This window comes from Phycisphaerales bacterium AB-hyl4 (assembly GCA_041821185.1).
Lineage (GTDB): Bacteria > Planctomycetota > Phycisphaerae > Phycisphaerales > Phycisphaeraceae > Natronomicrosphaera > Natronomicrosphaera hydrolytica.
This window is the reverse complement of record JBGUBD010000012.1, coordinates 1-113,517: the sequence shown is the minus strand read 5'-3', so window position 1 is coordinate 113,517 and position 113,517 is coordinate 1. Positions and strand designations below refer to the sequence as shown.

Genomic DNA, 113,517 nt, shown 5'->3' with positions numbered 1-113,517 from the left:
TCGAGGGCGATGTCATCGTCCGCGAAGGAGTGCGCGATCTGTTCGAGGTACGCACCACCGGCAGCGTGCAGGTGATGGGGCTGGTGGAAGCGGCGCGGATTGTGGCGGGGCAGAATTTCAACGCAGACGGCGGGATGGCGGGGCGTGAGAAGGGCAGCGTTGAAGTCGGCCGGGACATGACGGCGCGGTATCTCAGCGGCGTGACGGGCACGGTACGACGGCACTTGGAGGTCGAGCGTGAGATTGTCAACTGCCAGCTCAGCGTCGGCGGCGAGTTGCGGGCGGAGCGGGGCGTGCTCATGGGCGGGGAGATGGCGGTGACGGGGCGGGTCGTGCTGCGCGACCTCGGCTCGCAGGCGGGGCATGAAACGCGGCTGGCGATCGGCAGCGCACCGGCGATCGAGGCGGGCATCGCGCAGGCGGCGGCGATGATTTTCAAAATCGACAAGCAGTTGAGCGACGAAGAAGCCGAGGTGTTCAACGTGATGACCCATCGCGGCGGGCCGGCTGCGGAAGAATTGCTCAACAACCTCAAGGTGACGAAAGCGAACCTCAAGCAACAACGCGACGCGCTGGAGTCGAAGCAGACGGCGCTTAAGGCGCTGCTGGAGAAGCGGCGACACACGGAGTTGATCGTGCACCGCGCAATTCATCCGGGCGTGGTGTTGCTGTATCGCAATCAGTCGTTCACGTTCAAGGAGACGATCGAGGGACCATTGGTCATCGGCCATAAACGCGATCAGCCGAACGATCTGATTCTGAAGGAACTGACCAGCGGGGAGCAGCGGATGTTGTTGGAAGTGGCGAAGATGCGCGTGCTGGCGGGGGGCAAGACGCCCACGGCGTGACGCCGTGGGCGTCCTGGGTGTTGTTGGGTTTCGTGGGTGTTGTTGGGCTTGGTGGGGGGCTGCGGTCACGTCATACGTGGACGATGCCGGCGGGCTGGACGGTGCGGGCGAAGGCGGCGTCGCCGTTGAGTTTCATCCAGTTTTCGAGCACATCGCGGTAGACGCTTCGGAAGTCGATGTTATAGGTGATATCGCCGTTTTCGAGGTTGCTCATGCTCGGGTGATCGCCGAGCAGGCCGGGGCGGGCGTGGTCGCCGAAGAGGAACATGGGGCCGGCGGCGCCGTGGTCCGTGCCTTGCGAGGCGTTTTGTCGGACGCGCCTGCCGAACTCGGAGAAGGCCATCGTCACCACACGGTGGCCGTGGCCGGTCGCGTCGAGTTCGCGGTAGAAGGCGCGGACAGAGCCGGCGAACTGTTGAAGCAGGTTGTTGTGCGGGCCGAACTGGTTGGCGTGCGTGTCGAAGCCGCCGAGGGCGACGTAGTAGACGCGCGTGGGCAGCTCGGCGCGGATCATCGCGGCGACGGTTTCGAGTTGGCTTGAGAGCGGGCCGCCGGGGAAGCGGGTTTTCGATTCCTGTTGCACGGCTTGTCGGACTTTGGTGGAAGCGACCTGCGCGTCGAGGGCGGTGCGGAAGATAAACGCGGCGGGGTCGTCTTCTTTGGGTGTGCCGTTGGGCGTTCCCACGGATGCGCTCCGTGGGCTTTGTGATGTTTGTTCGAGCAGTTGGTTGTAGGTGCTGGTGAGGGTTTCGTCTTGGTTGCCGCCGTGCCATCGGAAGAGGTTGGGGCGTTGGAAGGTGACGGGGCGGACGTCGCGGCCGAGCGTTGCCAGCGGCGCGGTCGTGCCGAGGGTGATGCACTCCATGCCGTGCGCGTCGGTGGTGATGTCGTTTTGGCGTGCGTGGTCGAGGGCTCGGCCGATCCATCCGCGACCGCGTTGGCCGGAGCCGCTGGTGTCGGTGATGCCGGAATGCCAGACGTCCATGGAGGCGAAGTGCGAGCGGTTGGGGTTCGGATAGCCGACGCCCTGGAGGATGGTGGCGCGTCGTTCGCCGAGCATTTCGTAGAGGTCGCGAAGGCCGGGGTGCAGGCCGATGCCGGTGTTTGGATCGACGACGAGCAGATCGCGTTCGGGCACGGCGATGTTGGGTCTTGCGTTGTAGTATTCGCGCATGCCAAAGGGAATGACGGTGTTCAGGCCGTCGTTTCCGCCGGAGAGCTGGACGACAACGAGCACGCGGTCATCGGGCACGCCGGGCTTGTTTTTGACGAGGCTGTCGACGTCGGTCATCGCGGCGGCGGCGTTGGGCAGGAAGCCGGGCACGCTGCCGACGGTGGAGAGCATGGCCAGGCCTGTGTGGAGAAACTGGCGACGGGTGAAGGCGTGTTTGTCGCTCATGGTTTATCTCTTCGTCGTTGCGTTTGCGGTGTCGTCGGCCTCGCGCGGTCTGCGTGGGCTGAACGTGAGCACTGCTAACACAACTGGTACTCCGGCATGGTCGTGATCAGCACGAGCGCGGGCACGAGGGCGTCGGCACGGACGGTCGCACCGGCGCGTCGTTCGAGGTCGCGTACGAGCGAGGTTCGGCGGTCGGCGGGGATGTGGTCGCCGACGAGTTGGTCGACCAGATCGTTGATGACTTTTTCGGGTGTGCGATCGGCTTCGGGCAGGTGAGCGATCAGCGGCATCGGGTCGTACGGCCGACTGTTGCGCGACGCGCGCGGCACGGCCGGGTGGCCGGTCAACAGATACAGACACAGGTTCTGTCGCGTGAACAGCGTCGAGGTGTTGACCCACGCTCGGCCGACGTCCCAGCCGGCGACGGAAGGCGGATCGAAGTAGGCCTGGCCGAGCTGTTCCATGGTCGCGCGGAGTGCGCCGGCATCGCGGTGGGGGGTGTTCATCATCCGCACGGAGCCGGCGGCGAGTTGCGTCGGGCTTTTGATTTTTTTGCCGACGATGGCGGCGTCGTAGAAGTGCTGGCTTTTGAAGAGCGTTTTAAGGACGGGGGCGAGGCGGTATTCGTTGCGGCGGACGAGCGTGGCGAGTCGGCGGATGGCGGCGACCTGCGTTGGCGTGGCGCGGTCGGGGATGACGTCGGCGACGAAGTGGCGGTAGAGCTTGTAGGCGACAAAGAGGGCGCTGGCGTTTTGCTGAAGCAGGTGTCGGACGAGCGTGTCGCCGTCGAAGCTCGTGCGTCGGCCGAGGATGGTTTTCTGTCCGCCATCGTGGGCACGCTGGTTGAAGTGGAAGTCGTTGTGGTCGACGTGGTAGCCGGTGAGGGCGCGGGCGGCTTCTTTGATGTCCTGTTCGGTGTAGTTACCTTCGCCGAGGGTGAACAGTTCCATCAGCTCGCGGGCGAGGTTTTCGTTGGGGTTGGATCGGCGGTTGAGGTTGTTGTCGAGGAAGCGGAGCATGGCCGGGTCGCGGACGATGCCGAAGGCAAGGTCGGCGAAGCTGCGGTTGGCATGCTGGCGGAAGAGCATGTTCTGCTGGTACATCTGGAATGTGCTGCGGACGTTGCGGTGGCGGGTGGCGAAGTGATCATGCCAGAGCAACGTGAGGTTTTCTTCCAGCGGGCGGGGGGTGCGGAGCATGACGTCGAGCCACCACTGCTGAAGCTCGTGGAACATGGCGCGGTCCTGGCCGAGCCGACGCAGGCGTTCTTCGATGAGGCGGTCGAGTGTGTCCTGGTCGCCTGCGCGTCGGGCTTGCTGGCGTCGGCGCTGCTCTTCGGGGGTGTAGGGGCGCATGAGGTCGGGGTCGACCTGGGCGTTGGGCAGGCGCCAATTGATGGTTTGATAGTCGACGAGTTGGTCGACCGCGGCGTCGAGGCCGATTTCGACGAGCTTTGCGGATTGGCCCGGTTCGGGGCCGAAGGCGGCGCGACGTAACAGGTGGCGGGCCTGTGCAGGCCCGAAGTCGTCGTCCGCGAGTCGGCTGAACGAAGTGTTTACTGCCATGACGCCCGCCTCTGTCACCACCGCACGCCCATGACCTGAATATCGGCTCAACGGTGGGACGAGCCCGATCATTGCAGGCAGTTGGGGTGGAAATGTCTGGGGCCTTTGGGAACCCACGGATTTTATCCGTGGGCTTTATGAGAGCCATCTTAGCTGGCGGTGGTGGGTGGGCCTAGCTTTTTAATGGTTTTGTCGACGTTGCCGGTCAATGTATAGCTGGCGGACGCGCTGGATGACGGCGCGGCGGTCGGCTCGGGTGAGGCCGAGCAGGGCGGTGCGCATCACGGCCCGCCAGAGGGGGGGCGGGGTGGTGACGCCCGCTTCGCGCAAGGGGATGCCGAGTTTGTGCAGCATCTCGGCGAGGATGGCGGTTGGCCGACGTCGGCGGGCACGTTCGAGGCTGGCGGTGTCGATGACGATCAGCTGGGCATCGAGGTGGTGGTCGAGGTCGATGACGAGGTTGCTGGGCTTGAAGTCGTCGTGGAAGAGGTTGGCGTGAGCGATGGCGGCGGCGGCGCGGCCGACGGATTGGCCGACGTGGCGGGCGAGGGCGGGGTCGGCGAGCTTGCCTTCCACGACGAGTTCGTGGACGGTGTGGCCGGGCGCGTGGTCGAGTTCGAGTTCGACCATGAAGCGGCTGCCGTGGCGGGTGAAGTGCCAGGCCCGCGCGACGGCGGTGGTGGCGATGCCGGCAGCTTGAAGCCAGGAGACGCCGCGGGCCTGTCGTTGGGCCTGCGATCGGCCGAGGGCGAGCTTGACCAACAGCGCAGGGGTGAGGGGCCAGCACTTGACGGTGGTGGCGGGTTGGCCGGGGCGTTGCACCAGCCAGACGGCGCGTCGGCCGTCGGCCTTGAAGCAGCGGACGCGATGGGCCGGGCCTGCGGATGCGTCACGGGTTGCTTGAGCGGGGTCTGTCACGATGGGCGGTCCGGCAGTGCTGAACGTGGTCGGTGGCGGTGTGGTCTGGCTGCGGCGTTCGCTGAGGGCAAGATTTATTGTAGGGCGGCACAAATGAAAGCGCCCCGTCGTTGCTTGCAACGACGGGGCGATGGTGTTGGTCGGTGGGTGGGGCGAGGTCAGGCCTGGCTGACTTCGACGAAGCGCTTGACGCTGCCGAGGTCGCGGATGACGTCGACGCTGGCGAAGATCGTGCCTTCGTCGCCGATGTCGCCGGTGACCGGCCGCTGTTTGACGGTGTAGCTGGTCCAGTCCCGGCCGCCGCGCTGCTTGTGCTTGGCGCTGGTCTTGCGGACCTTTCGCAGGCGATCGTCTTCGCGCTTAACGTCGGCATCCTTGCTGAGGATGCGGGTGAGCGTCTTGCGAGCCGACGCATTGGTCGGGTGCTTGACGACCTTTACGCGGATGGTCTGGCCGGGTGTGACATTGTCGATCATGGCATATTCCTCGTGTGCATTGCAGCGAGCCGGGCATTATCGCGTAAAGGGCGGGCAGGGTCAAATCGGCGAATTATGCGGGGGTTAGAGGGTGTTGCGTGCAGGGGTGTCTCACGCATTCGCTGCGCTACATCCGTGGGCTTTGGGGGGAGCGCCCACAGAGAGGGCGAATTCGTTTATCCTTGGGGGCTTTGGCGCACCTGAGACCTTAGACCCGAGACCTGACAGAATTATGCCTGAGATTCACCCGATTCCTGCCGTAACTTTCGCTGACCGTGGTAACGAAGACGTTTCCGACCGCATTGCCCCGCCTTACGACGTGCTGGACGCGGACAGCAAGGCGGCGTTGCTCAAGCGGAACGAGCACAATGTCGTCGCGGTCGATTTGCCGCACACGCCCGCGAAGACGCTCGGGCCCGACCCGGTCTACGTCGCGGCGGGCGAGCGGTTCCGCGACTGGCTGAAGGCGGGCGTGCTCAAGCGACGCGAGACACCTGCGATTTTTGTGTATCAGCAGACCTACACCGTCGCCGGCCAGCAGTTCAAACGGCGGGGCCTGATCGCCAACATTCCCACGCAGCCGTTCGGCCCCGGCGAAAACGGCAAGGGCGGCGTCTTCCCCCACGAACAGACGTTCTCCGAAGCCAAGCAGGACCGCCTGAAGCTGATGAAGGCGACGCAGGCCCAGCTCTCGCCGATCTTCGGCCTGTACTCCGACCCGGAGCAGGAAGTCGGCGCGCTGCTCACGCAGACCGTCGAGTCGGGCGAGGCGAGCTATCACGGCAAGACCAACGACGGCGTGATGCATGAGGTGTGGGTGGTCGACGATGGGCCGACGGTCGGCGCGTTCCGCGCGGCGCTGCTGGCTCGCGACGTGTTTATCGCCGACGGACATCATCGCTACAACACGGCGTTGAATTTAAAAAACGAGCTGATCGAGGCGGGCAAAGACCCCGGCCGAGCGGGCGAGTGCCTGTTCGTGCTGATCTCGATGCAGGACCCGGGCATGATCGTGCTGCCGACGCATCGCGTGCTTGGCGGGATGCAGGGCTGGTCGCTGGCGAAGTTCCAGGAACTCGCAGGCGAGCAACTGAGCTTCGAGCCGGTGGCGGGCGATGATGTGGCGGCGCTGGAAAAGGCGGTGGTGGACCACCCGGCGAAGCATGCGTTCGGGATTTACGACCCCGCGGCCGAGACGCCGATGGTCGTGGCGGCGACGCGGTCGGATGACCCGCTGGCGGAGCGGTTCGCGGACCGGGCCGAGGCGTGGCGGACGCTGGACGTGGCGATTTTGCAACATCTGGTGGTGGAGCAGCTTTGCGAGGCGAATTTCACGCCCGGCGATGCGTCGGTGACGTGGAAGTTCCCGCATGAACTGTCGGTGCTCAAGCAGATGGTGGACGGCCCGGACTACCAGGTGGGCATCGTGATGCGTGCCACGCCGCTGGACAGCGTTCGACAGGTGAGCGAAGCGGGCGAGCTGATGCCGCAAAAAAGCACCTATTTCTACCCGAAACTTGCAACAGGGCTTGTGATCAATCCGTTGGATTGATCGCTGACGCGATCGGGGTTTCTGGTTCGTGGTTTCTCGTTTCTGGTTGATGTACTCGCCCCGCTCTTCAGTTGGCGGGCGGCTGGCGGGCGAATCAGAACGAGAAACCAGAAACAAGAAACCAGAAACCCCTCCGATCCCCTAGAATTCCACCGCATGCAAGACGACGCGGACAAGTCGCTGGACGAGCTCAGCCACGAGCAGGTGGTGCTTCGTTACCGTGACGGCGACGAGAAGGCGTTTGAGATGTTGGTGCGGCGGTTTCGGCCGGAGCTTTTCCATTTCCTGTTGCGATTCGTCAATAACCGGGCCGCGGCGGAGGATTTGTTCCAGGAAACCTTCCTCCAGGTGCACCTGTCGATCGATACATTCGACACGACCCGAAACTTCAAGCCGTGGCTTTTTACGATTGCAGCGAACAAAGCAAGGGACTACCTGCGTAGAAACTCTCGGCAGCGGGCGGCGCCGTTGTCGGCTCTGGTGAATGCGAACCAGGACAACGGCCGAACGTTTGTGGATTTGCTCGAAGCCGACCTGCCGTTACCGATGGAGGATCTGGAGAAGCAGGAGACTCGGGAGCTGGTTCAGGAGGTGGTGGACGCCTTGCCGGACCATTTGCGCGAAGTTCTTTTGTTGGCGTACTTTAACCACTTCGCCTACAAGGAGATCGCCGCGATGCTCAGCATACCGCTGGGCACGGTGAAAAGCCGGTTGCACGCGGCGGTCGGCACGTTCGCCGAGCTTTGGAAGAGTCGCTTCGACGCCAGGCAGCAGGAATTGGGCAATGGTGGCGGTGGGGATGTTAAGCCGGGGCAGGATCAAGGGTGAGTTGGCATGAGTGAAAAACGCGATCAACAGGCACGTCGTCGTGAGCAGCTGGAGCAGCCGGTACAGATTCGCTACGTCAGCCCGGCCGACGCGCCGGTGCTGGACGCGATCGTGGACGGCTCGGCTGTGAAAGCGACGATGTCGGAAACGGACGCCCAGCGGCGCGAGAAGGTCGAATCGCTGCTGGGGCTGCTTGATGCCGTGGGCCCGGACGAGTCGGGCGACGAGCAGGAGGCAGGCGTGCGGCGGGCGATCGCGGCGGTGCAGGCGGCGCGGCAGCGCGAACGGTTCGCGACGCAGGTGCAGATGCTCACCGAGCCTGAGCCGACGCTTGGCGTGGGCTGGCGGCAGGTGGCGATGGCGGCGGCGGCGTTTGTCGTGGCGGTGTCGCTGCTGTTCCCCGTGCTCGAACACAACCGCTCGGAGGCAAGGCGGATCGCGTGTGCGTCCAACCTGCAACAGGCGGGCATGGCGTTTGGTCAATATGCAGCGGCCAACAACGGCATGATGCCGCGCGGCCACGTGCAGCCCGGTTCGACCTGGTGGAACGTCGGCCAACAGCCCGACCACGAACACGGGGCGAGCCCGTCCAACACGGCTCACCTGTTCATTCTCATTCGCCAACGTTATGTCGAGCCGGAGACGCTGGCCTGCCCGGAAAACAGCGCCGCCTTCGTGCAGCAGTTGACGCAGAATCAGATCGACTGGCCGTCGCCCGACGCGGTGTCGTACAGCTATCAGAATCAGTACACCAGCGATCCGCTGCGACTTAGCCGAAGCGGGCACGCCGCGGTGCTGGCGGACAAAAACCCGCTGTTTGTGATGGGCGCAAGCGGCATGAGCTTTGACGAGAAGACGCCGCGCACCGCGGCGAGCCGCATCCACGACGGCCGCGGGCAGAGCCTGCTGACCGCCGACGGCGGCGTGCGTTGGACGGTGAGCCCGATGCTTCGCATCCCCGGCCGAGGCGACTCGACCAACTTCTGGGTGGCGGACGGCGTGAAGACCTTCACCGGCCGAGAGCTGCCCAGCTCGCCGGACGACAGTTTCCTCGTGCCGTGATGTGACGCGCTCGCGAATTTCAATTTAAGACGGATGACCCGGTCAAACTCGGGCTCGATGGATGAGGTAGACGCCCACGGCGTGACGCCGTGGGCTTCAAGTGCGTCAGCCGCCTGAAGGTTTGGCGGGATAGCCTGACTTTTTCAACTCGGCGACAATGAGGTCGCGGTGGTCGCCTTGGATTTCGAAGCCGTCGGGGTGCAGGCCGCCGCCGGCGGAGCATTTCTGCTTGAACTGTTTGAGCATCGCGGGCAGGTCGGAAGCGTGCGGGTCGAGGCCGGTGACGACGGTGACCCATTTGCCGCGCCGCTTTTCGCGCTGCACGCGCGCCGGCTGATCGCGCGGCGAGGTGACTTCGCCAGCCGCATTACGCGGACAGGTGCACGCGTCCGTCGGCTTGTGGCAGACGGGGCAGGTGACCGGACGCTCAAGCGACGTGCCGTCAAATAAACCCATGGTTGCATGGTAACAGCGCCGCGGCGGTGCGGTCATTCGCTTTGGACGAGCAGGTCATCGCGATCGTCGGCCGGTGGCTGCTGTTGTGGCGGTGCGGGACGGAGGAAGATCGCCCGCGGCGTGGGGCGCGTCGTCGCACTGGGGTCGGGCTGGTCTGCATGGTGATGACGCACCACGCGAGCGGGGCTGGCGGGCTGCGCGGCCTGGTGCAGGCGCTGCGCGCGGATGATGGTGTGGTTCTTGTCGATGCCGCCTGTCGGTCGGCGGTAATCGACCTGCGGGTCGACGAGCACGGTGACGCCGCCGACGCGCACCTCGGCCAGATGCGGGAGCACAGGCTGTTCGCTGAGCGCCCGGCTGACCACGGCGGCGGGCTCGACGATCTGCCGACGTATCAACTGCGGCCCCTCGGGGCGATTCGTATCGATGGGCAACCGCTGCACCGTCGAGGGCGTATCGGCCTCGGCGACGGGGCCATCGCGCGTGACGACATGCGGCCGAGTGCGGTCCTGCGCCGACGCATCGTGCATCGGCGCGAGTAAGGTCATCGCCAGGCCCAGCAACGCCAACGATCCGCAAGGCAACGAACGGGTGAACGTGTGGAACATCATCGCGCCTCCCTTGGCAGTTTTTCCGCGCCTCTGCGTCACGTACTGCCCGGCAGCGGGCGCTGTCGGGCCTTCGTTGACACACTATGCGGTTGCAGCACGCGCGTCGCCAAGGGGATTGCAATTATTCGGTTGTTGAATGAAAGTTAATTCGCCACAAGGTTCACCATTCGGCCGGGCACGACGATGACCTTGCGCAGCGTCTTGCCTTCGATGGCCGCGGCGATTTTCGGGTCGGCCTTGGCGGCTGTCTCCACCGCCGCCTCGTCCGCGTCGGCGGGCAGGGTGATCTTGCCACGCATCTTGCCGTTGATCTGCACCGGCAGCTCGACCGTCGCACGCGTCAGCAGCGACTCGTCATAGCTCGGCCAGTCGGCGTCCGCCACCGAGCCCGCTTTGCCCAGACGATGCCACAACTCCTCCGCGACGTGCGGCGCGAGCGGCGAGAGCATCCGCACCATCGGCTCGGCCACCTCGCGAGGCACGCGGTCCAACGCCACCAGCGCGTTGTTGAGTTCGATGAGTGCCGCAATGCCCACGTTCAGCGACAGCGAGTCCAGCGCGTCGGTCACGCGCTTGATCGACTTGTGCAGCAGGTGGCGAAGCTCGTCGTCGGGTTCGCTGTCGGTGGCGAGCAGGTCGCCGGTGTCTTCGTTGACGAGATTTCGCCAGAGGCGTTGGAGGAAGCGCGAGACGCCGACGATGTCACGGCTGGACCAGACCTTCGACTGATCGAGCGGGCCGAGATACATCAGGTAAAGGCGAAGCGCGTCGGCACCATGTTCGTTGATGACATCGTCGGGGGCGACGGCGTTTTTGAGGCTTTTGCCCATCTTGCCGTACATCTGCTTGACGGGCTTGCCCTGGTGGAAGAACTGCCTGCCTTTTTCGTCCTGCACTTCGCGAGCGGGCTTGCCGTCCTGGTCGACGACTTCATCGACGGGCACGCGCATGCCGCGCTGGTCTTCGTAGTAGTAGGCTTGGATGTAGCCCTGGTTGAACAGTCGGCCGAACGGTTCGGGCGTGCTGACGTGGCCGAGGTCGTAGAGGACTTTGTGCCAGAAGCGAGCGTAGAGCAGGTGGAGCACGGCGTGCTCGACGCCGCCGACGTAGAGGTCGACGCCGCCGGCGTGTGTGCCGCCGCTGCGTTTGGGGCTTTGCATCCAGTATTGCTCAGCGGCCTGGCCGACGAGTTGTTCGCTGTTTTGCGGATCGAGGAAGCGGAGGTAGTACCAGCATGAGCCGGCCCATTGGGGCATGGTGTTCAGCTCGCGTTGGCAACGTTCGCCGTCGATTTCGACGTACTTCCATGATTCGGGCGCGCGGCCGAGCGGCGGCTGCGGCGGGGCGGCCGGGTCGTCCGATGCGGCTGGGCGGAAGTCTTCCATCTCCGGCAACTCGACGGGGAGGTCGGCTTCGTCGATCGCTTTCGTGCCGCCTTCCGGGCAATGGGCGATGGGGAATGGTTCGCCCCAGTAGCGTTGTCGGCTGAACAGCCAGTCGCGGAGTTTGTATTGCACCTGGCCGTGGCCGATGTCTTTGCGTTTGAGCCATTGGATCATGGCTTGCTTCGCGTCGGCGGTGGGCAGGCCGTTGAGGGTGATTTCGTCGTTGACGGAGTTGACGGCTTCGCCGTGCCCGACGAATGCGTTGTCGAAAGCGCCCGCGTCTGCGAGGTATGCGTCTGACGCGGAGCTGCCTGGGTTTTGCTGGCTTTCAATGGCGTGGGCTTCGAGCCAGTCGTCGTCGGGCATGACGACGGCGCGGATAGGCAGGTCGAACTGCTTGGCGAAGGCGAAGTCGCGATCGTCATGGGCGGGCACGGCCATGATCGCGCCCGTGCCGTAGCCCATCATGACATAGTCGGCGACCCAGATCGGGATGCGCTCTTCCGTGACGGGGTTGATGGCGTAAGCGCCGGTGAAGACGCCGGTCTTTTCTTTGGTGTCGGCCTGGCGGTCGATGTCGGCCTTGGCTTCGGCCTGCTTGCGGTATTCGTTGACGGCGTGGTACTGGTCGGCGGTGGTGATCGCTTCGACGAGCGGGTGTTCGGGAGCGAGCACCATGTAGGTTGCGCCGAACAGCGTGTCGGGGCGGGTGGTGAAGACGGTGATGACGTCGCCGGTGTCGTTGGTGTCGCTGGCGACTTCGGCGTCGTTGGTTGGGCCGACGATGGGGAAGTGAACTTCCGCGCCTTCGCTTTTGCCGATCCAGTTGCGTTGCATGAGCTTGATCGGCTCGGGCCAGTCGACGAGGTCGAGGTCGTCGATGAGGCGTTCGGCGAACGCGGTGATGCGGAGCATCCATTGCTTGAGCGGGCGTTTGTGGACGGGGTGGTTGCCGCGCTCGGAGCGGTTGTCGTTGGTGACTTCCTCGTTGGCGAGCACGGTGCCGAGGGCGGGGCACCAGTTGACGGGCACTTCGTCGAGGAAGGCGAGGCGGTACTCGTCGATGAGGGCGCGTTGCTGTTTGGGCGTGAGGTCGTACCAGCGTCGGGTGAAGACCTGTTCGCCTGCGATGGGTTCGAGGCCGGTCATCGCGCCTTCGAAGACGAGCTCGCCGTCGGGCCCGATTTCGATATCGCCGGCTTGCAGCGCCTGTTCGAGTTCTGCGATGGGTCGGGCGCGGTTTTGCGTGGGGTCGAACCAGCTGTGATAGAGCTGGAGGAAGACCCATTGGGTCCATTTGTAGTAGGCGGGTTCGGTGGTGGCGACGCGTCGTGACCAGTCATAGCCGAGGCCGAGCTTTTTGAGCTGGCTGACCATGTTTTCGATGTTGCGTTCGGTGGTGATGCGTGGGTGTACGCCGTGCTCGACGGCGAACTGCTCGGCGGGGAGGCCGAAGCTGTCGAAGCCCATGGGGTGGAGGACGTTGTAGCCGCGCATGCGTTTGTAGCGGGCGACGATGTCCGTGGCGATATAGCCGAGCGGGTGTCCGACGTGCAGGCCTACGCCGGAGGGGTAGGGGAACATGTCGAGCACGTAGAACTTTGGGCTGGCCGGGTCGAGCTTGCCGTTGGCGGGCTCGCCGGGGTTTGGCGTGCGGAAGGTGTTGTTCTGGTCCCACCACGCTTGCCAGCGCGGTTCGATTTCGTGTGGCTGGTATTTCATGTCGGCATTAAGGATAGCGTTTTGCACGCGGCATTTCGCGTTGGCGGATTTGTGGTGGGGGCGGCTTAGCGGTGGCGTTGGCGGGTGGCTTCGAAGAGGAGGATGGCGGCGGCGGCGGCGGCGTTGAGCGAGTCGACCGTGCGGCTGTGCATCGGGATGTGCACGCGGCGGCCTGCGGTGCGGTCGGCGGCAGCGAGCCAGGCGTCGGCGAGCCCCACGTCTTCCGGGCCGATGACGATCGCGGTCGGACCGGTGAAGTCCACATCGGTATGGGGCACGGCCTGCTGCAACGTGCTCGCGAAGATGCGGTAGCCCAGCGTTGTGAGGCGGTCGATCGCCTCGGCTTCGCTGGCGGCGATGGTCGGCAGGGTGAAGACCGCGCCGGTGCTGGTGCGGATCGCGTTGGGGTTGAACGGGTCGACGACCGCGCCGGCGGTGACGACGGCAGCGGCGCCGGCGGCGTCGGCAGTGCGGACCATCGCGCCTAGATTGCCCGGCTTTTCAATGCCCACCGTCACCAGGCAAAGCGGCGAGGTGGCGGCGGCGGGCAGGTCGTCCCACGACCACGTCGGCTGCGGAATGACGGCGAGCACGCCCTCGGGCTCGCGAACGTAGGCGATCTTGCGAAACACGGCGGCGGGCAACTCGGCGACCAGCGCGTCGGCGGGAAGGCCGGTGGCGAGGCGGTTAATTGCAGCGCTGTCGTGTCGGCCGGGCTGGTCGAGCAACTCGGGACAGTGATATAGCTCGACAATGGGCAGGCCGGCGGCGCAGGCACGCGTGATCTCACGCGAACCCTCAGCGATGAACAGCCCGAGCTTGCGGCGGTGACGCTGCTCACGCAGGCGGACGACCTGCTTGATACGCGGGTTGGTGAGACTGGTGATATGAAGGCTGCGAGGCATGGGGTTTCGAGTTTCTGGTTTCGAGTTTGTTGTTGGGAGGGCTTCGGGGGGCTCGGGCTTGTGGGGTGGTGCGAAAGTTAATCGTTGGTGTAGGGGGCGAGGGCGGTGCGCCATTTGTTTTGCGAGCGGAGCAGGTGCTCGGCGGCTTCGCGGACCGCGCCGTGGCCACCTTGGGTGAAGGTGACATAGTCAGCGGCGTCGCGGACGGGCTTGCTCGCGTCGGCGACGGTCATGCGGTAGGCACACTTGCGCATGGCGGGGAGGTCTTGAAGGTCGTCGCCCATGTAGGCGGCTTCGGCGGCGGGGATGTTGATGTCGTTGAGCAAGGTCGCAAGGCCCGCGGCTTTGTCGGCGACGCCTTGCAGAACGTGGGTGATGCCGATCTCCTGCATGCGGAGCGTGACGGCTCGGCTGGCGCGGGAGCTGAGAATGGCGACGTCGATGCCGTTGTCGCGGAGGAGTTTGATGCCCAGGCCATCGCGGACGTGAAAGCGTTTGATCTCGTGGCCTTGCTCGGTGAGGGTGATCGAGCCGTCGGTGAGGACGCCGTCGACGTCGAGGACGAGCAGCTTGAGGTGGTCGATGTTGGCAGTTGGGTCGGGGAGGGTCATAAGCGTTTCGAGTTTTGAGTTTCTAGTTTCTAGTTGGGGAGGGAAGCCCACGGATTGACGCCGTGGGCTTCGGGGTGGGGTCGTAGTCAGCCTTCGATGACTTTCAGGGCGGCGAGGTCCTGGACGTCGATGAGGCCGACGGGGTGGTGGTTTTCGTCGACGATGGGGATCTCGTCGAAGCGGTGCTCGCGGACGATGCGGACGGCGTCGCGGACGAGGGCGTCGATGGGGAGGGTGGTCGGGTGGGTGGTCATGATCTGGCGGATGGGGCCAAGCCAGGCGTCGGGGCCCTGGCGGATGAGTGCGGTGCGGAGGTCGCCGTCGGTGACGATGCCGGCGAGCTTGCCTTGGTCGTCGACGATGAGCAGAGCGCCCGCGCGTCGCAGGCCGGAGGCTTTGGCGAACTGCTCGGCCTCGGCGTAGGCCTGCTCGACGGTGCGGTCGGGGTGGATGAGCGGGAGGTTGGCGTCGGCGGGGGGTGCGGCTTTGAAGCGCATGGCCTGGGTGACGGGGGTGAGTTGCCTGCCGAGGCCGCCGCCGGGGTGGAGCTTGCGGAACTGTTCGACGCCGAAGTTGCGTTGGCGTGCGACGGCGAGGGCGAGGGCGTCGCCGAGCGCGAGCATGGCGGTGGTGCTGGCGGTGGGGGCGAGGTTGAGCGGGCAGGCTTCGGTGACGTCGCCGACGGTGAGGGTGACGGTGGCGAGTCGTGCGAGGTCGCAGTCGGGCTTGCCGACGAGGGCGAGCGTGGGCAGGCTGTCTTGTCGGAGCAGTTCGGCGAGTGTGACGACTTCTTCGGTGTTTCCGCCGTAGGAGAGCAGGAGGGCGGTGTCGCCGCGTCGGATGCGGCCGAGGTCGCCGTGCACGGCCTCGGAGGGGTGGAGGAACTGGCTGGGCGTGCCGGTGGAGGCGAAGGTGGCGGAGAGCTTTTGGCCGATGAGTCCGCTTTTGCCCAGGCCGGAGATGATGAGGCTGCCGGTGCGGGGGCTGCCGTCGTCGTGCTGGATGATGAGGTTGACGGCTTGCTGGAAGCTGTCGTCGATGGTGATGTGGCGGATGGCGTCGGCCTCGGCGTTGAGGACGCGGCGGGCGAAGTCGGCCTGGTCGGGGGTGGTCATCAAGGTAGTGTCGAGGTTCGAGTTGGGAGTTTCAAGTTTGAGCGAATCCCACGGATGCCATCCGTGGGCTTTATAGGAGAAAGCGGGGCGTGAACTTGAAAGTGGGGGGGGGAAGCTCGACACTATGGGGATGAGTGAATATCGCGTGCAGCTTGAGGCGTATGCCGGGCCGTTGGACCTGTTGCTTTACCTGGTGAAACGGCATGAGATCGATCTGCACGACATCCCTGTCGCGAAGCTGGCCGAGCAGTATCTCGACCATTTGAAGCTGATCGAGCTCATGGACATGGACCAGGCGGGGGAGTTTCTCGTCATGGCGGCGACGCTGCTGGAAATCAAAAGCCAGATGCTCATGCCGCGCGAGCAGGCGGACGAGGGTGAGCAAGCGGGCGAGGGGGATGCGCAGCCGGAGCGCGATCCGCGGTTCGAGCTGGTGCAGCAGTTGCTTGCGTACAAGCGGTACAAGGACGCGTCGCGGGCGTTGGAGCGACAGCAGGAGAGCTGGAGCCAACGGTTCGCGATCCATCCGGTGAAGGCGCAGACGGCGGAGAAGGCGGAAGGCGAAGCCGAGCCGATCGAGCTGGATCTGGACGATGTGAACGTGATGGACCTCTGCCAGGCGTTCTCGCGGATGCTGGACTCGATCGGGCATCAAGGCGATCACCAGGTGACGGTGGACGACACGCCGATCTCGCTGCATGCCGCGGACATCTACGATCGACTGCAACGCGAAGGCGGCATGACGTTGCAGGCGATTTTCGTCGGGCGGACGAATCGCAGCGAGATGATCGGCCTGTTCCTCGCGACGCTGGAGCTGGTGCGTGAGAACAAGGTTCGCGTATTGCAGGAAGACGCGGGCGGCGAGATTCGGCTGGAGCCTCGCACGGAAGACGAGCAGGCGAAGCTGACGTTGGTGCATGACGAGGCAACGGACTGGCGCGACCCGGAGACGGGGCAGATGCAGTACGACTGGCCGGACGAGCAGGCGAAGCTGCGGGCGGAGCGTCGCGAACGGCTGCGGGCCAAGCGTGCCGCGGGCGAGGCGGTGGATGAGGCGGACGAGGCGGAATATGGGGAAGAGTTGGAGGAACCGGGGGAACCGAGGGAGCCAGGGGAAGCGGACGAGCCGGAGGAGGAGATGTTGCTCGATGATGATGAGGATGGTGAGGAGGAAGAGTTTCTTGAGGATGATGATGAGCAGGAGGGTGGGAAGCCCACACCGTGACGGTGTGGGCTTCGGGGGGTGTGGGAACTCGACGGGGTGAGGCGTCGATATCGGACGTTTGAATGGTTGCGGGGGTGAAAAACAACGGGTTGGTTCAAGTTGTGGGGGTGGGGTGGTCGATGCGCTTTGATATGAGTGGAATCAGCCCTATTGGATCGCACGCCCAACTCATGAGTGAGGTGGGCATGAAGGTGGCTTCGAAGGCGATGGATATCGCTCGCGAGCGCGGCGCAGCCGAGATGGAGATGCTCGATAAAGCGGTGGAACTTCAGGAGAAGAACCACGGCTCGGGCGGCAATGGTCTCGGGCAGTCGGCGGACACGGGCGGGCGGATCGACGTGACCGGCTGACGGCTGGGTGTTGGTCTTGATTCAGCTTTCGAGCACGTCGCGGACGGCGGCGACGACGGCGTCGTGGATGCGGCCGTTGGTGGCGATGACGCCGCGGTTGGCTTCGAGCTGTCGGCCGTGGCCGAACTCCAGCGGCTTGCCGGCGACGTCGGTGACCTTGCCGCCGGCCTCTTCGACGGCGATCACGCCCGCGGCGTGGTCCCAGATCTTCTCACGATAACCCGGCCGTGTCGGCAGACGCAGGTAGATCGCGGCGCTGCCGCCCGCGACGGTGGCGTATTTCGCCTGGCTGTCCATGCGGACGGGCTCGGCGGTGATGCCGAGCTTCTTCGCGATCTGCACCGACTGATCCTGATCGCTGTGGCCGGACTCGACTGACTCGCAGAAGTTCGCGTCGGCGGCGGCGGCGATGTCGCTGACGTGCACGGGCTGCAACTCAGATTCACCTTCGAAAATCAACGGCGTCATCCACGTGCCATCGCCCCGGCTGGCGACGATGAGCAGGCCTTCGCCTTCGTCGGCGGGCGAGGGGAGGTTGGGGCAGCCGAGCGCGCCGAAGACGATCTCGCCATCTTCGATCAGCGCCAGTGCGATCGCGTACTGCTCGCCGCGGAGGAAGCCCTTCGTGCCGTCGATGGGGTCGAGCGTCCAGAAGCGGCCTTTTGCGCCGCCCTCGGCGTGGCCGCGGTCGATCCAACTGAGTACCTGCGCTTCGGTGGCGGGCGCGATGTCCGCCAGGGCGCGTTGCACGTGTTCGACGACGGAGGCACGCAGCGGCTCGTTGGCTTCGTCGCGCAGCTCGGCGGCGTCTTCTTCGCCGACGACCGGGTCATTGGCGAAGTGGCGTTGCAGGGTTTCGCAGACCACGGCTTGCGAGGCGAAGTCGGCGACAGTGACGGGGCTGCGGTCTTTCTTGGTGAGCGTGTCGGCGGTGACCAGCTCGCGCTGCACGGCCTGCGTGACCTGGGCCGCGCGGCTGACGGCTTCAATGGCGGCGGCAAGTTCGGCGGTGCGTTCGTGCGTGGTCATCGGGTCACTCCGTGGCAGGGTCGACGGTGGTCGGGTGTGGCATGATAGCGGGCGCGGTTACGCGTAGCTGTGCAGGCCCGCGAGAAGCAGGTTGACGCCGAAGTAGCACCAGACCATCGCGAAGAAGCCGAGCACGCTCAGCCAGGCGGTGACGAGGCCGCGGTTTTTCACGCCGAGGCGGACGTGGATGGCCACGAGGTAGACGATCCAAGTGATCAGCGCCCAGGTCTCTTTCGGGTCCCATGCCCACCATCGGCCCCAGGCGTGGTCAGCCCAGTATGCGCCGAGCAGGATGCCGACGCCCAGCGTCCAGAAGGCGAGTTGCAGAACGATGAGCTGCGCCTTGTCGAGATCGTTGAGCAGGGCGAGTCGGCCGCGGGCGGGTGTGGCGTCGCTGCGATCGAACGCGCCGACGCCGGCGGCGGCGAATTGCAGCAGGTTGGGCGCACCGGATTGCAGGGCGACGTCGGGCTTGACGGGGTTGGCTTGCAGGTTGACGGGCTGGCCGGTGGAGCCGTTCGAACCTTGCCCGCCGCCTTTGCCGAAGTAGTGCACGCCGATGTAGAAGAGGCTGATGACAAAGCCCAGGCCGATCATCGCGTAGCTGGCGAGGACGATGTTGACGTGGATGTAGAGGATACGGCTGGTGGCGAGGATGGCGGCGACGGGGCCGGCCTCGTGCGAGGGGATCTGGATCATGTGCGCCGTCAGCAGCGTGGCCGAGCCGAGCGCCGCCGCGGCAGCGCCGAACAGCCACTGTCGACGGACGAGCATGAGGACGAGCCCCAGCAGCACGGCGAACCATGCGACGGCGATGAACGACTCGTACTGATTATGGATCGGCCAGCGCTCGGTGAGGATGGTGCGTGCTGCGATGCCGCCGGAGTGCACGAGGAAGCCGACGACCAGCAGCACGAGGCCGGTGTTGGCGATCCACCGCCGACGGGTCGCGAAGGCGACCAGCAGCGCGACGGTCGCCAGCAGGTAGACCCAGAAGCCGATGGTGAATCGGCTGGTCGCGTTGTAGACCGACTCGACCTGCAACTGGAAGCTTGCGGGGTAGGTGGCCGCGTTGATCTGCGGCAACTGCTCGACGAGCACTTCGAGCGCTGCGTTGACGCCGTCGGCGTCACCCTGCTGCCAAGCGTGGGCCAGCGCGACAAACTGCTCGCGCACCGCCGCCGCTGCTTCGGGGTTGCTCACGGTCAGGCCCTCTGCGGCGGTAATGTCTTCCAACGCGAGCAGGTGATGCCAATGCTCCTGTCCTTCGGCGGGCGAGACCATGTTCAGGCGTGCGCCGACCTGGTCGAACGTGATGGCGGAGTTGACGACGGCGCGCTGCGCTTCGAACAGGCGAAGGTTTGAGCCTTGCCCGCTGAGCAGGTTCTGCACCGCCGGCTCGACGACCATGAGCGGAGCGATCTGGCCCCAGCGCAGCCAGCGGTCGGGATCGGTGAGGCGTTGGTGGAGTGCGGGGTCATCGGCTTCGACGTGGGCGAACATGCGTTCGAGGTCGACGCGCTGGATGAGCTGTTGGCGAAGCGGGAGCACTTCGACGCGGATAATGGGTTTGTCGAAGTAGTAGCGTTTGCTGAAGAGCATGTCGAAGTAGGTGAAGACGGGGTCGTAGCGCTTGCCGGTGATGGCGTCGCGCCACTGCGGTCGGCCGTAGATTCGGTTGAGCTCTTCGCGGGCGAGGGTGTCGAGGATTTTGGGTCGGCCGCCGTCGAAGACCGCGAGGCGAGCGAAGTCGCGGGTGTCGACGCGATCGGCGAACGCGGCGTGGGCGTCGCGATCCAGCGGCGCGTTGCTGTGGTGGTGCAGATCGTGAAGCTGGTGCGCGGTGGGGCCAGCGGGGGCATCCTCGGCGGTGGATTCCGTGCCGGTGTAAGGCGAGATTTCACCGGCGCCGGGCGCGAGCGGTTGCGTTGCACCGGGGGCGGGCGTGCTTCCGGGGGCGGGGGCTGGTGTGGAAGGTTCGCCGTGCGTGGCGTGGGGGTGCGGGTGGGACGCTTCGGTGTCGGGGTGATCGTGGCCCGCGTGAGGGTCGTCATCGTTGTAGGCCAGCGCGGGCGTGGTGAGCGCGAGCAGGAGGACGATGATCGCGGGGAGGTAGCCGGGCAGTCGCGAGCGGTCGACCAGAGTGGGGCTTGCGGCTTGGGGCTTGGGGGGGGAGGTTGGTGTCATGGTGGTGCGGGGGGTGGGGTGAGCGAAGCGAAGCGTTGTCATACCGCCGAGTGCTCGGGCGTACGCGGATGCGGTTCGGTGGGGGTGATGGCGTTGTCGTCCGTGTCGACGTCGGGGTGTTGCGGGCGTTGTTGAGCCTGCTCGGCGAACTCGCGTTGGAGGCGGCGCATCTCGCGGCGGGTGAGCCAGGGCTTGATGTAGAAGGCCCAGGGGATGCCGACGCCGACCATGGTCGCGCCGAGTGCGATGATGCGGATGCCGACGTTGTTGCCGATGCCGAGGATGGTGAAGCGTTGCTGATTGAGGAAGCGGCCTTGCTCGTCGCGTTCCTCGGCGGCGGCGGGATTTTGCGAGTCGGGCGGGTCCCAGCCGGTCTGGCTGATCTTGATGCGCTGCAGCGCCAGCGGCGCGCTGGACGTGGCGCGGTAGTTCAGCGGGTGATTCATGTGGACGATGTGGCGGTCGGGCTGATTGTGCATCAGGCCATGCTCGTCGACATCGCTGATCAGCAGCTCGGCAGTGAAGTCCTGCGGAATCTGCGAACCGGGGTAAGGCTGCATCTCGAAATGATCGAGCGCAATTGCGAACGGCAGCTCGAAACGTCGTCGGCTGAAGGCGAGGCGGACCTGGCCCACCTCCGGCAAATCGACGAAGACCGGGCGGTGCACCTGGTCGGGATACTTGGGGTAGCGCATGTGGCGCATCCAGACGAGTCGGCTCCACGTGCCGCCTTGCTCGTCAGGCTGGTCGACCTCAACGCGCACCGGCAGCAGCGAGTTGATGTACGTGCCTTCCTCGCTGGCGTCGCGACGGTCGCGCGGGGTGGGACGCGGCTCGGTCATCCGGCCGGCCAGGGGGATGATCTGCTCGATGTACAGCCAGCCGAGCCCTTCGCTTCGGCCGGGCACGCGAATGCGCTGCTCGGGCAAAGCGGTGAACGTGCTTTCGCCGCCGGGCATGCGGAGGGCGAGCCCCACCACGTCCGCGTCGGCGCGGTCGGCCACGAGGTGATACTGCCAACGTGAGCTGTCGAGATAGACCAGCCGAATCGACGGGTCGGGGTCGCGTCGTTCGCCCATGGGCCCGGCAGCGGGATCGTCGGAAGGGACGAAATCCTGCGTGCGCTCGGGGTAGCGGTACAGCGACATGCGTGTGAACTGTTCGCCGTCGGGTGTGGTGACTTCGATGGTGGCCTGCGTGTCGGTGGCGTCTTCGTAGCCGGCGGTGACGAAGGGCATGCCGTATTCGCCGACGTCGCGGATGGTGAAGCGGTAGCCGAGCTCGTCGAGGTTGATGGTCTGTCCGGGTTCGATGGCGTGGGCTTCGCGGTAGCCGTGCTCGGGGATCTCGATGATCAGGCCATGCTCGCCCGCGATGGAGGTGCTCAGGTCTTCGATGCGTTCCCGGCTGGGGCGGAGCAGGTACTCGACGGTGTAGCCTTGTCGTTCCATCAACCGCTCGGCAGGCATGTTGCTCGCGAGGGTGAGGTGCATCTCGTCGGCAGGGCCGTCGTCATCGCCTAGCGCGATCCGCAGCGCCGGGCTGGTGGCGAGGGCCGCGGCGTGGTCGTCGGGCGTGCGGAGGGGCCGCCAGACGGGTTCGAGGTCGGCGTAGGGCTTGAAGCCGGGGATGGTGAGGCGGACGTTTTCGCCGAGCATCTCGCGGACCTGCGGGAAGCGGTGCAGGTGGATGTCGAGCGAGCCGACGGGGTAGTCGTTGTATCGCGGCAGCTCGGGGATGGGGACCATGAGCTGGCGGTCGTCGACGTCGATGTAGAGGGCGGGCTCGTGTGCGTCGTAGAAGACGTTTTCGAACGTGCCGCCGAGGTCGCGTCGCCAGAGGATGGTGTCGCCTTCGACCTTGAAGTGGCCGTAGAGGATCGAGCCGATCGCCATGACGACGATGCCGCTGTGGACGGTGAGCACGCCGAGGTTGGCGAACTTGAACTCGATGCGGCGGATGGTGGCCCAGACCATGTTGAGCACGAAGAGGATGAGGATGATCTGCATGGGCCACCACGCATAAAACTCCAGCTCGGTCATCTCCAGCCAGGGCAGGCGGTAGATGACGGTCGCGCGGTGTTCCAGCAGCCAGGGGACGCTGTTGAGCTGCTCGTAAGCGAGATAGCCCAGGCGGACGCCGACGACGCCGCCGAAGGCGAGCATGGCCAAACATCCCGCGACGCGGACGTACCACGGCAGGGCGGTGACGCGTCGCAGCAGGACGAAGCCGGCGACGGCGGCGAGGCCCACGGTGATCAGGCCGATCACGGTGTAGGCCCCCGTCAATGCGAGGTAGAGGACGGGGATGGTCGCGGCGATGCCGTAGAGGCAGACCAGCGACAGGAGGATCACCGAGAGGGTGATCGAGCTGAAGGCTCGGGTCAGCCACCGCAGCGGGGCCGGCAGTGACAGGTCGGCCTGTTTAATGCGTTCGTATTTGGCGCTCACGGTATTTAACTGCGCAGCAAAGGGGTGTCGGGGGTCAGTCTGGCGCGCGGTCTGGCCAGCCTATCAACAACCGCGCGTGGTGGTCAAGCGGGGAACAGGGCTGGTCCGGTCGGATGCGTCGCCAGGGCCCCCTGACGATATTTGCGATTCGCGGCTACCTTCGCGATTCGCTGCTACGGCCGTTCGATGACCCGAACGTTGCGTCGGCTGGCGTTGAGGTCGGCGGCGGGCCCTTGGTGGGCGTCATCGCCCGGCCGACCGCCGCCGCCCAGCAGCCGATTGACGAACCGCATGCCCGCCACGACCAGCGAGAGCGTGGCAAACACCGCCGTCGCGACGATCACCGCCGCCAGCGTCAGCAGCACCAGTGGCAGGAGCACGACGAGCACCGCTGCGCCCAGCGCCGCCGTCCAGACCCAGCCCGGCCGACCGCTGACGCGACGGTACCACAGGTTCAGCCGAGGGTCCTGTTCCAGGTGCATCTTCCACTGCATAGAAACTATGGTAGGCCCCCGAACGGGCCGCGACAAACTGGCGGCAGCGGCACACTTTGGGGGGCACTGCCATTCAAGCCGTGCTCTGTGCAACTCAGCATGGCTTAGCAGGCTGCTGCAAAACGCGATTTATGGCGGCGACGGAAGGCGACGGAAGCTGATTGTGGGGGCTGCATCTGCTTTCGCGGGCGCGGGCAGTGCCGGGATCGCGGGGTCGGCGAACGGCTGACCCGCACGCCGGAGGCTCAACCTCCATGTTCAGAAACTTTGACACAGGCAAGTGGCGGGCTGGCAGCCAGCTACGGATCCATTCGCTGAAACAAAATGTCATAGCTGGCGTTGGATTCGCATAGATGGGGGCTGCATCGCGGACGCTGATCGTTGCGGATGCGCGCGCATAGCGCAGCGCTAGCCGTCGCCGACGAAGCGGCGATGGACCTTCCGTTCAATCCGACTTCGGTTCAGGCGGCTTGACGGTGGTAGTGGCGCAGCAGCCCGCCCAGCCGCTCCCGACACACCACCTCTCCATACTGTGCCAGCTTCAGCTCCACCGGCGGTGCGTTGCCCAAGGCTTGGTGTGGCCGTTCTTCGTGATAATGAGTAACGTACTCGCTCACAATGTGGTTCAGGTGTTTTTCCCCTAACACGACGAAGTGATCCAGCGCTTCCTGCTGGATGGACTGCACGAACCGTTCCGCGAACGCGTTCATGTTCGGTTGAGCCGGCCCGACGCGGCGCACTTCCACACCATCTGACTCGAACACCCGGTCGAACCGCTCAGTGTACTTGGTGTCGCAATCATGGATCAGGTGCCCCACGTCCAGCCCCTGGTCCTCGGCCTCCATGACGAAGTTGCGCGCCTGCTGCGTCACCCAGTCGTTGGCCGGGTGCGCGATGGCGGTGCTCATGATCACGCGCCGCGTCTCGATGTTGATGAAGAACACCATGTAGTAGTCGACCAGCCCGCCGATCGTCCAGACCTTCTTGCTCAGGAAGTCGGTGGCCCACAAGGTCTTGGCGTGAATTTTGAGAAACTCATCCCATGTGCCTTCGCCACGGGTGGGGCCGGGATCGTGTCCTGCCTCGATCAGAATCTTGCGTACGGTGGTGCGCCCCACGCTGTGGATGCCCAGCTTCTTGAGTTCGCCAAGGATGCGGGTGTAGCCGAAGCCACTTTCCTCGGCGATGCGCAGGATGATCTGGCGGATCTCCTCCGGCGTCTGCGGCCGGCCGGGCTTGCGCCTCGTCGCCGCCGGCTTGCTGTTGCCACCACTGACCCACCGGGCAAACGTTCGCGGCGTGACGATGGTGATCAACTCCCGGATGGCGCTGCCCACCTTCTTTCCGAACTTGACCAGCCGCGACCGCTCCGCCGGCGTGACCGTGATCCGCTTGGGCCGCTTGCTCCGCAGGATCTCGTTCTCAACCTTGAGGTACTGCACCTGCGCCGCCAGGTCGCGATGCGTGGCGTGAGCGATCATCTTCAAGAGCGGATGGAACAGTTTGGGCATCGGGTATAATCGCCTCTCTTGCGTCCCTATGGCGGGTGACATAGTTTTCGAACACCGCCGGGAGCGGGCATGACGGCGACAGGAGAGGCATCGGCACCACCCGTGGCCAAAGCCAGTCCTCCGTGACTTTGAGCGGCCAAAAAAGTTCTCAAGTTCGTCATGTTCGTCACAGGCCGCTAAGCGCAACCCACCGACGCAGGACCTGCATTTCGTTGCGCTCGACCCCTCTACAGGGCTCGAACCAGGTCGCGCTTTTAACACGCGACTATGGCCGCCTCAAAAAAGTGTTTAACAGAGTCAAAGGTTGAAATAATCCGTACTTACGCTGCGCGCGAACTGACGAAATCAGGCCGCTTTTGCTGTTAAAAGAATGTGCGAACTTTTCGAGAGAAATCCCGTTTGATGGGTTGCGCACAGGGAGGGTCAGGTCGATCCCGGCTTCTGTCTGAACGTCGACGGAAAACGAGGTCATCTCCCGGGCGACCAGGTCGAACTTCGCCTCCGTGCCCTCGCGGAACAGCAGCATGTAGTAGGCCTTCTCGGCCAGGCAGGTCCGCAATTGCTCGGCCCCGTACCAGAGGCTGCGTTCGAATGCCGTGTTGAAACGGCTGCCATAATCCAGAGGGGGGTAGCGGAAGGGCGTGTGAAGCAGGTAGTGGAGCTGCTCGAACGCGGGCTCGGCAGGCTTGCGCGGCTTGACCTGTTCGATCATGCGTTCGAGAAGCGCCTGCTCGGCGTCCGAATCAACCAGCGCCCGCGTCGCGTAATGGTGCTGCGACTCGACCACGCGGCAGGCCGTGGTCCGAAGCGGGCGAACGTTATGCCTGCCCCCGCATTGCGTCCAGATATCGGATGACATTCACCAACCCTTCGGGCGTCCGGACCAGTTCGGCGGGCACACCCCCCACGTGCCCATTCTGGGCGCGAAACCATGACTGGGCCTGTTCCCGGTTGCCGCCAAACAGGGTCTCCAAGCTGCGGAACATCCGCAAGAACAGCAGGGCGAGCTCACCTTCCTTGGTGTCAGGACGGATCTCCGCCGTGCTTCCGAGACGCGAGATCTTGGACGGGCTTACCCCGATGATTCGGGCCGCCATGGCGTTCGAGAGCCTTAGGGCCCGGATTGCACGCATGAAGGCCTTGGTCAACACGTGTGCCGAGGCGGCTTGGTTCGTGGGAACGGGAACACGCATGGGAAATCCTAATGCCAAGCAATGATATGGGCAATTTGTTGCAAATGCAAGGTTGCGGCGGCGTCGCAACCGCACAACAAGCCCCGCCTTTGAGCCGGGGCTTGTTGTGCGGAGGGCAAGCATCAACTGCGCGAATCGGGCAGGAAGCCGCACTGGGTCGGGGCCCGGCGTATGCGATCAAGAGCCAGTGCTGGCACTTCGCCGACCGCGTCGGGCCAGCACGGTCATGCCCGCGAGGCCGAGCAGCGCCAGCGTGCCGGTTCGGGGACCGGGGATGACCTCCGGCGTCAGATCAACGCGCGCGGAATCGTCTCGTTCCACGTCCGACTGAACACCCGCTTACCGCCTTCGTACGCATCCAGGGTCGCGTGCAGCACGAGTTCCGTTTTCGTGCAGCCAAGATGGGTATGCGTCTCGGTGTGCACATCCCACCCCTCACGGGCAAACCCCGCCTTCACTCTTGACGGAACACCCAGATGTCTGCCTTGTTTCTCATTCAGGCTGGATCAAGTTTTCCCCGGCAGGCCAGTCCCCTGCAAACCCGTGAGGAAAAGGGGTTCGGTGAACCGATTACGTGTTAAAATGTCGCTCAAACATGCACCATGCAACGTGTCGTCAAACTGCATTTTCGTTGATTGAACTACTGGTCGCTGTATCTATCGTGGCGATCCTGGTGGGTATGCTGTTGCCTGTTCTGGCGAAGGCTCGGGAGAGCGGGATGGCGATGCAGTGCCAAGGTCATTTGCGGTCGATGCAGTTTGGATGGCTGTCGGCCATGATGGATGATCGTGGGGTGATCCCATGGACACGTCACCTGAACTACCACGGAGCAGACGGTTATCCGAATTGGGTGGGGCGTTTGACCAAAGCCCTCACAGAAGGACCGGAGATCTACGGCACCAGCAACGAATCTTTCAATTCGTGTCCGACAGTCCAGCGACGATACCCCGGCTTGTACTATGCGACACGGCCTTGGGGTTATGTCGTGAACTCACGGTGGGAATCGGGCGTCGGTAACGGCGGGGCCGCAGGGGGCCAAGTGCTTGCGGCACAGCCTGCCCACCTCAACCAGGGCAAGAATTGGGAACACATCCATCGTCCGAGCCGGTACCCATGGTTTATGGATACCGAGGTTTATCGGACCGCCACGGACAATCAGGCACAACATTTCGCGCCGTCGAACCGTTCCGGCTTGGAAAACTGGGGTGTCGGAGCACATCACAATGGGCAGCGTTCAGCCAACATTTCGTTTGCGGATGGGGCTGTGCGTGCCGTTGATGTGATGGAGATTCACTTGGAAACAATCGGCGGGGACAGCTTTGGCTGGTTCGAAAATCGCTGACGTCAGTTGCCCCTCACCGTCGTCATGCGGCTGGGCCGACCGGATGCCAGGCCGGCGAGCCCAAGCAATAGCACCGACGACGATGTCGGTTCCGGAACGAAGATAGGCGTGTAGCGTAATGTGAATTCGTAACCGACTAAATTCTCGTTTTCATAAATCTGGTATGCGTGAGGGATGAATGCAGCATCGGGATCAGGGACGGTGAGCGCATGAACGAGCGAAATGGGTGAATACTCGTTGAAGACGTCGCCAATCGCCGTGTTCCAGATTGCGTAGTTGTCTTGGTAGTTGGAAGCAGGATTACCGCTCAGCATCGGCGTTTGTCCGCCGATCGTCAGCGCTGGCCAATCAGCTCGCGTAAATGTTTCGCCGGAACCGAAGCCGATCTCGATTGTCAGGCCGATGAGATCCAGGTCGGCCAGCGGCGTCTTCAGGTCGACGATCAACAAGTAACCCGTCGTGCTGCACGTTTGCGTGACCGTAAAAACAGCATCGACGGGGGTATCGCCTGTTGCCGTAATCGTTGGTGTATACAGGTTGAAACCGGTATTGGCGGGCGGATCACCAAACCCCTCCGGCCCGTCGACACTGACCAACTGGCCGCCAAACAGCGGGGTGGCTGCCATCAACGTGGCCACCAGACAGGAAACCAAGGATTTGCTCGTCAGCATGCTTTGCGTACCTTACTATTGATCAGTGCGACAATAGATTATACTTTCAGGACTGCATTATGAACGGTTCCGGGGCGATTCGCCAGAGCCAAGTAATTGTCCTGGATCACGCTTGTGAACCCATGAAACGGCATAAGCCGAAGGGGGACTGATGTCCAACGGCAATTATCCGCCTTATTTGCTTGCGACGCTGGTCGACATTGGAGGGGTCAGCTGCAGCAATCTGCATCACCGGCTGGGGTACGTGCTCGATTCAGATCCGCCGGAGTACAGGGAGGTACCCAACGAAGGTGATTTCGCTTATTGCCGCCTGCGGCAGATCTCGTCGTCCACTGCCACGTCGTGGGACCTCCTTATCTATGTCATGGGACCTACATGCACCGGCTTGTGGGAGTTTCGGCGAGAAGTGACTGCCGACGATCCTACGGGCGCCTTTTGCCGGTGGGCCAACAACGTACTGGACTGTGGCAACGGGAAGGCGAATGTTGTCGATGACTCGTGATTTGAGGCGTCGTGACCATCGCCCGTTTTTTCAGCGATTGGACCACCGGATGATGTGGTTCAGCGACCCAGCCACTATGGCTTGGTCAGCGTGATCGAACGTGATGTAATTCAGGTTGGGTGGAACACCCGCTTCCAGTTTAAGCAGTTCGTCGGCCGTGTCGACATCCCAGACTTTGATCGAAGGACCTGCCGTCACCAGGCGCTGTCCATCCGGTGTAAAACACAGGTTGCCGATCGGCAAGCCGCCATAGGCCGACCAATGCATGATCTGCTCAGGCGTGTCTGATCGCCAGAGTCGAATCGTTCCGTCGCTGAAGGACGCCGCGATTCTCGACCCGTCCGGCGATACCGCCAGCAAATGCGCGGGTTGGGGCATGGCGAACTCCTTGGCACGCGCAGGGCTCGCCAAGTCCCATACCACGATTTTCGTATTGCCGTCTCCCACCCTGGTGAACAGCCGGCCGGATTCGTCGAACTTTGCGGGGGGGCTGGCGTCTAATCGAACCGGCCGTCCAGTCGACCTGATCGGCCAGGCTCTGATTTCATCAGGGGCTGCGGCGACGATGTATTGATCTTCCGGGCAAAAGGCCAGCTTACCCACATTGGCAAAAGCCATTGTTCGGATGGGCGTTCGTTCTTGCGAAGGGAGGTCCAGCGGCCACACATGTACCGTGCTCGCATCGGCTAACGCGATTTGCGTTCCGCTCGCGCCGAACGCCGCAGCCGCAGCTCGGGGGAAGCCGGAGGCGACGAGTTCGAGCCCTCCCTGGGTCAACCGCCAGACTGCCGTGCCTTCGGTGTCCAAGGCGGCGACCAGGGTGTTACCTCCGACGTGTTCGAGTTGAAGGAGGGAAAGCGAATCGATGGCGCTCAAGGGCACCACCTGCGGATGACCGGTACCGCCTGGCAGATCCCACAGCTTGACCGTTTTCCACGCATCGCCTGCGACCAGGGTTCGCTGCTCGGGACAGACGACCAGCCATCGCGTGACACGCTCGTGCCCGCGCCGAATATTGGTCAACCGGCCCGTACGCCAGTCCCAGCTACGCAAGCTGCCATTGGGGGCGGCCACGATCAGGTGATCGCTGGAAACGTCAAACACCATGGCGGTGACCGGGCTTGTCGCGTTTATTGAGAACTCGGACAGAGGAGTACGCTTGCCACGTTGCCAGACACGAACCACACGCCCGCGATTGAACGTGGCAAGCTTGTCGCCATCGGGATTGAAGGTAATCCTGTCAATCCGTGTCTCGTCTTCATCACCCATCAACCACATCATTTCAGCGGGTGGCTCAGATGGCGACATGAGCCAGGCCACACGATTGCCCGCGGCGACGACAAGATCATCGCGGCTGTTGAAGGCGAGAGCGGAGCAATAAACGGGCAGCTGGGTTGTCCAAGCCACCCGTCCGTTCACGATGTCAATCAGTGACAGACGGTTCTGATGGTCAGCGACGGCCCACAGCGAACCATCGCGGCTGCCCGCGATCTGTTGCGGCAGTGGACCCTCCCACGGCAAGGTTTGAAGCTGAGCACCGTCACGTGCGTCGACCAATTCCAGTTGCCCCCGTCGGTAGATCAACAGCGTGTGCCCGGCCTGATTGAAGACGGCCAATTCGGCGTCGTCGATCCAACGTTCAATCGGCGAGGCGGGTGTACCTGTCGCCGTGTTCCAGGCTTCCAGCCGGCCCTCGGCCGTGACGGTGCGAATGATGCCCTGGATGGAGTCGACGGCCATCGCTGCCAGGCGCGTGCCACTCACCTCAATGGTGTGATCGCTGCTGTCAGCCTGCCGCCGCAGGTGACGCCATTCCCAATGTCGCAACGGCTCGGGACAGGCATCCAGTAGTTCGATCGCCCGACCGACCTGGCCGTTGTCGATTTCCGATTTCGCCATCAACAGCCGGTGCTGGTACAGCGTTCGCTCGGTCCGCAGGGCGGAAGCCTCGGCGCGATCCCGTTCCACCGCCACACGTACATAGGCGAAACTCGCTGCGCTCAACAGCAGCATCAGCAGCAACATCGCCGTCACAACCCGTACCTTGTGCTGCGCAATTCGCTTTCGTACCACGTAGGCAAGCGTCAGGGGGCGCGCCCGCAGCGGATCGCCGACCTGGTAGCGTTGAAGGTCGTCTGCCAGTTCGGCGGCAGTGGTGTAGCGTTCCCCCGGATCGCGGCGCATCGCCTTCAGGATGATCGCTTCCAAATCACGATCGACGTGCGGCGTGCATCGGCGCGGCGAAGGCGGTCTGACATTGATGATGCGATGCTGGAGTTCGTAAGGGGATGTTCCCGGCGGGTGGGGCAGTTGGCCGGTCACTCGTTCATAGAGCATGACGCCCAGGCTGTACACGTCGGTGCGGGTGTCGATGCTCGATAGTTCGCCGGCAGCCTGTTCCGGCGACATGTAGACCAGCGTGCCTGCTACGGCGCCTTCTCGAGTTACTGCGGAGGCAAGACCGGCGGTTTCATTCGACGTGTGCTTGGCCAGGCCGAAGTCCACCACTTTGGGCTCGCCGGCGCTGGTGACCAGAATGTTGCCCGGCTTCAGGTCACGGTGGATCACCCCGCGTCGATGTGCATGGTCAACCGCCCGGCAAACCTTCTCCATCAGTTGCAGTTGCTCTCGCAGCGGCAGATTGCCGTCACTCATGTACTGGTTCAGCGGGACGCCGTCGACCAGTTCCATGGCATAGAAATACAAACCGTCGTGTGTGCCGCTTTGATAAAGTTTTGCGATGTTCGGATGGTCGAGCCGGGCAAGCAACTCGATCTCGCGATCAAATCGTGCTCGTGCCTGGATCGAGCCAAACGCCCCGCCCCGCATCAGTTTGAGCGCTACCTGGCGACCTGTCGACAACTGCACGGCCGACCAGACCGTTCCCATGCCCCCTTGGCCGATCAGTTTCCGGACCTGAAATCCATCCAAATGCGGGGCAGTGGCAGGGGAGCCGGGCGAAGTTGCATCCGTCACCACATCGTCGGCGCTGATCGGAAGATCCAGGGGGTGGTTGTGGGCGTTGGCCATGGGGGGAATTGCAACAATGCTCAGTTGGCGTCTTCTATCGGCTGGTTCGAGAGTACAAAGCAGATCTGCTCAGCCATCGCGTCCGCCAACCAAATCTGACCCTTTCATCGCCACAGATTTGATTTCCTTCGTCACCCACGGCTGAGCGATCACCCATTTCAGTCCTTCATCAAGTTGCGCATCCGCCAAGTCGGAAATCCGCTGGTTATGTCGAAGCAGCGCCAACGCAATACTCAAGTAATAGAGGACCGCTGCGACTTTGGCAGGCAGCGGGCCTGCGTTACCGTTGAGACTGGTTTTCGCGAAACGCTTGAAAAGCTGAAGCATCGCCACGGGTGGCGTGGGGTGATCAAGTAACGCGGCGAAACTCTGCGGCGCGTTTTGCTCCATGGTCGCCATCGACTGTTCCACATGCCCCGTATTTTTAAGATCATCGACCACGAGCTTTGCGTGCAGTTGGTGTTGAAGGATGCCCGCGAGGTCGGCTTCCAGCCAACCGCCCTCCGTTATGACGTCGAGGTCCAATAGGCAGGCCAGTCGACCCGGCTTGATTTTGTCCAGACGATCACTTGTCACGATGGCTGCTCCACTGGTTGCGCAGCGGTCCATGCCCATCGATGTCGTGAGGCTGCAAGGATTTGACGCAGATGTCGAATTTCTTCCTGGATTTCCTGCCCATCCTGCGTGTATTCACCAATCACCAGGCGAAGTTGCCTTGCAAAGCAACGCTTGGCTGTAATCAGGATGTTCGAGGCTTGCGCAGGGCTCCGTAAATTCAGTTGCTCCACCAGCTGTTCGTACGGGGGCGGCGGCGTGTCGTCGGTCAGTGGCAACAGGACACGCGCTTCAAACAGTCGCCACAGGTCTGTTCGATTCTCGTGCTGGCACTGGGATTCGAAGCGTTTGGTCGTCTCGGCCAGGACCTGCCGAGCCCACTCAAGGTCAAAGATGTCGGCCGCTTCCGAGTTGTCACGGGGGCGGTCCATGGCGTCCTGAAGCGACAGAATCTGCTGGCCGGGGGAGCGGCGATGCGTGGTCTGTTTACGCCATTGCGTGGCCAGGAAGTTGTTCAAAACGGTGAGGAGAAACGTCCGGAACCGCCCGCGTCGTTGGTCGGCATGGGCAACCAGTTCTTGCCGGATCACCTTTTCCAGAACGAACTCCTGGAGCAGATCATCCGCCGCGTCGATCGAAAGCCGGTGCGCCCGCACGAGGTAGGCGTGCATGGCGGGCAGGTAGCGTTTCAGAAACTCGATGAGCGCATCATTATCGGGTCCCGCCTCGCCTGCCCGCCGAACAAACGACCAGTGCGTGGTTGGGAAGTCGCCGTTGCCGTGCCCGTTGACGCCCATGCCTGTTCCCTGCTCTTGAGCCTCATCGGTTGGCCCTGTCTCGGCAGCCGTGCTCGGGCCCGGCGTCAGGACGTATTTGGCAAACCGGATCCGCTACACGTCGTGGCAGTCACCGCGTCAAGCGTGTCGAGCTCCCATTCGTTCGTCACGGTCCCCTGGTCTGACGGGAACGCAGTAAGAGACTGCTTAAAAAAGGCCCGGCAAGGGATAAATCCCAAGCCGAGCCCTTCCGGGGGCAAAATGGTATCCAGCACGTGTGAATGATACCCAATCCGTCTACCGCTGCAACTGAAAATTCCTTGCCGAACCTTGGCGGGGCCGCGGACATCACGCCATGCCTGGCACGCGCGTATTCGAGTGTGAAAGAATTTTGCCCCACGGCGCAGGATGTCTCCAGCCATGGCGTATAGCAACTGACGAGCCGATTAACTCCCCGGATCGACGGGGCGGCTCGATGGATCCAAGATACAGAGCCCTTCCGGGCATGTGGGAGCCCCGGGGGACTCCGGGGGCGGGGGAGCACAGCTCAAGCGCACGATGCGAATCGGGGACTTGAGCTGTGCTTTTTTAGACCAATGATGCAGGCACGTTACGTGCCGCTGTGTATCTATTTGAACCAATCGGCTTGCACCAACTTCGTAGACTTGAATTCTGACGCGTGTTCTCGGCCGTAGCTGATACCAGTGGGACCAGGGTGCAACTGCGAGCCCCATGGTTTTCCGGCCCTAAAACGCGAGGCCTTAAATCAATGGCCTCGCCACCAAGCGACGGGCCGGTAAGAAGTCGATGTCATGCCGAGCAGTTGGTTACGTTGCCCAGGCCGATTTGCGCAAAAGCCGGACCATGCGGGCAAATGACCAGCAAATGGTAGCCAGCCGACTGATGAGCGTGTATCTGCGGATGGACGCCGGCGACGGCGAGATGCATGCCGAATGTCGTCCGCAGGGCGTGGATGTCCGCAACGCGCCCGCGGGCGTCGGTCTACGCGATACCTGCGGCCCGAAGACCCGGATCGTCGTCGGTTGAGCATGCGGCGCTTCACCCGGCTGACCAACGCGTTCAGCAAGAAACTTGAGAATCACTCGCTGGCCGTGGCCATGTACTTCTTCCACTACAACTTCTGCCGGGTTCACGGCAGCTTGAAGAAGCAGACCCCCGCGATGGCCGCTGGCGTGGCCGATCACGCATGGACGCTGGAAGAAATGGTCGAATTGCTGGAGCAGGAAGAACGGGCGAAGATCGGGACCGAATCGAACAAGCGCGGCCCCTACAAAAAATCGAAAAGTTCAGACTGACCCACTACCCGCAAGCTGGATCGCACCACGCAACGGCGGATCGTTCGTTTGCTGGATCATCTGGCTGAATACCCACGTCCCGAGGGCGTGGTCAAAATGCAGGGGGAAGAGAACCTGTGGCGGTTGCGTATCGGAGACTATCAGCTGATCTACGAAGTCTACGACGATCGGCTTGTGGTGGTCGTCCTGCGAGTCGGCCATCGGCGCGAGGTGTACAGAAAAGGCAAATGTCGGGCGAAAGCCCGCCGCGCAGCAACAGTGCAGATCGAAACCCCCCGAAGCACTGCGGGGTCTTGCCGAAGCGACCCGCTGGGCCAGCAGATGTTCGAGCGCGTGTTCGCATCGCGTCGGCTCGCGATGATCACGGAAACAGTGGACGACTGTTTGAGGATGCCGAAGCGAAGGGCTACCTCGCTCAACAGCATGCCGCCGCCATCGCTGCTGATGCGTCCGTCATCGAATCGAGCCGTCACCTGCCGCCGTCCGACGCGATGAAATGGGAAGCTGCGTTGGGTACACGGTGTCACCATCGATCGGCCTCCTTGCCTGTGCTCAACTGCTGTTCACGCCAACAATTGAGCAACAAGGGCCGACCTTTTTCAAATCAACGATGAGAAATGCGTGCTAAAAGAATGGGCGTCGTCGTATTGAAGTTGAATGGGCCGCGGCCAAGGCCGCGCAACTCGGATAGGAGCCTGAACCCATCCGCCGAACACTGGCCTTGACGGACCCGGCTTCAATTAGGAGTGCAGCGCTCGGGGGGATAAGAATGTAGCGATGGGGATGACCTTGTCTCGGACTGGCGGGCGTTTGGCATGGCCTGCGGCCTGGGTCAGGCGGCATCCATCAACTCCACGCGAAGGGTCTTGCCGACGGCTCGGGCGTAGCGTTCGAGCGTATCGAGGCCGGGAGTGGTGTTCTCGCTGTTCTCAAGCCGGCTGAGATTGGATTTGGCGATGCCAGTGCGGCCGGCGAGATCGGTCAGACTCAGGCCCTGCCGTTTGCGCTCGGCGACCAGCGTGTGCAGGATGCCTCGCAGTTGCTCGTGGTGGGCGAAGACCGCCCGGCCCTGGGTCTTGATGTTTTCGGCGTCGTCGCGGTCGATCTGCTTGGCCTGGACTTTGAGCTTGCGGATTTGCTCGGGCGTGAGTTTCTTGCTGGAGCGTTGAATGTTGGGCATGGCCATCTACTCCACGTCGTAGGCGGTGATGGGGTAAGCGGTGACGCGGTCGAGCATCGTGTATACCACGGCGAGCTTGCGGCGGTGGCGCGTGTGCCGAAGGCGATCGAGTGACCGCTGCTGCGGCTGGTCTCAGTGTGGATCGGGTCGGCCAGCACGTCTTCGGCTTCGTCGGGACTGACGCCGTGCTCGGCGAGGTGTTCGACGTTGCCGTCGGCCCCTTCGATGAATGGCACCCGCTGCTCGATCAGTCGCTTGCGGTTGTAAGCGGTGACAGCGCGCCGGACAAGAACGACTGGCCCGCCCCATCGCGGATGGATCTGATCGATGTGCTTCCGCACCGTGGCAGGCGCCTCCTCGTGATTGTGTCGATCTACCATCAGCAGGCAAGGCGTGTCGTACAACTGGATCTCATGAAAGTCGTATCGATCGTGCAGGAATGGGGGCACGTGCGTCGCGCCGCGCCACGGTCTGGGTGCGACCTTCAGCCCGAGGGCATGGTCCAGGTAGGTACTGGTGTCGTGGAAGCCCACGCCGGCGGCACGCTGCGCCAGTTTCGTCACACGTCGCCCCATGTATTTCATCTGATTGCAGCGGCAGCCACAGCCGCAGCCACCTTCGGGCAGTTGCGCAGCGGCGGCTGCGTACGTTTACATCAGCCTGGCAGGCCATGATCAGCGCGATGCATCGGAGATTCGGCTCATCGGAGGATGCGCTACGCAGAAAAAACCTGCCCACGCTCAAAAGCCGCAATGGCGCCGTAGGCGAACTGCGTGCGGCGGCGTTGGGGCACGAGCTGAAGACATCCCGCGAAATAGCGACGGAACCACCCGATCACCCCCCAGATATCTTTCTCGGCTAAGAGGCTGCGCAGATCGAAGAGGGCGAGGTCCCAGTCCTCATCGGTCACGGGGTCCGGGATCAGCCATCGCACTTTTGATGCCAGCTCGAAGCCGGCCCGCGCGTATCCCTGGTGGCCCCCGCGTGCTGCGACGGCGCAAGCTGCGCGGAAAAACCCAGGCACGTCATCACCATCCTCGTGCGGAGGCATTGGCGTCGTCTGGTCCACGCGTTCCGCAGCGTCGATCGCCGCCGAGGCCACGAAGCCACTCGTGGTCATGCCCAAGGCGCGGGCGGCGCCTTCAATGGATTCTTTATCGTCGGCGTCGATGCGTATGCTCATGATTTTCTTGGGGTTGCGTTTCTTTTCGCCCATGGGGAGAGAACCTTTGAAAAATTTTAAGTTGCCAGTGTATTACACCGGCATATACTGCCAGTGTAATACACCGGTATGTGTCCCGGATGTATCGAGCCTAACGCGTGTTCATCAACTTGGGAAAGGCAATAGTGGATGAGTGCAACATCAAAACCGAAAAAATCAAAAAGAAAACGCAGCGAAGCTCAGCGCCGAGCATCTAAGGCGAACGGCCGCAAGAGCATGGGCCCTGTCACGCCAGCGGGCAAAGCCCGCTCGGCTCAAAATGCGCTGCGTCATGGCGGCTTTGCATCCGCCTCTCGTTTTGTCCTCTCGCTGATTTCGAGCGAGCGGCAACGCTACGACGGCATCGTCGCGGATCTGGCCCGGCCCGATGATGATGCTTTCGATCGATCGATTGTACGCCAGATCGCGCAGCAGACGCTCGCGCTCCAGCGGGCCCAGGACATGCCGCCTGACGCGTGGGGCGATACGCTCCCGCAGGTCCCGGACGCCGATCTGTTGGCAGACGTCCAACACAATCGACAAAAGGCCGATGTCGCGGGTCTGCTGCGAAACCAGCTGGAGCAGGATGTCGAGCGGCTCGGGCCGCCGATCGATGGCCTCGAAGCCCTCGTAGCAGACATCCTCGCCATGCCGGCGAAGCACGTGAAGGCGGCGGAGGACGAACTGGAGCAGGCGCGGCTGCAAGTCAAGGACGCGCGGCAAGCGGGCCGGGAAATCGACCCGGAACTTGAAGCGCTGGTGGCGGAAGAGGTGGACCCGGCCTCGCTGATTGATGAAGATCCGGAAGACGGATGGGAGCCGATCTCGGGAGCACGCGCGAAAGACGTCAAGCAGGTGGCTGCCATTCTTCGCGGCCAGCAGGAGATTCCGGACGCGGCCTGGCGAAGCGGACTCTGCGGCATGCTTGCAGATATGGGGGCGCAGTACCAGGTGAATATGGTCGACGCCGCTCAGCGGTTTGAAAAAACGCTGCCGGGACTTGAACTCCGGAGCGAGGCGGGAATTCACCTGATGATGCACCATCAAAAGCTTATCCAGCTGCTTCTGCAGACTGTTCAGCGGCTGCATCGCCTGCTTGAAGAGCGCCGCGAACAGCGGGACCCGTCGCGGGAACTGCATCCCGCGCCGCCCGCGATCGTTCATGGGGAGCATGACCATGGTTGAACTGACGACGGCGAAAACGAAACAGGACGAATCTCCCAAGCCACCGGCGAGTCGGAAAAAACAAATCTCGCTCCTTCGGCGACAGCGGCCGGGCCGGGCGGGCCCGGCCCCGGACGAGGGCGGGCAACCCGCTGACTCGGTCCCCCCGTCCTCACCGGCCCCGCGCGCGGCACGGCCTGCCCAGAGGACGGCGGCTCCCGCGACGTCACGCGCCTGCGGAGGTGCCGCGCCGACGACGGCTTCGTCCGTGCCGCAGGTCACGCCGCCTGTCCGTCAGGCGGGGCCGACTGGTGGAACCAGCGCCGAGACGTCAGCAGCGGCAACATCGCATGAGGCCGAGGCTCCGGCGGATCCCGCCTCGGCAACCCCACCCTCGTCTGACGTGCCGATTTCGGCGCTTGCTGATCTCGAAAGTGACGCCGTGCACCTTGCTGAATCCCTTCGCGCCGGGGCCGGAGACATGGCTTTCCCCGACCAGGTTGAGGCCATCAGCGGGCTTCTGCTGAGGGCAATCCAACTCGGGTTCGGTGATCGGGTGGGTGAACTTCACATGCTTGCTCAGATCGCGGAGATGTTGTGCGATGCAGCGCCGGAGGCGTATGCACGCGCCGTTGGCCATGGGCGCACCGGCTACGCCTTGTCGCCATGGGCGCCGCAGGGGGCCACCGCCGCCGGACGAATGCTTTTGCTGCGACCGGTCTACTTTCTGGAATGGGGGCCGATTTCACTGACCGACCGATTTGAAGCCGACCTCGCTCTCGAAACCATGGCGACGGCGCTGGCGATTCGAGAAGGCCCCTCGGGGCCGCGCACGGGCCACATGACGGCCCCGGCCGAGGACGACGCGCCCGATGCCGAGTCGTTCAGCGACAGCGTCGTCGCGCACCAGAAGAAGATTGGCCTGCTTCCAGCAGACTACGTTCTGCCGGAAGCGGAGCCGCCTGTGGAGACCGAAACCGAGGCACGGGCACGGCTGGAGTTCCGGGTCGCCACCGAGAAACTTCTGAAAGAGGCCGGCCAGCGGGTGGACCGCATTCTGGCGAAGCGTCGTCCGCAGCCTCCCACGCGCGGCATGTGGACGTGCGCGCCGGAGGTGGATCAGTCGACGCCGGACGAGGCCGTTTCACTTTCATCGTCTCACGCGCCGACGGCTATGGCGATCGGGCTTTCACGCTGGGAGCGCATGGCCGGTGCCGCCAGGCTTGAGCGAGCCCATTGTCTTCATCTGGACGTCGCGGCGGTTGCGGAGAAGGCCATGCCTCTGTCGAACGATGCACAGACACAGATGGTTTGGTCCAGCGAAAAGGGGAACGAGCCGTACGCGGTGGTCCAGGTTCGGCTTGCACGTGGCGCGATGGGCGGCCCGGCCCTTCACCTGAACTACGGTCGGCTGGATGACGTGCGCGGCAAGCGCACGTTTGAACAGATCATCCACCTTGTGCGGCCCCGCCGCAAGCCGGCGCTGGAAGCCGTGTGCCCCGGCTGCTGCACCGTGACGAGGAGTCTTTATGTTGCCCCGGGGACCGCCGATTTCCGATGCTGCGAATGCCTTGGGCTGCATCAATGACCGATGTGGAGACAGGCGGTGAAATGTCGGACAAACAACGGATGCACGGTCCTCCTTAAGGAAGGCTCCAGCGGGCAATCGGCATGTCGGGTCGTATTTGTGCGTTTCGCACCACGGAGGTTCGCAGCTTGAGCCGGCGCACCAGCGGGCATGCAGGTCGCCTCGGCGGTGATGTTTTCCTGCCGGGAACCGGGAACCTGACTAGGGTTGCTGTTTGTCGCTGGTCATTCGCGAGCCGCCCGTCTATCCAGTAGGGATAGGTGCGGCAATGAGTCGGAGCAGACACCCAACGTCTGGCATGGTTTGAAGTGATGGCGGTGCTGCGTATTGATGCTCTTTGAAAAGTGGATAGCTGGACGCGTGGTCGCCGGATGCTCGTGTTAGCGTTCGGGATGGCGGAAGCAATTCGGCGACCACGCGTATTTTTTGAATCGAACCCGGGCATGTCGGGCTGATCTTCTGGCAGGTATCTACGACCCAAACATATTTTGGACTGAAAACTGTTGTTGGGATGTCGCAGAAAACGAACCCGAGCCGCCCATTCTCCCCCGGGGATGTAAATTGGGTGATCGGCTGTGATTAAGTCTGTTTCAGGGAGCGGATTTCCCCTCAGTCCGAAGGAAACGAACCCGGCGCGGCGCACTCGCCGGTGGAGGGCGATCTCTACTTCGAGTTCGGTCATCTGCGAGGGATAAAAAAAAGAGGTGGGTTCCAGTCGCAGGTCAGGTGCTGTGTTCCGGCCGCCGGCGCACCACTGAAGGTGCACCGGACAGCCGGAAGTCGCGGCGGCCTTACGGCCGCCACTGAATCACAACATTGCTTGTCTGCGGCATGCCCAGTTGCTCACTCAGTACCGTCTCCGCCTGCTGCCGCGCTGCTTCTATGTGTTCCTCTGACGCCGCCGACGCGGCAAGCTGCTGCTGGGCGTCGCGCAGCGCCTGCTCGATCACCTGCGGCTCGCCCGCTTCGCCGGGCAGGATCAGCCACACACCGCGGCGGGCGGTGAGCACCACGCGGGAGCGGTCATGGTCGAGGTGGCTGCTGAGCACCCGCGGCTGGGCGAGCGTGAGCGTGACGGTGCCGGTGATCGGATCGGTTTCCCAACGCGCCTGCTCAAGGTCGGTCCCGACCCAGGCTTCGCCGACGGCGAGCACGACGCAGCGCACGGAGCCGCTGTAACCGGCCACGCGGGTTTCGACGAGCTGCTGGTAGGGCACCTTGAGCGTCACCAGTTCGGCGGCCTGCTGAAGCTGTTCGAGGGTGATCCACGCAGCGGTCACGGGGCGTTGCCGTTCGAGCCATTGCCAGTAAAGCAGGATCGCCATCGCCAGCACGATCACTGCCAGCAGGGCGATCAAGGTCAGTCGGATCATGAGGGGGTTGCTCCGGGGGGTCTTCCGGGGAGTCTTCCGGGGTTTGTTCCGGCGGGTGTTCCGGGAGTTGCACTTCGATGGGCATGGCGGCGGTGGCGTCGCGTTCCTGCTCCACGGCCCGGTCCACATCGCAGCGAACGAGCGTGAGCACCAGCAGGATCACGAGCACCAGGATGATGGCGGTGACAATCATCTGCATAAGCCTTCCTTGTTGGGTCAGTAGTAGTTGAAGCAGAGTCGAAGTCAGACCCTGATTTACTGCCAGTGATCGGGCTCGTGCCCGTAGGGCAGCGCCGGTTCGTGATGGCGATGGCCTCGCACGCCACTCATCCAGAGCGTGCGGGCACTGCGGACGAGCATCACCAGGCCGACGACCACCGCGATCAGGCACAGGCCAAACAGCAACACGCCGGCCAGGTGCGGGGCGGCAAGCAGCACCGTCTGCCACACGGGGGCGGTCGGCAGCAGCTGCACGCCCTGGAACAGGCCGAACAGGCACAGGGCCAGTCCCACGAGCAGGGACATCAGCGATCGGAAGAATTGTTGCATGGGTGAGATCTCCTTGAACGGAAGGGTTGAACGATTCGATAGGGGAACGTGACGCCGAACTGCGGCGGGCTACGTGTCGGCAGCCAGCTCGGGCAGGTGGCGCTCCAGCCAGCCGCGTTCGGCCGCCAGCGCCGCGCTGCGGCTGGCAAAGGGGCCGAACGTCGGCCCCTTCACCGGCGCGAGGCTGACGCGCCACCCCGTCGGCGCGCCCGGTCGGGCGACGTCGACGGGTTCCACGTGCCCGGCGCGGCGGACCTGCATCGAACCGAGCCGGTGCAGGTCGAGTCGCTCGTCGTAGAGCGTGGTTACCGCGCCGCCGGGGCCAATGATCAGGGTGAGTTGTTTCATGGCTCCTCCTTCGCCGAGGACGCCGCCGACCCGCCGGGCCGCAGGATGCGCCGGCGCGGCCGATCCACCAGCAAATCCTCCAGCGAACCCTGCACCTGCTGCAACTGCTTCGCCACGCGCTGGCGCAGCGGCTCGCTGGTGCGCAGCCGATTCGGGGCCACGCCGCGCACCACCTGCTGGGCCTGCTCGACGAGTTGATCGAGCTGCTCGTTCGAGTGGACATTGAGCTGGCGGAAGCGGTCGAAGAACGTGTGCAGGTTGCCCACTGCCGAGTCGCGAAAGATCTTCGGTTTTCCGTCGGCGTCGCCTTCCAACCGCTCGGTGAGATGGTTGACCAGTTTGCCGAATTCTTCGGTGAACGCCTGCTCAGCCAGCTGCACCGCTTCGTCGAAACGGGCCGCGACGCGCTGGCGCTCCTGCTCGAACAGCTCGGGGTTCAGCTGCTGGAGATAGCTTGGCGGCTCGACGCTGGGGAAGTCCCATTCAATGGCGAACAGGCCGGCGAGCGAGGCCGGATAGTCGCCTGGGTCATACAACCGACCGAGGCGATCTTTGGCATGCTCACGCAGTTCGCCATAGGCGCGGTCGAGCGCCGTCACCGATTCGTTGAGCTCTTCGCGCAGCTGCCTCATCTGCTGGTTGAACCGTTCGATGTCACTGCGCCGGATCAGCCGCAGCCCCGGCTCGGGATACGGCACGCTCGTGCCTTTCCAGTAGCTCACGGCCCGGCCGCGCACGGCGGTGACCGCCTTGTAGGCCGGGTGCTTGGTGTCCAGCAGTTTTTTTGCGGCGCTGAGGTACTGGCCCTCCGCGCCGAACGGATCGGCGGCCTGCTGTTTCTGATCGCCGCTGAGCGTTTTGCGCACGCCCAGCCAGCGCAGGCTCAGACGCACGGCGGTGAAGGCATGGCGGAGCTCGTGGGATGGTCCGGAGTGCGCGCCGGGTTGATTGTCCGTAGCGGCAGGGGCGCTATTCGCTGGTGAACGCGCCGCGGCGCGCGTACCGTTGCCGACGGCCAGTGTGGTCATGGTCGATTCTCCTTGATGTTCGTGGTGAATGGGAAAGACAGGACGAATGCCTGCCCACGCGAAGCGTGAATCCGTCAGTTGTCGCTGGGTCGGGCGACGCGCCGGCTGGATCGTTTCGTCGAAGCCGAACGTTGCGTGCGCTGCACCTGGTAGATCCCCGACTGCTCGGCATCGAGGCAGCGCCCGGCCGCCCAGCTGCGCAACTGCTGGACGTTCTCGTGCGCCGTCACCGCCACGGGCACGACATGCTCGGCGGCTTCATGCAGCGGCATGTCGAGCAATCGGGCGAGCCGGCAACAGGCCTTGATCTCCGCTCCGGTCCAGTTCGTATCCTCAGGCCGTTCGTGCTCCGACAACTCGAACATCGTCTGGTAGAGGTGCCAGATCGCATCCTTCTGTTCGCGGCCGGGCAGGTCGAGGAAGAAGATGCCATCGAAGCGTTCGCTGCGCGAAAACTCCGGCGGCAGCTTGGAGATGTCATTGCACGTGGCGATGAAGAACACGTCACTGGTATGGTCATTCAGCCAGGTCAGCAGCGAGCCGAACAGGCGGGCGGAGACGCCCGAGTCGGTCTGCCCGCTGCTGGCGGTGCCGGCGAGCGCTTTTTCGATCTCGTCCGCAAAGGCGATGCACGGGGACATGGCGTCCAGCGTCGCCAGCGCCCGCCGTAAATTCCCTTCCGTTTGCCCGACCAGCGAGCCCATCAGTGCGCCGATGTCCAGCGTGAGCGTGGGGCGGCCGGTTTCGCGGCCGAGGGCTTTGGCAAACGCACTTTTCCCACTGCCCGGGATGCCCAGCAGCAGCAGCCCCCGCGCCCGCACCGTCGCGTCCGAGGCACGGTTCAGCGCCTTGAGACAGAACTGCTTGAGCGCCGTCAGCCCACCGAGATCGGCGAAACGCTCGTGTCCCCGGTGCAGGTTGAGCAGGCCGCTCTTTTTCAGGGTCTGCGTCTTGAGTTCCCAGATCGCCTCGGGCTCGACCTTGCCTTCTCGCACGAGCGAGAGGGCGAACGCGCCTTCGGCTTCCAGGCGCGTGAGCCCGGCGGCGGCGTCGAGCACGCGATCGAGGTCATCGCCTTCGGGCAGTTCGCCTGCCTCGGTGGCCACGCCCTCGGCAATCTGTTTGAGCTGCTCGCGCCCCGGCAGGTCGTGTTCGATCACAACAAACAGCTTCTCCAGCTCCAGCGGGATGTTGACCACCGGCGCGAGCACCACGATGAACGTGCGCTGCTGCTTGCCCTGCACCAGCTGGTGCGCCAGCGCCTGCACGACCTCGGCACTGCCCAGCAGGCGATGCAGGTTGCTCATCACCAGCAGTGTGGAGGTTTCCGGCTGCGCCGGGGAAGACAAGGTGCCCAGCGCTCGAATGGCGGCCAACGGATCGCCGGCGGCGCTGCCAGAGATCGTGTTGCCGGGATCTTCCGAATCTGCCGTGCCGCCGGGCACCTGCAGGCCGCGGTCGATGTCCCAGTGGGCCAATGTCCATTGGTTGTCTTTGCAGAGTCGGGCGATCTCGGCCAGGGCGTCCTCGTGTTCGTGGGTCTGGATCCAGAGCCCGGTGAAGGCCGCGGCGATGTACTCGCGCAGCTTTTCGATGAGCGTCATGATGGTATTCCTTTATATAGATGCGGATGGATAGAAGCCGAACGAGACAAGCGGCGGAAGCTTATGTGCTGCTTTGCTGGTCGATCTGTTGCGAGTGATGCTGGCTCTGGTGCATCTCTGCGGTGGGCTGATCCGATTCGACCAGGCCCAGCGCCCGCTCGATGTTGCGGCTGGCGTCCCGGCACGAAGGGCCGGCAAAGCCGCGGGTTTCCAGCTTCGTCTGACCGGTGGAACTCACGGTGATCTCGATGATGCGCGAAGCTGAGGTCATCCAGAACCTCCTCCCATTTGGATCTGCAGGCGGATCGAGCCATCGGGCAGCGGCTGCTCCAGCACGCTGTGGCCGGCTTTCCGCGCTTCGAGCCGCGCCTTTTCCACGGCGTAGGCCTGAAGCAGGCGATCGAGCTGGGCTTGCTCCCCCCATGCGCCGTTGTAGTTGTCGTACTTCAGTTCCCCCGTCTGTGGCTGGGCGACGACGGGGTAACGCCAGTCAGGAAGATGCAAGATCAATCCCTCGGCCTCGCTGGCGAAGAGCTTCGCGTTTCCGCGGACCGGCTCGGCGAGGTTCAGCCTCCGGCACGCCGCGGCCAGGGCCGCAGGATCACGCACCTGTGTCTTGATGGTCACGATGTGGGACATAGTCGATGGGTCTCCATCAGGCGCAAAATTTCTTCCGGTACACACCGCATCGAAAGCGGGTTGCCCCACCGCCTCCCGTGGCGGTGGGGCAGAGCCCGCGACGATTCATGCAATCGATGCTTGATCAGCCGGGCCTACGACGCGACATGCTCGCTGTTCGTGGCGGCGTCGAGGGCGGCGAGGTCTTCGTCGGACAGCTGCTCGCCATGCACGGCCAGTGAACGGTCGACCGGGTGGTGGCACACTTGATGCTCGTCGCGCACCTGGTCGACGAGGTCACAGCCGAGCCGGCGCAGATCAGACGGTTGCAGGCGGGAAGCGGGGATGACGGTCATGACAAACACTCCTTGAATCGGAGGGTGAACAGGAAACCGGCATGACGCAGGCCACCGCCCGCGCCACGCCACGATTGGGAAAGCGGGGCGTGAGTCGAGCGACAGCCAGTGCGTTGGCTTCGATTCAGCGCGTCGTCGTCAGTTCGCCAGCAAAGAGGTTCAGGGTCTGGTCCGGCTCGACCGGCTGGCAGCGCAGGTGACGCGCCAGCTGCGCCACCATCAGCGCTGCGGCGAGATTGGCGGCGTAGATCGTCGACCGACTCGTACAGCTGCCGGCGTACGTCTGATCGGGATTGAACAGCGTGCCGCGGTAGCGGTCGTGATGGTCCGGCAGTTCGGCGGCCAGCACGCGGATCACCTCGCCGTGCATGCGGCCGTCGACCAGCAGCCGCGCATTCCCCCGCACCGCTTCGTACACCTGCCGGCGGGTGGCGATCGCATCGACGCACGCGAACACCACCGGCTCCACCGGCAGCGAGCGGCGGAACCGCCCGGACACGGCCTCGATGCTCAGGCGGCTGTGCAGCTGCCGGCACAGTGCGGCCGTGGCGTTCACCTTCTGCTGCATGACGTCGACTTCGCGGTAGCCCTGCGCCGCGAGGTTCACCGGCTCGACGTGATCCGGATCGACCAGCTGCAGGTGAGCCACGCCCAGCGCCGCCAGCTGAAGGGCGACCTGTCGGCCGATCGCTCCGACGCCAATGATGGTGCAGCGGCAGGCGGCCAGCGCTTCGGGCGGCACCAGCTCGCGTTGACGCAGGTCACGGTCGTCAGGTTGGTCCGTTGCGGGCGCAGTGGTCTTGGGGGTAATGGTTGCCATGGGAAAGTTCTCCTTGGGTTGGGGTGATTGAACGGGCGAAGCCCGGCGCGTTTGCGTCACCAGCGCTGCGGTTCGTCTGGCAACTGAAGGGTGATGACCGGGTCGCGTTGCGGCGGATCGCCGAGATGGCCGTGCGCCACCAGCTCGGCCAGACGCTCGACCTGCGGCGAAGCGAGCAGCAGCACCTTGAAGGGCATGCGCGTCAGCGGCGTGTCGGCATGACGGCGGATCACATGAGCGAGCCGGCGCAGGATCGCATGGCCCCGGCCCCGCTCGCTCTGGCCCACTTCGCGGGTGCCCGGCGGTGGGGCGATCCAGGTCAGCCACACAAGATCGGTGCAGGCGACGGGGATCGGGATGCCGACGGGGCGGGCCCAGTCGGTGAGGTCAATGAGCAGGCCGTCTTCGATCATCTGGGCGCGACTGACCTCGGGCGAATCGTCCGCATCGTGCCGACCCGGGTCCGGCGGCGGATCAGATGTCATCGGCCGGGTCTCCCTCGGAAACGGTGCGCGGTTGATCGAGTGCCCGCGCCTCGATCAGCGCCAGCGCTTCGTCCTGAATGACGAAGCGTTCGAGCCAGTCCGGGTCATCCAGCCATAGCGGATCGAACCCCACCGGCTCCAGCGTATCCGGGACACGCTGCACGCACCGCGCGTACTCGGCCTGCCATGCCTGGCGATCCGCCGCGGGAAAGTCGACATCAAAGTCGATCTTCACGGGGATCCGGCCTTCACCGCCGGGCCCCACGCCGAACCGCAGGCGGGCGTAGCGCTGACCCCCGCGAGCCAGGATGCCCATCACCGCCCAGTGGCAATCGCCGAAGACGCGGGTAAACGTCTCCTCGTCGGTGGTGCTGGGCTCGGCGCTATGACCGGGATGCGTGTGCAGCCACACGCGGAAGAACCGCTCCACCGACAGGCCGGCGTCGAGTTGCTGCTCGAAGTAGTCGGCCACGGCTTCATCGTCGAAGGCGACGGTCACGGTCGTGGCGGTCTGCTTCACCATTGCCAGGTCAACGATCAGCAGCGGGTCATGCTCGCTGCTGATGCCGAAACAGGCGATCTCGGTCTCGCCGAGGTCGCGCAGGCAGCGCCACTTGCTCCAGGCGTAAGGTGTGAAACGCAGCGCCGGCTTACGTCGGGATGATCGCCGGTGACGGTGGCGCCGGGGACGGCGGGCCGTCCGCCGCGGCGGGGAAGACTGCGGTGGAGCCGGCAGGCGTCGGTGCGCCTTCAGCCGGCAGTGGGTCTTGTTCTTCATCGGGTAACTCCTCGTCGTCTTGTTCGGCCCGGCAGGCCGGGCACAGGTCATCGTGTTCCAGGCAGTCGGCGCAGATGCTTCGCCAGCAGCCGGGGCAGGTGGTCAGGCACTTTTCGCAGGCGGGCTCGTGGCACTGGGCACACGTGCCGCCGCAGTTCGGGCAGAACGCTTCATCGCAGCATTCGCAGCGCCCGGCACAACTGCCGCACAGCTCGTCGCCGCAGCGGTGACAGGCGTACGCGTCGTCGCTGTCGATGCGGTCGCCGCAGTCGGCACAGGCCACGCCATGCCAGGCATCCAGCGACACGTAGGGCGATTCGGCGTTGTAGGTGTTCAGCGCTGCGTGCACGAGCAGGAAAAACTCGCCTAATGCGCCGCGTTCCAAGGCGAAGCGGATCGCCGACGCGCCTTCGCCTTCGCACAGGTGGTTATCCGAGACGTGGGGGTGCGTGACGTGGTCTTCGCCCGCCGGCGGGTTGGGATCCAGCGCGAGCACTTCATAGGGACGCGGGCCGCTCAGGCTCGACAGATCATCGAGGTACAGCCGGATCTCGAACCGGCCCAGTTCCACCCCTTCGAGGGCGATCGGCTCCGTGGTCACCGAGATGTACCGGCACTTGTCGTCGAGGGTCAGCTCGCCGAACTCGTCATCGAGCTGCTCGAGCGCATCGAGCAGTTGTCGCACTGTCGGGATCGGTGGTGGGGCGGCGCTGCGGCTCAATACCGACGACACATCACCGAGCAGGTGCATCAGCTCGTTCACGGTGACGGGCAGTTGCTGCTGGACGCGGCGTCGCGCCCCATGCAGCCCGTGCTGGCGGGCACGGGCCAGCTTGCGGCTGAGCGACCGCAGGCCATCGAGGCGCTGGCCTGCATAAGCAAGCCGCTCGTCCAGCTCGTGCTGACGCCGATGATGCAGGACGGTGAGCTGTTCGATGATCCGCTGCGCCGCCCGCCACCGCTGTCGCAGGTGAACCTCCATCGGTGTGCTCCTTCATGCATGTAATTAAGGACGGTCGACTGGAAGCAGGGCGGTCGGGCGAGACTGGCCGTTTATGCGGCGATGCCCACGCACTGCTGCCACTGTCGGGACCACGCCTGGCGAAGCTGGCTCAAGCGGCCGGGGCTGATCGCAAAGCGGCGGGCAACGTGGCAGGCCTTCTCCCCGGCGGCCAGCGCCTGGACCAGCTGCCGGTCGCGATTGGAAAGCGAGGTCAGCCAGCGGCCACCATCAATGCGCACCGCGACCTGCTCGGGGACGGCCGTGCGGCGATCGGCCACTGCTTCGTGCAGCCAGTTGGCTCGACTCGCATCCTCGTCGTCGCCGATACCGTCGAGGCTGGCCACGCAACGGCCGTGGCGTCGACGTCCCAGGCGCGACATCACGTCCATACCGGCCTGGCTGCTGCCGACGCGCCGACCCCCGGCGACAGCGCGCACGGCGTTGCGGACGAAGCCGGCTGTGGCGACCTGCTCGATGCGGCCGCGCCGCCTCAGCGACAAATAGCTGAGAAAACCGGTGGCGACCGCCTCGGCCACGGCGTCATCGCGAAGGGCAAGGGGCAGATTGGCGAAGCGCCGGCGCGCCAACGCGCAGATCACCGGCATCACCGACAGGAACAGGGCGTGGTCTTCGGATGGCGAAACGGGCGTGGTGGTTGAGGCAGTCACGGTGGACGCTCCTTCGAGTAAAAGGAGACCGTCCCCGTGAGCCGGGGACGGTCGTGTAGGACGAACACGACCGCCCCGGCGGAATGCGGGGCGAACAGGATTGGATTGGCGTCAGCAGGCGCAGCGCGGCTGCTGCTGCATGGCCACGGGATCAGACAACTACCGCCCCGGCGATTTTCGTCGGCGTCGCCGACACGCGGTCGTCGGCCTGCAGGACGTAGTCGCGCTGCACCGGCTGGCGATTGACGCGGATCAGCAGATCGTCGGCCTTCACGTGCGGCAGCTGCCGCTCGATGAGCTGCGCGATGGTGGTGCCGGCGGGCACATTGAGGTGGTCGGCGAAGCCGCCGCCGTGCGAGTTGAGAAACAGGATGCGGAGAGTGCCATTGCTGGTGGGGGAGGGTTCGTTCATGAATCAAAGCTCCTTGGCGTGCGTAGGCACGCGCATGCGAAAGCCTCCGGCAGACCATCTGCCGGAAGGTGTTCACGGGTGTCGGATGTCAGGTGTCGAGCAAATGAAGAAGGCGTTGGTTCAGCGCTGTCATGCGGGTGACCGGCGTCCAAGGCGGTTGCCTGCATGTATTTTGAGATCATGGCCGCCACCGGTCGAGTCTCCTCATGAAAAACCGCTTCCCGTTTCAAAAGCAGCGTCTGTCATGTGGCATGTCCGGTTGGACCTTCAATGTCGGACGGTGGTGTGGCTGCGTTGCACGATTCTGGCGCGGTGCGTCCGCCGCCGAGGCGGCGTAGGTGGAAAAAGAACGCTGCGGCGTGCGGCAGAGAAGGTGAGCAAGCGGCCGGTTTCGCGTCCGGTGAAGCCAGGGCTCGCATCGATACTTTGAGTGGGCAAGCTTCATTGATGAACGTGTCATTGTGCGACGGCGTTAAACCGGAGGGCACGAATGGACGTCCATGCACGAACGTCGGATGGCGATGTGAAGCCGACGACATCTGCCGAGGTCGCTGGCAGCGACCCGGAAACAACGACGGGGGGAGCGCCCGATCGCGCCGTGACACTTTTCTGGTGAGGAGTGATGTTCACTATTTTGATTTTGGTACAACCGTAACATCAGGAGCGTCAAATGCTACGGCCGCACCCCTGTATTATTGCGCGAAATTGTTCAAAATTTAGGCTGTATCCACTTGGTAGCGGCGGTGATGGCGAAGGGGGCACCGGCAGTTCAGGTGTCCACGCTGATCGATGGCGATCTGTTCCCGCCCGGACCATGGACAACTTGTGCTTCGGTGGTCGGCTTCAGTATTTCGCCGTGCTGGAGGTTTCAGGAGAGTCCATTGGACCGGCGCAGAACCGGCAGGGGGATAGGATAGATCCCGCTGCGGAGATATGAACAAGGACGTGGATAATGTTCGATTCTCCTTTCCATTGAGCCTGCTTGTCTTCGCGCTGAGCGAACTCGCTTGAAAGTGCGACCGGGCTCACCGGGATCACGGTGTCACGACGTTGGAAGGCCGGCAATGGGCATTGCAAACCCCCGCGCTGTACCGGCATCGGCTGACGACCAGGAGGATGTGCAGCTGGCTCCCGCACCGAGGCAGCAGAATCGTTGCCGTAGAAGGAGGTATGGAGGTATCACGCGTGGGGGCAGGTCACCGTCCTGACCCGGACAAGCGTTGTACGAAGCAGATGATTTTTCAACTCAGGCATGACATGGAGTGATTGCGGGAAAGGGCCGAGCATTTGACGGCGTTGGGCTCAATGTCCTTTCGGGAGGGAGCTTGGTTCGCGTCGCGTGAGTGTGGCGCTTGCCCAATCGGCCAGCCAATAGAACGATCACTTCCCGCCTGCAACGGCACCTGCCACGGCTCGGGCGCACACCTTCGCCACGGTATCGTTAGGGTACGGAACCGCAACGGGGATTACTATTGCATGTCCTGCACGAAGGGCAGACGTCATCGATCAGCAGGCGGCGATACGAATGATGGCACCGGGCAGTGGCCAGGGAGTCGCCGAGTCCCTGGTGTGCCGATGCGATCCTGCTGCTCGCCCGAGGCTCGATTTGTCTTTATTTCCTGTTGGCCGGCCTGGGCCAGTTTGCCGATGGCGGGCTCAGCAATTGGCTCGAATACTTCAATAGCTTGCAGCCGGCGTGGGAAACGAACTAGCAGGCCGAATAGCACTGACGATCCCACGGCTGATGGTACATGACAAACCGCTTGGATTACCCACTGCGAATACGTCTGTACCGATAGAAGGTCGTCACTTTGCGAGATCCAGGGGGGTGAGCCGCTTGTCATTGTTTGACGCGGCCCAAAGCACTGCCCAATGCGTGGGTCCCCTTCAATCAACGGGCTCATTCGCCCGCCTCCGCCGCTCCTCCACTCGTTTCTTCATGTCCTCATCCAGTTTCAGGTTGGCGAGCAGCTGATCCCGCATCAGGTTGTGAGCCCACAGATCGTGGTGCTCTCGCCGCTCGTCGTGTTCAGTGAACGTCTGGCCGGTCACAGTGATGCGCCAGCGGCCGTCCGGGCACTTGTAGAGCCCCTCGACGTTCTCGCCCCACGACGTCCGATACGGCCGAGACGGTCTGCCGCGTCGGCCTGCTTTCGCCATCTGCTGAAACTCCTGATATGATGTGATTCGACGTTCAACGGCGGGATACCAGGGTTGCTAGCGAGTGTCCAGAAAGACGTCCAAAAATAACAACTAGCCGAGGCCGGTTCTTCTGTAAGCGCCTTGTAGTAAGAGGCTTGTGGCTTCCTCCGGATGCGGGTGTAGCTCAATGGTAGAGCGTTGGCTTCCCAAGCCAATGATGCGGGTTCGATTCCCGTCACCCGCTTTTGTTTCCCGCTTGCCGGGAGATCTTTCAGGGGGGTTCTGATCGTACCTGGATCGAGGTGCTACGCGTGAGTGCGGCTCATCGCGGGCGGGGTTTTGTTGGCCAGATATCGAGGCGCCCATGCCGGGGCGGTGGGAGTGGCCGAGGGGTCGGCCGATGCCATCATGGTTTCAAAACTACTTGTCGATATTGACCATGCGACCCGCCTCGTTCGCCGATGGTATGAGCCTTCACGCCGTGTGCTGGCGGTGCGCCAGTTAAACGGCGGCATGATCAATCACGTCTGGGCGTGGCAACTCGACGGCGAGCCGGGCTGGCTGGTGGGTAAGCTTAATGTGCTTGATCATCACGATGCGTTCGAACGCGAGTTCGCGGCACTGCGGTGGTATCGCGAACACTCGACCTTCCCCGTGCCGGAAGTGCATACCTGTTTCGCGGACGAAGAGGAGGGCGTCAGCGGCCTCTTGATGCAGCGGATGGCAGGGCGGAATCTTGGCGAGGCTCAACTCGGTCAACGTGGGATCGCGTCGCTGCAGGGGCAGCTCGCTACGCACATCGCATCGCTGCACACGCATACCGCTGAAAGGTTCGGCCCCGTCGTTATGGATGACGCGAAACGGTCACGCTGGCTGGATGTCTTCGGCCCGACGTTGGAACGTGAGTTTCATGCCGTCGGTGAACACCTCAGCTCGAAGACCCGCGACGTCATCCACAAACTGCTCGGCGAACTCGAAGCGTGGCTGCCCGAACAGGCACGCCCCACACTCGTGCACGGCGACCTCTGGGCAACCAATATCCTTGTCAATGACGCTCACCCCGATCGCCCGACACTGACTGCATTCGTCGATCCGGCGGGCCTGTACGCCGACCCGGAATACGAACTGGCTTACCTGCGGCTGTTTCACACGGCCGGCGACGTCTTCTTCCGAACCTACACGCAGACTCACCCGCTCCGGCCGGGGTTCGACCGCCGCTGTCGAATCTATTGGCTGAACACGATGCTCCTGCATCTTCGCTTGTTCGGCGACCAGTACGCATCAAGCTGCGATGGCCTGGCCAGGCAGATTCGGCAACTGGCATAAGCCCCCGGTAGGGCGGCGGATTGACATGCTTTTCGTTCACGCGACGCTTGCACTTCAGCGAGTCGAGGTCTGCCTGCGCATAAAGCCGGCCTGCGAAATTACTCGCAGGCCGGGCCGCCATATCGTTAATGTTTAATGGCTCGATTGTGCCTTGGCCGAGGGCCGACCGCAGGGTTGCGGTCGGCTCGGCCTGTTGTGTTAGTCGTCAACGCGATCTTTTTGCGACTCACGCGGGGGGGCGTAGCCGAACACTTGCCAGTAGGGCTCGTGATCGAACGCTTCGTGCACCGACTGGGCCCACTGTTCGTCGGTCATGTTGGGCCAGTCGCCGCGGTCGAACGAGATCCGGTCCAGCGTGTCCTCGTCAGCGTCAAGAACGAACGCGTCGTCGTCGGTAAACATTTCATCATCGGTACCGACCGCCTGCTGAAGGGCCTGGTAGGGCACTGCGACATAGTCACGGCCGATGCCGAGGAACCCGCCATAGTTCAGCACCGCGTACGCCAGGTGTCCTTCGCGGGAGTCGATCATCAGATCGTCGATCTGCGCAATCGTGTCATCGTCGCGACCTTGAACGTCCCGGCCGCGCAGGTCACTCAACGCTTCAACCCGAACCGATGTCGCGTCGTCTTCTTCCCGATCGCGGTCGAGTCCAAGCGATTCGCGTTGCTGCCTGGCGTGGCCCGGATCGTTAAGCCGATCCCAATCGTCGTCGAACGCTTCCATCTGGGCGAGCCGTTCGCGGTCGATCGTCAACGTCAGTGCTTCTTCGCCTGCGACGGCTTCAAAGCTCTGCCACGGCAGGGCGTAGTGTTCGCGGCCGATGCCGATGGTCGCCAGGGCTCCGTCAGCTGCGCCCTCATCTTCCGACACCGCTTCGTCGAGGCGGACGATCACGTAAGCGATCTTGCCTTGTTGCGTGTCGACTGCGAGGTCGGAGATGTCGCCGATCCGTTCGCCTGCCTGATTGTGAATTTCGTAGTCGGTAACTTCCGTGCCGCGCAACAGCACGCCTGACTCATCGTCACGGTCCATCATCCGGTCGCCATCGCGATCGCGATCGCGGTCCCGCGCCTGCTGCGGATCTTGCATTTCATCGGCGTTTCGATCGCCCGTTGTCTGCTCCTGTTGCGGAGCGAGGCGGTCGTCGGCATCGCGGTCGTGAGCCTGGTCGTTTTCCGCCAGCGCGATACCTCCCGTGCCGAACATCAGTGCCGCGGCGATGGTCATAGAAGAGGTTTTTGTAAACATAGTGATACCCTTTCGTGATCGATGCTGTATCGGCCCGCTCGGGCAGCCCACGCGACTGCTTTGCGAAAGATTTTCTTCCGAGCCTGACGGCCGAGGTTGCGATCACTCTTCAGTTTCATGTACGGCGGCTTCAGGGACGATGGATGTATGCGCCGCCGCCATCAATATTGGATTTGCACGAAACACACGGGTGCGAGGGGGGAGCCGAGCCCGGGCTTGGTGGGTGTACGAGGGTGACGCCCACGGATTCAATCCGTGGGCTTCGAGCGCACACTGAGGTTCATGTCCGGTCCGTTATACGGCTTCAAGTTAATCCCAGCGCGTCCGGTTCCCTCTCCCTGGGAGGGAGAGGGGGTGGGAAAACGCGCTGGGAATAACTCGAAACCGTATTAGACGCTTTGATGTGCTGTTGGGAACGTGAAGCAGACACCACCCAACGCGATGCCGTGTGGCGTCCGTTTAAGTGGCGGCTGTGATTGGCGGTGCGATCACTCGTGCAGGCCGTGCTGCGCGTCGGTTTCGCTGATGGTGTACGTATCGCCGGCGTTGAGCAGGTCTTCCAGCCGACCGCGACCCCGCTTCTCGATGGCCTGCTCCACCTGCTGGCTGAGCAACTCTTCATAGCAGCGGTCTTCGTAGACGTGGAACACGCCCACCGGCTCGGGGAACTCGGGGAACCGCATTCGGCTAAGCATGAACGCCAACCCCTCGTCCGTCTCGTCATGGAACAGCAGATCATCTTCCGTGATCCCGTTCTTCAGTTCGACAACTTCCAGACGATGCCCGTTGAGGCGGATGCCCTTGTCGCGATCCTTGCCGAAGATCATCGGCTTGCCATGCTCAAGGCGGAGCAGGTTGTCTTCCTTCGTATCCTTGTCCGTCGCGTGGGCGTAGGCTTTGTGGTTGAAGACGTTGCAGTCCTGGTAGATCTCAACGAACGATGCGCCCTTGTGCTTCGCGGCGCGTTCGAGCACGTTGGGCAGGTCTTTGTCGACATCGATACCACGCGCGACGAAGCCGGCCTCGGCAGCGAGCGCGATGGAGATCGGGTTGATCGGGCAATCGAGCGACCCCATCGGGCTGGACTTGGTCTTCTTGCCCACTTCGGAGGTGGGGGAGTATTGGCCCTTGGTCAAGCCGTAGATGCGGTTGTTGAATAGCATGAGCTTGAGGTTGACGTTTCGGCGGAGCATGTGGATGAGGTGATTGCCGCCGATGGAGAGCATGTCACCGTCGCCGCCGACGACCCAGACGTCGAGTTCGGGGTTGGCGAGTTTGACGCCGGTGGCGATCGCGGGCGCTCGGCCGTGGATGGAGTGGAACCCGTAGGTGTTCATGTAGTACGGGAACCTGGCGGCGCAGCCGATGCCGGAGACGAAGACGGTCTTCTCACGCTTGAGGCCCATCTTCGCAGCGACCTTGCGGACCTGGTTGAGGATGGCGTAATCGCCGCAGCCGGGGCACCAGCGCACGTCCTGGTCGGAGGCGTAGTCCTTGGGCTTGAGCACGGTGAGGGTTTTGTCTGCCATGATGTCGGCTCGGTTTCGAGTCATTACGCCAAGACGCCAAGACGCCAAGTCGCCAAGAAAATTCCCAATCCAGTCAGAAGCTCAATGCAACCTGTCTGCCTGTTGCTTTCGTCAGAGCTTATTGACAATCAATGCCATTGTTCCTTGGCGTCTTGGCGCCTTGGCGACTTGGCGTTCATCTCCTACGACTACAACTTCAATCCCTGTGCTTTCGGATCAACCTTGCCGTCCATGGGCAAAAGCGACTCGGCGTCGCCCCATTCGTCGGTGAGCATCAGGTTGATGGCCTGCTGCACTTCTTCGACGAGGAACGGCTTGCCCTGCATCTTGTTCAGCCCGCGAGCGTCCACCAGGTGCTTCGCACGCACGAGCATGCGCAGCTGCCCGCTGTTCAATTCCGGCACGAGCACTTTCTTGAACCGCTTGAGCACCTCGCCGAGGTTGCGGGGCATCGGGTTGAGGTGGCGCAGATGCGCTGCAGCAACCTTCTTGCCATCTTCGCGAGCACGACGCACCGCGGTCACGATCGCGCCATACGTGCCGCCCCAGCCGAGCACGAGCAGGTCGCCGGACGCATCGCCATAAGGCTCGATCGGCGGCACGCGGTCCGCGATCTTGTCCAGCTTCGCCTGACGCAGTTGCGTCATCAACTGGTGGTTCTCGCCTTCGTACGCGACCGTGCCGGTGTGGTGCGCCTTTTCAAGGCCGCCGATGCGATGCTCCAGCCCCGGCGTGCCGGGCAGCGCCCACGGCCGAACGAGGTTCTCATCGCGAGCATACGGGGCATACGCCTCGTCGCCTTCGCCGATGGCGGTCGGATGCTTCACTTCGATCTTGTCGAAGCTCGACGCATCGGGCACGCGCCACGGCTCGGCACCGTTGGCCAGATACCCTTCGCTGAGCACGACCACGGGCACCATATGCTGCAACGTCAGCCGGGCGGCTTCCACGCCGATGTCGAAGCAGTCACTGGGCGATTGCGGCGCGAGCACGACGACGGGACATTCACCGTTTCGGCCGAACAACGCCATGAGCAGGTCGGCCTGCTCGGTCTTCGTGGGCAGACCAGTCGAAGGCCCGCCACGCTGTACGTTGAGAATGACCAGCGGCAGTTCGGTCATGACCGCCAGGCCGATCGCTTCGCCCTTGAGCGCGAAGCCCGGGCCGGACGTGCCGGTGATGCCCAGCTGCCCGGCGAAGCTCGCGCCGATGGCCGAGCCCACCGCGGCGATTTCGTCTTCCGCCTGGAACGTCTTGACGCCGAAGTGCCGCATCGCCGCGAGGTAGTGCAGCACATCGCTGGCGGGCGTGATCGGATACGAGCAGTAGACCACGTTCTTGTCAGCGAGGTGGCCGCCGGCGATCAGGCCCATCGCCAGCGCTTCGTTGCCGGTGATCTTGCGATACGTGCCCGGCGTGATCGCGGCCTTGGGCACCTGGTAGCGGACGGGGAACAGCTCGGCGGTTTCGCCGAAGAAGTAGCCCGCCTTGAGGGCTTTGACGTTCGCCTCGGCGACTTGCGGCAGGTTTTTCTTCTTGCCGAAGTAGTCTTCGAGGTGGTTGATGGTGATGTCCAGCGGCCGATCGTACAGCCAGTAGATCAGCCCCAGCGCGTACATGTTTTTGCAGCGGTTGACGTCTTTCGCGCCCATGCCGGTCTCTTCGAGCGCCTCGGCGTTCAGCCGGGTGATGGGCACTTTGTAGAGCTTGTACTGGCGGACGTATTTTTCGTCTTCGATGGGGTTGTAGCCGTCTTCGTAGCCGGCCTTGCGCAGCGAGACTTTGTCGAACTCCGACTCGTTGACGATGACCGTGCCGCCGGCCTCGACGTCGGCGATGTGGGCTTTGAAGGCCGCCGGGTTCATCGCGATGAGCACGTTGACCTGATCGCCGGGCGTGTAGATGTCTTCGCTGGCGAAGTTGATCTGGAAGCCGGACACACCGGCGACCGTGCCGGCGGGGGCGCGGATCTCGGCAGGGAAGTCGGGCAGCGTGGCGATGTCATTGCCCATGACCGCCGAGGTGTCGGTGAACTGCGTGCCCGCGAGCTGCATACCGTCCCCGGAGTCACCCGCAAGACGGACGACAACGGCATCGCGCTGCTCCGTTGTAGCTGTCGATGGTTGCTTAAGTTGCGCGTGATCGTCACCGCTGCCTGCGTCGCCGGGCATCAGACACTCCTCCCACTTTCGTGTCAGGGGGGTTGGAAAAACCGATTTGTCGATTGTAGAGCCCGCCAAACCTTTTGCCAAGGCCCGCGAACACCGGGTCGAACCCTCATAAAAGCGTTTTCAGCGGCACGGCCAGCTCCGTAAATGCCTTGGCTGGCAGGCTGACCGTGTCCCATTTGGCGCTTCGCCGGCGCATGTGCTGACGGTAATCGCTCAGCCGCACGGCCAACACAGCATACCACCGATCCGCAAATTCGAAAATCTCATGGAACAACGCGTCCGGCGGCTGCACATCACACCAGAAAAGAAACGAGAAGGCCGCCTCGAACCCCTCGCCGAAGATGCCCGTCCACTGGTCTAGGCATTTCACATCATCGTTCGTCACCCAGTTCTGCAACGCTCTGCCGGTCCGCCCCGAATGCTTACGGCCCTTCACGTCAATCAGCAGGTTCGCATCACCCTCGCTGTAGACGACAAAGTCAAAACTCTTGAGCTTTCGCGGCACACCCGCAATCTCGCCTTTGCCCGCCACCGCCCGCTTTGCTTCATCGACCGCCACGTACGGGATGCCGTTGGCCCGCAGGTAGTGCTCGAACGCCGCGTCGTAATGGAATCGCCGTTGTGCCATCCTCGCCGCCCCCCTCGCAAGGCGCCCCGGTGGGGCGGCCGCTAAACCTTTACGCGTCGCGCCACTGCGTCAAACTTGACGATTTCCTGTTCGCCGGACTCGAGGTCTTTCAGTTGCCCCGTGCCGTTCGCCGCCTCATCATCGAGGATGAGCGCGAACCTCGCCCGTGCCGAGCCGGCTTCTTTAAGCAGCTTGCTGATGTTGCGTGTCGCGCGGTAGCTCAGTCGAGCGTGCACGCCTTGCTGTCGCAATGACGCGACGACGCCGCCGAGCTTGTGGCCGCCCGCTTCCGTCGCGGCGAGCACGTACACGTCCGGCCGAGGGCTCACGTCTTCGGGTATCAGCCCCTTGTCGGCGAGCACGTTGGTGAGGACGACGTCGCCCATGCCGAAGCCGACCGCCGGCGTCGCCGGTCCGCCGAACAATTCGATGAGCTGGTCGTACCGCCCGCCGCCTGCCATCGCGCGCTCGACGCCGGTGGCTTCGTGCACTTCAAACACCGTGCCCGTGTAGTACGCCAACCCGCGCACGATGCCAAGGTCATATTCGCACCAGTCGGCAATGCCGAAGTCGAGCAGTTGCTGGTCGAGCGCCTCAAGCGCTGCGAGTTCGTCGCCGTCAATGCCCAGCGATTTTTTCAGCCCGCCGAGGCTGCCGACCTTGTACTTGTACCGGCAGGTCTGGTCGAATCGCGCGACGCGCGGCTCGTCCAGCCCCAGCTCGCCGGCCCGCTTTTGAAACGCCTCCGGCTCGATCTTGTCGCGGCGGTCGAGCAGATCGAACGCGTCTTCCATCTTCTCATCGGACACGCCGAGCAGACTGAGGATGTGGCGCACTGTCTGCCGGTGGCTGATCTTCACCCGGACGTGCTCGGGCTTGAGGCCCAGCTCCTGCAACAGGTCGATCGCGACGAGGATGCACTCCGCGTCGGCGACCGCGGCGTCGCTGCCGAGGATGTCGACGTTCCACTGGAAGAACTCGCGCAGCCGACCGCGCTGCGGCCGCTCGGCCCGACAGAGGTTCGGCGTACAGAACCACTTGATCGGCTTGGGCAACGCATTCGCCTGCGCCGCGACCATCCGCGCCAGCGTCGGCGTAAACTCGGGGCGGATGGCCATGCCTCGGCCGCCGCGGTCTTCAAAGTGGAACAGCTCGGAGACGATGCCCTCGCCCGACTTGACCTTGTAGAGGTCGAGCGTTTCGAAGATCGGCCCGTCCACCTGCTCAAACCCGTGGCGGATCGACACGCGGCGCCAGGCGTCGTGCAGGTGATTCCGCCAAGCCATGTCGTGAGGGTAGAAGTCGCGCGTGCCTTTGGGAGCCTGAAGTTTCATGGGTCTTGTGGGGTAAGAATCGTGGTCTCGTCCAACACCGTCGGCCAAAGCGAAGCAGTCTCCCAGATCGGGGTACATCCTGCAAAACCGTGCCGGTTCCTCGCAATCGCCGTTGACCCGAGCAACTTTCGCGCCCTAGGGTTCCACAATCGTTGTAAGGGATTCTCTGGATTCGGAAGGAGCGTATCGCATGAAGTTTGCCTCGAAAGTTGCCCTGACCACCACGCTCACCTGTGCCTGGCTCGCCGGGCCCGCTGTGGCCGAGGAAGAGGTGATCGAAGAGTCGGCGGGCTCACAGTATCACGACCTGAAGGTGACACGCATCATCGGCGATCTGGAACATCCGTGGGCGGTAGCGTTCCTGCCCGACGAGTCGATGCTCGTAACCGAGCGGCCCGGCCGACTGCACTGGCTACGCAATGGCGAGCCGGTCGAGCTTCACAACCTGCCCGACGATCTGCACGTCGAAAACCAGGGCGGCCTGCTCGATGTGGCGGTCCACCCGGACTACGCCAGCAACGGCTGGATCTACCTCACCTACTCCAAGGGCGACGAAGACGGCACAGCCACCGCGCTCATCCGCGCGAAGATCGACGACGAGACGATGCGCCTCACCGACGTCGAAGAGCTGTTCACTCAGGATCGCAAGTCCGACCCCGGCCGACACTACGGCTCGCGCATCCTGTTCCTCGACGACGGCACGCTGCTGCTGAGCATCGGTGATCGCGGCGTCGAGCCCGAACGCGCCCAGGATCTCGAAGACCACGCAGGCAAAATGCTCCGCCTCACCGACGACGGCAACGTGCCTGACGACAACCCGTTCCGCGATCGCGACGACGTACACCCGGAAATCTACAGCTACGGGCATCGCAACATTCAGGGCATGGACATCCACCCCGTCACCCGCGAAATCTGGGCCGCCGACCACGGCCCGCGCGGCGGCGATCGACTCGATCGCATCGAGCCGGGCGAGAACTACGGCTGGCCCGTATCAACCCCGGGCCGCGACTACGGCACTGAAGCACAGTTCGGCGACAGCGCCCGCGAACGGCCCGACACGGCCGAGCCGATCCGCGAGTTCCTGCCGACGCTCGCGCCCTCCGGCCTGGCGATCGTCAACGGCGGACAGTTCGGCAACTGGGAAAACAACATCCTCATCGGCGGCCTGTATGTGAAGCAGATCCGCCGGGTCGTCCTCGAAGACGACGAGGTCGTGCATGAAGAGGAAGTGCTTCGCGATACGATCGGCCGAGTGCGCGACGTACGCATCGGCCCCGACAACAACATCTACGCTGTCAGCGATGAGTCCGACGGCGGGCTGTATCGCATCGAGCCTGCCGACTGATTGCCACATGAATCTCGGGTGCGCTCGAAGCCCACGGATTTAATCCGTGGGCTTTCGGCACCCGCGCGCGTCTTTACTGACCCAGCCCGCTGTTCAACGGCGTCTGCGGGTATTCGTCCAGAATGTCGCCATCTTCGCTGACCACGAGCATGTGCCGGTGTCGGCCGTGCAGGGTCACGATGATCGCATGACGGGTCGACTCGGCCCGACGCAGATACCACGTTTCCTCCACGTCGTGCACGTCGCGCGTGCCCACGCCCCAGGCGCCGTCGCCCATGTAGACGATGCCGCGATGCGGGTCGACTTCGCCGCCGCGCAGCGGGTGGGTGCGCTTATACGTGTGGTCGTGGTTTTCGAAGACGACTTCAATGCCATGCTCTTCAAACAGCGGCACCCAGTGTTCGCGCACCTGTCGGCTGACGCCGCCGTCGTAAGGCCGGTGCGACGGATATGCCGGCACATGGTACACGGGGAAGACGTGCGGGACATGCTCGCGCTCGGCAAGCACGCTGGCAAGCCAGTCCGTCTGCTCGCCGGCGATCGGGTTGGCGTGGTTCGTGTCGGGCAGGACGATGGACAGGTAGTCGCCGAAGTCCAGCACGCCGTAGCCCGGCTGGCCGGGGAAGGCGAAAAGCTGGAAGAAGTAGGGGGCCCGGCCGAGGCGGTACTCGTCCGTGGGTTCGTAGTCGTCCTGGTTGACCATATATCCGCCGCGGACTTCGTGGTTGCCGATGCCCGCGACCACGGGCACGACTCGGCCGTCGTCGCTGATTAACGTGTTGTAGTTCGCCTGGAACCATTCGTCCCAGCGGTATAGCCGTTCTTCCATCGCGTCGGCATAAGCAAAGTCGCCGCCCCAGACCACGAAGTCGATGTCATATTTCATCGCCTGTCGATTGGTGGCTTCCATCCAGTCCTGCCGGTGACGGATGTCGCCGCCGGTGGCGAACCGCAGCGGCTCGTCAATGTCGGTCGGCATCGTGCGGAACTTGAACGTGCGATCCACGCCGGGGATTTGAAACTCGTACGTGCTCGCCGGCTCCAGCCCGGTCAGCTCGACACGCTGGCGGAACACGCCCGGCCAGGCGATCATGCGATGCACCGCCGTTTCCGCCGTCTGGAACTCCGACTCGCCCGCTGCTCGATAAAGCAGCTCCGCAGCGTCCGGCGGGCGCGACGCATAAATCGCCGACATCTCCAGCACCGCGACGCGTTCATCGTCCAATTCCACCGACAACGCACCCCATCGCTCGTCCTCCGGCGGGGCAGGGATCGGAATCGCCGCATGCAGCGGAAGCTCGTCGCCTTCCAGCGTCGTCGAGCCGACCACTTCGTCGCCTGCGTGCAACGTGATCGTCTTGCCAGCCAGGTCCGGGTGTGCGAAAAACTGCGCTTCCGATTTGTCCGTGTCGAGGTGATCTTCCTTCAGGACGGTTCGCAGCAGCACCTGCGTGCCTTCGCCATCGGTCAGTTTCAATGGCATCATCGATCGGCTGTTCCGGCTGCTGTCACGATGGTGATGCCAGCCCAACCACTGCGACGCTTCCTCGGTCCCCGCGTCGTTCACAATCGCGTTGAAGGCAAGCTCACGCCCGGCCTCCACCGCGTCCAGGCCCAGGTTCTCCCAAGGCAGCAACACATCAATGGTGTAACCCTCATCATGCACCGCCGAGCTCGTTTCCGCGGTGAGGTCCACCGCCCGATCGGCACGGCTATCGTAAAACTGCATGCGAAGCCCGTCTTGTTCCGGGTCCGCGCCCGACGCCAGGATCAACTGATACCGATCGCTATCGCCAACGCCGGTCGAGACGAACAGCTCCACCGAATCCGCCCGCCACAGGTCGTTACGGTCCGGATGCTCGCTCGGCGTCAGGTCACGCACCGCCACCCGCAGGAACAGGCCCGCCTCCGTCCAGCCCAGCTTCAGCTCTGCGTCGAAGCTATCCGGGTTTGGCACGCGATGGGCCTCGTTCAACATCAGCGGCACGTGCAGCGCCGGCCCGTCCCACGTCGCGTCGGCGTCGGCGGGCGGGGCTTCGATCTGCGGTACGCCATGCGCATGCTCCAGCGACTCGTCTTGCCCCTCGGCCAGCGGCAGCAGGTCGCCGCGCTGCAGCCATTGCACGGTCATCGTCGTTGTCGGGTCCTGCTGCCAGGTGAGCAGCACGGTATGGGGCTTGACCTCGGCGGCCGACGCCGACGGCACGGCCATCAGCAGCAGGCAGGCGACCGCAGCGGTGAAAAGCATGGAAAACCAGCCGGCAGGGCGACGATGACGCATTGGGAGAACCTTTGCGGAAAGAGGAAAACATGACCCGTTGCGACCCATCTATACAGATTCGGCTCCCCCCGTCAATGTGGCCCGCGCTTGCCGAGGCAGGCCGATGATACTACCCTTACCTGCTTGCGCGGGGGGTGCGGCGGCCGGTCTGCCGTGGACATGTGAAGGCCTGAAAACTGGAAAAGACACGATGATGAGCGCAGCGGAAGATATGGGCACGATGGGCGACGTTCGTGACGTGGAAACAGCCAAGAAATACTACGACGCCGGGTTCCAGGCCGAGCAGGCCGGCAACCGCTACGAAGCGGTGGAGCAGTACGAGGCCGCCTACGCCGCCGACCCGGACGACGCGGCCATCTGTTTCCGCCTCGCCTACAACCTCGACCTCATGGGCGAGGAAGACGAAGCGGTGCATCTTTATGAAGAGTGTGCCCGCCGCGAACGGCCGTCGCTGAACGCGCTGATCAACCTCGCCGTGCTTTACGAAGACCGCAACGACCACGGCAAGGCCGAGCGCTGCCTCCGCCAGGTGCTCGCCACCGAGCCCAACCACCCGCGCGCCCGCCTCTACATCAAAGACGTGCTCGCCAGCAAGGGCATGATCATCGACGACGACCAGGAGAAGAAGGTCGCCGCCCACAACGCGCTGCTCGACACGCCCGTGACCGACTTCGAACTGTCCGTCCGCACGCGAAACGCGCTTCGCAAGATGAACATCCGCACGCTCGGCGACCTGCTCAAGGTCACCGAAGCCGAGCTGCGCAGCTTCAAGAACTTCGGCGACGCCAGCCTCGACGAAATCAAGACCATGCTCGCTCAGCGCGGCCTTCGCCTCGGCCAGGCCGTCGAACAGCAGCAGCAGCAGGTCAAGCAGGAAGTCTACGACCAGCTTCGCGACCAGGCCGGCGACAACGACACGCTCAACAAGTCGGTCAATGAACTGAACCTCTCCGTCCGCGCCCGCAAGGCGCTGGCTCTGCTGGGCGTCACCAGCATCGGCGACCTCGTCACCAAGACCGAGGCCGAGCTGATGGGCGTCAAAAACTTCGGCATGACCAGCCTCACCGAAATCAAGCAGAAGCTCAATGAAGCCGGCCTCGACCTCCGTCGGCTGGATCAGGGGTGATTCACGCAAAGGGGGCAACGGTGGAACAGACGCATCAGGATGGCTTGGTCGTTCGCTCTGCGGCGCGCGTGCTGCTGCTGGATGCGGAGGATCGCCTGTTGATGTTCCATTGCCAGGATCCAACGGGTGGGGAGCCGTTCTGGATCGCGCCCGGCGGCGGCCTCGAAGCAAACGAGTCTTACGAAGACGCTGCTCGCCGCGAGGTATACGAGGAAACGGGCCTTCGTATCCATGAAGTGTCCTGCTGTGTTTGGCATCGCACGCACGCGTTCACCTACCGCCATCGCCGCTACAACCAGCACGAGCGTTTCTTCGTTGCCCGCACCGACGCCACGGTGATTCGCGCTATCGCAGACGATCAGGAGATACACGATCAACTCGGCCACCACTGGTGGTCGGTCGAAGAACTGCAACGCTCGACCAGCGACTTTGCTCCACGACGCATTGCTCAATATCTCAGCGCGTTATTGAACGATGGCTATCCCGACGAGCCGATCGACGTAGGTGTATAGATCATGCTCGTGTTGCCCTCGTGTGCGACGGGGTGGTGGTCAGATATGCCGTAGCTTGTTCAACCCGTTGTACGCTGCGACGCGGTACGCCTCGGCGAGCGTCGGGTAGTTGAACACGTTCTGGATGAAATACTGGGCTGTGCCCTTGAGCGTCATCACCGCCTGGCCGATGTGGATCAGCTCCGTCGCCTGCGTGCCGATCGCGTGCACGCCGAGGATGGTGTGGTCGTCCTGGTGGATCAGCAGCTTGAGCATGCCGGTGTGGTCGCCCAGCAGTTTGCCGCGAGAGACTTCGTCATACGTCGCGATGCCTGCTTCGTACGGGATGCCGGCTTCGGTGAGTTGCTCTTCGGTCTGGCCGACCATTGAAATTTCCGGCACAGCGTAAATGCCATACGGAAACAGCGTGTTGAAGTTGTCTTCCTTCACGCCGAACGCGTGGCAAACAGCCCGTCGGCCCTGCTCCATGCTCGTCGAGGCCAGCGAGGGGAAGCCGATCACATCGCCCGCCGCATAGACGTGTTCGATGTTGGTCTGGTAGTGGTCGTTGACCTTCAGCCGTTCGCGGTCGTCGAACGAGATGCCCACGTTGTCCAGCCCCAGGGCGCCGCACACGCCTTGCCGACCGACCGCGTAGAGCAGCGTCTCGGCGCGTAGCCGTTTGCCCGACTCCAGCGTCGCCTGCACCAACGGCTTGCCGCCGGTGGTCGGGTCGCCTTTGACTTCGTCGATCTTCTCGACCTTCTCACCCAGCCGAAGCGTGATGCCGGCTCGGCGAAGCTGGTACTGAAACGCTTCGGTGATCTCATCATCGAGAAAGCCCAGCAGCTTGCTGCGACCTTCCACGAGGATGACGCGCACACCCAGCGTCGCCATGATGCAGGCGTACTCCGTGCCGATCACGCCGCCGCCGACGACGATCATGCTCTTGGGCAGGCGTTCGAGGTGCAGCAGTTGATCGGAGCAGAACACGCTTGTTTCATTGAACGGCACGTTCGTCGGCCGGGCCGGCCGTGTGCCCACCGCGACGAGGAACTTGTCGGCCGTGAGCAGCTCGGCATCGCCGTTGCGCTGGATCTGAAGCAGGTTGGGCCCTTCGAAGTGGGCCTTGCCCCAGATCAGGTCGATGCCGTTGCGTTCCAGTTGATCCTGGATCAGCTCCCACTCGTGGCGGATGACCTGTTGGCTCACCGCGGCGAGGTCGGCGATGGTGATGTCTTTCTTGACCCGGTAGCTCTGCCCGAACAGCCCGCGCTTCGCGTGGCCGGTCAGGTGCAGCACCGCTTCGCGCAGTGCTTTGGAGGGGATCGTACCTGTATTGATCGCGGCTCCACCGAGCACGGTGGCTTTCTCAATGATCGCCACACGCTTTCCAAGCTTCGCCGCCTGGATCGCGCCTTTCTGACCGGCCGGCCCCGTGCCGATCACCACAAGATCATAGTGCTTCATGGTTGCGATTCTCCCCTGAGCCGGCCGTGCAAATCGCACGACTAAAAAACGGTATCGGTTGAATCGATCGTGTCGTTTAGGTCGTGTTACGAAGTTTCTGGCCGCCCGCCGCCACCCGCGATTGACCGCCTCGGCATTCGCCAGTAGGCTTTGCACAAGTCGTAGCGGCACAACCCCGCTCGGCCGGGCAAGGGCCTGCTAACGCACCCTCGCCTGGACATACAAACCTGCGTCCGTAGCTCAATTGGATAGAGCATCGGTCTTCGGAACCGAGGGTTGGGGGTTCGAGTCCCTCCGGGCGCATTGCGGATTCAAGTTAAGACGGCCGTGCCCTGGCTGGTAGGGGGCATCGGCGGCGGCTTCACCGGCCGACATCGCCGCCCGCATCAACGTTTACAAAACGCCGCGCTGACGCAACTGGTCGATGACCTGTTGGGCAATGTGGGAAATGTGCTCTCGGCCCACGCCGGCGGCGGGCTGGCCATTGCGCGGCGGGCAGCCTTCGCTCGGCGGATCAATCAACCCGAAGTCGGCGACCAGGCAGTGCAGCACGCGCTGCAAGGCGCTGCGGTCGACCTGCTGCGTCTCGCTCATCGGCTGTCGGCTTGCACCCAGGCGAATGCCGCGCAGCTCGACCGCAGCGCGGAAGCCCTCGGGGAAGTCGGCCGAGTAGAGCATCGTGTCGAACAACTCCAGCAGGCGATATTGCAGCGAGATCGCCTCATCAAGCTGCCCCGCGCGGGTCAGGTCATAGAGCTTGCGGGTCAGCTCCGGCACGACGCCGCTGGTCGCGTGCGTGCCGCCGTCCGCGCCGACCTGGAGCATGGGCACGAGCACGGCTTCCCAACCGGTGAGGAACGTGAAGTCAGGCCGATGCGGACGGATCGCCGCGATCATCCGCATCATGAACGCCACGTCGCCGCTGGAATCTTTGATGCCGATGATGCGATCAAACTCCGCCAGCCGACGGATCGTCGGCACGTCGATCGGCGAAGCGAACATCGGAATGTTGTACAGCGTCACATCGACCGGACTGTTGCGGGCGATCTCGCGAAAGTAGGCGTACACGCTCTCCGACGAAAGCTTGTAATAAAACGGACTGACAATCGCCACCGCCCGCGCCCCATACTCGGCGTACGCTTCGCAGGCACGCAGCGTCTCGGCGACATTCGCCTCGGCAGCACCGGCGAGCACGGGCACACGGCCGGCCGCCTGCTCACAGACGATCTGCACGATGCGCCGCCGCTCGTCAGCGGTAAATCGGGTGAACTCGCCCGTCGAGCCGTTGGGGTACAGCCCATGCACGCCGCGCTCGATCAGCCAGTCGATATACCGCCGCAGCTCATCCTCAGCGACACGGCCGTGGGCATCGAGGGGCACCATGTGTGGCGTAAAGACGCCTTGCAGTTTGTCGGTCATGGCGGTCAGCCTTTATCCCATTTCAGGAAAAGCGGCAGCGGAATGGTCTGCCAACCAAACGCTTGCACAGACGGTGCTCGCTGCGGCAGATGCTGGTGGAAGCGTAATGACGAAAACCGCCGATCGCAACTGACGGGCGTGATTGCTCTTGTACGGCTACTCCGCCGCATGGTCCGCCATCACGGCCGCGATCTCGTCCGCCAGGTCGGGGTGAATCGCCGTCGCCAGCGTCGCCGCCACTTCCGGCAGCGACGTGCTCGCCAGCAGCACTTGCGGATGATTGATCACATACACGCGATCGTCGCGCATCGCCGGGACGGGCAGGTCGCGGATCGCGCGTAGCCGAGCGTCGCCGTCGTGCAGCGGTGGGGCGTCGGGCGACAGTAGCAATATCACCTCCGGCGAAAGCGACAGCACCCCCTCGCGGTCATACGTCGGCGCGGTCACGCTCGCCCCGGCCGTGGCGTTGCGCCCGCCCACCCATTCGAGCAACTGGTCGTGCACCGTGCCGGGCCCGCTGGCCATCAATGGCGTGTGGCCGATCACCAGCAACACGCGCGGCCGATCGCGGTCGGCCGTCAACTCACGCAACGCACCAAGCGACGCATCAAACCGCGCCAGCAGCACCCGCGCCCGCTCCGGCACGCCCAACGCCTCGCCAAGGGGTGGCGGGCCCGGCCGCGCGTCACCCGTATCACCCGCATCACGGTGCAGCGTCTGCCGAACGTCGTCGATCGAAAACGGAAACCGATACGCCACCAACTCGAATCGGCCCGCCTCGGCCAACTCGCGCAGTCGGCGCGGCGGCTCGCGCGTCGTCGTCAGCGTCAACACATGCGTCGGCGACAAGCCCACCAGCCGTTCGGTGTTCACATCCGCATAGTTGCCCACCACCGGCAGCCCGCGCGGCGCCGAAGCGTCATGCTCCGCCACGCCCACCAGCCGATCGCCAAGCCCCAGGTCGACCACCATCTGCGTCAGCCCCGGCGCGAGCGACACCAGCCGCAGCTCACCGTCATCGTTCGCCGCCTCATCCCCCGCACGCTCACAGCCAACGCACAACGCCACCGCCGCCGTCAGCAGCAGCAGCGCAGCCACACCCACCAACCATCGATCATGTAAAACCCGCCACCCCATCACGTGCCCGGCTCGACCTTCTCCGGCGGCATGGTCGCTGCGTCGCCCAGCGTGTCGCCGTCCAACTCGCCCGCGATGAACACATCGTCAAACCCCGTGCCGTCCGTCGCCCGACGAAGCAGCAGGTAAATCCACGTGCTCGCACAGAAGTAAAAGCTCACCGCAAACGCCGGCAACAATGCCGCCAGCAGCGTTACCCACCCACGCATCACGACCGACGCCATCGTGCTCAGCACGCCCACCTCAACGTCCGGCCGACCGGTCACCAACTCGTTTGCCAGCGGCGGCGCGAGCAGCGCGTCAAAGCGATTCACACCCGTATCGCCCACCGTGGTAAACACCAACTGGCTCGCAAACGCCCACGTCAACCACAACGTCAGCAGCAGCACCAGGCTGATCACCAGGTACATCGCCGCCCCGTACACGATGCTCACCAGGCTATAGAACAGAAAATGCAGCGGTCGGCCGAGCGTGTAGTTATACGTCCGACTCAGTGCATCAAACGCGTCCGTCCCCTCCACCGCCATCGCCGGCAGCAGCAGATGCCCCGCCGTCGCCAGCCCCACCACCAGCAGCGCCGCCACCAGCCCGCACATCAGCATCGCCCCGTACAGCAGCGCGCCGACCACATCCAGCCCCGGCAGGTTGAACAGCACACCGACAATCATCATCCCCACGCCGATCAGCACCACCAGCAGCACCGGCGTCAGCGGCGCAAGGAAAAACCACGGATACCGCGCCGCCACGAACCGCACCGCACCCACCAGCGAGCCGCGACGGTTCAAACACGCGTGCAGCGCCGCCAGCCGGGCGATCGCGCCGCCGAGGATCGCCGTCACCAGAAACGCCCACAACAGGTACAGCAGCACAAACGTCGGCTGCGTGCGGATCAACCACGTCGGCACGGTCACAAGCATCTCGACCATCGGCCCCATCAAGCCGCGCGACGCCGAGCCTCGGCCCATGAGAAAATCGCCCACACCCAGTTCCAGCGTCACCGCCGAGTTGAGCAACCGCCGAAACGCCGACCGCTGCTGCGCAACGGTCGTCTCGAACACGCCGCGCGCTTCGCCCGCGCGGTCGTCCGCCGCCGCCTCGCGATACGCTTCCATCCATCGGCTGTACTGTTCGCCGCTCATCACCTGGTACCGCTGCACCGCGCCGTCCGGCACAGCCGCGCCCCACACCACGTCCAACGCCAGCCCCCCCGCGTACAGCAACGCCACCAACGCCAACGCCAACACCACCTTCGCCGGGTGCAACGCCATCGCCGCCGTCCGCAACAGCGCCAGCCACGGCAGCACGGCGTACCAGTCAACGCGATCGACACGAACGCGTGTGTCATATTCAGACATCAATTACCTCCACCAGAAACGCGTCCCCCAAACGCTCGCCAGCGACCTGAACCATCTCCCAAAACATTGCCGACCATCATACATAGACAACGACCACGCGACATGAAACCATAACACCACGGCACGACAGCACGGCAGCACGACAACGCGTACAAGTTCGAAACATTTAGCCGCGGTGCTTGCACCGCGCTTTCCCGCCCCCACACGCCGAGCGCGCGGTGCAAGCACCGGGGCTAAATGGGGCGAGCCCCCTCAACCAAACATCAAACTCAATCCAGCGCCCGCCGCTCTACCTGCCACCCCGCCGCGTCCGGCGGCGTCGTATCAAACACCGCCTCATCCACATCCACCCCCGTCTGCATCTCGCCCAGCCGAATCGTCGACTCCGTCTGATCCACATCGTTCACCGTCCGCACCTGCAACGGCAAACGCGTCTCGCGGTCGTACCAGATATCGATCTGTGTCTGATCGATCTCAACGCCCGGCCGAGGCGTCAGCCGCAGCAGCACAGCCTCCTCAAACGCAGGCTCATCCTCCGTCACCAACGCCACCTCGAACCGCTCCAGCACGGTGTCCTTCTGCAAGTCCAACGGCAGGGCAAACGGCCCTTCGCCCAGTCGCAGCAGGTCTTCGCCTTCGTCGCCTTCCGCGACCAGCTCGCGCAAAATGAACAGCCGCTGGTCGTCATGCCGCTCCGCCAGCCATCGGCCGTCGAAGATGTACCGCCGTTCCTGCATCTGCATCTCGTCGTGCATCGCCATCCGATCGAAGTGAACATGAAACCGCGCCGGCGGCCCCGCGTCATACGTCAGCCGACCGAAGCGCGTCTGCTCGTCGCCGAGCAACACCTGCACGCGGTCGTAACGCACGCGCGCCGTCAGTGTGTCAATCTCATCACTGCGAGCCTCGATCCGCTCCAGCCACTGCTCGGCGGTGTCCTCTGCTTCATGAGCCATTTCCGCAGCCTCTTCCGAAGCCACGTCCGGGGCGTCTTCCGGAGCAACGTTCGACGCGTCGGCCGGCGTGACGTCCGGAGCAACCCGGGGCGTCTGCTCCGGCGGCGGGTCGGCGCGGGTGGTGCAGGCAGTCAGCAGCGACAGGCTCACCGTCGCGGTCAATGTCAAAATCAAAGGCGAATGATGCATGGCTTTCCCGGTTGAAGTTGCAAGGGTGAAGCAGGGCGGCCGTAACGCTTGGCCGACCTCAAGTATAGGGACGCATCCCACCGCCGTCCGGTTCTCACGGGCCCGCCCAACCAGGCCCGATCTATCGACCTCAAACATGCTGAAGCCCACGGCTTCCAGCCGTGGGTCTCCCCCCGCAACAAAGGCCCTGGTCTCAACGTAAACCCTGCGTAACATCATCATCTACAACAAGTAATAATCGCCACTAAGGATGTGGCAAATCTTACAATCCCCACAACTGAAATGGCCTCGCGTCAATCGAATCGGCCCTCGCGTCTGGCATCGGCCTTGCATTAGCTCACTTGGGCGGGGGACGCGGACCGAATGGTTCGCGCCGGACACCCCCGGTCCCCTCGGCCGAATGTTGAGTCCGCGTGACGGGTGGAGGACGGTGCGGTCAGGCTCAGCCTGACCGGTGAAGCAGTGCACATCGCAAACGGTTAAGCGGTGTGCCTGTCCTACGCTTGGTGTAGATACGTATGCCGCGTGTCCACGTCCGCCGCGAGCTCGTCGCTCGCGCAACGTGGCTGGGCTGCGAAAGACAGCGGGAAAGAAGGAGTTCCATTATGGCTGATATCAAAAACCCCGAACGACAGGGCTTTGAGTCCTCCGACGAGGGGCAGACCCAGGGCGAACGCTTCGGCGAGCAGGCTCGCGAAGCCGTCGGCCGCACACGCGAAGCCGCCTCCGCCGCCAGCGATCGCATCGGCGAGAAGGCCCACAACCTCGCCGAGCAGGGCAAGTCACGCCTGGCCCAGGCCATCAGCGACATCGGCGTCGCCATTCGCGAAGCCGGGCATAAGCTGCACGACGAACAGCAGGAAGGCCCCGCCGGCTACGTCGACCAGGCCGCCGACCAGGTCGACAGCATCGCCAGCTACCTGCAGAACCACGACGTTCAGCAGCTCTACGGCTCAGTCGAAAACACCGCCCGCCAACACCCCGCGATTTTCATCGGCGCAACCTTCGCCTGCGGCCTCGTCGCCGCCCGATTCCTCCGAAGCTCCGGCAAATCCCGAAGCGGCTCGCAGCAAAAGCAGATCGGCTCGTATGGCACTGGTTCGTACGGCACCGGCCAAGCCAGCATCGGCGAAGCATCGCAGGGCAGCCCCAGCGAGTCCACCACCGGCGAGGCCTTCGCCGAGGCACGCAAGGCCGGCGACGAAGCGCGAAAAGCGTTCCAAGGCGAAAAGCCCACCGGTGCCGAATCGTCGTCCCTCGGCGAAGCGTCCGATCAGGCCTCCGACCTGCCGCAAGACAACCTTGCTGACGATGACCCCTCGCAAGGCATAGGCGAGGAAGGTGAACGACCATGAGACGCATCATCGACACAGACCCGCGAACCTTCGGCGAACTGCTGAAGGACCTCAAAGACCAGACTTCCTACCTCTTCCGACGTGAGATCGATCTGGCCCGCACCGAGTTGACCGAAAAAGGTCAACAGGTCGCACGCCACAGCACGCTGGTCATCGCCGGGGCGGTGGTCGGCCTGCTCGCCGCGATCACACTCTGCATCGCGCTCAGCTTCGCCCTCACCAGCCTCTTCGCCCTGATCATGCCGATCGGCGTCGCCTACTGGCTGGGGCCGCTGGTCGTCGCGATCGCCCTGGGCCTGGGGGCATGGGGCCTCATCCACGTCGGCATCAAACGATTGCGAGAGCAGCACTATCGACCCGACCAGACGGTCGACAGTCTGCAGGAGAACCAACAATGGCTCAAAGAGAAAGTGACATGACCCGGCACACCGACACCACCGATACCACCGGGTCGTCCGACGAACACCATCACGTACGACAGGCCGCCGGCGAAGCGACGCGCACACGCGAAGCCGACGAGAAACCTCGCGTCCGCACCGTCGGCCCGACGCGCAGCGACAAAAAACTGCGCGAACGCCACGAGCAACGCGAGCCGTCAAAGCAAGAAAACCCCGACGCGATCCGACGCGATATCGACGACACCCGCCACCAGCTGGACAGCACGATTGACACCCTCCAGCTTCGGCTATCACCCCAATACATCACGCAGCAAACCATGGACAAAATCAAACACAAAAGCAGCCAGGCCGGACACGGCTTCATCCGCACCATCCGCGAAAACCCCATGCCCGCCGTCCTCTCGGGCGTCGGCATCGCCTGGCTGGTGGGCGCAAGCAGACGCAGCAGCCAGACCGAGGAGCATATCGCCTACCGCGACTACCCCGGCCGACCGCCGGGCACGCCCGAAGACGCTGAGCTGCGCGCCCGCCATGCGCTCTATGAAGCCGGCATGGAAAGCCAGGGCTCCGCCTATCCGCGGACCAGTTCCCAACAAGCCGGGCAGGGCGAAGGCAAGGCCCACCAGATGGGCGAACAAGCCAAGGCCTACGGCCAACAGGCTCGCGATAAAGCGCACGACTACGGCGAACAGGCCAAAGCCTACGGCCAACAAGCTCGCGACAAGGCGCACGAATACGGCGAACAAGCTCGCGATAAGGCCAGCGAATACGGCCACCGCATCGCCGACTCCACCGCCTACATGCGCGACCGCGCCTCGGAAATGGGCCACCACCTTCGCGAACAGGCCAGCGACGCCGGCGACCGCATCCGCGCCGGTTCACAGCAGGCCAAGCAGTCCGCACACGACCTCTTCGAAGACCATCCGCTCAGCGTCGGCCTCGGCGTCCTCGCGGCGGGCCTCGCCCTCGGCCTCCTGCTGCCCGGCACGCGAAAGGAAAATGAAGCCTTCGGTCAGCAACGCGACAAGCTCATGGACCAGGCCCAGACCTACGGCAGCGACATGGCCGAACGTGGCAAGGTCGTCGCCCAACGCGCCGGCGAAGCCGCAAGCGAAGCGGCGAGCGAAGCCGCCAGTGAACAGGGGCTCACCGGCGGTGAGTCGGAAACGTCGTAACCCTCGCGACGCACCACCCCGCCCGCCGCACATGCAAGGGCGCCCGACCGTCAGGCCGAGGCGCCCTTGCTATTTCATGCGCCCACCCCCCCCACACGCACCGCGCCCCATAAAGCCCGGGCATGGCCATGCTCGGGCTCCCCCAAGCCCCACGCCCCAAACTCGAAACTGGAACGCCTTTCTCTTTATACTGTCGCTTCACCTCACCCACTGCGTGTGTCGAGGTTGGGGACAGCTCCGCATAAGGATCATCTTCCATGCAGCCGGTCACGTTTGAAGATGTGCAGGCGGCTCGGCAGCGCATCGGCGACGCCATCGTCCTCACCCCTTGCGCCAAGTCGCCGGCGCTTTCGGAAATCGCCGACTGCGAGCTCTACTGCAAGCTCGAATACCTCCAACGCACCGGCAGCTTCAAAGAACGCGGCGCTGCCAACGCGCTCACGCTCCTCGCCGAGGTCGGCGGCAAGCCCGGCGTCGTCGCCGCCTCCGCGGGCAATCACGCGCTGGCCCTCGCTTACCACGGCAAACGCCTCGGCCTGCCCGTCACCGTCGTCATGCCACGCTTCGCGCCGCTGATCAAAGCCGCCACCTGTCAGCGACTCGGCGCAAACGTCATCAAGTTTGGCGAAAGCTTCGCCGAAGCACGCCAACACGCCGACCGCCTCACCACCGAGCAAGGCCTCATCTACGTGCACGGCTACGACGACCCCGCCGTCATCGCCGGCCAAGGCACGCTTGGCATCGAACTGCACGAACAACTGCCCGAACTCGACGCTGTCGTCATCCCCATCGGCGGCGGCGGACTCATCGCCGGCGTCGCGGTCGCCCTCAAAGCCCTCCGCCCCGACGTCACCATCATCGGCGTTGAACCCGAACGCATGCCTTGCTACAGCAAAGCCCTCGAACACGGCGAGCCCTGCATGATCGACCCCGTCCCATCATTGGCCGACGGCCTGGCGGTAGGGCGGGTCGGCGAACGCGCCTTCCTAACCGCTCGCCCGCATGTCGACCGTGTCGTGCAGGTCAGCGAAGCCGAGCTTGCGCTGGCGATCCTCCGCCTGCTCGAACTGGAAAAAGCCGTCGTCGAAGGCGCGGGCGCGGCGTCGCTCGCGGCGGTGCTCGCCGGCAAGCTGCCGGAACTGGCGGGTAAGCGGGTGGCGCTGCCGTTGTGTGGCGGCAACATCGACCCGCTCGTGCTTCGTCGTGTCATCGAGCACGGCCTCGCGGTCGACCACCGGCTCTGCCGTTTCACCGTGACCATCAGCGACCGCCCCGGCGGCCTCGCCAAGCTCACTCGCCTCATCGCCGACGCCGACGCGAGCATTCAGGAAGTCCGCCACGACCGCATCTTCGCCGGCCCCGAGGTGACCAACGTGCAGGTTGACGTCGTCATCGAAACCCGCGACGCCGACCACGCCGAAGCCGTCCGCACCGCCCTCAAAGCCGAAGGCCTGCTCCACTAACGCCCCAACTAGAAACCAGAAACTCGAAACTTCGAAGGAACCCCAAATGTTCGACCTCGAATCGGCTCTGAAAAACCTCGGCTGGACACGCCCCGCGCCCCCCAAACCCGTTGCCAGCTACCTGCCATGCATCAGCACCGGCGACATGCTCTACATCAGCGGTCAACTCCCGCTGCGTGACGGCGAGCTCATCGCCACCGGCCCCGTGCCCTCCGCCGTCAGCCTCGAGGACGCGCAGCAAGCCGCCGGCCAATGCGTCGTCAACGGCCTCGCCCTCATCGACCAGGCCATCGCCAGCGACTGGCATCGCTTCGTCCGCATCGTCCGCGTCGGCGTCTTCGTCCAATGCGACCCCGGCTACGCCGACCAGCCCAAGGTCGCCAACGGCGCCAGCGATCTGCTCTTCAAACTGCTCGGCGAGCCCGGCCGACACGCCCGCGCCGCCGTCGGCGTCAACGCACTGCCGCTCAACGCCGCCGTCGAAGTCGAACTCATCGCCCAGATCCGCAGCTAACCCCCAAAGCCCACGGACGGCATCCGTGGGTCCCCCCGGTCCCCCAAAAAGACCGACGGCAATCAACATCAACCCCCACCACAAAAAAAGCCCCGCCGAAGTCGGCGGGGCTAAACGTCAATCAAAAATGTCGCAATGTCGTTTTGCGGTCCAGCGCAACCGCATCAGCCAATCGGCGTGACCTGCCCCGTCGCGATGCTCTTGCGTTCCGCTTCCACGATCTTCAGCGACTCCGCCGCGTCCGCGACCGTCACACGCTCGGGCTTGCGGTTGTTTTCAATGCAGTCCAGCAGGTAGGCGATCTCATGCTCATAGCCCATCCCGGCCGCGACCTTCACCGGTTCGGACTTGCCACCTTTGTGCAGCGTCACCGGGTCCGACGCACCAATGTCGAACACCACCGTCGCCTTCTCGAAGTTGACCGTGAACTGCATCGAGAAGCCGAAGCCTTCCGCGAGCGCCCAGCCGCCCTCGGCGGTCGCCATCGGGCCTTCGCCCTTCGCCGGGTCGCCGTAGATGTATTGTGTGACCACATGGTCCGGCTGGCCGGTGACGGTGGTATAGCCGCGGCTGTAGACCGCGCTCGGCATGCCGAAGCAGTAGTACACGAAGTCCGTGTCGTGCACGTGCAGGTCGAGAATCGCGCCGCCGCTGGCTTTGCCGTCGCTGTAAAACGGCCCGCCGGGGTGTGAGGTCACTCGGCGGAAATGCGCCGCGAGCACCTTGCCATACGTCTGCTCATCGATCGCCTGTTTCAGCCAGTCCCAGCCGGGCCAGAACCGCATGCACATGCCGACCATCGCGAGGCCCTTGGCCTTCGCCGCGGCGTCGGCGATCGCCTTCGCGTCCGCCGCCGTGTTCGCCAGCGGCTTCTCGATCATCACATGCTTGCCCGCCGCGAACGCAGCCTCCGCAAACTTGCGGTGCATCGGCGTCGGCAGACAGATGTCCACCAACGCCACATCCGGGTCGGCGATCAGTTCCATGCCGTCGGCGTACTTCTTCATCGCCGAGTAATCAATGCCGCCCTTGGCCTGGCCCTCAATGTTGCCCGCCGCCTTCTCCTTGCCCGACAGCCGATCCGGGTTCGCATCGCTGATCGCGACCACGTTCGCGCTCGGATGTTTCGCGTACACGTCCAGGTGCGTGCCACCCATCATGCCCAGTCCGATGACGCCGACGTTGACCATAGTTCAAGTCCTTTGTTGCGTATTGCGCCGCGTGATTCCGCCCCGCGCCGCGTGTGATGATTCAGTTGAAAATCCGGTCCATCGCCTGCTTCGTATGTTCCAGCAGCCCATCGCTTGGCGGCAGCATCTCCGCGACGACCGTGCGATCGTAGCCGATGCCCTTCAGCGCCGCGACTGTCTCCGGCCAGGGCACGTCGCCTTCGCCCAATTTCGCGAAGCTGTACGTGCCATCCCAGCCGAAGTTGTCTTTGAAGTCCTTGATGTGCACCCGCTTGATCCGCGAGCCGAGCAGCTCAATCCAATGCGGCGGATGCTGGTGATAACCCAACAGGTTGCCCACGTCGAAGTACATGCCCAGTCGATCGCTCTTGAACTCATCAATCAGGCTCATCCACTCCAACGGCGAAAGCAGCAGCCCGTTCCACACATTCTCCAGGCAAAGGTCCACCTGCACCTTCTCCGCTACCTCGAGCAACTCGCGCACCGCTTCGCGCACGCGGTCGACTGCCGTGTCGTAACGCACCACCTCGTCCGGGGCGATCGGGCTCGTCACTACACCGGGCACGAACAGCATCGCCTTGCACCCGGTCCACGCCGCGCGTTGCAGCGCCGCGGCGTGCAGTTCGATCGACTTCCGCCGTACCGCCGGGTCATTGCTCGTCGGGTTCGCCCCCCAGCTCATGCCGCTGGCCAGCGTTTCCACCGTGAGCCCGGCGCCGTCAATCTGTTTGCGGATGTTCTCGCAATCCGATTGTGAACTCTGTGTCGTCAGCACGCCTTCCGGCCCGATGCCCAGCTCCAGCCCCTCAAAGCCGGCGTCTTTCGCCGCGGCCAGCGCGTCGGCAATGGGCAATGTATTTTCCAGACCGCCGGGGATGGACCAGTACGAGATGCACTTTTTCATTTGAGCTTTCCTTGCGAAAACCGGTTGCTTTTCACGGTGCCAATGTTATTAAGGATCGCATGCGTTCCTAATATTGTCAACAGCCCGCATGACAAGGCCGGGCGGCTGCGGATACATGCAGATTGATGTGGCCACGCGGGTTTTGCGTACGTTCCATTTAGCGGCGGTGCTTGCACCGCCCTTTGCCGCCCTGTGGATCGAAAGCGCGGGCCAAGGCCCGCGGCTAAATCGAAGCCAGCATTTTGATGGGTTAAAGCCGAGGTAAACTGGCATGCTGATGGAGACGATCAACCCCCGACGTCGGCGTGAGCTTCGCGCGGTGTTGCGTGCCGGGCGGATGAGCCGATCGCAGCTTGTCGCCGCGACGCAGTTGCGTAAAAACACCGTGCTCACCGACGTCGCAGCGCTGCTGGCCGAGGGCGTGCTACGCGAGGTCGCCCAGGCCGTGCCCAGCGGCGGCCGACCGCGCACGCCGCTGGAGATCGACCCCATCGCCCGCCACGTCGTCGGCGTCTCCATCGAGCCCGGCTGCGTCCAGGCCCGCCGCATGAACCTGCTCGGCGAGCCGACCAGCCCGCCCGCCGCCGCCAAAGTCCGCTCGCCCAAGCATCTCGTGCCCACCGCCGAACGACTCCTTCGCGACCAGCTGGACGACCGCACCCTCATGGTCGGCGTCACCGCGCCGGGCTTCATCGACCGCTCGTCACACGAGCTTCGCTTCAGCGCCGCAGCGCCCCGCCGAACGCCGCTGAGCCTCGCGCCCCTGGTCGCCCTCGCAGGCGATCGCCCGGTCGTACTCGAAAACGATGTCCACGCCCGCGCCGCCTGCTGGCTCGCGGTCCACCGACCGCCCCAACGTCACGATACGCTATTCGTCGGCCTCGAAGACGGCCGACTCGGCGCAACCCTGCTCATCGACGGCCGACCCAATCTCGGCTCCGTCGGCGGCGCCAACGAACTCGGCCACAACCGCCTCCCCATCGACACCCCGCGCTGCTACTGCGGCCACCAAGGCTGCCTCGAACGCATCTTCAGCACCCCATACCTCCGCCACATCAAGCCCGCCGCCACCCGCGACCTCGCCGACCGCATTCGCCGATGTGATCGTGCCGCCGACGCGGGCCTTCGTCGCATCATCGAACTGCTCGCCCACGGCCTCGCCAACGCCGTCAACCTCCTCCGCGTCGAAACCCTCGTGCTCGCTACCCGTTTGCCCGACAGTCAGCCGTTCCTCGACAAGCTCGCCGACGCCGTACGCAGCCACGTTCTTGCGGAGTTGAACCGTCGCCTGCAGATCCAGTCGCACATCGACACGCAGACCCAGCCGCCCGACGCCGCAGCCCAGGCAGCCCTCGCCCGCCTGTTCTACGACGGCTGGTAATTCCGCCCCCGAAGCCCACGGATTGAATCCGCGGGCCCGCCCGCCACACCCCGTCCGCCCAACGTCTTTCCACAAAACATCCACGACCAGGAGGCATGATCCGGAAAATGAGACCACCGATTTGACACAGCCGCTGAGGCGCGTAGAATTTCCCTTCTGCAATTGAGGCAGCGGCAAGCTTTGCGACGCAAAACTGTCCGTTTCCACCGCAGGTCGCGAACCCCACCCGGGTCCGCTTCGTAAAATAATGCTGGCCTCGAGTTGACAGGCTGAAATCAGACTGTAAAGTGCTCGACTCGCTGCGAATGGCAAGGCCTTGCGAGGCCTCACCACCCGCAGCCAGCGGGACTGCCGGACAAGCCGAAAGGCGAATCTGGCAACGCTCTTTGACAAGTGGATAGGTTAGGTGTTGCACGTGTATCCCAATACACGTGTCTCACCGAGGCAAATTTAATCGAAGTGCTCTGAGAAGCTTGCTTTCGATGGCACGGTAGATGCATGCAATTGCTTTGTGAAAGCTTTGTGATGGCTTGTATCTGTCGGGTCGTGCGAGAGTCGTCGCGTGTAAATCGTGCGTGACGGATTGCCCGGTTTGTTGTCGATCTGGATGTTCAAACGCCCACTGCTTTTGGTGGTGGCTGTGAGAAAGAAAGGATCGGTCGCAGGTCGGGGTGATTAAGCTACTAAGGGCGTACGGTGGATGTCTCGGCGTCAAGAGGCGATGAAAGACGTGGTAGCCTGCGATATGCCCAGGGGAGCTGGCAAACAAGCTTCGATCCTGGGATCTCTGAATGGGGAAACCCGGCGGCTTCGGCCGTCATCCGTACCCGAATGCATAAGGTACGGAGGCAAACCCAGGGAACTGAAACATCTCAGTACCTGGAGGAATATAAAGAAACCTCGATTCCGTCAGTAGCGGCGAGCGAAATCGGAACAGCCCAAACCATCCCTCGGGATGGGGTTGCGGGCACCCATACGGTACATTGACGAAGGCTGTGAACGATCTGGAAAGGTCGGCCAAAGAAGGTGACGGCCCTGTAACAGCAAAAGTCGATGGCTAGGGTGTACCAGAGTAGCGTAGAGCTCGTGGAACTCTGCGTGAAGCTGGGGGGCCCACCCCCCAAGGCTAAATACTACTTGACGACCGATAGTGAATCAGTAGGGCGACTGAATGATGAAAAGTTCCCCGACAAGGGAAGTGAAATAGTATCTGAAACCGTACGCTTACAAGCGGTCGGAGTCTGTCTTCGGACGGATGACGGCGTGCCTTTTGCATAATGAGCCGGCGAGTTGACCTCTGTGGCAAGGTTAAGGCATACACTGCTGAAGCCGAAGCGAAAGCGAGTCTTAAACGGGCGAACAGTCGCAGGGGTCAGACGCGAAACTGGGTGATCTACCCATGGCCAGGTTGAAGGGCGGGTAAAACCGCCTGGAGGACCGAACCCGTAAACGTTGAAAAGTTTTGGGATGAGCTGTGGGGAGGAGTAAAAGTCTTATCAAACCCAGAGATATCTCGTTCTCCTCGAAATAGTTTTTGGGCTAGCCTTGCGTTACACCCTTCGGGGGTAGAGCTACTGGATGGAGATGGGGGGCTACCCGCCTACCCACTCCAACCAAACTCCGAATACCGAAGGATTTTGTCGCAGGAGTCAGACTGTGTGGGATAATCCGCACGGTCAAGAGGGAAACAACCCGGACCGCCAGCTAAGGTCCCTAATCAAACCTCAGTTCTTAAGGAAGTCAGATTGCCGTGACAGCCGGGATGTTGGCTTAGAAGCAGCCACCATTTAAAGAGTGCGTAATAGCTCACCGGTCGAGGAGTCTGGCGCCGATAATGATCGGGAATAAGGTTTGAACCGAAGCTGCGGACTTGTACTTGTACAAGTGGTAGAGGAGCGTTCCTGTCGGCGTAGAAGCGATACGGGCAACGTGTCGTGGAGCGTCAGGAAGTGAGTATGCCGGCTTGAGTAACGATAAAGCAGGTGAAAATCCTGCTCGCCGTAAGCCTAAGGTTTCCTGGGCAAGGTAATTCCGCCCAGGGTTAGTCGGACCCTAAGGCGAGGCCGAAAGGCGTAGTCGATGGACAGCAGGTTAATATTCCTGCACTCCGTATGGCGGTTGAAGCGACGTGACGGACTTCTGGAGCAAGGCGCACGACTAGTCGAGTGCGTCTCGCAAGAGCGAGGGCGATCTGATCCCGAAGCTTGCAAAAGAAGTCTCAAGAAATAGCGTTCGTGGACAAAATACGGATCCGTACTAAAACTGACACAGGTAGGCGTGGTGAATAACCTCAGGCGCTCGAGAGAATGGTAGTTAAGGAATTAGGCAAATTAACCCCGTAAGTTCGCGATAAGGGGGCCCTCCCCGACTTGATCGGAAGGGCGCAGAGAAAAGGCTCTGGGAACTGTTTATCAAAAACACAGCACTGTGCTAACTCGCAAGAGGATGTATACAGTGTGACGCCTGCTCGATGCCGGAATGTCAAGGAAGCAGGTTAGCCCTTCGGGGCGAAGCTTGCGACCAAAGCACCGGTCAATGGCGGCTCTAACTATGAGAGTCCTAAGGTAGCGAAGTTCCTTGTCGGGTAAGTTCCGACGCGCATGAATGGCGTAATCACTGGAGCACTGTCTCAACTACCAACTCGGTGAAATAGAAGACGCGGTGAAGATACCGCGTACCCGCAGCAAGACGGAAAGACCCCGTGGACCTTCACTGTAGGCTGATACTGGCCACGACTGTGATCTGCGTAGGATAGGTGGGAGGCTTTGAAGCTTCGGTTCTGGCTGAAGTGGAGCCATCCTTGAAATACCACCCTGATGACAGTTGTGACCTAACCACGACCCGTGAATCCGGGCGTGGGACCATGTTAGCTGGGCAGTTTGACTGGGGCGGTCTCCTCCTAAAAGGTAACGGAGGAGCGCAAAGGTTGGCTCAGCATGGTTGGAAACCATGTGTTGAGTGTAAGGGCATAAGCCAGCTTTACTGCGAGACATACTCGTCAAGCAGTTACGAAAGTAGGCCCTAGTGATCCGGTGATCCCGTGTGGAAGGGTCATCGCTCAACGGATAAAAGGTACCCCGGGGATAACAGGCTGATCGCTCCCGAGCGTCCATAGCGGCGGAGCGGTTTGGCACCTCGATGTCGGCTCGTCACATCCTGGGGCTGAAGGCGGTCCCAAGGGTTGGGCTGTTCGCCCATTAAAGTGGCACGCGAGCTGGGTTCAGACCGGCGTGAGCCAGGTCGGTCCCTATCTGCTGTGGGCGTAGCAACTTTGAGAGAATTCTTCCCTAGTACGAGAGGATTAGGAAGGACGGACCCCTGGTGCGCCAGTTGGACCGCTAGGTCCACCGCTGGGTAGCTAAGTCCGGCAGGGATAACCGCTGAAAGCATCTAAGCGGGAAGCCTTTCTCGAGATGAGAGTTGCATGTGGCTTTATGCCACGAGAGACCCCTGGAAGACTACCAGGTTGATAGGCTGGAACTGTAAGGGTTGAAAGGCCCTCAGGTGACCAGTACTAACGGTCGATCGCTTAATCACTCCGACCCACGACCGATCCCAACCATCGGCATGGGTCGCAATCAAGCTGATCAAAGCATCACGATTCAATCGCCTCAACGAGACGTGCAACGCACGCAACACCAACACCTGTCCGCTACCACAAGAGCAGCGGACGGTGCGAGCGAAAGCTCTCATCGTCCTTTGCCGGTGACCATAGCGTCGGGGAAACACCCGTTCCCATCCCGAACACGGTCGTTAAGCCCGACGCGCCGATGATACTGCAACAGCGGGAAAGTAGGTCATCGCCGGTTTATGAGCCCCACTGCCTAATCGGCCGTGGGGCTCTTTTTTTGCGCCCGCTTTTTGGGCCCGCTTTTTTTCGCCCGTTTTTTGCCCCCGTCGTGCCGCGATGACGGTTTGCCCACTATTCGGTGACAGCCTTCTCGCTGACGATGCCGCCCGAACGCCTCGGCCGACGACCACACACGCCGCAACACTCCGCGAGATCCTGGGATGATCATCATTCTCATGGGCGTCAGCGGCTCCGGCAAAACCACCGTCGGCCAGGCCCTCGCCTCCAGGCACAACTGCACCTTCATCGACGCCGACGACCACCACCCGCCCGCCAACATCGCCCGCATGCGCCGAGGCGAGCCGCTCACCGACGCCGACCGCTATCCCTGGCTGGACAATCTCAATGCCCAACTCCGTCAGGCTCACGCCGTCAGCCAACCCACCGTGCTCGCCTGCTCCGCCTTGAGGCAGGCCTACCGCGACCGCCTCGCCCGCGAGCTGCCGCCCGCCGCCCTTCGTTGGGTCTTTCTCCAGGTCAGCCCGCAACGCATTCAGCAGCGGATGAGCCAACGCGCTGATCACTTCATGCCGCCTTCGTTGATGCAAAGCCAGTTCGACGCGCTCGAGTCGCCGCAGGCGAGCGACGACACGATCGTGATTGATGCTGATCAGCCGGTCGCCGACGTGCTCGCGGCGGTTGAATCTTCGCTGGGCTTGCTCTGAGGACCCCATTTCGCGGCGGTGCTTGCACCGCCTTTCGCAACGTGATGGGCCGAAAGCGCGGGCCAAGGCCCGCGGCTAAATGGAAAGCACGTTGTCGGGTTTGCTGATCGTTTGCCGTATTTTTGGCGCTGCGATGGCAGGGCGGGGGGCGGTTTCCGGTTATGCGGTTTTGCGCGTGAGCTTGTGTCGCTGCCTACAATGTTTCGCTTGGCATGGCGGCCAGCGGTGATATGTTTGATCCAGCGATGGGCGGCGACGGAGGATGCCGCCCGTTGAGGGAAGACGACGCAGAGACGCGACCATGCTGACAGGCCCATCGCAATCCGCCGCTCGGGGGCGGGTCGCTGCGCGAACGGTTTCACGCCGACCGCGTTCGACTCGTTCCCCCCACGCTTCGCCGCCTCGGGCGACGCGTCCGCACACCCCCGCGAGCGCCCCGCTTCGGCTGGTCGGGCAGGGCGACCCCTCCGCAAGGCCAACCGGCCTGGACCCGATTCAGGGAACGCACGACCCACGCTGGGTGCTCGCGGTGCGTGTATCGGAAAAACTCGAGGGCACGCTGCTTCGCCCGGAGCATCGCGAGCAGCTCGTCCGTCTTGGCCGAATGCTCGGCCTCTCCGTTTTCGACTGCAACCTCGTGATCGCCATCGTGCAGGACCAGGCCCGCCGGGGCCATCAGCCCAACGAATGCCCGACCGCCGGCGAAGACCAGCTTCGCATGATCCCGCTGCCCACACGCACGACCATCCTCCAGGCCATGGCGCGTCGACCCGCCATGCTCGTCGCCGGCATCCTTGCTACGCTGATCCTCATTGAGTTGGCGCTGCTGAACTGGCTGTTGTAAGTCGACCGGCAGCGGCGGATGCGTTTGCGGTCTGGAGATGCGCGACATGGTTGGCCTGCTCGTGGTGGACAAGCCCTTAGGCTGGAGTTCGATGGACGTGGTCCGTCGCGTACGCGGCGCGGCAGGGGGGGTAAAGACCGGCCACGCCGGCACGCTCGACCCACTGGCCACCGGCGTTGTGGTCTGCTGCCTCGGCAAAGCCACGCGCTGCGTCGAGCAGATCATGGGCCAGCGAAAAACATACGAAGCCGACGTCGACCTCTCCGCCTGGTCGACCACCGACGACCGCGAAGGCGAGCTGCAACCCGTCGAGGTGCCAACCCCGCCCACGCGCGAGCAGGTCGCCGCGGCGTGCGAGCAATTCGTCGGCGATATCGAGCAGGTGCCCCCAGCTCACTCGGCGATGCGCGTCGGCGGCCGACGGGCTTACAAGCTCGCCCGGCAAGGCCAGGAAGTCGTGCTGGAACCGCGCATCGTCTCCATCTACGCCATCGAGCTCACCGGCTACACCTGGCCGACCGCCACGCTGACCGTCCACTGCGGCCGGGGCACGTACATCCGCAGCCTCGCCCGAGACCTCGGCAAAGCGCTCGGCACGGGCGGACATCTCGCAGCGCTGCGCCGCACCGCCGTCGGCCCGTACACGCTCGCGCAAGCCGTCACCGTCGAGCATTGCAAAGAAGTCGGCGTCACCGAAGCCGACCTGCTGCCCATGCCGGAGCAGTAGGGGGGGCGGTTGGTTTCTGGTTTCTCGTTTTTGGTTTGCGGCAAACGATACGGATTGGACATGAATCTCGTCGGCGCTCGAAGCCCACGGCGTAACGCCGTGGGCGTCAGCCCCAAACGCAGAACTACGAGTTTGACGGGCACTCCGTACGAGTCAGCAACGTCACGCCTTATGGATGTTCATCATCCATATTTGCCATGCGTGCCCGCCGATCGGTCAGGCGCATGAGCGCCAGCCCGAACTCGAACAAGGCATACAACGGCAGCGCGAGCACGAACATGCTCAGGAAGTCGGTTGGCGTGAGCATTGCCGCGAGCGCGAAGCAGGCGAACAGCGCATACTTGCGGAACCGCGCGATCACGTTCGGGTCGATCAACCCCGTCCAGCCGACCACGAGCATAAACACCGGCAGTTGAAACGCGATCACCACGCCGAGCCCGATCATCGCGGCGAACTTCACATACTCGCTCAGCTCCGGCAGCGCATCGACCATTCGCCGCGAGCCGATGCTGATCACCTGCGTCTGGCCGTCGAGGTGCAGCTTGATCCGTCGTTCGTGACGGTTGACCCAGAGCTGCCCCTCTTCCGGCGATGCGGGGTCGATGTCATACACCGACAGCCGATCGAAGAGCCCCTCCACCACGGGCTCGGCCGACTGGGCGGGTGCGTCGGGATCGACCACCGGCGCGGGCGTTGCGCCCGTGAGCACGCGCACCATGAATCCCGGTTGGCCGGGCTCGACCTCGGGGTAGAACGTGGCGAAGTTGATCAGGAAGACCAGGCTCACCGGCAGCAGGATGTGGTAGGTGAACATCACCGCCGCGACGGTCATGATCGTGCTGAACGGCGCGAGCAGGTAGGCGGTCCGCTTTTCGTGGGGGTAGAGCCCGTCGGAAATGAACCGCCAGATCTGGTAGATCACCCAGGGCGACGCGACGATGGCCGCGGCGATGAGGCTGACCTTGATGTAAACCCCAAAACCAAGTGTTGGGTCGCGTACGTAAATCTGAGCGGGGAAGCCCAGTGCGTCGAGAGCTTCGATGAACGGCCGAGCGAGCCAGGCGATGATCTGGAATCCGAACCAGAACGTGACCGCCGCCGCCACGACCACGCCGGCGATGGCGTGGATCATCCGTCGGCGAAGCTCTTCGATGTGCTCGCCGAAGGACATGCGCAGGTCGTCGCCAAGTTGCTGGGCGGCGGAAGTCGGCTGGTCCATCGGCATGGCGGCGATTGTAGCGGCGGGGGGGAGAATCGCTAATGGCTGAGGGTTGCCCGCTGATCGCGGCCCGTGCTCCAAGGCGTACAACCGTGCAGGTCGCCTGCATTTTCCCCAGATTAGCAATCAACAATCAGCGATTAGCGATTCACAGACAAGCGTCAGATTTACCCCGCGGCGGGCTTCACCTCGGGGCCAACCTTGGGGTATACTAAGGGGCACTCCGGGCCGACGCTCGGGGCTTCCGCAACGCGGCCGTAAGTGGCTGCTTGAACCGCTAATAGAGTTGTACTCCATGCCCGCAAAGGATCTTCGAAAAGTCGTCGCCAGCAGCTCGTATCCACTGGACGCGTTCCTGTTCGTACAGCGCGGCCTCGACTACACCGTTCGCCACAACCACGGCGAGCTGCCCACCGACGCCGACACCGAGGATCGCGAAGCCCACCACGTCAGTGGCACCGACCTCTGCCACGGCCTCCGCGCCTACGCCATTCAGGAGTACGGCCTGCTTGCCCGCACCGTCCTGCGACGTTGGCGGATCTACACCTGCGAAGACTTCGGCAAGATCGTCTTCGCCATGGTGGAAGCCGGCCTCATGCACAAGACCGACGAGGACAGCCTCGACGACTTCTGCAACGTCTTCGACTTCGAACACGCCTTCCACGAACGTCTCGAACTCAGCGAAAACGTCTGAGATAGAACCGGCGCACCGTCCGCATACACTTGCGCATGGACGGGAGTAATCACGCCAGGCCGGATGACCTCGCCGCGCTCATGGCGCCGCCGCCGACCGCCCGAGCCACGCTCGACAGCAACGGCGAAGACGTCACCATCCGCCTCAAACCACTGGGCTTCATGGCCACCAACCCCGACCTGCTCTGGCAGGGGCCGGCGGTCATCGGCCTCTGGCTGCTCGGCGCGATGATGTTGCTCAACGCAGGCTCCGCCGCCACCGCCTTCTTCTTCATCGTCATGCTCCCCACCCTCACGCTGCCGCTCGCCTGGTTCATGATCAGCCTCCACCGCGCGATTCAGCAGGCCGTGATCGACATCGTCGACGACCGCCTGGTCATCTCATGCTACGGCGTGTTCGGCCTCGAACAGGACGAATGGCCCATCCAACGACTGCGCGCCTGCCGCGTCGTCCCCGTCCCCAGCGTCGGCTGGTCGCTCACCGGCAGCTCGCCCGCCCTCGAACTGCAACTGGAAACCCGCCGCGGCATGCAGCACAGCTTCTTCGCCGGCCGCGACGAACTCGAACTCCGCTGGCTCGCCCACACCCTCGAACAACTCGTCGGCATCCCCCCCAAGCCCGACCCCACCGCCTGAATAAAACTGAACCCCTCCATCCCCCCAACTAGAAACTCGAAACTCAAAACTAAAAACCCCCTCATACGGTTTCAAGTTATTTCCAGCGCGTTTTCCCACCCCCTCTCCCTCCCAGGGAGAGGGCTGGGGTGAGGGTGAAACGGTTCCGCAGTCGAGACCCAACAGCATGCTGCGTCGCGGATGGTACGGGGTCGTCCGACCCTCACCCTGACCCTCTCCCTGGGAGGGAGAGGGAACCGGACGCGCTGGGATTAACTTGAAGCCGTATCAACCTTTCGCTCCCCCGCGCACCCCATACGCTTCCAACAGCCGCACCACCCCGCGCATGGGCAAGCCCACCACCGTGGTTGGATCGCCTTCCACACGAATGGGCCAGCCCGCTGCCTGCCGTTCGAATAGGTTGTACCCGCCCGCCTTGCCGCGCCACTGATCGCTGGCGATATACGCCCGCACGCGCTCGACATCGATCGGCCCGACATGCACTGTCGCCGTGTCCGCGAAACAGCTCGGCCGTTCATCGCCAGGCCCGACCACCGCCACACCGCTGACCACCGTGTGCGTCGCGTCCGCGAAATGTTCGATCATCCGTTGCGCGTCGTCCGCGTCGGTTGGCTGACCGATCAGTCGACCGTCACCATCAACGCAGATCGTGTCCGCCGCGAGCACCACCGCCGGCGTCGGCAGATGCTCGTGCAGGCTCATCGCCTTCTGTCGCGCGAGGTCGCTGGCGATCTGCTCCGCCGAGTGCGCCGGGTCCGTCGCCGTCGGCTGGGGCGGATCATCAAACGGCGGCGTCCGCTGCTCAAACGCATACCCCGCGTCGCGCAGCAGCTGCGCACGCCGAGCCGACCGACTCGCGAGAATCAACGGCAGGCATGACATTCCCATGCCCGCCATTCTACGAATACGACAACGCAGCATCTGCACTTGCGACATTTAGCCGCGGTGCTCGCACCGCGCTCTTCGGATCGATGAACCAAACGCGCGGGCCAAGGCCCGAGGCAAAATGGCAACCTGCACTGTCGTACCTACGACGCCGCCGCGCCCGGACATCATGCCACGCGGTCGCGCGCCTGTTGCACACCTTCATGCTCGGCACAGTGAGCGCAACAATAAAACTTGTCTTTCGCTTCAATCCCATGCCCCACAATCCGCACACCGCAATGAGCGCAGCGCGGCGCCAGTGCCTCAATCGCACACTCAAAGCTGTCAAACGTATGAGCTTCGCCTTTCAAGCTCACCTCAAACGTCTTGTCGTAGTCATTGCCACACTGTTCGCAAACGCCCATGGCGAGTCTCCCATCTTCAGGTTCACTGAAATCATCACGACGCTACGAGCATTCAAGGCGCGCGAATCGCACCTGTCCACCGCTGCATACCCTTCTTCTTCTCACCTCGCCCCACACAAATAAAGCCCAGGGACGGCAGTCCCTGGGCTCCATACATTCTTAATTGATTAAATCGCGCTCTTCCGAACGCCCCCTCGCTCACTCCACCGCAGTCTCTTCCACCTGTTCCTGCCGCGCGAGTTCATCGTCCGATGAACCTTCGTCCGCCTCACTGTCCCTCGGCTCATCCGCCTCCGGCGTCGGCGACAAATCCCGTCGAGCGATCGCGTGATGCTCCACATTCAAACGCACCGGCCGACCCTCCAGTTCCAGCTCGCCGTCGTCGACATGCGTCCGCCACGCGCGATTGTTCGACCCCGACCGTGGGGTTTCGTAGATCGCCCAGCTCAGCCCCGTCGCCGGCTCGCCGGTGACGCGCATCCCCATCGGCTCGCCCTGGCGCTTCAGCCGAACCACCAGCCGATGCTCCGGCGGAATCTCCTTCGACCAAAGCGTCTCACCTTCGATCGTGTCCACCAGCGTCACCGTTGCCGGCCGCATCGACGTGCTCTCAAACACATGCCGGTCCGCCGACACGCAACCGCCCGCCGTCAGCAACACCAGACCGAGCAACATCACACCAGTTCGCATCATCATATTCGTCCTTTCGACAACATCCGACGAGCAACCGCCCGCCGCCCGAACGACAAGCCACCAGCATACGTCCCCCCGCCTCATCCAGCCACCCCCGACCCTCAAACCACCCCTCACCCCCAAGCCGAGCCCTGAGCGAGTCCGCGAGCGAAGGGCCGGATCAATCGGAATTGCTAATTTCTGATTTCTAATCGCTGCCCGCATCGGCGTACCTCTCCAAATCAGCAATTAGCAATCAGCGATTAGCAATTCCTCAAAGCAACGGCGACAACAACGCCGCCGCCGCCTCCGGGTACTGCTTCGTCCAGGGCCGACGCCGCCAGCCCTCCAGCGTCACCGGCGTCGATCGCGACAGGTACCGCTGCTGTGCACACCGCAACTCCGACGTGATGTCAGGCCCGTACAGCAGCACGTTGATCTCAAAGTTCAAATTGAACGAGCGGATATCCAGGTTCGCCGACCCCAGCAGCGCGAACGTCTCATCCACCGTGATCGTCTTCGCGTGCAGCATTCCGCCGTGGTACTGGTACAGGTCGATCCCCGCCTCCAGCAGCTGCTCGAAGTACCACCGACCCGCCGCGCTGACGATCGGGTGATCCGACTTCGCCGGCACGATCACCGACACCTCCGCCCCCCGCGACGCCGCCATCGACAACGCCAGCATCGTTGGCTCGTCCGGCACGAGATAAGGCGTCGTCAACACAATCCGATGCCGCGCCGCGTTCAACGCCGCAATCAACACCCGCCGAAACGTCTCCGCCTCATGACTCGGGCCTGTCGGCACGACCTGCGCCGCCACCTCCCCCACACTCGCGATCGGCGGAAACAAATCATCCCCCTCCAGCCGCTGCCCCACATCGAACGCCCAGTCCTCCAGAAACACCATCTGAAACTGCGTCACGATCGGCCCGGTGAACCGCCCCGACAAATCCACCCACGCCCCGGCCCGCTTATGCCCGTACTCCTCCTCCACAATGTTGTGGCTGCCGCTGTACGCCACCTCCCCATCCACGACCGCGATCTTGCGATGGTTCCGCAGGTCGATCCGCGACAGCTTCCGCCGCCAGGGCGTCACCGGCAGCGCCGGGTGCAACTCCACCCCCGCGTCGATCATCTCGCTCGCCGCAGCGCTGCGAAACAGCGGCCGCGACCCCGCCGCATCCGCCAGCACACGACACGCCACCCCTCGCTTCGCCGCCCGCTTCAGCGCATCGCAAACCCGCACGCCCACCGTGTCCGCCCAGAAAATGTAGAACACGATGTGCACGTGATGCTTCGCTGCGTCGATGTCCGCCACCAGCGCATCGATCAGCGTATCGTTCGCATCGATCAGCTCCACCTTGTTCCCGCGCAGAATCGGGTTGCCGCTGATCTGCTCCGCCTGCACGATCATGTTCCGCTGCTCGGGCATCAGCTCCGCCATCGTCGCGTAGCTTTCCGCCTCCGCCATTGCCTCCGGCAGCCGACCCACGCCCGCCACCGCCCGCCGATCGCGCGCCCGCCGTCGCCCCAGGTAGCTCACCCCGATCATCAGATAAACCAGCATCCCCACGATCGGCAGAAAGAAAATCACACTCAGCCACGCCAGCGACGTGATCGGCTGCATCCGCCGGCGCAGAATCACCACCACCATCACCACGCGGATGGCCCACTCCACCAGCGGCAGCCAGAACAAAATCGTCGTCATCGTGTTTCTCTACCCCGCCGCAACCCCCGCCAACCGACGCGACAGTGTCGTCACCAGATAGTCGCACACCAGCGACAGGTTCACGTTCGACCCGAGCATCGACATCGCTTCATGTACTGCATCGACCACACCCAGCCACGGCTCAAGCGCCGCCTCCGCCCCGGCCGAATTTCCCGCCTCGCACCGCTGCGCCAGGTCGTACATCCGCCGCCGCGCGTGCGTGCAGATCAGCGTCGCCATCAGTTGCGCCGCCAGCTTGTTCGCCGCCTCTTTCGACGCGTTCGCATGCCGGTCCACCCATGTCTTGGCAAAGCCGTCGATCCGCTCCGCCAGTTGTGCGCCCAGTTCGCCGTGCAGCCGACCGTTCGCGATATCGTCCAGCGCCGGCAGCACTACGTCCGCCCACTCGGTCAGCTCATAGTCCATCGCCATCGCCGCCCGCCCCAGGCTGCCGTCCGCGAAGCTCGTCAGCCAGTCGCGATGCCATGCATCCAGCTCGCCCGCGTGGCCTTCGACCCAGTTCGCCACCACCTCCCCCGGCAGCGGCACGAACGGCACACGCTGACACCTGCTGCGAATCGTCGGCAGCAGCCGATCCTCGCTCGCCGTCACCAGAATAATCGTCGTCCCCGCAGGCGGCTCCTCCAACGTCTTCAGCAGCGCATTCTGCCCCGACTGGTTCAGCAGTTCCGCCTCGTCAACGATGAACACCTTTCCATGCCCCAGCCTTGCCCCCCGGTACACCGGCTCGATCAGCGCTGCCCGCACCACCTCTACCGGAATCTGCGTCAGCTTCCGATTGCGGATCGTGCTCTCTTCGCTGTACTTCGCCAGCTCTTTCGTGATGACATGCAGGTCCGGGTGCGCCGACGCCATCGCCGCGGGCTCATCGCTGTCCGTCTCCGCCGCTTCGCGCGACGCCTGCCCCAACAGTCGACACGACTCGCAACCGCCGCACGCCTCCACCTGCCCCATCAGGTTCCGCGCCTGCTCATGGCAAAGCAGCACGCGCCCCAGCGCCACCGCCGTCGTAAATTTCCCCACGCCCGCCGGCCCGTGAAAGATGTAAGCATGATGCACGCGCCCGCTGGCAAGCTGCGCCTGCAACACATCCAAAGCCCGCGGTTGTCCAGCGATACCATCCATAAGTCAGCATGTTAGCACGACCTCACAACCACGACCCACCGCCCCCGGTAACCTCCCCAGCAAAGCCCGGGGAAGGCTTTCCCCGGGTTTCCGCTCCTCCCCTCACCCCACCCCCTCGAACCAAAACCGCCCCACGCGCCTGTCGCCTCCCTCTTCCCGCCTGCCTACGATCCCACGAGCGGTGCTGCCGCTGATTCGACACGCTTCAGATTCATTGGAGGGGAACATCATGGCCGACACGCAACGACCCGAGCCGACCACGTCTTCGAAACATGCACCTCGCCGCTCATGGAAATGGTGGTTGCTCAACGGCGTCGGCGTCCTGCTCGTCCTCTTCGCCGTCGGCACGCTCATCCTCCTGAACCTCCGCTTCGAGTACGCCTACATGCCCGCCATGAGCAAGGTCGTCAACGACCAGCGCTGGCCCTCGCCTGCCTACGAAGTCTGGGGCCGCGAGGTCTGGCCCGACGAAGTCGACCAACTCATGCAGACCGCCGAGGGCCGCGAACTGCTCCACCCCAGCCAGGCCATCCGCATCGACGAAGACTTCCTCCAGCTCGGCCGCGAAGCCTTCTACAAAGAAACCTTCAGCAACGAATACTTCCTCACCGACGTGCTCGGCGTCCTCGACGGCCCCATCACCGCCACCGCCATCACCCGCGCCATCATCGCACTCGCCGGCCGCGGCACGAACAACCTCCAGGTCCGCCTCTCTGAAGACATCACCATCGGCGACCGCACGTTCCACGCCGGCGACCTCGTCGACACCGGCATCGACGTCCCGCGCGGCGCGTTCATGCCCATCGGCTTCAAAACCGTCTACGACCGCGGCCAGATCCGCACCGGCGTCACCTGCGCCGCCTGCCATGTCACCGTCGACCCCGACTCCGGCCGTGTCCTCGAAGGCGTCGTCAACCCCAACCTCAACATGGGCCTCCTCCTCGCCATGGCCTCCAACTCCGCCGCCTACTTCGCCCGCACAGACATCGACCTCAACGAAATGCACGAGTTCTTCACCGACCCCGACCGCACCGTCACCATCAACGACGAAGGCGAACAACAACCCCTCCCCGACCCCGAACTGCTCGAAGCCGCCGCCAGCGAAATGTTCCTCAAATGGCCCCCCGGCAACTTCGACACCATGATCGACCTCGAAGCCAACCCCACCCGAACCCCCGACGCCTTCACACGCGGCGACGATCCCTACGGCTGGACAGGCTTCGGCTCCATCGGACCCTTCCGCGGACTCAACTCCCTCGGCAACAACGTCCACGCCTTCAACACCGACCCGATCATCGAAATGCACGTGGCCCCCGACCTGCTCGACCTCCACGAAGAACGCTACCTCGCCATCCTCCTGCAAAACGCCGCCAACCCCGACTTCCGGTACGACCCCAACTCCAACGAACGACCCTCCGAATTCCTCCGACGCATCAACCCACACCCCGAAGGCCCCGGCCTCGCCGAAGCCGAAGCCCTCCCCACCTACCCACGCTCCACCGCACTCGCCGCCCACAGCGTCATCGTCTCACGCTACGGCCAACCCGTCTGGCATGACATCTCCGCCATGTCCGCCTTCCAGAACGCGCTCGTCCCACCCGAGCCACCCATCGCCCCCAACGTCGAACAACTCCAACGCGGCCGACGCACCTTCGTCGCCGCCGGCTGCATCGACTGTCACACCGGCGACGCCTTCACCAACAACCAGATCATCCCCGCCAGCATCGTCGCCGACGAACCCGACCGCGCCACCGCCATGAAGGGCACGCGCGAGATCTTCGACCCCAACCCGCAGATCTGGGCCCTCGACGCCATCGTCCCCGTCGCCCGCGATACCGAAGTCATCGACGTGCCCTACACCCACATCCGCACCGACGAACAGCTCGCCCGCGCCATGGGACACGACGGCGAAGGCGGCTACAAAGTCAAAGGCCTCATCGGCCTCTACTGGAACCCGCCCTACATGCACACCGGCGCCGTCGCCGTCGGCCCCGACCCCGAAACCGACCTCGGCATGCCCGGCACACTGCTCCGCGGCGTCCTCGCAGACCCCGCCAACTCCCTCCGCGCCATGATCGATCGCAACCTCCGCGAACGCGTCGTCCAGGCCAACCGCACCCACGAAGACATGGAACAGCTCAACGTCTGGGGCATCGGCCACCGCCACTGGGTCGACGAACAAGCCGGCTTCTCCCGCGATGACCAGGACGCCCTCATCCACTACCTCCTCCTCCTCGGCCACCACGACGAAGCCCGCCCACCCGACGAAACCGACCGTCCCGAATAACCCACCCGCCCCCATCTCTCCCATTTAAAGCCCGGGGATGGCAATCCCCGGGTCCCCGCCTGTCCCTCCCTGAAACCCTATGGAAACTCTTGACAACTTATGGAAGGTTTTGCATAATTAGCTCTCGTTAGACCGCTTAAACGGTCAAAATCGCCTCTACACCACGCCTCAGACAGGTTTTCGCCCATGACCGCATCACCCGCGACGCTGGACCGCCGACAGGTGGAGCAGATGGTCCGCCAGGTCCTGCGCGACCGCCTCGGCGGCGCTTCGCCCACCTACCACCGGGCACCGACCGACAACGGCGGACCCAATCCGCTTGTCGTCAATGTCTCCGCCCGCCACGTCCACGTTCGCCCCGAAGACCTCGAAGTCCTCTTCGGCCCCGGCGCGAAACTCACCAAGCTCAAAGACCTCTACCAGGACGGCGAATTCGCCACCGAGCAGACCGTCAACATCATCGGCCCACGCAATCGCATGATCCCCAACGTCCGCATCCTCGGACCCGCACGCGATTACACACAGGTCGAACTCAGCTACACCGACGGCGTCTTCCTCGGCATCGACCTGCCCCTGCGTATCTCCGGCAACCACGAAGGCACGCCAGGCTGCATCCTCGTCGGCTCACACGGCGCACTCAACCTCCAGCGCGGCGTCGTCCGCGCCGAACGCCACGTCCACATGAGCCCCGCTGACCTCGCCCACTTCAACGTCGCAGACGGCGACATCATGAAACTCAAAATCGACGGCCCCTGTGGCCTCGTCTTCGAACGCGTCAAGGTCCGAGAGCATCCCAAAGTCAAGCTCGAAGTCCACATCGACACCGACGAAGGCAACGCCTGCCACCTGCCCTCCGCCACCAGCATGCAACTGATCAAGTAACGATTTCCCACAACACCCCGTTTAGCGGCCGCCCCCGTCGGGGCGCCCCCTCCTGGAGAACACCATGGCTCAACCCGCACTCGGCATGATTGAAACCAAGGGCATCGTCGCCCTCATCGAAGCCTCCGACGCAATGCTCAAAGCCGCCAACGTCCAGATGCTCGGCTGGGACAAGGTCGGCTCAGGCCTCGTCACCAGCTTCGTCACCGGCGATGTCGCTGCCGTCAAGGCCGCCGTCGACGCCGCCGCCGAAGCCGCAGGCCGCGTCGGGGAAGTCGTCGGCGTCCACGTCATCCCCCGCCCCCACGACGAACTCGCCGGCATCCTCCCCAAGCCCAAAAAAGCCGCCGCCACCAAGTAACCCCCCCTGATTCATCAACACAAAGCCCAGGGATGTAGCGCAGCGAATCCCTGGGACACGCCTCATAAAGAAAACAGGACCTCAACCATGAACGCACTCGGCATGATCGAAACCAAGGGACAGGTCGGCCTCGTCGAAGCCACCGACGCCATGCTCAAGGCCGCACACGTCCAGCTCGTCAAGTCCATCCCCATCGGCGGCGCGTATGTCACCGTCGTCGTCCAGGGTGACGTCGGCTCCGTCAAGGCTGCCGTCGACGCCGGCGCTGCCGCCGCGACCCGTGTCGGCGAACTCGTCGCCGCCCACGTCATCGCCCGCCCCCACGACCAGCTCATCGAAAACTTCTAACTCACCCAAACCCCCAAAAAGGCAGTGCAGCTTCAGCTGCACTGCCCCCTGAATGCATCCATGCTCATCCTCGTCGCCAACCTCGGTTCGACCAGCTTCAAATACAAGCTGTTCGACCTCGCCTCCAACGCCGACACGCCCCCGCGCGTCGTCGGCTCGGGCAGCGCCGATCGCATCGGCCAGCCCGAGTCCGCCTGGTCCGCGACGCTCGGCCAGCATGAAGAAGACGGCACGCTCGAGCTGCCCGACCACGCCGCCGCCGCCAAGCTCCACCTCGACCTGCTCGAACGCGCCGGCGTCATCGAATCCATCAACGCCATCGACGCCGTCGGCTTCAAAGCCGTGCACGGCGGGCCCATCTCCGGCGCAGTCAAAGTCGACGACAATGTCCTCGACACCATGCAACGCTTCGCCGACGTCGCGCCGGCTCACAACCCGCCCTACATCGCCGCCATGCGCGCCTTCGCCAAGCTCCTGCCCGACACCCCGCAGGTCGCCGCCTTCGAGACCGGCTACCACCAGACCATCCCCAAAGCCCGACAGGTCTACGCCATCCCCCACGAATGGACCGAAGACCTCGGCATCCGACGCTACGGCTTCCACGGCGCAAGCCACCGCTACATCGCCACCCGGCTCGCCGAGATCCACCCGCAAGCCAAACGCATCGTCAACCTCCACCTCGGCGGCTCCTGCTCCATCACCGCCATCAAAGACGGCCAAAGCGTGGCCAACAGCTTCGGCATGACCGCCCAGTCCGGCGTCTTCCACAACAACCGCGTCGGCGATTTCGACACCTTCGCGCTGCTCAAGCTCTTCAAAGCCGACCTCGACGTCGACACCATCTTCCAACGCCTCGGCAAGGAAGGCGGACTGCTCGGCATCTCCGGCGTCAGTGCCGACATCCGCGACGTCCACGAAGCCGCCGAGCAGGGCAACGACCGCGCGAAGCTCGCCGTCGACGCCTTCGTCGAAAGCTGCCGACACTATCTCGGCGCGTACCTCGTCGCCCTCGGCGGCGCGGACGCCATCAGCTTCACCGGCGGCATCGGCCAGCACGACAAAATCGTCCGCGCCGCCATCTGCCAAAACCTCGGCTTCGCCGGCATCAAACTCGACCTCGACAAAAACAACACCGTCACCGGCAAGGACGAACAGCGAATCGAAGCGACCGACAGCCAAGTCGCCATCTGGGTCCTGCCTACGAACGAAGAACTCATCGTCGCCCGACAGACCGCCGAAGTGCTCGGCCGAGCGACCCACTAACCTCGGATTAACCACGGAGAATCACCATGGCACAGCAAGCAATCGGCATGATCGAAACCAAGGGCCTCATCTCGGCCGTCGAAGCCACCGACGCAGCGCTCAAAGCCGCCGACGTGAAGTTCACCCGGCAGGACAAGGTCGGCAGCGGTTTCGTCGCCATCACCTTCGAAGGTGATGTCGCCGCAGTCAAGGCCGCCGTCGACGCCGGCGCAGACGCCGCCCGTCGCGTGGGCGAAGTCGTCAGCGTCCACGTCATCGCCCGCCCCCACGAAGACGTCGCCAAGCTCTGACGTTCGTTGATTTGCCATCCCCACGTTTAGCGGCCGCCCCGCAGGGGCGCCCGCCCGGAGCCGCCCATGTTCCTCGGTCGCGTAAAAGGCCACGTCGTCGCCACCGCGAAAGACCCGGCCATCAAAGGCCAGAAGCTGCTCATCATCGAGCCGCTCAAGGTCGAATACAACGACGCGCCCGCGGGCGGCGGACGCTTCGACGTCACCGGCCGCGCCATCGTCGCGCTCGACATGATCGGCGCGGGTGAGGACCAGCTCGTCCTCATCGTGCAAGGCTCCAGCGCCCGCCTCGCTGAGGGATGCAACAAGCTGCCCACCGACGCCGTCGTCGTCGGCATCGTCGACGAAGCCGTCGTCATGGGCAAAAAAATAAGTTGACCCCGCCGCCCCCATAAAGCCCACGGATGCCATCCGTGGGCCCCGGCCGCCCCAAAGACTTCCGACCCCAAAGGCTCACCATGACCGCAACCGACCCGCAAATGATCGCCAACGTCGTCGAAGAAGTCCTCCGCCGCATGGACGGCTCGCCCCCCAAGGCTGAGCGGCTTCAGCCGCTCAGCGCCCCCGCCCACCACCAACCCCCCGCGCCCCACAACACCACCGGCCTCTTCCAGAACGTCGACGCCGCCGTCGCCGCCGCGACCGACGCCCAGCGACAGCTCGTCAACGCAGGCGTCAACGTCCGCGACAGCATCTGCAAACTCATCAAACGCATCGCCGTCGACAACGCACCGCAATGGGGCCGCTTCGAGCTCGACGAAACGAAGGTCGGCCGACTCGATCACAAAATCGCCAAACTCGAACTGCTCCAGTCCGTGCCCGGCGTTGACATGCTCCGCACCGCCGCACATTCCGGCGACGACGGCGTCGGCCTCGACGAAGGCGCGCCCTGGGGCGTCATCGGCGTCATCACCCCCGTCACCCACTCCATCCCCACCATGGCCGCCAACGCCATCAACATGATCGCCGCCGGCAACACCATGGTCGTCAACGCCCACCCCTCGGGCGCGAAGTCGGTCGCCCTCGCCACGAAAACCTTCAACGAAGCCATCCAGCGCGAGTTCAACGTCGGCCCACTGATCTGCGCCATCGACCCGCCCACGCTCGAGTCCGCCAACGCCATCTTCGAACACCGTGACATCCCGCTGCTCGTCGCCACAGGCGGCCCCGCCGTCGCCCGCGCCGCGCTCAAGCAAGCCAAGCGCGCCATCGTCGCCGGCCCCGGCAACCCGCCCGTCGTCGTCGACGAAACCGCCGACCTCGACAACGCCGCCCGCTCGATCATCCAGGGCGCTGCCTTCGACAACAACCTGCTGTGCATCGGCGAAAAAGAAGTCTTCGTCGTCGCCTCCGTCTTCGACAAGATGATGCAAGCCATGGAACGCGCCGGTGCCATGCGGCTCAACGCCCAGCAGGTTCAGCAACTCACCGACAAGGCCTTCGACTGGAAGACCGACCACTACGCCGTCAACAAAGACTTCGTCGGCAAAGACCCGCACGTGATCGGCCAGCTCGCCGGCTTCAACGTGCCGCAAAACATCGAACTCATCTTCGGCGAAACCGACGAATCCAACCCCTTCGTCCCCGAAGAACAGATGATGCCCTTCGTGCCCTTCGTCAAAGTCCGCGACTTTAACGAAGCCCTCGACCTCGCTCTCAAACACGAGCATGGCTTCGGGCACACCGCCATCATCCACTCCAACAACCTCGCCAACATCACCACGATGGGCCGAGCCACCAACACCACCATCTTCGTCGCCAACGGCCCGTGCACCGCGGGCCTGGGCATCGGCGGCGAAGGCTACCCAAGCTACTCCATCGCCACCCCGACCGGCGAAGGCATCACCAACCCCATGACCTTCACAAGATTCCGCCGCGCCAGCATCGCCGGCGCACTCCGAATCGTCTAACTTGAAACCAGAAACTCGGAACTCGAAACCGACCCAATGCAGCACGCCCTCGTCTACGGCCGAGCCACCAGCACCGTCAAACATCCCTCCCTCCAGGGACGAAAGCTGCTGGTCTGCCAACTGCTCGGCAACACCGGCCAACCCGCCGGCGACCCCGTGCTCGCACTCGATAACCACGGCGCCGGCGCAGGCGACCGCGTCATCCTCACCAGCGACGGCCAGGGCCTCCGCGAACTGCTCAACGACAACACCAGCCCCGCACGCTGGTGGACGCTCGGCATCATCGACTGATCCACCATGGCGAACGACCACGAACAACTCGTGCAACAAATCGCCGACCAGGTCATCGCCGCCCTGCGCGCCCGCGGAGCCACCCCCGCCCCCGGCAACGCCCCCGGCAGGGCCCCCCAAAGCCCCGCCCCCATCCATCCCCCCGTCGGCGTCTGCACCGGCGACTACTCCAAATTCACCGAACTCCAAACCACCCGCCCGCTGACCACCCCCCGACAAACCACCTCCCGAAGCCCACAGCGTAACGCTGTGGGCGTTCCCCCCATCACCCACCCCTCAAGCCCCACGCCTCAAGCCCCCACCCCCGCCCTCAAAGGCTTCGTCACCGCCCACCAACTCGAAGCCGCCATCAAAGCCGCCCCCGACGGCGTCGCCACCCTCGCCGCCGACGCCCGCCTCACGCCGCTCGCCGCCGACTTCGCACGCCACCACCCGGCCAAGGTCCGCCGTGCCAGTCAGCAGTCGCACAACCCGACGAACCTCGCACACAACCACGCCACGACGTCGGCCCCTTGGCTCTGGTGGGCGGATGCCCATTGTCCCGCGGTCCAATCGCTGACTGCCGACCACCGCGACCGCCTTCGCCCCGCGACCGCGCCGCGAACCGACGTGGGCCTCGTCGAAGTCGTCAGCGACCTCGCTCGCCTCGTCGCTCAGCGACGTGTGCAGGGCGGTCTGCTGTTCGTCCGCTCCGCCGCCCGCCCGATCTGCTACGCGAACCGTTGCAAAAACCTGCGAGCCGTGGTCGGCACATGTGCGGAAACCGTCGACGAAGCCGTCCGCGAGCTTGGTGCAAACGTGCTCGTCATCGAGTACCCCTACATCAGCCCCGCAACCATGAGCGACCTGCTCGAGCGCATGCTCGCTCAAACGCCCGACTTGCCCGCCAACGTGGCGCGGCACTTGACCGACCTGCACTGCCGTTAAATCGAACACCCCATGCGAATCGGACGCGTCATCGGCACTGTCACGCTCAACCGTCGGCTTGAATCGCTCAAGCCCGGCCGGTTGCTCGTGGTCGAAGCCCTCGACGCCCACGCACTCCAGCACATGGACACCGAAGCTCGCCGCGAAGGCCCCATGCCCGAGTCGCTCGTCGTCTTCGACGAACTCGGCGCAGGCGTCGGCCAGCTCATCGCCCTCAGCGAAGGTGGCGAAGCCGCCGCGCCGTTTCACCCCGGCCGCGTGCCCGTCGATGCCTACAACGCCGCCATCCTCGACACCATCCAGGTCAATGCCGAGCTGACCAAGTCGCTCGTATGAATAAGTGAGACACGCTATGAACAACAAACTCGACAACCTCAAAGAACAGATGTGCGAAATCGGCCGACGGATCTGGCTTCGCGGCTATTGCGCCGGCAACGAAGGCAACCACTCCGTCCGCATCGACGACGACCGCTACCTCTGCACGCCCACCGGCCTGAGCAAAGGCTTCCTCACGCCCGACGACATCGTCGTCGTCAACGGCAAGGGCGAGCAGATCGAAAAGAACAAGAACGGCCGAAAGCGCACCAGCGAAGTGCTCGTCCACCTCGCCATCTACAAGCAGCGGCCCGACATCAACGCCGTCATCCACAGCCACCCGCCACACGCGGTCGCCTTCTGCATCGCCGGCATGCCGCTGCCCGAGGGCATCCATCCCGAAGCCGAAGTCTTCCTCGGCAAGGTCCCCGTCGCCCCCTACGCCACGCCCGGCACGGACGCTCTGCCCAACTCCATCCTCCCGCTCATCGGCCCGGAAACCAACACCATCCTCATGGGCAACCACGGCTCGGTGAACTTCGCCGACGACCTCACCATCGCCTACTACCGACTCGAAATCCTTGACAACTACTGCAAGCAGCTCCTGCTCGCACGACAACTCGGCAACGTCAACGTGCTCAACGCCAACCAGATGACCGAGCTGCTCAAGGTCAAAGAAAAGTTCGGCTTCCCCGACGCCCGCATCGCCTGCTCCGCAGACGGCTGCATCGGCACGGAAAACCAGCCGTTCCTCACACCCTTCGACGTTCGCCCGGCCAGCGCGTCGTGCAGCTGCAACGGCGGCGAAGTGAAAACCGAAAAACCAAACACCGCCACCGCCGCGTCCACCGGCTCGGTCGACAACGACGCCTTCGAGCAGATGGTCCAGTCCATCACCGACCAGATCATGGCCGCCGCGCGCTAAACCCGAATCACTACACCCCCAAGCCGAGGCCTGAGCAAAGCGAAGCCCCGGATCGCCCCGCGACCCGACCGAGGAATCCCATGAGCATCAAAACAGCCATCATCGGAGGCGGCGGCCGCGTCGGCTCGAACGCCGCGTACGCCCTGCAATGTGCCGGCCTCGTCCGCGAGATCGTCCTTAACGACGTCAACGCCGACCTCGCCGCAGGCGAAGCGCTCGACCTCATGCAGGGCAGCTCACTCATCGCCGACCAGACCATCACCGCCGGCGACATGAGCGCCCTCGCCGACGCCGACGTCGTCTGCATCACCGCCGGCAGCCGACGCAAGCCCGACGAGTCGCGCCTCGACCTGGTCAACCGCAACGTCTCGATCTTCAAGGGCATTCTCGACGACCTCCGCGCCGCCAACCTCCGCCGCGATGCGATCATCTTCGTCGTCTCCAACCCCGTCGACGTGCTCACCCGCCTTGCCATCGAGCACCTCGACTGGCAGCCGAGCAAAGTCATCGGCCTCGGCACGGTGCTCGACACGGCCCGCTTCTGCTCGCTGATCGCACAAGCGAAAAACTACCCCGCCACCCAGGTCAAAGCCCTCATCCTCGGCGAGCACGGCGACGCGATGGCGCCCATCTGGTCCAGCGCCTCCGTCGCAGGCATGGCACTGACCAAACTACTCAGCGTGCCCGAGCAGAACGAACTGTTCAAACGCACGCAAGGCTCCGGCGCGGAAGTCATCCGTCGCAAGGGCGGCGCAGGCTACGCCGTAGGCGCCAGCATCGCCGAGGTGATTCACTCGATCGCGCTCGACCGCCGCCGCATCCTGCCCGTCAGCTCGCGCATGACCGGGCAGTACGGCGTGCGTGAGGTGTGCTTGAGTGTGCCAACCGTTGTGGGCCGTGAGGGGGTCCTCGAAGCACGTGAGATCGAGCTTTGGCCGAAGGAAGTCGCCGGCATCCAGGCCAGCGGCCGCGCCTTGCAGGACACCTGGCAGAAACTGGGCTGAACCATGGAAAGCACTCCCAAACACAGCTCCGCCGACCACGATGTGATCAACCGCATGCTCGGCAGCGCCGCGGTCAAGCCCTTGCCGCCGACGATCGAAGTGCACGTCGCGTCCGCGTCCGCGTCCGCGCCTGCGAAGCCCAAGCCCGCCGCCTCACACAGCGAGCCCGACTTCACAAAGATGACGCCTGCTGAAAAAGTCGCATGGAACCTGGCGCGCTGGAAGCGCGTGCTGGGCTGACCGCCAACATTTAGCCGCGGTGCTCGCACCGCGATCCCACGTTCGCTACCCGCGTCCCCGTGTCGCAAGGATCACCCATGCTCATCGCCGAGCGACATCGCAAGCTGCTGGCCATTCTTCGCGAGCGTAAAGCCGCGCAGCTTGAAGACCTCGCCCGCGCGCTCGACGTCTCCGGCTCCACCGTCCGCCGCGACCTCGAAGCCCTCGAACAGCAAGGCCACATCGAACGCACCCACGGCGGGGCCGTCTACCGCGAACGCGCCAGCAACGGCCAAACCTCGCTCGCCCTCGCCGCTCGCATGCAGGCCAACATCGCCGCCAAGCAAGCCATCGGCAAATGCGTCGCCGACCAGGTCCAACCCAACATGACGCTCCTGCTCGATGGCGGCTCGACCGTCATCTACGCCGCCCGCCAGATCGTCGCCCGTCCCTTGCAGGTCGTCACCAACAGTCTCTCGATCGCCAACCACTTCGCCGACGACGAGCAGGTCGAGTTGCTGTTGATCGGCGGCAGCCTCTACCCGCGCTCCGGCGTGCTCGTCGGCCCCATCGCCATCGGCTGCCTTGCCGACCTTCACGCCGACCTGTTGCTCTTCTCCCTCGCCGGCCTGTACGACGATGCCGCCTACAACATCAACCTCACGATGGCCCAGGTCGAGCAGGTCATGATGCAGCAGGCCGCCCGCTCCATCATGCTCATGGATTCAAGCAAGTTCGGCCGAAAGAGCCTCGTCCGCGTCTGCGCCGTCGACGATGTCGACCAGATCGTCACCGACACCGCCGTCGACGACGAATGGCGCGACCGCCTCACCGACCGCCTCACCATCGCCGAGTGACCGCCGCCCACCTCGCTCTCATCAACCACCCACAAAGCCTACGGATGACATCCGTGGGCCGCCTCACCGCGCCTGAACTCAACTGACCCCCCACACACCTACTCCACCACCACACCCACCCGCTCGCCCGCGCGATACACACGCTCCTCCACCAGCCAGTCGCCCGGCACGGTCTCCGTCACAAAGCCAGGCCGATCGTCCCATTCCGCATCAAACGATCCGCTCTGCCGCCGTCGTTCCGTCGCCGTCATCGCCCGCGTGCGAAGCGTCGTCGGCTGCCGTTCCATCGTCAACAGAATCACCACATCCACATGCCCCGCATCCGCATACCGATTCGCAATAATCGCCTGCACCGCCTGTGCCGAGTAGCTGCCGTTGTATTCGTTCACCCGCGACTCAAGATATTCGAGTCCCTCCACCTCGCTTCGCTCGATCGTCGTGCGAACGTTCGCCAGCCGTGTCGTGTCCTTCACCTCCGTCGCCACACAACCCACCAGCAGCAGGGCGACAAGCAACACCAACGACAAACGACTGGACATGGTAAGTGACTCCGAAAACGAACACGATTGTTTGACGTCACGTTGTTGATTCACGTCAAGCCACTGGATATACGCCAAGACGCCAAGCCACCAAGACGCCAAGAAGAAAAAGGTATAAGGCAAATAATAAAAACCGAAGGTGAACGCAGATCAAGAGCCGGCGTTTCCTCCCCATCCGCATTCATCTGCGATTTCAAATCCCTTCTTTTTGTCTTTCCCTTGGCGTCTTGGCATCTTGGCGGCTTGGCGTAAATCCGTGACGCCGCATTAATCCTCATCCACCCTCACACCAACCCCTCGACCAGCCGACTCGGCGTGCTCGCCACCGGCTCGCCCGCACCTTTCAATCGTGACGGGTCCCGCGCCAGCTTCACCTCGCCGCCCACAATCGTCGCGATCGGCAACGCGGTCAGCTGCCAACCGTCAAACGGACAGTTCCGCGCCTTGCTCGCGAACGCATTCACATCCACCGTCCACTGCTGCTTCGGGTCGATGATCGTCACATCCGCGTCCGCCTGGCTGCCAGCCGTCGCCGTCAGCGTCCCCTTGCCTTCCAACTCGCACAGCCGCGCGCTATTGACCGTCATCATCGCGATCAACTGCGGCCAGCCAATCGTCTCCGTCTCAATCAGCGCCTTCACATACAACGCCAGCGCCGGCTCAAGGCCGATGATCCCGTACGGCGCCGCCGCGAACTCCAGCTCCTTCTCCTCCATCGTATGCGGCGCATGGTCCGTCGCCAGCACGGTGATCGTCCCGTCCGCGACGCCTTCCAGCAGCGCTTCAATATCGCGCTTCGCCCGCAATGGCGGGTTCATCTTGAAATTCGTGTCATAGCTTTCGCAACTTTCATCCGTCAGCAGCAGATGATGCGGGCTCACCTCCGCCGTGATCGCCGCCTGCCCGAACAGGTCCGCCCGCGCCTGGCGAATCAACTCGACACTGCCGCCCGATGAAAGATGCTGCACGTGATATCGGGCGGAAAAGTTCTGATGTTTGTTCAGCAGAATATCGCGTTCGATGATCAGCTCTTCCGCCACCCGCGGCCAGCCGGGCAGCCCCAGCCGTGTCGCGATCGCGCCTGCGTTCATCGCGCCGCCGCCGAGCTGCGGGTCTTCGCAATGCTGCATGAACACCTTGCCCGTCATGCCGATGTAGCTCAGCGCCTTCTGCATCACCGACGCGTTCGCCACTGCCACGCCGTCGTCTGAAAACCCCACCGCGCCGGCCTTGGCCATCAGCCCGATCTCGGCCAGCTCTTCGCCCTTGCGCCCCTTCGTCACCGCGCCCACGGGAAACACGTTCGCCAGGTTCGCCCGCTGTGCCTGCCGATAGACGTACTCAATTCGGCTGTCATCATCCAGCGTCGGCTCGGTGTTCGGCATGCAGCAGACACTGGTAAACCCGCCCGCGACCGCCGCCGCGCTGCCCGTCGCGATGGTTTCCTTGTGCTCCTGCCCCGGCTCGCGAAAGTGCACGTGCACGTCGATGAGCCCGGGACAGACGATGCACCCCGACGCATCGAACACGCGTCCGCCATCGCTGGTGTCCGGCTTCGTAACCTTGCCGATTTTCGCGACCTTCCCGCCTTCGAGCACGAGGTCGGTTACTTCGTCGACATCATTCGCGGGGTCGATCACCCGCCCGTTGGTAATGGTGAGCCGTGCCATAGCCGTAAGCATATCAGGTAGGGCACGGCTTGCCCTACGGCATTTTCGCGCCCAGCAGGCCCACCTCGATCCCGTTACGGCGCAGCGTGTGAGTCGCCCTGGCGTTGACCGCGAGCAAAATAATCAGCCCCACAAGCGGGATGAGCGTGAGAAGGCCCAGCAGAATGCCAATGCCGATGCCATACAACTTCGTTGCCAGCAGGAACACGAACACCATCGCCACGAGGCCGACAACGAGCACGCCCACCGCGAGCAGCGGACGCACTTCCGCCGGCACGACGAACTGGCCGACGATCGTGAGCAGGTAGATCAGAATGCAGACGAGCAGCGACTTCTGTCGCGATGCGATGGTCTGGACGTCCGAATCCAACGACGGCGGCGCGGGTGCTTGCGACAAGGCAATGCTCCTTTGTAGCAAGTAGGGCAGGGCTTGCCCTGCCGATGCTTGTGATGCGGTCGAATGGCAGGGCAAGCCCTGCCCTACACCTCAATGCCCCGCTGCCGGCTGGCCCACCTTCGGCGTCAGCTCATCCATCAACTTCTCCAGCGTCGCCGCGTCCTTCCCTTCCGCGTTCAATCGCAGCAGCGGCTCCGTGTTGCTCGCTCGCACGTTGAACCACCAACCCTTCGTATCCCACGCATCAATCGTCACGCCGTCGAGCTCGTCAACCTCGGCCACGTCGGCGTAATCCTGCTTCAACGTCGCGAGCACCCCATCCTTATCTTCCACCTCGAAGTTGATCTCGCCCGACTGTGGATACTTCCGGTACGGCTTGATCCGCTCGCTCAACGGCGTGTCCTTCTGACCCAGCATGCTCAACATCGCCGCAAACGCGATCGCGCCCGAGTCAGCGAAATAGTTGTCACGGAAGTAGAAGTGCCCTGACAGCTCACCGCCGAACACCGCGTTGTGCTCGCGCAGCGCTGCCTTCATGAACACATGTCCGACCTTCGACTTCACCGGCTTCGCGTCCAGCGAGCGAACGGTTTCTTCGAGCACCTTGCTCGATCGCAGGTCGTACACCACTGCCGGGTCGTGCGTCGCCGGGTTGCTCTCATCGAGCGCGAGGAAGTGGTTGGCGAGCAGGGCGGTCAGGTGGTCGCAGCCGATGATCTCGCCTTGATCGTCGGTGAGCATGCACCGGTCCGCGTCGCCGTCGAAGCACGCGCCCAGGTGGGCCCCATGCTCGCGCACGCCTTCCTGCGTGGGGATCATGTTCTCCGCCACCAGCGGGTTGGGCTCATGCACGAAGCTGCCGGTGATCTCGAAGTTGATCGGGATGATTTCCAGATTCTCCACGCCCGTAAAGATCGCGGGGATCATCCGCCCAGCCATGCCGTTGGACGCGTCGATCACCACCTTGATCTTCCGCTTCAACGGCACGAGAAACTTCAGCACATGATCGCGGTACGGCTTCCACAAATCCTGCGTCTCAAACTTGCCCGTCGGCTCGGCCAGCAGGTCCGCGTCGTCCAGGCCCTCGGCCGTCTTCTGAATCTCAAGCAGCCCCGTCGCCGCACCGATCGGCTTGGCGAGCTTGCCCGAAATCTTGAAGCCGTTGTATTCGATCGGATTGTGGCTGGCCGTGGTCTGCACCCCGCCGATGGCTTTGAGGTGGTTCACCGCGAAGTACATGAAGCTCGTGTCGCACATCCCCAGGTCGATCACATCCAGGCCGGCCGTGCGGATGCCCGTGCTCATCGCTTCGCAAAGCTTCGGCGAGCTCGGCCGCATGTCCCGGCTGACCAGCACGGTTCCGGGCTGGTTGTTGTTCTGCTTTTTGAGAAACAGCGCCGTCGCGTAGCCGACCTTCCACGCGGCCTCTTCGTTCAGCGGGTCGGGGTGAATCGCACGGACGTCGTATGCTTTGAAGATTTTGCCGATCATCGCTCTGTCTGCTCCCTCTCAGGTCAAGTTGAAAACCAGTTGTTGATGGTGATGATACCGCCCTCCAGCAGACGGGTCACTTGCTCACCCCACCAGACTTCATCCACACCCCCCATACCCCTTAAAGCCCGGGGGCAGCCGTCCCCGGGTCTCCCCAATAAACCACACCTTCCCGGGGAACATTCGCAGTTTACGATTCGTCGTATAAAATGATGCGTCGCGCCCTCCTTTTCGCCCTGACCTTTAGCTGACCTTCCGAAACGAGCCTGATGTCGAAGCGTTACCTGCTGATTGGAATCGCCACCCTCGTCGCCGTCGCGTTGTTTGCCCTGACCCTCATGGTCGACACGCCCCACGAGCAGGGCACCACCGCGCGTGGTCCGATTAACGAAGGCCCGCCCGACGTCGCGCCCTACTTTGACCCCGACCGCGCCGCCGGCGCCGACGAAGGCATCGCCAGCCCCGAACTCTTCCAGGAAGTCACCCGCGGCCAGTACCGCTTCCGCGACGGCCGCCGCGACACGCTGCTGTTCTACGACCGCGTCACCCCCCAGCCGCACGGCATCCTCGATGTCGAGCAGCCGATCGCCCAGATCTACTTCTCCGCCGAGCAGGTGCTCGAAATCCGCGCCGACGCCTGCACCTTCATCGCACCCGAAAACCAGCCGCGCGGCGGAGCCTTCCGCGGCAACGTCGTCGTCACACTCTTCGAAACCGACGACGGCTCGCCCGTCGCCTTCGACAACCCCGACCACATCCAGCTGCGCACCTACCTCGATGAAGCCACCTTCGACCTCGACCTCGGCCAACTCGAAAGCGACAGCGACGTCGAACTCGTCGGCCGCGAGGTCGCCTTCCGCGGCACGGGCCTGAGCATGATCTACAACGAGCTTCGCCGACGCATCGAACGCCTCGAAATCGCCCGTGGGGAAATGCTCCGCTTCACTCCCCGCCGTGAAGTTGACGAAGCGAACGACCACACGAACGACACCTCCGAAGCCCACACCCCCCGAAGCCCACGGCGTAACGCCGAGGGCGTCCCCCCCCAACCCACCGACGAACCCACCACGACTGCCACCGCGCACACCACTGCTGATGCGGATGACACCAACACCCACGCCGCTACCGACCCCGCCACCACCACCGCACTCGCAGATGCGGACGCCGCTACCGACGCCGCCACCGCCGACGCCGACCCCGAGTTGTTCTACCGTGCTCGTTTCGAGCAAGACGTTCGCGTTGAAGCGGAGGGCGGCGCGGTCCGCCTCGCTGCCGACGCGCTGGACGCCGTCTTCACCCTCCGCTCCACCGACTGGGGCCCCTCCACCTCCCGCTCCCCCAATCACCAACCGCAAACCACAAACCACAAACCAACTCCTCCCACCCGTTACGCCACCGCCCGCGCCGACACCAACGCCACCACCGCCGACGCGCCCGTCATCGTTGACGACGCCGCACCCCCCGCGATGCTCGACGAGTCAACGTTCCGTCAAGGCCCTGCCGACGACGACCGCACCGTCACCATCTACTGGACCGGGCCGATGATCCTCGAACCCGAGCACGACCCCGACCCCGCCCTCGTCGGCCCCGAAGACCTCCTGCTCCAACTCGTCGGCCAACCCGCCCGCCTCGACACCGCCGACCACGAACAACTCACCGCCAACCAAATCCAGTACATCACCAGCACCGGCCACGTCCGCGCCACCGGCACCGTCACCGCCCCCGTCCACCTCATCTCCAACGAGATGGGCGAACTCCAGGCCGTCTCCCTCGAACTCGACCAGCAAAACGCCACCGGCATCATCCAAGGCCCCGGCTGGCTCACCAACCGCACCAGCAACAGCAATAGCAGTAACGACACCGGCGACACAACCGCAAACACCGGCGACGCGATCCGCGTGGCCTGGCATGACCAGCTCGACCTGACCTTCTTCCCCGACGACTCGGACGCCGACGCCGACGCGCCTTCCGACTCGGCCGGGCTCCGCCCCGGTGTTCGGCTGGCGGGCCTCGACACCGCGCGCTTCCACGGCAACGTCGAAGTCAATCACCCGCAGTTCGACCTCGACGCCGGCCGACTCGCGCTGCACATGCACCCGCCCGCCGACAACCGCCAGGCCATCCGCCACATCGACGCCGACGACAACGCCTACCTCCGCGCCGCGATCGAAGATGACGCCGACCCCGACGCCCGTGCGATCATCAACGCCAGCGCGCTCGCCGTCGCTTTCGAACTCGACGACACCGGTACGTCGCACGCCCGCCGCCTCAGCGCCCGCGAGTCTGTCGTGGCCGAGCATCCGCAGTGGCGGCTCGAAGCCGGCGAAGTCGTCGCCGAGCTCGCGCAGGCCGACGCCGACGAAGCAACGCCTATGGATGAGCAAGCCGACGCCGCCGCCGCGCCCTCGCCCACCGACGCCTTCGCTCGCGGCGCGAATGTGCAGCGCCTCACTGCCGAGCGCGACGTTCGCTTCACGCTCATCGAAGAAGCCACCGAGCTGGCCGGCCATCGCATGGTTGTTCATGTGCCTGACGACACGGTCGAGCTGTTCGCCGACCCCGACCACAGCGACGCCAACCCCGCCCGCCTTATTCGCGACGACGCGACCCTCGCCGGCCCGCACATCACGCTCGCCCAGCAGGACCGCTCGCTTCACGTGCAGGGCCCCGGTTGGCTGGACACGAACCTCGACCCCGACGACCCTGACGCTCGGCTGATGGTCAGTTGGAACGACGCGCTGCACTACGACGACACCACCGGCCGAGCCCACGTCGTCGGCCAGGTGCAAAGCCAATCCACCACCACCACCAACCGCACCCGCCTCACCGCCAACGACCTGAAGTTTCATCTCGTGGCCGCGGAAGACACCACCGAAGACACCACCACCACCCGAAGCCCACAGCCTAACGCCGTGGGCTTCCCCGCCCATACAACTCCCTTCCCAGCCAACCCCATCGACTTCACCCCCGTCACCCCCGAACCCACGAACGACCAACCCGACGTCGTCGCCGCCAGCTTTGATCGTCGCCACATTCGCACCGCGACCGCCGACGGCGACGCCACCTTCCGCGCCGAAACGCTCGATCCCGACACCGGCCAGCGCGTCAGCTACATCCAACTCGAAGGCCCGACCCTCCACTTCGACGGCGACGCCGAGCAACTCACCGTCCCCGGCCCCGGCCGCATGTCCCTCGTTGACACCCGATCGTCGGCTCCAAACGAGAAACCAGAAACCACAAACCAGGAACCCGCCCCCACCCCCGACACATCCCCCGTCAACTTCACCGGCCGGGGCGTCACCGTCTTCGACTGGCAACGTCAGCTCACCCTCGACGCCGCGAACAACACCGCGCTCTTCGAGCAGGACGTGCAGATGCTCCATCAGCCGCCGGACGACGGCCCGCACATTCAGCTCGATGCGCAGCGGCTGCTCGCTGACTTCGTCGAGACTGGCGGGCTTGCCAACTGGATCGAAGGCGACGCCGCTGACCCGCAGCTCAACCTCGTCCGTGCCGACGGCAACATCCGCATCATCCACGGCGACCGCACGATCGTCAGCGATCATCTGCAATACACCGCTGACGATGACACCGTCCGGCTTTGGGCCGATGCGGGCAATTATGTTGAGGTCAGCCGTGCCGATCAGCCGTCGCCGCTCACCGCCGAGTCGTTGTGGTGGGACCTCGCCCGCGACCGCTTCGAAGCCCGTCGGCCGGGCCCGACCATCATCCCCATGCCCGCCGCGTCGGAGTAATACAGCCGCGGTTGATCGTCTTGTGTGTGTCGTGCTGCGTACGGCGCACGCGCGGGACAGGTCAGCGCGCACCGGGCTGTCGCGTCGGCCCGGCATAGCAAGCGTTTCGGCTGCGATTCGGTCGGCGCCCGGCTTGGCGTGGTGGTGATAACGGACAGGACCACGTCAGCCATGAGCGTCGCAAGATCGGCCGACCACGGATGAAATGTCGCGACGCGCGGGCGTCGGGGCACTTGCGTGTTGAGTCTGCCTGTCCGGGCAACAGCACACCACGACCCATGCTCTTTCGTCACGGGTCGGCTGGATGCGGACGCTTGCGAAGTGGTTTGTTGTTGATGTCACACCGCCGACCTCGGCTGCGTGTCGTGCTTATGCCGACGCGCGGGCGAGGCGGCGGTTTTGATTTGGGGAGAAGCCCACGGCGTGACGCCGTGGGCTTCGAAGCCATGGAATAGCACGGGGGTAATACGGTTTCAAGTTATTTCCAGCGCGTTTTCCCACCCCCTCTCCCTCCCAGGGAGAGGGCTGGGGTGAGGGTGAAACGGTTC

At 63.9% G+C, this 113,517-nt stretch carries 106 protein-coding genes, 2 tRNA genes, 2 rRNA genes and 1 pseudogene (1 of these 111 only partly in view); 50 read left to right on the top strand and 61 right to left on the bottom strand.

Features of this window, described 5'->3' with window-relative positions:
• On the top strand, positions 1-848 hold the 3' portion of the coding sequence (locus ACERK3_16460) for a DUF342 domain-containing protein (GenBank protein MFA9479877.1). The gene continues 625 nt to the left of window position 1, outside the view; only the last 848 of its 1,473 coding nucleotides appear in the window; its start codon lies off the left edge, out of view; its stop codon occupies positions 846-848.
• A 70-nt stretch (positions 849-918) separates the two neighbouring features.
• On the opposite strand, the gene ACERK3_16455 is transcribed toward ACERK3_16460, so the two are convergent.
• The 4 genes from ACERK3_16455 to ACERK3_16440 all read right to left on the bottom strand — a co-directional run bounded on the left by ACERK3_16455 (position 919) and on the right by ACERK3_16440 (position 5,206).
• The gene (locus ACERK3_16455) at positions 919-2,247 is read right to left on the bottom strand and encodes a DUF1501 domain-containing protein (GenBank protein ID MFA9479876.1); all 1,329 of its coding nucleotides are present in this window, start codon (positions 2,245-2,247) and stop codon (positions 919-921) included.
• A 74-nt stretch (positions 2,248-2,321) separates the two neighbouring features.
• A complete protein-coding gene (locus ACERK3_16450) occupies positions 2,322-3,812 on the bottom strand; it encodes a DUF1800 family protein (protein ID MFA9479875.1) in 1,491 nt (496 codons plus the stop codon).
• Positions 3,813-3,992: 180 nt separating this feature from the next.
• A complete protein-coding gene (locus ACERK3_16445; GenBank protein ID MFA9479874.1) occupies positions 3,993-4,730 on the bottom strand; it encodes a hypothetical protein in 738 nt (245 codons plus the stop codon).
• A gap of 158 nt (positions 4,731-4,888) precedes the next feature.
• Entirely contained in the window at positions 4,889-5,206 is a 318-nt protein-coding gene (locus ACERK3_16440; GenBank protein ID MFA9479873.1) for a hypothetical protein, read from the bottom strand.
• Positions 5,207-5,438: 232 nt separating this feature from the next.
• Here ACERK3_16440 and ACERK3_16435 point away from each other — a divergent pair, with 232 nt between their 5' ends.
• The 3 genes from ACERK3_16435 (at position 5,439) to ACERK3_16425 (ending at position 8,648) form a co-directional block, all read left to right on the top strand.
• On the top strand, positions 5,439-6,758 hold the full coding sequence (locus ACERK3_16435; GenBank protein ID MFA9479872.1) for a DUF1015 domain-containing protein: 1,320 nt from the start codon (positions 5,439-5,441) through the stop codon (positions 6,756-6,758).
• 156 nt (positions 6,759-6,914) lie between these two features.
• On the top strand, positions 6,915-7,586 hold the full coding sequence (locus ACERK3_16430; GenBank protein MFA9479871.1) for an RNA polymerase sigma factor: 672 nt from the start codon (positions 6,915-6,917) through the stop codon (positions 7,584-7,586).
• Between the two features lie 6 nt (positions 7,587-7,592).
• Positions 7,593-8,648 (top strand): hypothetical protein, encoded by a 1,056-nt coding sequence (locus ACERK3_16425; protein ID MFA9479870.1) that lies wholly within the window; start codon positions 7,593-7,595, stop codon positions 8,646-8,648.
• Between the two features lie 105 nt (positions 8,649-8,753).
• Here the strand turns inward: ACERK3_16425 and ACERK3_16420 are convergent, their stop codons facing one another.
• The 6 genes from ACERK3_16420 to ACERK3_16395 all read right to left on the bottom strand — a co-directional run bounded on the left by ACERK3_16420 (position 8,754) and on the right by ACERK3_16395 (position 15,453).
• A complete protein-coding gene (locus ACERK3_16420) occupies positions 8,754-9,104 on the bottom strand; it encodes a translation initiation factor (GenBank protein MFA9479869.1) in 351 nt (116 codons plus the stop codon).
• Positions 9,105-9,136: 32 nt separating this feature from the next.
• The gene (locus ACERK3_16415; GenBank protein MFA9479868.1) at positions 9,137-9,715 is read right to left on the bottom strand and encodes a hypothetical protein; all 579 of its coding nucleotides are present in this window, start codon (positions 9,713-9,715) and stop codon (positions 9,137-9,139) included.
• A gap of 143 nt (positions 9,716-9,858) precedes the next feature.
• The gene (gene leuS / locus ACERK3_16410) at positions 9,859-12,822 is read right to left on the bottom strand and encodes a leucine--tRNA ligase (GenBank protein MFA9479867.1); all 2,964 of its coding nucleotides are present in this window, start codon (positions 12,820-12,822) and stop codon (positions 9,859-9,861) included.
• Positions 12,823-12,887: 65 nt separating this feature from the next.
• Positions 12,888-13,727, bottom strand: a complete 840-nt coding sequence (locus tag ACERK3_16405) for a TrmH family RNA methyltransferase (GenBank protein MFA9479866.1) — start codon at positions 13,725-13,727, stop codon at positions 12,888-12,890.
• A gap of 77 nt (positions 13,728-13,804) precedes the next feature.
• The gene (locus ACERK3_16400; protein MFA9479865.1) at positions 13,805-14,338 is read right to left on the bottom strand and encodes a KdsC family phosphatase; all 534 of its coding nucleotides are present in this window, start codon (positions 14,336-14,338) and stop codon (positions 13,805-13,807) included.
• An 86-nt stretch (positions 14,339-14,424) separates the two neighbouring features.
• Positions 14,425-15,453, bottom strand: coding sequence for an SIS domain-containing protein (locus ACERK3_16395; protein ID MFA9479864.1), 1,029 nt, complete (start codon positions 15,451-15,453; stop codon positions 14,425-14,427).
• A gap of 130 nt (positions 15,454-15,583) precedes the next feature.
• On the opposite strand from ACERK3_16395, the gene ACERK3_16390 reads away from it, so the two are divergent.
• A complete protein-coding gene (locus tag ACERK3_16390) occupies positions 15,584-16,678 on the top strand; it encodes a ScpA family protein (GenBank protein ID MFA9479863.1) in 1,095 nt (364 codons plus the stop codon).
• Between the two features lie 185 nt (positions 16,679-16,863).
• On the top strand, positions 16,864-17,028 hold the full coding sequence (locus ACERK3_16385; GenBank protein MFA9479862.1) for a hypothetical protein: 165 nt from the start codon (positions 16,864-16,866) through the stop codon (positions 17,026-17,028).
• 21 nt (positions 17,029-17,049) lie between these two features.
• Here the strand turns inward: ACERK3_16385 and ACERK3_16380 are convergent, their stop codons facing one another.
• The 7 genes from ACERK3_16380 to ACERK3_16350 form a co-directional block, all read right to left on the bottom strand.
• Positions 17,050-18,057, bottom strand: coding sequence for a 3'(2'),5'-bisphosphate nucleotidase (locus tag ACERK3_16380; GenBank protein ID MFA9479861.1), 1,008 nt, complete (start codon positions 18,055-18,057; stop codon positions 17,050-17,052).
• 57 nt (positions 18,058-18,114) lie between these two features.
• Positions 18,115-20,286: a cytochrome c biogenesis protein CcsA gene (ccsA, locus tag ACERK3_16375; protein MFA9479860.1), complete on the bottom strand. Its 2,172-nt coding sequence runs from the start codon at positions 20,284-20,286 to the stop codon at positions 18,115-18,117.
• Positions 20,283-22,694, bottom strand: coding sequence for a hypothetical protein (locus ACERK3_16370; protein ID MFA9479859.1), 2,412 nt, complete (start codon positions 22,692-22,694; stop codon positions 20,283-20,285). The genes ccsA and ACERK3_16370 overlap by 4 nt, the downstream gene beginning before the upstream one ends.
• A gap of 173 nt (positions 22,695-22,867) precedes the next feature.
• A complete protein-coding gene (locus ACERK3_16365) occupies positions 22,868-23,176 on the bottom strand; it encodes a hypothetical protein (protein MFA9479858.1) in 309 nt (102 codons plus the stop codon).
• A gap of 473 nt (positions 23,177-23,649) precedes the next feature.
• Entirely contained in the window at positions 23,650-24,699 is a 1,050-nt protein-coding gene (locus tag ACERK3_16360) for an integrase core domain-containing protein (protein MFA9479857.1), read from the bottom strand.
• Between the two features lie 265 nt (positions 24,700-24,964).
• Complete coding sequence (locus ACERK3_16355) at positions 24,965-25,486, bottom strand: RES family NAD+ phosphorylase (protein MFA9479856.1); 522 nt, start codon at positions 25,484-25,486, stop codon at positions 24,965-24,967.
• A gap of 31 nt (positions 25,487-25,517) precedes the next feature.
• The gene (locus tag ACERK3_16350) at positions 25,518-25,892 is read right to left on the bottom strand and encodes an antitoxin Xre/MbcA/ParS toxin-binding domain-containing protein (GenBank protein MFA9479855.1); all 375 of its coding nucleotides are present in this window, start codon (positions 25,890-25,892) and stop codon (positions 25,518-25,520) included.
• Between the two features lie 595 nt (positions 25,893-26,487).
• Between ACERK3_16350 and ACERK3_16345 the strand changes: the two genes are divergently transcribed.
• A complete protein-coding gene (locus ACERK3_16345) occupies positions 26,488-27,234 on the top strand; it encodes a type II secretion system protein (protein ID MFA9479854.1) in 747 nt (248 codons plus the stop codon).
• A 2-nt stretch (positions 27,235-27,236) separates the two neighbouring features.
• On the opposite strand, the gene ACERK3_16340 is transcribed toward ACERK3_16345, so the two are convergent.
• Positions 27,237-27,905, bottom strand: coding sequence for a hypothetical protein (locus ACERK3_16340; GenBank protein MFA9479853.1), 669 nt, complete (start codon positions 27,903-27,905; stop codon positions 27,237-27,239).
• 151 nt (positions 27,906-28,056) lie between these two features.
• Between ACERK3_16340 and ACERK3_16335 the strand changes: the two genes are divergently transcribed.
• Entirely contained in the window at positions 28,057-28,407 is a 351-nt protein-coding gene (locus ACERK3_16335; GenBank protein MFA9479852.1) for a hypothetical protein, read from the top strand.
• A gap of 30 nt (positions 28,408-28,437) precedes the next feature.
• Here the strand turns inward: ACERK3_16335 and ACERK3_16330 are convergent, their stop codons facing one another.
• The 3 genes from ACERK3_16330 to ACERK3_16320 form a co-directional block, all read right to left on the bottom strand.
• Complete coding sequence (locus tag ACERK3_16330; protein MFA9479851.1) at positions 28,438-31,437, bottom strand: WD40 repeat domain-containing serine/threonine protein kinase; 3,000 nt, start codon at positions 31,435-31,437, stop codon at positions 28,438-28,440.
• Between the two features lie 69 nt (positions 31,438-31,506).
• The gene (locus ACERK3_16325; protein MFA9479850.1) at positions 31,507-32,052 is read right to left on the bottom strand and encodes a hypothetical protein; all 546 of its coding nucleotides are present in this window, start codon (positions 32,050-32,052) and stop codon (positions 31,507-31,509) included.
• Positions 32,010-32,789 carry an RNA polymerase sigma factor gene (locus ACERK3_16320; GenBank protein ID MFA9479849.1) on the bottom strand — a complete coding sequence of 260 codons (780 nt, stop codon included), beginning with the start codon at positions 32,787-32,789 and terminating at the stop codon, positions 32,010-32,012. The genes ACERK3_16325 and ACERK3_16320 overlap by 43 nt, the downstream gene beginning before the upstream one ends.
• 843 nt (positions 32,790-33,632) lie before the next feature.
• Between ACERK3_16320 and ACERK3_16315 the strand changes: the two genes are divergently transcribed.
• The 3 genes and pseudogenes from ACERK3_16315 (at position 33,633) to ACERK3_16305 (ending at position 34,579) form a co-directional block, all read left to right on the top strand.
• Positions 33,633-33,815 (top strand): hypothetical protein, encoded by a 183-nt coding sequence (locus ACERK3_16315; protein MFA9479848.1) that lies wholly within the window; start codon positions 33,633-33,635, stop codon positions 33,813-33,815.
• Positions 33,809-34,084, top strand: a pseudogene (locus ACERK3_16310) (IS1 family transposase). Before ACERK3_16315 ends, ACERK3_16310 begins: the two are co-directional and overlap by 7 nt.
• 15 nt (positions 34,085-34,099) lie before the next feature.
• On the top strand, positions 34,100-34,579 hold the full coding sequence (locus ACERK3_16305; GenBank protein ID MFA9479847.1) for a type II toxin-antitoxin system RelE/ParE family toxin: 480 nt from the start codon (positions 34,100-34,102) through the stop codon (positions 34,577-34,579).
• A 337-nt stretch (positions 34,580-34,916) separates the two neighbouring features.
• Here the strand turns inward: ACERK3_16305 and ACERK3_16300 are convergent, their stop codons facing one another.
• On the bottom strand, positions 34,917-35,264 hold the full coding sequence (locus ACERK3_16300) for a helix-turn-helix domain-containing protein (GenBank protein MFA9479846.1): 348 nt from the start codon (positions 35,262-35,264) through the stop codon (positions 34,917-34,919).
• Between the two features lie 110 nt (positions 35,265-35,374).
• On the opposite strand from ACERK3_16300, the gene ACERK3_16295 reads away from it, so the two are divergent.
• A complete protein-coding gene (locus tag ACERK3_16295; GenBank protein MFA9479845.1) occupies positions 35,375-35,938 on the top strand; it encodes a hypothetical protein in 564 nt (187 codons plus the stop codon).
• 41 nt (positions 35,939-35,979) lie between these two features.
• Here the strand turns inward: ACERK3_16295 and ACERK3_16290 are convergent, their stop codons facing one another.
• Positions 35,980-36,480 carry a DUF1778 domain-containing protein gene (locus tag ACERK3_16290; GenBank protein MFA9479844.1) on the bottom strand — a complete coding sequence of 167 codons (501 nt, stop codon included), beginning with the start codon at positions 36,478-36,480 and terminating at the stop codon, positions 35,980-35,982.
• A 222-nt stretch (positions 36,481-36,702) separates the two neighbouring features.
• Between ACERK3_16290 and ACERK3_16285 the strand changes: the two genes are divergently transcribed.
• Positions 36,703-37,650 (top strand): hypothetical protein, encoded by a 948-nt coding sequence (locus tag ACERK3_16285; protein ID MFA9479843.1) that lies wholly within the window; start codon positions 36,703-36,705, stop codon positions 37,648-37,650.
• Between the two features lie 460 nt (positions 37,651-38,110).
• The gene (locus tag ACERK3_16280) at positions 38,111-39,217 is read left to right on the top strand and encodes a hypothetical protein (protein ID MFA9479842.1); all 1,107 of its coding nucleotides are present in this window, start codon (positions 38,111-38,113) and stop codon (positions 39,215-39,217) included.
• Between the two features lie 791 nt (positions 39,218-40,008).
• Here the strand turns inward: ACERK3_16280 and ACERK3_16275 are convergent.
• Positions 40,009-40,590, bottom strand: a complete 582-nt coding sequence (locus tag ACERK3_16275; protein MFA9479841.1) for a DUF4230 domain-containing protein — start codon at positions 40,588-40,590, stop codon at positions 40,009-40,011.
• A 43-nt stretch (positions 40,591-40,633) separates the two neighbouring features.
• On the opposite strand from ACERK3_16275, the gene ACERK3_16270 reads away from it, so the two are divergent.
• Positions 40,634-40,813, top strand: a complete 180-nt coding sequence (locus ACERK3_16270) for a hypothetical protein (protein MFA9479840.1) — start codon at positions 40,634-40,636, stop codon at positions 40,811-40,813.
• A gap of 32 nt (positions 40,814-40,845) precedes the next feature.
• On the opposite strand, the gene ACERK3_16265 is transcribed toward ACERK3_16270, so the two are convergent.
• The 14 genes from ACERK3_16265 to ACERK3_16200 form a co-directional block, all read right to left on the bottom strand.
• On the bottom strand, positions 40,846-41,139 hold the full coding sequence (locus tag ACERK3_16265; GenBank protein MFA9479839.1) for a hypothetical protein: 294 nt from the start codon (positions 41,137-41,139) through the stop codon (positions 40,846-40,848).
• 69 nt (positions 41,140-41,208) lie between these two features.
• Positions 41,209-41,487 carry a hypothetical protein gene (locus ACERK3_16260; GenBank protein ID MFA9479838.1) on the bottom strand — a complete coding sequence of 93 codons (279 nt, stop codon included), beginning with the start codon at positions 41,485-41,487 and terminating at the stop codon, positions 41,209-41,211.
• Positions 41,484-42,515, bottom strand: coding sequence for a hypothetical protein (locus ACERK3_16255; protein MFA9479837.1), 1,032 nt, complete (start codon positions 42,513-42,515; stop codon positions 41,484-41,486). The genes ACERK3_16260 and ACERK3_16255 overlap by 4 nt, the downstream gene beginning before the upstream one ends.
• A gap of 74 nt (positions 42,516-42,589) precedes the next feature.
• Positions 42,590-44,119, bottom strand: a complete 1,530-nt coding sequence (locus tag ACERK3_16250; GenBank protein ID MFA9479836.1) for an AAA family ATPase — start codon at positions 44,117-44,119, stop codon at positions 42,590-42,592.
• Positions 44,120-44,180: 61 nt separating this feature from the next.
• A complete protein-coding gene (locus ACERK3_16245; GenBank protein ID MFA9479835.1) occupies positions 44,181-44,390 on the bottom strand; it encodes a DUF2997 domain-containing protein in 210 nt (69 codons plus the stop codon).
• Positions 44,387-44,758, bottom strand: a complete 372-nt coding sequence (locus tag ACERK3_16240) for a DUF1257 domain-containing protein (GenBank protein MFA9479834.1) — start codon at positions 44,756-44,758, stop codon at positions 44,387-44,389. The genes ACERK3_16245 and ACERK3_16240 overlap by 4 nt, the downstream gene beginning before the upstream one ends.
• Positions 44,759-44,892: 134 nt before the next feature.
• Positions 44,893-45,093: a hypothetical protein gene (locus ACERK3_16235; GenBank protein ID MFA9479833.1), complete on the bottom strand. Its 201-nt coding sequence runs from the start codon at positions 45,091-45,093 to the stop codon at positions 44,893-44,895.
• 124 nt (positions 45,094-45,217) lie between these two features.
• On the bottom strand, positions 45,218-45,913 hold the full coding sequence (locus ACERK3_16230) for a ThiF family adenylyltransferase (GenBank protein ID MFA9479832.1): 696 nt from the start codon (positions 45,911-45,913) through the stop codon (positions 45,218-45,220).
• A gap of 56 nt (positions 45,914-45,969) precedes the next feature.
• Positions 45,970-46,398, bottom strand: coding sequence for a DUF6573 family protein (locus ACERK3_16225; protein MFA9479831.1), 429 nt, complete (start codon positions 46,396-46,398; stop codon positions 45,970-45,972).
• Positions 46,388-46,921, bottom strand: a complete 534-nt coding sequence (locus ACERK3_16220) for a hypothetical protein (GenBank protein ID MFA9479830.1) — start codon at positions 46,919-46,921, stop codon at positions 46,388-46,390. Before ACERK3_16220 ends, ACERK3_16225 begins: the two co-directional genes overlap by 11 nt.
• A gap of 127 nt (positions 46,922-47,048) precedes the next feature.
• Positions 47,049-48,158: a hypothetical protein gene (locus ACERK3_16215; GenBank protein ID MFA9479829.1), complete on the bottom strand. Its 1,110-nt coding sequence runs from the start codon at positions 48,156-48,158 to the stop codon at positions 47,049-47,051.
• A 71-nt stretch (positions 48,159-48,229) separates the two neighbouring features.
• Positions 48,230-48,847 carry a hypothetical protein gene (locus ACERK3_16210; protein MFA9479828.1) on the bottom strand — a complete coding sequence of 206 codons (618 nt, stop codon included), beginning with the start codon at positions 48,845-48,847 and terminating at the stop codon, positions 48,230-48,232.
• 151 nt (positions 48,848-48,998) lie between these two features.
• Entirely contained in the window at positions 48,999-49,259 is a 261-nt protein-coding gene (locus ACERK3_16205; GenBank protein ID MFA9479827.1) for a molybdopterin converting factor, read from the bottom strand.
• A 1,887-nt stretch (positions 49,260-51,146) separates the two neighbouring features.
• Positions 51,147-51,419 carry a hypothetical protein gene (locus tag ACERK3_16200; protein MFA9479826.1) on the bottom strand — a complete coding sequence of 91 codons (273 nt, stop codon included), beginning with the start codon at positions 51,417-51,419 and terminating at the stop codon, positions 51,147-51,149.
• Between the two features lie 155 nt (positions 51,420-51,574).
• On the opposite strand from ACERK3_16200, the gene ACERK3_16195 reads away from it, so the two are divergent.
• Positions 51,575-51,645, top strand: a tRNA-Gly gene (locus ACERK3_16195).
• A gap of 164 nt (positions 51,646-51,809) precedes the next feature.
• Positions 51,810-52,727, top strand: a complete 918-nt coding sequence (locus ACERK3_16190; protein MFA9479825.1) for a fructosamine kinase family protein — start codon at positions 51,810-51,812, stop codon at positions 52,725-52,727.
• A 198-nt stretch (positions 52,728-52,925) separates the two neighbouring features.
• On the opposite strand, the gene ACERK3_16185 is transcribed toward ACERK3_16190, so the two are convergent.
• The 5 genes from ACERK3_16185 to hisS all read right to left on the bottom strand — a co-directional run bounded on the left by ACERK3_16185 (position 52,926) and on the right by hisS (position 59,640).
• Entirely contained in the window at positions 52,926-53,957 is a 1,032-nt protein-coding gene (locus ACERK3_16185; GenBank protein MFA9479824.1) for a PRC-barrel domain-containing protein, read from the bottom strand.
• A 509-nt stretch (positions 53,958-54,466) separates the two neighbouring features.
• The gene (locus ACERK3_16180) at positions 54,467-55,507 is read right to left on the bottom strand and encodes a 2-oxoacid:ferredoxin oxidoreductase subunit beta (GenBank protein ID MFA9479823.1); all 1,041 of its coding nucleotides are present in this window, start codon (positions 55,505-55,507) and stop codon (positions 54,467-54,469) included.
• Positions 55,508-55,695: 188 nt separating this feature from the next.
• Positions 55,696-57,678: a 2-oxoacid:acceptor oxidoreductase subunit alpha gene (locus ACERK3_16175; protein ID MFA9479822.1), complete on the bottom strand. Its 1,983-nt coding sequence runs from the start codon at positions 57,676-57,678 to the stop codon at positions 55,696-55,698.
• Positions 57,679-57,784: 106 nt separating this feature from the next.
• Positions 57,785-58,306: an HYExAFE family protein gene (locus tag ACERK3_16170; protein ID MFA9479821.1), complete on the bottom strand. Its 522-nt coding sequence runs from the start codon at positions 58,304-58,306 to the stop codon at positions 57,785-57,787.
• A 41-nt stretch (positions 58,307-58,347) separates the two neighbouring features.
• A complete protein-coding gene (hisS, locus tag ACERK3_16165; GenBank protein MFA9479820.1) occupies positions 58,348-59,640 on the bottom strand; it encodes a histidine--tRNA ligase in 1,293 nt (430 codons plus the stop codon).
• Positions 59,641-59,830: 190 nt separating this feature from the next.
• Here hisS and ACERK3_16160 point away from each other — a divergent pair, with 190 nt between their 5' ends.
• Positions 59,831-60,985, top strand: coding sequence for a PQQ-dependent sugar dehydrogenase (locus ACERK3_16160; protein MFA9479819.1), 1,155 nt, complete (start codon positions 59,831-59,833; stop codon positions 60,983-60,985).
• 73 nt (positions 60,986-61,058) lie between these two features.
• Here ACERK3_16160 and ACERK3_16155 read toward each other — a convergent pair whose 3' ends face one another.
• Positions 61,059-63,266, bottom strand: a complete 2,208-nt coding sequence (locus ACERK3_16155; protein ID MFA9479818.1) for a sugar-binding protein — start codon at positions 63,264-63,266, stop codon at positions 61,059-61,061.
• 190 nt (positions 63,267-63,456) lie between these two features.
• On the opposite strand from ACERK3_16155, the gene ACERK3_16150 reads away from it, so the two are divergent.
• Together ACERK3_16150 and ACERK3_16145 are read left to right on the top strand one after the other, a co-directional pair.
• Positions 63,457-64,392 carry a DNA-directed RNA polymerase subunit alpha C-terminal domain-containing protein gene (locus tag ACERK3_16150; GenBank protein MFA9479817.1) on the top strand — a complete coding sequence of 312 codons (936 nt, stop codon included), beginning with the start codon at positions 63,457-63,459 and terminating at the stop codon, positions 64,390-64,392.
• Entirely contained in the window at positions 64,389-64,904 is a 516-nt protein-coding gene (locus ACERK3_16145; GenBank protein MFA9479816.1) for an NUDIX hydrolase, read from the top strand. Before ACERK3_16150 ends, ACERK3_16145 begins: the two co-directional genes overlap by 4 nt.
• Before the next feature lie 39 nt (positions 64,905-64,943).
• Here the strand turns inward: ACERK3_16145 and sthA are convergent, their stop codons facing one another.
• On the bottom strand, positions 64,944-66,353 hold the full coding sequence (sthA, locus tag ACERK3_16140; GenBank protein MFA9479815.1) for a Si-specific NAD(P)(+) transhydrogenase: 1,410 nt from the start codon (positions 66,351-66,353) through the stop codon (positions 64,944-64,946).
• 229 nt (positions 66,354-66,582) lie between these two features.
• On the opposite strand from sthA, the gene ACERK3_16135 reads away from it, so the two are divergent.
• Positions 66,583-66,656: transfer RNA gene (locus tag ACERK3_16135), tRNA-Arg, on the top strand.
• 90 nt (positions 66,657-66,746) lie between these two features.
• Here the strand turns inward: ACERK3_16135 and ACERK3_16130 are convergent.
• From ACERK3_16130 to ACERK3_16115, 4 genes are all read right to left on the bottom strand, one after another.
• Entirely contained in the window at positions 66,747-67,772 is a 1,026-nt protein-coding gene (locus tag ACERK3_16130; GenBank protein MFA9479814.1) for a dihydrodipicolinate synthase family protein, read from the bottom strand.
• A gap of 156 nt (positions 67,773-67,928) precedes the next feature.
• Positions 67,929-68,876: an ABC transporter substrate-binding protein gene (locus ACERK3_16125; GenBank protein MFA9479813.1), complete on the bottom strand. Its 948-nt coding sequence runs from the start codon at positions 68,874-68,876 to the stop codon at positions 67,929-67,931.
• A gap of 32 nt (positions 68,877-68,908) precedes the next feature.
• Positions 68,909-70,264, bottom strand: coding sequence for a hypothetical protein (locus tag ACERK3_16120; protein MFA9479812.1), 1,356 nt, complete (start codon positions 70,262-70,264; stop codon positions 68,909-68,911).
• Between the two features lie 269 nt (positions 70,265-70,533).
• On the bottom strand, positions 70,534-71,394 hold the full coding sequence (locus ACERK3_16115; GenBank protein ID MFA9479811.1) for an outer membrane lipoprotein carrier protein LolA: 861 nt from the start codon (positions 71,392-71,394) through the stop codon (positions 70,534-70,536).
• Between the two features lie 620 nt (positions 71,395-72,014).
• Between ACERK3_16115 and ACERK3_16110 the strand changes: the two genes are divergently transcribed.
• The 5 genes from ACERK3_16110 to ACERK3_16090 all read left to right on the top strand — a co-directional run bounded on the left by ACERK3_16110 (position 72,015) and on the right by ACERK3_16090 (position 76,314).
• Complete coding sequence (locus tag ACERK3_16110; GenBank protein ID MFA9479810.1) at positions 72,015-72,764, top strand: hypothetical protein; 750 nt, start codon at positions 72,015-72,017, stop codon at positions 72,762-72,764.
• Complete coding sequence (locus ACERK3_16105; GenBank protein MFA9479809.1) at positions 72,761-73,183, top strand: phage holin family protein; 423 nt, start codon at positions 72,761-72,763, stop codon at positions 73,181-73,183. The genes ACERK3_16110 and ACERK3_16105 overlap by 4 nt, the downstream gene beginning before the upstream one ends.
• On the top strand, positions 73,180-74,337 hold the full coding sequence (locus ACERK3_16100; GenBank protein ID MFA9479808.1) for a DUF3618 domain-containing protein: 1,158 nt from the start codon (positions 73,180-73,182) through the stop codon (positions 74,335-74,337). Before ACERK3_16105 ends, ACERK3_16100 begins: the two co-directional genes overlap by 4 nt.
• A gap of 257 nt (positions 74,338-74,594) precedes the next feature.
• Positions 74,595-75,800, top strand: a complete 1,206-nt coding sequence (gene ilvA, locus ACERK3_16095) for a threonine ammonia-lyase (protein MFA9479807.1) — start codon at positions 74,595-74,597, stop codon at positions 75,798-75,800.
• A gap of 46 nt (positions 75,801-75,846) precedes the next feature.
• Positions 75,847-76,314 (top strand): RidA family protein, encoded by a 468-nt coding sequence (locus tag ACERK3_16090; protein MFA9479806.1) that lies wholly within the window; start codon positions 75,847-75,849, stop codon positions 76,312-76,314.
• Between the two features lie 164 nt (positions 76,315-76,478).
• On the opposite strand, the gene ACERK3_16085 is transcribed toward ACERK3_16090, so the two are convergent.
• Positions 76,479-77,504 (bottom strand): Gfo/Idh/MocA family protein, encoded by a 1,026-nt coding sequence (locus tag ACERK3_16085; GenBank protein ID MFA9479805.1) that lies wholly within the window; start codon positions 77,502-77,504, stop codon positions 76,479-76,481.
• Positions 77,505-77,565: 61 nt separating this feature from the next.
• On the bottom strand, positions 77,566-78,408 hold the full coding sequence (locus tag ACERK3_16080; protein ID MFA9479804.1) for a sugar phosphate isomerase/epimerase family protein: 843 nt from the start codon (positions 78,406-78,408) through the stop codon (positions 77,566-77,568).
• Positions 78,409-78,679: 271 nt separating this feature from the next.
• On the opposite strand from ACERK3_16080, the gene ACERK3_16075 reads away from it, so the two are divergent.
• The 6 genes from ACERK3_16075 to truB all read left to right on the top strand — a co-directional run bounded on the left by ACERK3_16075 (position 78,680) and on the right by truB (position 85,875).
• Positions 78,680-79,789 carry an ROK family protein gene (locus tag ACERK3_16075; GenBank protein ID MFA9479803.1) on the top strand — a complete coding sequence of 370 codons (1,110 nt, stop codon included), beginning with the start codon at positions 78,680-78,682 and terminating at the stop codon, positions 79,787-79,789.
• Between the two features lie 673 nt (positions 79,790-80,462).
• Positions 80,463-83,326, top strand: a 23S ribosomal RNA gene (locus ACERK3_16070).
• 164 nt (positions 83,327-83,490) lie between these two features.
• Positions 83,491-83,598: ribosomal RNA gene (rrf, locus tag ACERK3_16065) — 5S ribosomal RNA — on the top strand.
• 202 nt (positions 83,599-83,800) lie between these two features.
• Positions 83,801-84,304, top strand: coding sequence for a gluconokinase (locus tag ACERK3_16060; protein ID MFA9479802.1), 504 nt, complete (start codon positions 83,801-83,803; stop codon positions 84,302-84,304).
• 301 nt (positions 84,305-84,605) lie between these two features.
• Positions 84,606-85,148 (top strand): hypothetical protein, encoded by a 543-nt coding sequence (locus tag ACERK3_16055; protein ID MFA9479801.1) that lies wholly within the window; start codon positions 84,606-84,608, stop codon positions 85,146-85,148.
• A 46-nt stretch (positions 85,149-85,194) separates the two neighbouring features.
• On the top strand, positions 85,195-85,875 hold the full coding sequence (gene truB, locus ACERK3_16050; protein MFA9479800.1) for a tRNA pseudouridine(55) synthase TruB: 681 nt from the start codon (positions 85,195-85,197) through the stop codon (positions 85,873-85,875).
• Between the two features lie 169 nt (positions 85,876-86,044).
• Here truB and ACERK3_16045 read toward each other — a convergent pair whose 3' ends face one another.
• Complete coding sequence (locus ACERK3_16045; protein ID MFA9479799.1) at positions 86,045-87,100, bottom strand: twin-arginine translocase subunit TatC; 1,056 nt, start codon at positions 87,098-87,100, stop codon at positions 86,045-86,047.
• Positions 87,101-87,389: 289 nt separating this feature from the next.
• Here ACERK3_16045 and ACERK3_16040 point away from each other — a divergent pair, with 289 nt between their 5' ends.
• Positions 87,390-87,788, top strand: a complete 399-nt coding sequence (locus ACERK3_16040) for a Minf_1886 family protein (GenBank protein MFA9479798.1) — start codon at positions 87,390-87,392, stop codon at positions 87,786-87,788.
• Positions 87,789-87,823: 35 nt separating this feature from the next.
• A complete protein-coding gene (locus tag ACERK3_16035) occupies positions 87,824-88,423 on the top strand; it encodes a hypothetical protein (protein ID MFA9479797.1) in 600 nt (199 codons plus the stop codon).
• A 267-nt stretch (positions 88,424-88,690) separates the two neighbouring features.
• Here ACERK3_16035 and ACERK3_16030 read toward each other — a convergent pair whose 3' ends face one another.
• The 5 genes from ACERK3_16030 to ACERK3_16010 form a co-directional block, all read right to left on the bottom strand.
• Positions 88,691-89,311: a nucleoside triphosphate pyrophosphatase gene (locus ACERK3_16030; protein ID MFA9479796.1), complete on the bottom strand. Its 621-nt coding sequence runs from the start codon at positions 89,309-89,311 to the stop codon at positions 88,691-88,693.
• Positions 89,312-89,475: 164 nt separating this feature from the next.
• Entirely contained in the window at positions 89,476-89,712 is a 237-nt protein-coding gene (locus ACERK3_16025) for a hypothetical protein (GenBank protein ID MFA9479795.1), read from the bottom strand.
• Positions 89,713-89,910: 198 nt separating this feature from the next.
• Complete coding sequence (locus ACERK3_16020) at positions 89,911-90,408, bottom strand: hypothetical protein (GenBank protein ID MFA9479794.1); 498 nt, start codon at positions 90,406-90,408, stop codon at positions 89,911-89,913.
• Between the two features lie 250 nt (positions 90,409-90,658).
• Complete coding sequence (gene cls, locus ACERK3_16015; protein ID MFA9479793.1) at positions 90,659-92,092, bottom strand: cardiolipin synthase; 1,434 nt, start codon at positions 92,090-92,092, stop codon at positions 90,659-90,661.
• Positions 92,093-92,101: 9 nt separating this feature from the next.
• Positions 92,102-93,238, bottom strand: coding sequence for an ATP-binding protein (locus ACERK3_16010; protein ID MFA9479792.1), 1,137 nt, complete (start codon positions 93,236-93,238; stop codon positions 92,102-92,104).
• Between the two features lie 229 nt (positions 93,239-93,467).
• Here ACERK3_16010 and ACERK3_16005 point away from each other — a divergent pair, with 229 nt between their 5' ends.
• The 15 genes from ACERK3_16005 to ACERK3_15935 all read left to right on the top strand — a co-directional run bounded on the left by ACERK3_16005 (position 93,468) and on the right by ACERK3_15935 (position 105,117).
• Entirely contained in the window at positions 93,468-95,525 is a 2,058-nt protein-coding gene (locus ACERK3_16005; GenBank protein MFA9479791.1) for a cytochrome C oxidase Cbb3, read from the top strand.
• 186 nt (positions 95,526-95,711) lie between these two features.
• Positions 95,712-96,407 carry a phosphate propanoyltransferase gene (gene pduL / locus ACERK3_16000; GenBank protein MFA9479790.1) on the top strand — a complete coding sequence of 232 codons (696 nt, stop codon included), beginning with the start codon at positions 95,712-95,714 and terminating at the stop codon, positions 96,405-96,407.
• 64 nt (positions 96,408-96,471) lie between these two features.
• Positions 96,472-96,768, top strand: a complete 297-nt coding sequence (locus ACERK3_15995) for a BMC domain-containing protein (GenBank protein MFA9479789.1) — start codon at positions 96,472-96,474, stop codon at positions 96,766-96,768.
• A gap of 87 nt (positions 96,769-96,855) precedes the next feature.
• Entirely contained in the window at positions 96,856-97,116 is a 261-nt protein-coding gene (locus tag ACERK3_15990; protein MFA9479788.1) for a BMC domain-containing protein, read from the top strand.
• A gap of 60 nt (positions 97,117-97,176) precedes the next feature.
• On the top strand, positions 97,177-98,379 hold the full coding sequence (locus ACERK3_15985; GenBank protein ID MFA9479787.1) for an acetate/propionate family kinase: 1,203 nt from the start codon (positions 97,177-97,179) through the stop codon (positions 98,377-98,379).
• A gap of 26 nt (positions 98,380-98,405) precedes the next feature.
• Entirely contained in the window at positions 98,406-98,669 is a 264-nt protein-coding gene (locus ACERK3_15980; GenBank protein MFA9479786.1) for a BMC domain-containing protein, read from the top strand.
• 66 nt (positions 98,670-98,735) lie between these two features.
• Positions 98,736-99,047: a EutN/CcmL family microcompartment protein gene (locus ACERK3_15975; protein ID MFA9479785.1), complete on the top strand. Its 312-nt coding sequence runs from the start codon at positions 98,736-98,738 to the stop codon at positions 99,045-99,047.
• 80 nt (positions 99,048-99,127) lie between these two features.
• A complete protein-coding gene (locus tag ACERK3_15970; GenBank protein ID MFA9479784.1) occupies positions 99,128-100,579 on the top strand; it encodes an aldehyde dehydrogenase in 1,452 nt (483 codons plus the stop codon).
• A 36-nt stretch (positions 100,580-100,615) separates the two neighbouring features.
• Positions 100,616-100,870 carry a EutN/CcmL family microcompartment protein gene (locus ACERK3_15965; GenBank protein MFA9479783.1) on the top strand — a complete coding sequence of 85 codons (255 nt, stop codon included), beginning with the start codon at positions 100,616-100,618 and terminating at the stop codon, positions 100,868-100,870.
• A gap of 6 nt (positions 100,871-100,876) precedes the next feature.
• Positions 100,877-101,797, top strand: coding sequence for a hypothetical protein (locus ACERK3_15960; protein MFA9479782.1), 921 nt, complete (start codon positions 100,877-100,879; stop codon positions 101,795-101,797).
• 12 nt (positions 101,798-101,809) lie between these two features.
• Positions 101,810-102,133: a EutN/CcmL family microcompartment protein gene (locus tag ACERK3_15955; protein MFA9479781.1), complete on the top strand. Its 324-nt coding sequence runs from the start codon at positions 101,810-101,812 to the stop codon at positions 102,131-102,133.
• Positions 102,134-102,149: 16 nt separating this feature from the next.
• A complete protein-coding gene (locus ACERK3_15950; protein MFA9479780.1) occupies positions 102,150-103,037 on the top strand; it encodes a class II aldolase/adducin family protein in 888 nt (295 codons plus the stop codon).
• A gap of 86 nt (positions 103,038-103,123) precedes the next feature.
• The gene (locus tag ACERK3_15945; protein ID MFA9479779.1) at positions 103,124-104,041 is read left to right on the top strand and encodes a lactate/malate dehydrogenase family protein; all 918 of its coding nucleotides are present in this window, start codon (positions 103,124-103,126) and stop codon (positions 104,039-104,041) included.
• Positions 104,042-104,044: 3 nt separating this feature from the next.
• Positions 104,045-104,281 carry a hypothetical protein gene (locus tag ACERK3_15940; GenBank protein ID MFA9479778.1) on the top strand — a complete coding sequence of 79 codons (237 nt, stop codon included), beginning with the start codon at positions 104,045-104,047 and terminating at the stop codon, positions 104,279-104,281.
• 77 nt (positions 104,282-104,358) lie between these two features.
• A complete protein-coding gene (locus ACERK3_15935) occupies positions 104,359-105,117 on the top strand; it encodes a DeoR/GlpR family DNA-binding transcription regulator (GenBank protein ID MFA9479777.1) in 759 nt (252 codons plus the stop codon).
• Positions 105,118-105,215: 98 nt separating this feature from the next.
• Here the strand turns inward: ACERK3_15935 and ACERK3_15930 are convergent, their stop codons facing one another.
• The 4 genes from ACERK3_15930 to ACERK3_15915 all read right to left on the bottom strand — a co-directional run bounded on the left by ACERK3_15930 (position 105,216) and on the right by ACERK3_15915 (position 109,214).
• Positions 105,216-105,656, bottom strand: a complete 441-nt coding sequence (locus ACERK3_15930; GenBank protein MFA9479776.1) for a hypothetical protein — start codon at positions 105,654-105,656, stop codon at positions 105,216-105,218.
• A gap of 284 nt (positions 105,657-105,940) precedes the next feature.
• Entirely contained in the window at positions 105,941-107,326 is a 1,386-nt protein-coding gene (locus ACERK3_15925) for a dihydroorotase (protein ID MFA9479775.1), read from the bottom strand.
• A 34-nt stretch (positions 107,327-107,360) separates the two neighbouring features.
• A complete protein-coding gene (locus tag ACERK3_15920) occupies positions 107,361-107,723 on the bottom strand; it encodes a hypothetical protein (GenBank protein ID MFA9479774.1) in 363 nt (120 codons plus the stop codon).
• A 90-nt stretch (positions 107,724-107,813) separates the two neighbouring features.
• Positions 107,814-109,214: a phosphomannomutase/phosphoglucomutase gene (locus ACERK3_15915; GenBank protein MFA9479773.1), complete on the bottom strand. Its 1,401-nt coding sequence runs from the start codon at positions 109,212-109,214 to the stop codon at positions 107,814-107,816.
• Between the two features lie 269 nt (positions 109,215-109,483).
• Between ACERK3_15915 and ACERK3_15910 the strand changes: the two genes are divergently transcribed.
• Entirely contained in the window at positions 109,484-112,969 is a 3,486-nt protein-coding gene (locus ACERK3_15910; GenBank protein MFA9479772.1) for a hypothetical protein, read from the top strand.
• Positions 112,970-113,517 lie beyond the last annotated feature (548 nt).

Coding starts and splice junctions, on each gene's coding strand:
- ACERK3_16455 (MFA9479876.1), bottom strand. CDS start 2,247: ATGAGCGACAAACACGCCTTCACCCGTCGCCAGTTTCTCCACACAGGC.
- ACERK3_16450 (MFA9479875.1), bottom strand. CDS start 3,812: ATGGCAGTAAACACTTCGTTCAGCCGACTCGCGGACGACGACTTCGGG.
- ACERK3_16440 (MFA9479873.1), bottom strand. CDS start 5,206: ATGATCGACAATGTCACACCCGGCCAGACCATCCGCGTAAAGGTCGTC.
- ACERK3_16435 (MFA9479872.1), top strand. CDS start 5,439: ATGCCTGAGATTCACCCGATTCCTGCCGTAACTTTCGCTGACCGTGGT.
- ACERK3_16430 (MFA9479871.1), top strand. CDS start 6,915: ATGCAAGACGACGCGGACAAGTCGCTGGACGAGCTCAGCCACGAGCAG.
- ACERK3_16425 (MFA9479870.1), top strand. CDS start 7,593: ATGAGTGAAAAACGCGATCAACAGGCACGTCGTCGTGAGCAGCTGGAG.
- ACERK3_16420 (MFA9479869.1), bottom strand. CDS start 9,104: ATGGGTTTATTTGACGGCACGTCGCTTGAGCGTCCGGTCACCTGCCCC.
- ACERK3_16415 (MFA9479868.1), bottom strand. CDS start 9,715: ATGATGTTCCACACGTTCACCCGTTCGTTGCCTTGCGGATCGTTGGCG.
- leuS (MFA9479867.1), bottom strand. CDS start 12,822: ATGAAATACCAGCCACACGAAATCGAACCGCGCTGGCAAGCGTGGTGG.
- ACERK3_16405 (MFA9479866.1), bottom strand. CDS start 13,727: ATGCCTCGCAGCCTTCATATCACCAGTCTCACCAACCCGCGTATCAAG.
- ACERK3_16400 (MFA9479865.1), bottom strand. CDS start 14,338: ATGACCCTCCCCGACCCAACTGCCAACATCGACCACCTCAAGCTGCTC.
- ACERK3_16395 (MFA9479864.1), bottom strand. CDS start 15,453: ATGACCACCCCCGACCAGGCCGACTTCGCCCGCCGCGTCCTCAACGCC.
- ACERK3_16390 (MFA9479863.1), top strand. CDS start 15,584: ATGAGTGAATATCGCGTGCAGCTTGAGGCGTATGCCGGGCCGTTGGAC.
- ACERK3_16385 (MFA9479862.1), top strand. CDS start 16,864: ATGAAGGTGGCTTCGAAGGCGATGGATATCGCTCGCGAGCGCGGCGCA.
- ACERK3_16380 (MFA9479861.1), bottom strand. CDS start 18,057: ATGACCACGCACGAACGCACCGCCGAACTTGCCGCCGCCATTGAAGCC.
- ccsA (MFA9479860.1), bottom strand. CDS start 20,286: ATGACAACGCTTCGCTTCGCTCACCCCACCCCCCGCACCACCATGACA.
- ACERK3_16365 (MFA9479858.1), bottom strand. CDS start 23,176: ATGCACCTGGAACAGGACCCTCGGCTGAACCTGTGGTACCGTCGCGTC.
- ACERK3_16360 (MFA9479857.1), bottom strand. CDS start 24,699: ATGCCCAAACTGTTCCATCCGCTCTTGAAGATGATCGCTCACGCCACG.
- ACERK3_16350 (MFA9479855.1), bottom strand. CDS start 25,892: ATGCGTGTTCCCGTTCCCACGAACCAAGCCGCCTCGGCACACGTGTTG.
- ACERK3_16345 (MFA9479854.1), top strand. CDS start 26,488: ATGCACCATGCAACGTGTCGTCAAACTGCATTTTCGTTGATTGAACTA.
- ACERK3_16340 (MFA9479853.1), bottom strand. CDS start 27,905: ATGCTGACGAGCAAATCCTTGGTTTCCTGTCTGGTGGCCACGTTGATG.
- ACERK3_16335 (MFA9479852.1), top strand. CDS start 28,057: ATGTCCAACGGCAATTATCCGCCTTATTTGCTTGCGACGCTGGTCGAC.
- ACERK3_16330 (MFA9479851.1), bottom strand. CDS start 31,437: ATGGCCAACGCCCACAACCACCCCCTGGATCTTCCGATCAGCGCCGAC.
- ACERK3_16325 (MFA9479850.1), bottom strand. CDS start 32,052: ATGGGCATGGACCGCTGCGCAACCAGTGGAGCAGCCATCGTGACAAGT.
- ACERK3_16320 (MFA9479849.1), bottom strand. CDS start 32,789: ATGGGCGTCAACGGGCACGGCAACGGCGACTTCCCAACCACGCACTGG.
- ACERK3_16315 (MFA9479848.1), top strand. CDS start 33,633: ATGCGGGCAAATGACCAGCAAATGGTAGCCAGCCGACTGATGAGCGTG.
- ACERK3_16300 (MFA9479846.1), bottom strand. CDS start 35,264: ATGCCCAACATTCAACGCTCCAGCAAGAAACTCACGCCCGAGCAAATC.
- ACERK3_16290 (MFA9479844.1), bottom strand. CDS start 36,480: ATGGGCGAAAAGAAACGCAACCCCAAGAAAATCATGAGCATACGCATC.
- ACERK3_16285 (MFA9479843.1), top strand. CDS start 36,703: ATGGGCCCTGTCACGCCAGCGGGCAAAGCCCGCTCGGCTCAAAATGCG.
- ACERK3_16280 (MFA9479842.1), top strand. CDS start 38,111: ATGGCTTTCCCCGACCAGGTTGAGGCCATCAGCGGGCTTCTGCTGAGG.
- ACERK3_16275 (MFA9479841.1), bottom strand. CDS start 40,590: ATGATCCGACTGACCTTGATCGCCCTGCTGGCAGTGATCGTGCTGGCG.
- ACERK3_16265 (MFA9479839.1), bottom strand. CDS start 41,139: ATGCAACAATTCTTCCGATCGCTGATGTCCCTGCTCGTGGGACTGGCC.
- ACERK3_16260 (MFA9479838.1), bottom strand. CDS start 41,487: ATGAAACAACTCACCCTGATCATTGGCCCCGGCGGCGCGGTAACCACG.
- ACERK3_16255 (MFA9479837.1), bottom strand. CDS start 42,515: ATGACCACACTGGCCGTCGGCAACGGTACGCGCGCCGCGGCGCGTTCA.
- ACERK3_16250 (MFA9479836.1), bottom strand. CDS start 44,119: ATGACGCTCATCGAAAAGCTGCGCGAGTACATCGCCGCGGCCTTCACC.
- ACERK3_16245 (MFA9479835.1), bottom strand. CDS start 44,390: ATGACCTCAGCTTCGCGCATCATCGAGATCACCGTGAGTTCCACCGGT.
- ACERK3_16240 (MFA9479834.1), bottom strand. CDS start 44,758: ATGTCCCACATCGTGACCATCAAGACACAGGTGCGTGATCCTGCGGCC.
- ACERK3_16235 (MFA9479833.1), bottom strand. CDS start 45,093: ATGACCGTCATCCCCGCTTCCCGCCTGCAACCGTCTGATCTGCGCCGG.
- ACERK3_16230 (MFA9479832.1), bottom strand. CDS start 45,913: ATGGCAACCATTACCCCCAAGACCACTGCGCCCGCAACGGACCAACCT.
- ACERK3_16225 (MFA9479831.1), bottom strand. CDS start 46,398: ATGACATCTGATCCGCCGCCGGACCCGGGTCGGCACGATGCGGACGAT.
- ACERK3_16220 (MFA9479830.1), bottom strand. CDS start 46,921: ATGGTGAAGCAGACCGCCACGACCGTGACCGTCGCCTTCGACGATGAA.
- ACERK3_16215 (MFA9479829.1), bottom strand. CDS start 48,158: ATGGAGGTTCACCTGCGACAGCGGTGGCGGGCGGCGCAGCGGATCATC.
- ACERK3_16205 (MFA9479827.1), bottom strand. CDS start 49,259: ATGAACGAACCCTCCCCCACCAGCAATGGCACTCTCCGCATCCTGTTT.
- ACERK3_16200 (MFA9479826.1), bottom strand. CDS start 51,419: ATGGCGAAAGCAGGCCGACGCGGCAGACCGTCTCGGCCGTATCGGACG.
- ACERK3_16190 (MFA9479825.1), top strand. CDS start 51,810: ATGGTTTCAAAACTACTTGTCGATATTGACCATGCGACCCGCCTCGTT.
- ACERK3_16185 (MFA9479824.1), bottom strand. CDS start 53,957: ATGACCATCGCCGCGGCACTGATGTTCGGCACGGGAGGTATCGCGCTG.
- ACERK3_16180 (MFA9479823.1), bottom strand. CDS start 55,507: ATGGCAGACAAAACCCTCACCGTGCTCAAGCCCAAGGACTACGCCTCC.
- ACERK3_16175 (MFA9479822.1), bottom strand. CDS start 57,678: ATGCCCGGCGACGCAGGCAGCGGTGACGATCACGCGCAACTTAAGCAA.
- ACERK3_16170 (MFA9479821.1), bottom strand. CDS start 58,306: ATGGCACAACGGCGATTCCATTACGACGCGGCGTTCGAGCACTACCTG.
- hisS (MFA9479820.1), bottom strand. CDS start 59,640: ATGAAACTTCAGGCTCCCAAAGGCACGCGCGACTTCTACCCTCACGAC.
- ACERK3_16160 (MFA9479819.1), top strand. CDS start 59,831: ATGAAGTTTGCCTCGAAAGTTGCCCTGACCACCACGCTCACCTGTGCC.
- ACERK3_16155 (MFA9479818.1), bottom strand. CDS start 63,266: ATGCGTCATCGTCGCCCTGCCGGCTGGTTTTCCATGCTTTTCACCGCT.
- ACERK3_16150 (MFA9479817.1), top strand. CDS start 63,457: ATGATGAGCGCAGCGGAAGATATGGGCACGATGGGCGACGTTCGTGAC.
- sthA (MFA9479815.1), bottom strand. CDS start 66,353: ATGAAGCACTATGATCTTGTGGTGATCGGCACGGGGCCGGCCGGTCAG.
- ACERK3_16130 (MFA9479814.1), bottom strand. CDS start 67,772: ATGACCGACAAACTGCAAGGCGTCTTTACGCCACACATGGTGCCCCTC.
- ACERK3_16120 (MFA9479812.1), bottom strand. CDS start 70,264: ATGTCTGAATATGACACACGCGTTCGTGTCGATCGCGTTGACTGGTAC.
- ACERK3_16110 (MFA9479810.1), top strand. CDS start 72,015: ATGGCTGATATCAAAAACCCCGAACGACAGGGCTTTGAGTCCTCCGAC.
- ACERK3_16105 (MFA9479809.1), top strand. CDS start 72,761: ATGAGACGCATCATCGACACAGACCCGCGAACCTTCGGCGAACTGCTG.
- ACERK3_16100 (MFA9479808.1), top strand. CDS start 73,180: ATGACCCGGCACACCGACACCACCGATACCACCGGGTCGTCCGACGAA.
- ilvA (MFA9479807.1), top strand. CDS start 74,595: ATGCAGCCGGTCACGTTTGAAGATGTGCAGGCGGCTCGGCAGCGCATC.
- ACERK3_16090 (MFA9479806.1), top strand. CDS start 75,847: ATGTTCGACCTCGAATCGGCTCTGAAAAACCTCGGCTGGACACGCCCC.
- ACERK3_16085 (MFA9479805.1), bottom strand. CDS start 77,504: ATGGTCAACGTCGGCGTCATCGGACTGGGCATGATGGGTGGCACGCAC.
- ACERK3_16080 (MFA9479804.1), bottom strand. CDS start 78,408: ATGAAAAAGTGCATCTCGTACTGGTCCATCCCCGGCGGTCTGGAAAAT.
- ACERK3_16075 (MFA9479803.1), top strand. CDS start 78,680: ATGCTGATGGAGACGATCAACCCCCGACGTCGGCGTGAGCTTCGCGCG.
- ACERK3_16060 (MFA9479802.1), top strand. CDS start 83,801: ATGATCATCATTCTCATGGGCGTCAGCGGCTCCGGCAAAACCACCGTC.
- ACERK3_16055 (MFA9479801.1), top strand. CDS start 84,606: ATGCTGACAGGCCCATCGCAATCCGCCGCTCGGGGGCGGGTCGCTGCG.
- truB (MFA9479800.1), top strand. CDS start 85,195: ATGGTTGGCCTGCTCGTGGTGGACAAGCCCTTAGGCTGGAGTTCGATG.
- ACERK3_16045 (MFA9479799.1), bottom strand. CDS start 87,100: ATGCCGATGGACCAGCCGACTTCCGCCGCCCAGCAACTTGGCGACGAC.
- ACERK3_16040 (MFA9479798.1), top strand. CDS start 87,390: ATGCCCGCAAAGGATCTTCGAAAAGTCGTCGCCAGCAGCTCGTATCCA.
- ACERK3_16035 (MFA9479797.1), top strand. CDS start 87,824: ATGGACGGGAGTAATCACGCCAGGCCGGATGACCTCGCCGCGCTCATG.
- ACERK3_16030 (MFA9479796.1), bottom strand. CDS start 89,311: ATGGGAATGTCATGCCTGCCGTTGATTCTCGCGAGTCGGTCGGCTCGG.
- ACERK3_16025 (MFA9479795.1), bottom strand. CDS start 89,712: ATGGGCGTTTGCGAACAGTGTGGCAATGACTACGACAAGACGTTTGAG.
- ACERK3_16020 (MFA9479794.1), bottom strand. CDS start 90,408: ATGATGATGCGAACTGGTGTGATGTTGCTCGGTCTGGTGTTGCTGACG.
- cls (MFA9479793.1), bottom strand. CDS start 92,092: ATGACGACGATTTTGTTCTGGCTGCCGCTGGTGGAGTGGGCCATCCGC.
- ACERK3_16010 (MFA9479792.1), bottom strand. CDS start 93,238: ATGGATGGTATCGCTGGACAACCGCGGGCTTTGGATGTGTTGCAGGCG.
- ACERK3_16005 (MFA9479791.1), top strand. CDS start 93,468: ATGGCCGACACGCAACGACCCGAGCCGACCACGTCTTCGAAACATGCA.
- pduL (MFA9479790.1), top strand. CDS start 95,712: ATGACCGCATCACCCGCGACGCTGGACCGCCGACAGGTGGAGCAGATG.
- ACERK3_15995 (MFA9479789.1), top strand. CDS start 96,472: ATGGCTCAACCCGCACTCGGCATGATTGAAACCAAGGGCATCGTCGCC.
- ACERK3_15990 (MFA9479788.1), top strand. CDS start 96,856: ATGAACGCACTCGGCATGATCGAAACCAAGGGACAGGTCGGCCTCGTC.
- ACERK3_15985 (MFA9479787.1), top strand. CDS start 97,177: ATGCTCATCCTCGTCGCCAACCTCGGTTCGACCAGCTTCAAATACAAG.
- ACERK3_15980 (MFA9479786.1), top strand. CDS start 98,406: ATGGCACAGCAAGCAATCGGCATGATCGAAACCAAGGGCCTCATCTCG.
- ACERK3_15975 (MFA9479785.1), top strand. CDS start 98,736: ATGTTCCTCGGTCGCGTAAAAGGCCACGTCGTCGCCACCGCGAAAGAC.
- ACERK3_15970 (MFA9479784.1), top strand. CDS start 99,128: ATGACCGCAACCGACCCGCAAATGATCGCCAACGTCGTCGAAGAAGTC.
- ACERK3_15965 (MFA9479783.1), top strand. CDS start 100,616: ATGCAGCACGCCCTCGTCTACGGCCGAGCCACCAGCACCGTCAAACAT.
- ACERK3_15960 (MFA9479782.1), top strand. CDS start 100,877: ATGGCGAACGACCACGAACAACTCGTGCAACAAATCGCCGACCAGGTC.
- ACERK3_15955 (MFA9479781.1), top strand. CDS start 101,810: ATGCGAATCGGACGCGTCATCGGCACTGTCACGCTCAACCGTCGGCTT.
- ACERK3_15950 (MFA9479780.1), top strand. CDS start 102,150: ATGAACAACAAACTCGACAACCTCAAAGAACAGATGTGCGAAATCGGC.
- ACERK3_15940 (MFA9479778.1), top strand. CDS start 104,045: ATGGAAAGCACTCCCAAACACAGCTCCGCCGACCACGATGTGATCAAC.
- ACERK3_15935 (MFA9479777.1), top strand. CDS start 104,359: ATGCTCATCGCCGAGCGACATCGCAAGCTGCTGGCCATTCTTCGCGAG.
- ACERK3_15930 (MFA9479776.1), bottom strand. CDS start 105,656: ATGTCCAGTCGTTTGTCGTTGGTGTTGCTTGTCGCCCTGCTGCTGGTG.
- ACERK3_15925 (MFA9479775.1), bottom strand. CDS start 107,326: ATGGCACGGCTCACCATTACCAACGGGCGGGTGATCGACCCCGCGAAT.
- ACERK3_15915 (MFA9479773.1), bottom strand. CDS start 109,214: ATGATCGGCAAAATCTTCAAAGCATACGACGTCCGTGCGATTCACCCC.
- ACERK3_15910 (MFA9479772.1), top strand. CDS start 109,484: ATGTCGAAGCGTTACCTGCTGATTGGAATCGCCACCCTCGTCGCCGTC.